Consider the following 115,343-nt stretch of genomic DNA (forward strand, 5'->3'; position numbering starts at 1 on the left):
TCTCTTTTGATCATGTGGTAAATAATCTGGGGCCAAATGGTTTGCCATTGATTGGCCGTGCCGACTGGAACGATTGTCTGAACCTGAATTGTTTTTCTACCAATCCCAATGAGTCATTCCAAACTACAGAAAACAATACTGAAGGCTCAAAAGCTGAATCGGTCATGATTGCTGGGCTGTTTGTCGTGTATGGAAAAGAATATGTGAAATTGAGCAAGCGTATCGGCAAAGATGCTGAAGCTGAGCGTGCACAGGCAGAGGTTGATAAAATGATAGCCGCAGTTAAAGAAAAAGGCTGGGATGGTGAATGGTTCCTGCGTGCCTACGATTTCTATGGTAACAAGGTAGGAAGTGATGAGAATGAAGAAGGGAAGATATTTATTGAATCGCAGGGATGGTGCACCATGGCCGGAATTGGAAAAGAGGATGGCCTGTGCGAAAAAGCATTGGATTCGGTTAAAGAACGCCTTGATTGTGATTATGGTATCGTGTTGAATAACCCGGCCTTTACAAAGTATGTGATTGAATACGGTGAAATTTCAACTTACCCGAAAGGTTACAAAGAAAACGCCGGTATCTTCTGCCATAATAATCCATGGATCATGATTGGTGAAACCGAAATCGGACGCGGAGAAAAGGCATGGGAATATTACAAGAAGATTTGTCCTGCCTACTTAGAGGATATCAGTGAATTGCATAAGACTGAACCGTATGTATATGCACAAATGATAGCGGGTAAAGATGCCTATAAACCCGGTGAGGCTAAAAATTCCTGGTTAACAGGTACTGCTGCCTGGAATTATTATGCCATTACACAATATATACTGGGTGTTCAGCCTGATTATGACGGTTTAAAAATTGAACCTTGTGTGCCGGCTGACTGGAAAGGCTTTACGGTTAAACGTTTATTCAGGGGTGTTGAATATGATATCACCGTTAAGAATCCTGATGGCGTAAGTAAGGGTGTTGCCACTATTGAAGTGAATGGAGAAAAAATTGAAGGAAATGTGATCCCATTATTAAATGATGGTTCACATAAAGTCGTTGTTACAATGGGTTAATATGATTGCCGGGCACTCTTTTCATGGGGTGTCTGGCAATTTTTGACTGCAATACTTGATAAAGTAAGATAAAATCGTATAACTTTAATGTGTTAATGCTATAAGTGATGACTTCTGATAAAATACTTGTAAAAAGGCTAAGTAAGGGAGACGTAAAGGCTTTTGATAAGCTCTTTGAGTTGTATAGCTCCAGATTGTACGCCTTTGCACTTAAGTATTTGAAATCAGATGTTGATGCCGAGGGGCTTGTGCAGGAAGTATTTATTAAGATATGGAAAAAGCACCAGGAGCTTGATTCAAATAAATCCTTTAAGTCTTATTTGTTTACCATTGCCTTTAATCACATCAAGAAACAGTTTGAAAAAAGGCAGTTGATCTATGGCATGGTGGATGTTTTAGCCCCTGATTTAGCCGATAACTCTACAGAGAAGGGTATTGTTTATCGCTCGGTTTTACACCAGATTATCGATTTACTGAATGAATTACCTGAGAAGAAACGTAAGATATTTGAGATGAGTCGGTTTGAAGGTTTGCCATCAAAAGAGATTGCACATCGCATTGGCCTCGCCCCAAAAACGATCGATAACCAGATCTCAGAAGTTATACATTATTTAAAAGAACGAGTTGATATCAGTGATATTGCTGTTGCATTATTACTATTTTTAATAATGTAAAGGGCAGTTAGTCATATAGATATAAATTAATTTAAAAAAATCTCCTTTTTCGAAGGGAGATTTTTCTTTTTACAGGATATTACTATTAAAGGCCTTGAAAAAAGCCTGATTCCACAATTGAATAAGCAAGTCGAAGGATCGCAGTGATTGAAGATATGACAAAGATTGATGAAAATAGATTAAAGCGTTTTTTATCGGGCCATTTTACAGCTCAGGATGAACGTTATATGATTGAGCAGTTTAATGATAAGGATAGTCTGTCAGAACTTAAAAAGCATCTAAAAGAAGATTGGAAGAAGGGTGAGTTCGACCAGCCTGATAAAGACCTTGGTCATGTGCTGGAAGCTATTCATAATAAGATTGAAACACAACCTAAGAACAGGATCCTTGGCTTGTATAAAGTCTATTCGCGAATCGCAGCTGTTTTGCTGCTGCCATTGGCTATTTTATTTTTACTTAAAAATGTTGGTGGCAATACTCAACAAAGCGAGCAAACCATTACATCTATTCATGCAATGCATGGTTCCAAAGTGCAATTTACCTTACCCGATGGTACGGCCGGATGGCTTAAAGGCGGCTCTGAATTAACTTACCAGACTGCTTTTGAAACAAGAAATGTTCAATTAAAAGGGGAAGCTTTCTTTGATGTGACGCACGATGAAAAGCGACCTTTCCAGGTGATAGGCAGTGAATCAAGGATAGTTGTGCTGGGTACGCGTTTCAACGCCCATATGTGGCCTGAGAGGAGCACGACGGAAGTGGTTCTGGAAAGTGGAAAGGTCAAGTTTGTAGCAAACAATAACGAAGCTACCATTCTTAAACCAGGCCAGCGCTTAATTTACCAGAAACAGATTCAAAAGGCTTATGTTGATCGTGTTAAAACTGAGGAGCACACCGGCTGGGTTGATGGTGTATTGATCATCAGGGGAGATAACCTGAAGCAAGTGGCTGATAAGTTAAGCGACTGGTATAATATCGATGTAATGCTCGATGGCACTTATCCTCTTGACTATAAATTCAGGGCAACCTTCAGAGACGAAAGTGTTGAAGAGGTACTTCGTTTAATGAAACTTACTGCGCCCATTAATTACACAATTCATCATCCTAAAAAGCTTGATGATGGAACGTATGGTAAAATGAAAGTTGTACTTAAAATGAATAAATGATGATATAATTAATAAAAAAGGAGAGTATGAAGCACCACCTTCGTTTACTCTCCTCAAATAATTTGTTTCACTAAACATTTCAAATTTATGAAAAAAAATCCACTTGAGGTATGGGATAACTATGCCTTGCAAAAAATTTACAGACGTATGAGAATGTTAGCGATTCTTTTACTGGTTGGCATTTCGCAAATGTGGGCTACAAGCACATATTCGCAGGAAGCAACACTTTCGATGAAACGAAATAATTCATCAATAGAACAAATTATCGATGATATTGAAAAGCAAACTGGCTATACTTTTCTGTATAACCAGCAGGTCATTGATGATTTAAATGGGCTTTCAATCAATGTTGAGGATAAAAATTTACAGGACGCACTGGATGTTCTTTTTGCTTCGACAGATATCAATTACCGCATTATTGACAAGCAGATAGTGCTTACTAAAACTCCTGAAGCTATTACTGCTGTTCAGCAAGAACATACTGTTACCGGAGTCGTAACCGATGTGAATGGTGATCCTATCCCTGGTGTAACCGTTGTTGAACAGGGAAACCCTGGTAATGGAACAATTACTTCCATTGATGGTACATATACCATTACCTTGGCATCAACCGATGCGGTGGTAAATTTCTCTTTTGTCGGTTTTGAGCCACAAACCATTCAGGTTGCAGGAAAAGCTACCATCGATATTACAATGGTGGAAGAGGCTATTGATATGGATGAAGTGGTAGTTGTGGGTTACGGCGTGCAGCGCAAAAGTGTTGTTACAGCGGCTATTTCATCGGTTAAAGCGGAGGAATTGCAGAAAGTATCAAACGGTAGAGTAGAACATGCCATTCAGGGACGAACAGCGGGTGTAGCTGTTTTACCCACATCGGGTGCTCCTGGTGCCAGCGTTAAAATTCGTATTCGTGGTACTGGTTCAAATGGAAACAGTAACCCGCTCTACATTGTTGATGGAATGAAAACAGGAGGTATCGATGACCTTGATCCCAATGATATTGAATCAATGGAGATATTGAAGGATGCCGCATCAGCTGCTATATATGGTACCGAAGGGGCCAATGGTGTAGTTTTAATTACAACCAAAAGTGGTCAGAAAGGGAAATCCAAAATTGAGTATAACTTCCAGTATGGTATTCAAACACTGGCAACAAATGCCGAGCTGATGAACGCCGCACAGTATAAACAATTTATGGAAGAGGCTGGTGAGACTATTACTCCTCCTTCAGGAGAAAACTATGATACCGACTGGCTTGACGAAATTTCAGAAGCCGCTCCTATGCAGCGTCATAGCTTAAGCTTTTCAGGTGGTAATGAAAAATCAACCTATCTGTTATCGGGTTCTTACCTGAAGCAAGATGGCGCCATTGGTGGCGAAGAAGCACGATTTGAGCGTTACACTTTCCGAATCAACACCAAAAATGAAATGGCCGAATGGTTGGAGGTAGGTAATAACTTAAACTTCTCGCACTCAAAGCGTAATATTCTTCCCGAAGATGATGAATACCGTTCAATCGTTAACAGTGCTCTCTTACTTGATCCATATACGCCGGTCATTGAATCTGATATGAGCCGCATTGATGCGATTATTGCCGATGGAAATACACCGCTTCAAAATTCCAATGGTGAGTATTATGGCTTAAACCGTTTTGTAACAGGTGAAACAGCCAACCCTGTGGCATTTATGGAGAATACGCATAATGAGGAAATCGTTGATAAGTTATTAGCGTCATTCTATGGTACCTTAAAGCCGCTGAAAGGCTTAAATATTACATCGCGTATTGGTTTGGAACTGACTTATGTATCACGAAAAGAATGGTCACCTAAATATTATTTCTCTTCAGAGCGCTCTAACAGTTTAAATATTGCGCAGGACTGGGTTGACAAGTATTACAAAGCCTTATGGGAAAACTTTGCGTCTTATAACAAGAAAATCAATAATCACGATTTTACCTTATTAGGCGGTATGTCTTATGAAGAGTATACCCATCCTAATTACTATATGAAATCTGAAATGCCTAAAGAAGGCAGCCAGTATGCTTACCATGACTATTATGCCGATCGTGACAATAATATGGTGGGTGGTAACCTTGAGGAGAACACCAAGGTGTCATACTTTGGTCGCTTAAGCTACAACTATGCTGGTAAATACATGCTTGAAGGATCCATTCGTCGTGATGGAGCCAGTGTCTTACCGGAAGACAACCGCTGGGCATCCTTTACTGCTATCTCTGCAGGTTGGTTGATATCGCAGGAAGATTTCTGGAATGTGGAAGCAATTGACTATTTAAAAGTTCGTGGTAGCTGGGGTGAGAATGGTAGTATTTTTAATGTGATTCCATTTGCTGACAGAGCTTTCTGGACGTCGCAGAATATTAATTATCCCAATGAAGACGAGGTGTTATCAGGTGGTTCAAGAAGTCCACGCCCAACCAACCCAAACCTGGGATGGGAAACTTCAGAACAAACAAACTTTGGTGTTGACTTAAGAGCATTTAACAGTAAGCTGAACTTCTCTGTTGATTACTATGAAAAGATTACCGATGGACTGATTAAGCCCAATAAAATGGCTCCTTCAGCAGGTTTTGGTGAAGATGTTTCAGCTAATCTTGGTACAGTAAAGAATTCAGGACTAGAATTTGAACTGGGCTGGCGTAATACAACTTCCTTTGGTCTGAAGTATGGTGTAAATTTCAATATCAGTACTTTAAAGAACGAAGTAACAGAGGTGCTGGATGATACACCTCAGCCCGGAGCCAACGTCAGAGGTTACAACATGACATGGTTTGAAGAAGGATACCCGATTTATTATTTTAAAGGTTATAAAACGGACGGTATTGATCCGGCCACTGGTGAGCCAATTGTTGTTGATGTGAACGATGATGGGGAAATTACTGCATCTGACCAGACTAATATCGGTGATCCGCATCCTGATTTGTTATATGGTGCTACCTTCAACATGGAGTATAAAAACTTTGACTTCAACCTGTTTATGCAAGGTATGTCGGGTAACGATGTATTTATGGCCTGGTTCCGCACAGACCGTAAACTGACTAACAAACCTTCCTTCTTCTACACTGACCGTTGGACTGGCCCTGGTGATAATGCCAGCATGCCGGCACCTGACAATACAAGCGATTACATTTACCGAAGTGATTTAGTGGTACAGGATGCCTCATATATGCGTATTAAGCAGATTCAGTTAGGCTATACCTTACCAAAATCATTCACCGAAAAAATCAAGCTTCAGCGTGTAAGAGCTTTCGTTTCTTTAGATGATTACTTCACCTTTACCAAATATGAAGGTATGGATCCTGAGGCTGGTTCAAATGAAGATAACCGCCAGGGAATTGATAAAGGTTTATATCCAACAACCAAGAAGGTTATGTTTGGCTTAAACGTTAATTTCTAATCCAAAATCGAAGAACAATGAAAAAAATAAAATATAGCATATATACTTTGCTTCTGATTCTTGCTTTTGGTGCATGTTCAGATAGCGTATTAGACAAAACTCCAATCGGCCAGTTTAATAGCTCCGACTATCTAACAACTGAGGCTGAGGCAGAAGCGGCCATAATTGGAGTGTATGATTATTTGCAAATTGGTTATAATAACTATGGTGACTGGTCTAGTATATTCTTTGTAAAGGGCCTGCAGGGTGATGATTTAAATACCGGGGGAGGTTCTTCGGCCGACCAGCCTAAGTTGCAACAGTTAAACAATTTTACCTATGAGTATGACAACCCGGCGATTAAGGATGTGTGGCACTCCTTTTATAAAATTGTAAATGCATCCAATGCCATCTTAAATACCATTTCACCTGAGCTTGAAAATGCAGAGCAGATTTCTGCCGAAGCTAAGTTTTTCAGGGCATATGCCTATTTCGAATTGGTAACCATGTGGGGAGATGTGCCTTTTTACACGGTTAATACGACCGAAATCAGTGTTGATAATCCAAGAACAGACAAAACAACTATCTATAATCAAATTCATAAAGACTTAAGCGAAGCAATAACTGTTTTGCCTGTTAAAGATGATTTGGACGAAGGTTTAAAATTCAGGGTATCAAAGGGAGCAGCACAGGCTTTAAAAGGCAAGGTTTTCCTGTATCAGAAAGACTATGCCAACGCGCATCCACTGTTACAGAGTGTTATTGATGATGTAAGTTATTCACTGGTAGAAGATTACAGTACGATTTGGTTGCGTGAAGAACGTGCCGGTTCTGAATCGATCTTTGAGGTGCTTTATTCAAGCAAAAATGCACATGACTGGGGAGGACCATGGGACGGTACCGCTGAATCGAACTTTATTGTTCAGTTGTGTGGGCCGCGAGGCGATAATTCATTCAATAACCTTGATGTCATAGGCTATACAAACGGTTGGGGCTTTAATGTGCCAACAGGGAAATTTGGTGACTTGTTGCAAGCCGAGGCCGGCGCTGAGAGGTACAATACCTCAACTATTTCAGAAGCTGAATTTGTTGCTGCCGGGGGTGAAGTGAACAGAGCAGGTAATAATAACTGGGATGCCTTTGAAGGTTATATCCGATTGAAGTATTCTACTATTCCTTCTGAAACATCTGAGGGTGGGGTTACTGAAGTAAACTGGAATACGCCATTTAAACTGATCCGTTTGTCTGATGTAATGCTGATGGCTGCTGAAGCTTATAACCGCGATGGTATGGATGCACAGGCTGTTCCTTTAATCAGGGATGTACGCGAAAGAGCCGGCTTTACTGACCATTCGGCGTGGGAAGGATTAACCGGTGACGCCTTGTTTGATGTGATTAAAAAGGAACGTTCACTTGAGTTGGCTTTTGAAGGGCACCGTTTCTGGGATTTGGTTCGCTGGGGTGATGCAGCAAGCGAACTGGCTTCACGTGGTTTTACCTCCGGTAAAAATGAACTATACCCAATTCCTCAGGAAGAAATTGACCTGAATGCCGGTATCTCAATTGAAGATCAGAATCCAGGCTATAATTAAGATTCTACTTAGTGTATTAACTACATTAATGATTATATTTGAAGGCTGCTCTATGGCAGCCTTCAATATATCCGGATTATAAATACACAAACAGATAATAGAATGAGAAATTTAAATTGGTTAATGCTGTTACTGGCATTGTTACTGGTCTCATGCTCACAAAAGCAACAGCAGTTGAGCGAGGAAGACCAGTTTGTAGAGGATTTACTGGCTAAAATGACATTGGCTGAGAAGGTAGGACAGTTAAATCAGTATACCAGTCGTTGGGAAATGACAGGACCGGCACCAAAAGATAATGCCGGGGCACAGGACCTGTTAGAGCAGTTGAAAGCAGGAAGTGTAGGCTCAATGTTAAATGTCAATGGAGCTGAAGCAACACGAAAGGCTCAGCAAACCGTAGTTGAGAACTCCCGATTGGGTATTCCGCTGATTTTCGGATATGATGTGATACATGGTTACAAAACAATGTTTCCAATTCCTCTGGCTGAGGCTGCTTCATGGAATCCGGAATTAGCCCGCCTGTCATCAGAAGTAGCTGCCAAAGAGGCTGCGGTATCGGGTATTAACTGGACATTTGCACCAATGGTTGATGTGGGCCGTGATGCACGCTGGGGCCGTGTGATGGAAGGTGCAGGTGAAGACCCGTATTTAGGAAGTGCTTTTGCAAAAGCCCGTGTAGAAGGTTTCCAGGGTGATGACCTGGGCAATGAATTCACGATTGCAGCCTGTGCCAAACACTTTGCCGGTTATGCCTTTTCCGAATCAGGACGCGATTATAATTCTGTTGAAATAGGAAATGAAACATTGCATAACATTGTACTGCCACCGTTTAAAGCCACTGTCGAAGGTAATGTAGCGACCTTTATGAATGGCTTTAATACAATCAACGGACTACCTGTTACTGCAAGCGGTTATTTGCAACGTGACCTGTTAAAAGGAGAATGGAACTTTGACGGTTTTGTTGTTTCTGACTGGAACAGTATAGGAGAGATTGAAACGCATGGTGCTGCAGCTGATCTGAAAGAATCAGCTGAAAGAGCCATTAAGGGGGGCTCCGATATGGATATGGAGGCTCGTGCCTATATCAATCACCTTGAAGAGCTGGTAATTGAAGGTAAGGTGGATGAGGAACTGATTACCGAAGCTGCCCGTCGTATTCTACGTATTAAATACCGCCTTGGTTTGTTCGAAGACCCATACAGATATTGCAATGTGGAGAACGAAAAAAGCATGATGTACACCGATGAGCATAAGGCAGCTGCGCGTAAAGTTGCACGCGAATCAATGGTGCTTCTGAAGAATGATAATCAGATACTGCCCTTGAGTTCCGAAACCAAAAGAATTGCAGTTGTTGGCCCGCTGGCTAACGATAAAGATTCACCACTGGGTAACTGGCGCGCAAAGGCCGTTAGTCATTCAGCGGTTTCTCTGCTGGAAGGTGTCAAAGCAGCTGTTGGTTCGTCAACAAAAATCAAATATGCTGAAGGTTGCCAGTTATCAATAGGCCCACGCAATTTCACCGACCGAATGATCTTTAATGAAAGCGATCGTTCTGGCTTCAGAGCAGCTGTGAAAGCAGCCCGTCAATCAGATGTTGTGCTTCTGGCCATTGGTGAAGACTGCTATCAGAGCGGCGAAGGACGCAGTATGACCGATATTACTTTGAAAGGCCTGCAGCAGGAGTTGTTTGACGAGATCTACAAAGTGAATAAAAACATTGTGGTGGTACTTATGACCGGCCGTCCGGTGGCTATTCCTGAAATTGCAGAGAAAGCCACTGCTATTTTGGAGACATGGCATTCGGGAACTGAAGGGGGGCATGCCATTGCCGATGTTCTATTTGGCAAATACAACCCCTCAGGTAAGTTGCCTGTTACATTTCCGCGTAATGTTGGTCAATGCCCGATATTCTATAACTATAAAAACACAGGTCGCCCAACAGGTCAAACCGATGCCTGGGTATTGTATTCGTGTTACAACGATGCGCCAAACTCACCGCAATATCCTTTTGGTTACGGCTTGAGTTATACACAATTTGATTATTCTGATATTACACTGGATAAAAACACCATTACAAAAGATGGTAAGATCAATGTTAGTGTTTCTGTTAGTAACTCCGGGTCTGTTGATGGAGAAGAAGTGGTGCAGTTGTATATTCAGGATATTGCAGCTACATACGCTCGTCCGGTCAAAGAGCTAAAGGGCTTTGAGAAAGTGATGATCAAAGCCGGAGAAACAAAAACAATAAGTTTTGAACTGACCGAAAAAGAACTTGGCTATTACTTCCCTTGTGGAAAATACGTGGTGGAGCCTGGACAGTTCAAGGTGTTTGTTGGTGGTAATTCGGTTGATGTAAAACAAGCACAGTTTGTAATGCAATAGCAACGAAATAGTACTTACTAAAGGCTTAAAGAAGGGCTTGTCGATGTAATTGAGACAGGCTCTTTTTTATTATATCAGCTTCAGCCTGTTATTTACCATCGCTGCCGCACAAGTACGAAGCTATCGTACTTGCGCGGCAGAGATGGTTTGTATTGAGATTTTTAAGAATACTCAATTCCTTATTATTTCAATATCCTGAAGGGACTAAATTCGAATAACCACCGGTGAAGATGTTGATAAGATAATACCTAAGACACCAGCCCGGAAGGACTTGTGATGAAGCAGATCTTCAGTCTTTATGCAGCTTGAAGTGCCTTAGCTCAGTAAAATTGTTCGCAAGGCAGCGGGTGATTTCAGATTCAATGGGTGACTAACAACGATAGCGTATGGTCATCTGAAAAGTTAGAATTCACTCCGAAAGAACAATCCGTGGTTTTATTATTACCTTTGCGCAAAACCTCATGCTATGGAAATTAATTTCTTACAGATTGTTTCGGCATTTATTGTGCTGTTTGCCGTAATTGATATTCTTGGCTCTCTGCCTATTATTCTTGATTTGCAGAAGAAAAGCGGACCAATTAAAGCTTTTCAGGCCACATCGGTTGCATTCACCATTATGATCATATTCTTATTTGTTGGTGAAGCCTTGCTTGGTTTATTTGGGGTCGACATATCCTCATTTGCCATTGCTGGTTCCTTTGTACTGCTTATTATGGCATTTGAAATGATACTTGGGATCGAAGTATTCCGCTACGATTCACCTTCCGGGGCATCCATTGTTCCTATTGCATTTCCGCTGATCGCCGGAGCAGGGTCATTTACTACTTTGTTATCGCTTCGTGCCGAGTTTGACACCATCAATATCATTATTGCCTTGTTCCTTAATATTGCAGTAGTGTATTTTGTACTTAAGTCGTCAAAGTTTGTAGAGCGGGTTGTAGGACAGGGAGGTATTTACGTCATGAAGAAGTTCTTCGGCATCATACTACTTGCCATGTCGGTGAAACTGTTTATGACCAACTTCGGCAATATTGTGATGGAGTTTATAAAAAGCTTTCAGAGTTAAAGTCTTGATAACTATAATGTAAAAGGGGTGCTTAAAAACAGGCATTGAAAATTATAAGCTGAAAATTATTACTTAATCACCTCATCCTAACCCTTCCCCTGCGGGGTAATAAACCCTTCTAATTGAGAGGACCGAGGTGAGGTGATTAAAATTGATGGTTACAATCTGTTCAACTATCTGTATTGTAAACTTATTTCCGCACACCCTCCATTTATTTTATAAACAGGCCTGTTAACCGGTGCCTGCTATTAAATGCAGAACTAACTTATTCAAACTGCCTGTCGCGAATGGCTTTAAATTCCGATCCATCCTTCCACTGCGGATAGGCATCGTTGTTGGCAATCTGCCAGCCCACCCTGAATAATAGCCTGGCATCTTCCTCAACGCCACTTAAGTCCCACCAGTCCTCATATTCGTCATCCGGTTTATGGTAGCAGTTGTTGATCCAGTACTGTTCTTTTTCGCTCATATAGGCTTTGCCTTTTTCGCGATGATCATTGTTACCACGGGCAAATAAGGCCGGTATACCTACGCGTGCAAAACTAAAATGATCAGAACGATAATACATGCCGGTATGGGCATTGGGATCAGGTAATATATAGCGTCCTTGTTTTTGGGCTTCAGCAGCCAATAAATCATCCAGGTCCGATTTGCCATAACCTGTAACCATCACGTCTTTACATCGACCAAAAGGAAGCATGAGATCGTTGTTGATATTCGCCACTGTTTTATTGATCGGAAAAACCGGATGATCGGCATAATACCCCGAACCATTCAGGCCCGACTCTTCGGCTGTGGGTGCAAAGAAAATGACGGAACGCCGTGGAGGCTGGGGCATGGCTTTAAAGGCCCGTGCAATCTCCATCATCCAGGCAAGAGAAGTGCCGTTGTCAACAGCTCCGTTATATATTGAATCTCCATCAATCTTTTTGCCGATACCCAAATGATCCCAGTGCGCCGAATAAAATAAGTATTCATCTGACAGGTCGGTGCCGCGAATCATGCCCATTACATTGTGTGAAACAGCTTTCTTCCATGTGTTTGAGAGTGAGGTGCTCGCCCTTGTGTTCATGACAAAGCCAGTGTTTGAACTTTGTTTCGATGCCTGAATCAATTCCTCAAGATTGAGGTCGAGTGCTGCAAACAGTTCCCTGGCCTTTGACTGATGTATCCATCCTTCCATTTGGCAACGGTCAGTATAGTTATTGGCCGACTCGGGGTACACCTTGGCTACGGCAGCTGAGTTAACGACAACCGACCAGGGGTAACCTGCTCCTTTATCATCATGGATAATAAAAACGGCGTCTGCACCCTGGCGGGCTGCTTCTTCATATTTATAAGTCCATCGGCCATAGTAGGTCATGGCATTACCGGTAAAAAAATCTTCACGCCCCGAATCCAGTCCCGGATCATTGACCATTACAACAACGGTTTTACCCTTTACATCGAGTCCGGCATAATCGTTCCAGCCATATTCCGGGGCAACAATGCCATATCCGGCAAACACCATTTCCGAGTTTTCCAGCTTCAGTTCCGGTTTCATCTGTCTCGAAAAAGTTACAAAGTCATTGGAGTAGTCTAACGAAAGTTGCTTATCAGCAGTTGTGAGATGCAGAGGTTCCTGTACTTCACCCTTAATCATGACAAGGGGGGCTTCTTGCAGATAGCTATCACCATTGGCCGGTTCCAGGCCTATCTCTTTAAAGCACTTTTGCAGGTAATTAATGCTAAGTTGTTCTCCCTCTGAAAAGGGTTTGCGTCCCTGGTAGGCATCGCTCCCCAGTTCCACAATATATTCTTTCATCTTTTCTGTTGAGATAACAGATTCGGCTTTCTGGAGGGCCTGCTCATTTGTGTTACAAGCAATTAATAGCATTATAACTATTGCTGTACTAATTTGTTTAAGCATGATATGGGTTTTGTATTGAGCCTGTAAAGATAGGTTTTATCAATGCAAAAGAATTCACATAACTGATTTAAATCAGAACTCAGCTTTTTGAATGACAACTTGTAATACCTATTTTTATAACTGCTATTACACATGAATAAATAATAGTCGCATGAAACGAGCCATGAGCAATAGTATTATAAACGAATGAAGTGGTAAGTTCCATGTGACAACTAAAATAAAAACTTTAAACTCATGAAAATTAATATCTCCTCCACCTTTGATGCCGGAAACATTGAGCTTGTCAATGCCGAAAATCCGGAAAATATTCAGTTGAAAATCCGTAAAGACACGCATTCCGACTTTCTCCAATGGTTCTATTTCAGAATGCAGGGGGCTAAAGATCAAAAATGTCAGTTGCATTTGCTCAATGCCGGTGAGGCTGCATATCCTGAGGGCTGGGAAAACTATCAGGCCCGTGCATCATACGACCGCGAAACATGGTTTCAGGTTCCTACAACCTATGTAAATGGGGTGCTGAGCATTGATTTTACGCCTGAGTTTGACTCGGTTTATTTCGCCTATTTCGCACCATTCTCGTATGAGCAACACCTTGATTTGATCAATAACGCGCAGCAATCACCTAATTGTAAGCTGGAGATAATAGGTGAGACAACGCAGGGGCGTCCGATCGATTTCCTTAAAATTGGTGATGACGATGAAAATAAGAAGAAGCTGTGGGTGATTTCACGCCAGCATCCGGGTGAATCAATGGCCGAGTGGTTTATGCTTGGCTTAATTGAGCGTTTGCTGGATGAAGATGATGCCACCGCCAAAAGCCTGCTGGATAAGGCAAACTTTTACCTGGTGCCAAATATGAATGTTGATGGAAGTATACTGGGGAACCTGCGCGTCAATGCCAAAGGTATTAACCTGAACCGCGAGTGGGCAGAGCCATCAATCGAAAATAGCCCTGAGGTATACTATGTGAAAGAAAAAATGCGCGAGACAGGTATGGACTTTGTGCTTGATGTGCATGGCGATGAGGCACTGCCCTATAACTTTATTTCAGGTATTGAAGGGATACCATCATTTGACGAGAAACTGAAAAACCTGACCGATAAATTCATTAACACCTGGATGGCCATCAACCCTGATATGCAAAACGAATATGGTTACCCTAAGAACGAACCGGGAAAAGCCAACCTGCAAATAGGTTCTAAAAACCTGGGTGAAGAGTTTCATTGCCTGTCACAAACCCTTGAAATGCCATTTAAGCAAAATGACAATATACCTGATGATGTATTTGGATGGTCGTCAGAGCGCTCAATTAGACTGGGAGAGTCGGTAGTGACAACACTACTGGGCATAGTAGATGATTTGTAATGAATAACCCGCTCCTTATGGGCTAGTTACACAAATACATCATAGTTAGTTGATAACTATTTCTCAATATATAAATCCTGATGTTTCAAACGTCAGGATTTGTTTTTTCTGTAAATAGTTAACGTTTTATAACTGAAAATTTTTGCATTCAGATTAAGGGTTTGGATACAGGTCAGCTATTGCATGCGCTGGCCCAAAGTAGGTGGTAATTTAAAATTAATCTTTATTTTTAAGCGCCCTAACGATGTATCATTAATTAATCAGATTCAAATGAATAGTCTTAAACGTACTTTTAAACGTAATACGAATAATTATTTTTTTAGCAAATTAGCAGGGTTTGGGAGGGCTTTAAATCGGTTGTATGAAAATAGAAACTATGATCCTTATAGTAATGGAGAGCTTGTAGTTATAAAAAAACTATCAGGTTTAAAGCCTGGTGTTATTATCGATGGAGGAGCTAATGTAGGAAAATACAGCCTGCTTTTGACTCAATATAACCCTCAATGCAATATCTACGCTTTTGAACCTGTACTATCTACGTTTAATGAATTAAAGGAACGGGTAAAAGACCACAGTAACATTCATCCAATTCATAAAGGCTTGTTTTCAGAAGAATGTACAAAGCAGATCAACATTTATGGTTCAAGCACTCTGTCAACCATCTATGGCAATGATAATGAAAAGAAAAAGCCGGCAAAAGTTGAAAACATTGAATTGGTCAATGGATCGGCTTATATGCAAAGTTTAAATATTACTGAAATTGACTTTCTAAAACTCGACCTGGAAGGAGCTGAGTATGATGCTATCCGTGGATTTGAAGATTATTTAAAGGCGGGTAAGATCAAAGCGTTGCAGTTCGAATATGGTCAGATCAATATCCACACAAAAAAACTGCTGATCGATTACTACCAACTTCTTGAGGATTATGGATATGTATTAGGTAAGATATTTCCGAAAAAGGTTGAATTCAGAAAATATGAATACAAGTACGAGGATTTCATTGGACCAAATTTTATCGCTGTCCGAAAAGATGATAGTGAGCTGATCAAGCTGTTATCTAAAAAATAGTTACAGAGGTATAAGTTTTTCTGTGATCTGGCTCTCTTTAATCGCTACACGGAAAAACCGATATGAAAACTTAAGCCATATCAGAAGGCCTTAATGGATAAATGAATATTTCGTAAGAATGAAAAATTAAATCCTGATGTATTAATATCAGGATTTTTTAATGGCTTGTGGTTTGGTGTAGTTTTAATATTTTGCTTGTTTGCGAACTCAGCTTATAGCTTAAGGAGGCATTATATAACAAAGCTATCTGATTTTCACCATCAATTATTCGATAATTCCGGCAGTCTGTTTGCTTTCGTCTTCGGATCATCTTCGGGACCGCTTCGGTAATTGTTCGGCAGCTCTTCGGTAATCCTTCGGTAATTGTTCGGCTACGCGCGTAGCCGAACAATTACCGAAGAAATACCGAAGCAAGACCGTTGGAGACCCGAAAATGGGTCAAAAACAGGCTGAATTGGCCTGATAAGACGCTTTTTTTAGTGTTTTTGAACAAAAAGCCTGGTTTTTCTAACGTTTGCTTGTTAATGTATTTAACGTAACTGATCTGTTTTTCTATCTACTTGTCAGGTTCTGAGTTGTTTACGATTTTTTTCAAATTACAATGCATGCATTGTAATTGACCTGTGCTGTTTGTATTGGTATGTTTGTGGAAAGATTTATGCATAAAAACCGGTTCATGAGATGAGAGGTGAGGATGTTGGATATTCAATTCGACGATTAATCAGTTCGACGATTAATCAGTTCGACAATTAATCACTTCGACACTTCGACAGTTAATCAGTTCGACACTTCGACAGTTAATCAGTTCGACACTTCGACAATTAATCAATTAGACAGTTCAATAAACACTATGAGACAAAAAACTCCCTTATATATTCTGCTTTTACTTATCCTGGCCGGAGAGGCTGTGTTTATTCTGCCTTTTGTGCTGGCCCGGGTATTCAGGCCAACCGTACTGGAGGTTTTTGGACTCGATAACCTGCAGTTGGGTTTATGTTTTTCGGTATATGAAGTGGTTGCCATGTTCTCATATGTTCTGGGTGGCCCGCTGGCCGATAGGATGTTGCCGCGCAAGCTTATTGCCATAGCCTTGTGGCTAACGGCATTGGGAGGTGTGCTATATGCTACGTTCCCCGATTTGTATGTGTTACAAATTCTATATGCATACTGGGGATTTACAAGCATTTTCTTGTTTTGGGCACCCATGATTAAAGCCACGCGTATGTGGGGAGGTGAAACGTCGCAGGGTAAGGCCTTTGGTTTTTTAGATGGCGGACGTGGTTTGGTTGGTGCATTACTGGGCAGTATTGGCGTAATGGTGTTTTCAGTGCTTATGAGTAATGATGGAGAGCTTAGCTTGCATGAAACCCGTTCTGCCTTTCGGGGTGTAATATTCGTGAGCAGTGCAATAGTTGCCATCGTTGGGGTGTTGGTGTGGTTTTTTCTAAGGTTGGAGAACTACGCTCAGGCAAATGCCAGACTTGACAATATTGACATGCGGCAAATAAGGGAAGTGTTGAGATTACCATCGGTTTGGCTGCTAATGCTGATTATTTTGTGTGCCTATGTGGGTTATAAAGTAACCGATGTTTTCTCGCTTTATGCCAGTGATGTAATGCAGTTTGACCAGGTTCAGTCGGCACAGACAGGTACCATTTTATTATACGTTCGCCCTTTGGTCGGTGTGTTAGTAGGATTGCTGGCCGACCGATCGCGAACTACCTTGTGGCTTAGCATAGGTTTTATGGTTGCTTTTGCAGGATCACTATTGTATGCATCAGGTATGATCATTGATTCAGCAAAACTCTTGTTTGGTGTTTCCACACTCATTGTTGCAAGTGGAGTTTATGCGGTGCGTTGTCTGTATTTTGCCGTGATGGAAAAGGGGAATATTCCTCTGTACTTCACTGGAACAGCAGTTGGTCTGATATCGCTCGTCGGGTATACACCTGATGTTTTTGCAGGTCCGCTCATAGGTTTTTTACTGGAACGATCACCTGGCATAAGCGGGCATCAGCATGTGTTTGTGGTTTTAGCTGTATTCTCTTTTATCGGCTTTGGCGCGTCGTGGATATACTCGCAAAAATACAGGTAGTAATAATTAGTATTCCTTTGCTTGTTTCCAGGCGTTCCGGATATTAAAAATCCCCCTTACAAAATGTTTATCAGAGGTAATTGTAAGGAGGATTTTCATTTATAGATTTATTAATGATGTTTAGCGAATCAATTATTCGCCTAACATCATGCGGATAATTTCTTTATCAGTTTCGCGCATACCAACACTTCCGAGACGTCCAATGTTTTTAATGGTGTTTTCAACACCTTTAACAACAATTCCGTCGCCGCCGTAAAACTGCTGCCCATTTTTATACATGTGGTAGCCTAGTATTCCAGCTTCCACAGCCGAGGCAATCTTACCAGCGCACGAAGGCTTGGCTCCATCGCATACAATACCCGAAACAATTGCCAATGCATTAACAATGGTATGGGCTACCTCCTTGTATTTTCCACCATGTAAGTATGTGATTCCGGCACCGGCACCTACCCCTGCTGAAACTGCACCACAGAAAGCGGATAAACGGCCAATGCCTGTTTTTTGGTGAATGGTTACCAGGTTGGAAACCAATAAAGCCCTAAGCATGGTGTCTTCATCGGCTTTTAATTCTTTGGCATATTCAATAACCGGAACCGAAGTCGCCAGTCCCTGGTTGCCACTGCCTGATACGATCATAACAGGTAGCTCGCAACCGCTCATACGTGCATCGGAGCCTGCTGCAGCAAATGCCTTGGCACGCACTTTAACGTCGTTTTTACCCCATGTTTTTAGTAAAACCGAACCTACGTTAGCTCCCCAGTTACCTTTAATACCTTCACTGGCAATGGCTGTGTTGTAAGTGATCTGAAGATTCAAGGCATCTTTTACAAGGCTAAGGTCAACAGAGTCGGCAAAGTCAATAATGTCTTTCACACTCATTATGGTGCGATCGGTTTTATGCTTTGTATTTAAATCATCGCAATGGTGGTTAAATAGTGTTGTTTCACCGTTTTTCGTGATCTTAACAATGTTGGTGTGATAATGCGATATTTGAACAGAAGCACATTCCTCACCTTTGAAGACATGAACGAATAAATCAAAGATTACATCACTGTCGGCCGGTTTAACTTTCACCTCCTGTGTGTTTAAAAATTCAGCAATTGCAGCCTTTTCATCATCATTAACCTGCGATATCACCTCCAGTACTTTATCGGCGTCACCAGCTACAATACCTGCAACAGCAGCAGCTTCGATCCCTTTTAAGTTACCGGTGTTTGGCACCACAACGCTCTTCACATTTTTAATAATGTTGTCGCTGGCTTCAACCAAAACACGCTCCGGCAACTGGCCTAATATTTTCCTGGCCATGGCTCCTGCATAGGCTATAGCAATAGGCTCCGTACAACCCATTGCCGGCATTAACTCCTCATGCAGAATATTAATATAAGCCGAATAACGATTATCAGACTTGTCCATATCTTTATGTATTGATCTTGTTATTAGAATTTGATGGTGCAAAAATATATAGATAGACACATATGTAAAAATGATTAATCGCACCTATGAGAAAAATCATGTGAGGGGATGGGATGTTTGGATGTTCGATGTGAGGATGTTCAATTCGACAATTAATCAATTCGACAGTTTGTCAACTCGACAATTAATCAGTTTGACGATTAATCAATTCGACACTTCGACAGTTTAACAATTCGACGATTATTCAATTCGACAGTTTAAATGTTAGAATAAAAAATAATAGGGCATGGTTGTAGGATATCATGAGATCTGGTTATTTTTACTGACCGTTAAAAAGAACGTTAAGCTTCTTCTTGATAATTATATAATCCTAACCTGATGACAGATATAAGCATAAAAATAAGTGGCCTTGGAAAATCCTTTGGCCGGGGTGATTCAAAAAAGCAGGTGCTAAAAGGTATTGACCTGACAATTAATAAAGGGCAGATAATCGGATATATAGGTCCCAATGGGGCCGGGAAGAGCACGACTGTAAAAGTATTGTGCGGTATTTTAACCGCGTTTGAGGGTGAAGTAGAAGTAATGGGCATTCCTTTGCGTGACAATGACCTGAAGATTAAACGCCATATTGGTTATGTGCCTGAAAACGGTGCTTTGTATGAAGCTTTGACCCCCAATGAATACCTGAACCTGGTGGGTACACTCTTTGATATGACACCCGGATTAATAGCTGAGCGTACAGAATCGTTACTGAAATATTTCGAGATGGATAAACATGCCAACCAGCGCATGGATACTTTCTCGAAGGGCATGAAGCAAAAAATCCTCATCATAGCTGGATTGATCAATAATCCGGATATCCTGTTTCTGGATGAGCCTTTGTCGGGTTTGGATGCCAATTCAGTGATCCTGGTAAAGGATATGCTTACAAGGTTGGCGCGGCAGGGTAAAACTATTTTTTACAGCTCACATTTGATGGATGTGGTTGAGAAGATCTCGGATCGTATAATACTCATTGATTATGGCAAGGTGATTGCTGACGGTACCTTTGAAGAGTTACAGAAAGACAGTAAAGCTTCGCTGGAGCAATTGTTTGCCAATTTAACCGGTGGCGATCAAAGGGAAGGTGAAGCCAGTGTGTTGGATGATGTATTTAAAAACTAAGTTATGAGCGCAGTTAAGCAACTATTTGTTTCCCCTCTTAATTTGGTTTTAAAGGCACTGGGGGTTGATGTTATGCATTTTTGGGCGCTGTTAAACGCTAAACTAAAAATTGATTTTCGCCGACCGCCCAATAGTTTTCAGTCAGGAGGAAAGAAGCAAACATTAATAAAGCAACTTTTTATATATGCTTTTTTAGGCTTGATGATTGTATTTAGTTTGTTCCGTGTCAATGATCTGATGCTGCAATTATCGGTGTTTTTCGGTTTTTTGATCGTGTTTGAAGGCACGATTCTCTTAACAGAGTTTACTTCGGTGTTATTTGATGAAAATGACAACCAGATATTATTACCCCGACCGGTTTCTTCACGCACACTATTGGCAGTTCGCCTGGTACATGTATTAGTTTATATGAGCAATATTGCTTTCGCCTTAAGTCTGCCATTTACTTTTTACCTGGTCATATTTCAAGGTTGGATAGCGCTTCCTTTTGTTGTTGGAGTATTGTTATGTGCCTGGTTCACCTTAATACTGGCTGTCGGATTTTATATGTCATTGTCAAAGCTTGTGAGCGCTCAGCGCTTTAAAGATGTTTTAAATTACTTTCAGATTGCTCTGGCAGTTGTTATTATGGCCAGTTATCAGCTGGTGCCGCATTATATGGAGGATGCCAATGTGGGCTCATTCATGTTTAAAGAGGTTTGGTGGGCTTATTTGCTCCCGTCTGTATGGTTTGCCGGTTTCACCCAGCTAATGAGCGGGGCGGGAAGTCAGATGCATCTGATACTGACATTAATAACGCTTGTGGCGGTAATAGCGGGTAGCTTTTTATTGATCAGGGCATTGTCATCGGGCTTTACAGCTATCTTGTCAGAAAGCGGAAATGCTGCGCCAAAGACCGTAAAACCGCTTGAGGTCAGATCAGAGAAAAGTTGGAGAAACAAAGTTTTATCACTCCTTTGTGTGTCAGAGCTTGAGAAGACAGGGTGGCGTTTTGCCATGCGGCATGTCAAAAGTGATCGGAAACTTAAGCAGCAGGTGTACCCGATGTTTGCCTATAGCTTAATAATGGTCGTTGCTTTTTTGCGTCCCGATTTTAATGATCTGTCTGGTTTTGTCAATGAGCTGGCTTCATCGTCAAAGTACCTCATGTTTGTGGTAACAGGCTTTTTCGGAACCATTGGGATCTCGGTCATTCCATATACCGACACACCCAAGGCGGCCTGGATCTATGATATGACTGCCACCAGCAAAAAGTATCACATTCAATCGGGTGCTGTAAAGGCAATGTTATTTACCTTTTACCTGCCTTTGCAACTATTCTATCTTATTCCAATTATATGGATATGGGGCATTGACGTACTGCCGGTTGTAATACTTGGCTCAGCATTAACTGCCATACTATCTGTTTTACTGGTGCGTATGCAAAATAACCCATTGCCTTTTTCCCAAGCCCGTGAAATGGTTAATAAAGGTGAGCAGACCCTGCGTATGTTCCTGGGCATGTTTTTGATAGGAGTTTTGATAGGTTTGGTTTACCTTATTTCGCTTGCCCATATCGGTATCAGCATTGCTTTGTGTGTGTTGCTGCCATTCATCTTTTCGTTGAGCTACAGAAGTATTCGTAAGCGTTAAGTCAATAATATGCACAGATAACAAATCGATTCGTTTGATTGTCAGGCCTGTCTTAGACAAATGTTTGCGTAATTACTAATTGCAGGTGGTGGTTTCAGGTATTGATGTGCTCTGCATTTCTTTCTTCTGCGCATTGGGGAATGGTGTTTTATTGCCAACAGGCTGTTTCACCAATTGTGGTGATTGCTTTGTATTTAGGATTTATCCAAATTAGAAATAAAAACTGATAATGGATAAAGTTCTGAGTCAAACACCAAATGGGCGGGTATTTATATGCCCCAATTGCGAAAAGATACATGTTGAGTTTCATAATTTTTTGTTCTCTTTCACAAAAGAAGAGTTTCATTATTTTCAACAATGCTTTGCCCGCATGGACGGTTGCTACTACGAAGCAATAAATGCTGATGTTGTTTATTCGCGTAAAATAATAGTTCCTATTGGTCATAAAAATGCATCCATGATGTTGAATAGCCTGGAGTTAAAAGAGCTGCAGCAGTTGCTGAAATGTCAAAAGCGAAAAGTTGATGCCGGGCTGTTTTTGTCAGTAAAAGAAATTGGTATTCAGCCAGGTGCCAATTAATCATTATTTATTAGTAACCACAATTAGTTAGGTGTATGTTGTAATATTCAGCAAATCAAGTTTGTGAAGATCTGTGGTGTTGTAGGTTGTGATAAGATGAAGCTTAAAAAGCCCAACTTTTGGCGATTGTAAAACCCCAGGGTTGCCAATACATTTGTATTGATCAAAACAATCAACAAAATGAAGAAGACAGCGATATTTTACGGTACCAGTACCGGTAACACACAAAATGTAGCCGAAGCGATAAATGCACAACTCGGTAATGAAGCAAAGTTAATAAATGTTGAAAACTCATCTGCTGCTGAAATTGAAGCCTATGACTTTCTGTTTTTGGGAACCAGCACCTGGGGGCTTGGTGACTTGCAGGACGACTGGGAAGGTTTTATCAGTGAATTGGAGTCAGCTAAGTTAGAAGGTAAGAAAGTGGCTTTGTTTGGCTTAGGTGATGCCGATGCCTATCCTGATACCTTTGTAGACGGTATGGGTACAATTTATAATGCCATTGCCAATAAAGGTTGTGAAATTGTTGGGATGGTTTCGGTAGATGAATATAGCTACGATGCTTCAACTGCCGAGGTGGAAAGTCAGTTTGTAGGGCTGCCCATTGATGAAGATAATGAAAGCGATAAAACTGATGCGCGCATTGAAAAATGGGTAAATGATTTGCGTGACCAGTTGCAATAATACATAAGCTGAGACTATATACTGAGTTTTAATGACCGACCTTTTGCCTTAGCTCTTTTATAGACTCTGATAATAAGAACAGGTTACAATTGCTACGATTCCAATGTTCATTTGTTCCGATGTAAACGTACATCATTAGGTATAAAAATTCAACAGTAATTGTGGCTTGTTCTTTTTAATAAATAACTGTCAATGAAAGTATTTTGTCATCATATATACGAATACAAAAAAGGCTTGCGTAATCTGATTTTGCATACCATGGCGGCCGGTGATGTTGCAATGGCGATTAAGAAGTTAGACGCCAACCAAATAGATTACCGGATTTACCAGGTAACGAGTCAAAAGGTAAATGTATTTTTTGGAGCCAAAGAGTGCGTTGAAGTGATTGCATGTTTTTGTCACAAACCGCTAAATGAACTGACAACTGAGGAGGATTTTATTTTAGGAGCACTACTTGGTTATAACCAGGTCGTTCAATGCTCACGCTTCCTGAAAAGAAAGCAAAATTCCGCAATAAAGGATGCCTGCTGATATTTTACCTGTTATGAACGTATAGTCAACCATCAACTGCATATCAGCGATTGCATGCTGTTTATTAATATCGACTGAGTTCTATGTGTTTAGAACGGAAAAAAGATACTATTGAGATAGAACAATGTATAGTATTGGAGTGTTATTAATTAAACAGTTTTTGCCAGAGCCTATGATTAGATTAATGATTATACTGTTGTGCTTAGTTGCTGGTTTAGAAAGTAATGCTTCATACGAGACTGTATATTTTGTGGCCAGTGAAGATGATATCAATACAAAGTTATTGTTAGACAAAAGATCATCAGAAGATGCTTCACGTTGTAATATCTTTCAATTGGTCAACACGGGAGATACCCTAAAGTATAAAACTGTAAGTGTTGGAGAAATTCAGAATGAAGATGAGGTGCAGGGGCAAAACTTTTTGTTCTACGTTCATGGCTACGGAAAAGCCATTGATGATGTGATAGAGCGTTCACTCCTTATTCAAAAGCAATATGACGTAAGAGTGATTTTCTTTTACTGGCCGTATAGAAACAGTAAAGGCAGGCAAACCAACCTCAGGCAGGCTAAAAGAATTATTAGCGATTATCAACAGCAGTTTAACTTTTTTCTTTCGTTGCGCAATGAGTTTGCCGGTAAGTACCCTGATGCAAAGGTCAGTTTAATGGCTCACAGCCTGGGTAATCAATTTATAGAAGACTACGCTATGCAGTTTGCAGCTGGTGGCTCAGGACATCCTTTTGATAATGTTATTTTAAACAGTGCAGCTGTTGATGATAAAAATCATATACAGTGGTTGGCAAGGCTCAATATTCAAAATAACATTTATATCATTTCCAATAAGCACGATTTCCTGCTCAGGGGTCTGCAGTTATTTACCCATTCTAAACGACCTCTTGGAGTGCGGGTTAAAAGCGAACGTTTAAGTAATGTCAACTACATTGATATGTCTGACATAATTGGTCGTCAGAAGCCACGACATAACAGTCATTCTTTCTTTACCGGTGATATGACAGATAGTAAGGATGAGGTGTTTGCGATGTATCAGCAATTGTTTAACGGACTGTATTATACGGCTAATTAACAGGGGATGCAACCTTCTTAAAAATAGTTTGTCTAAATAAGATTTTTTAGAGAAACATTGATTGCGCATATGTTAAAAATTAATAAGAATTTACTTTCTTTGCAGCCTTATTAATTATATGTTGCAATAGTTCACTTATGATCAGGTTAAATAGCCAACAACCCCTAACTATGAATGATGTTTTTGACATCTTGATAAATGGTGAGGATGTTGAAGTTAGTTCAGAGAGTTACAATACTGTCGAAAAGAGTTTTGAATTCCTTAAAGAGTTCACGAAAGATAAAGTAATTTACGGCATTAATACCGGTTTAGGGCCAATGGCTCAATATCGAATTGATGATGATAAGCTAATAGACTTACAATACAATCTTATTCGAAGCCATTCGGCAGGAGCAGGAAAGAAAATCCCTTCCATATACACAAAAGCTTCAATGCTTGTTCGTATGCGAGCGATAATGCAAGGTCATTCAGGTATTCACCCGTCTTGTATTAAGCTGTTGCAACAGTTAATTAATGCTGATATCTATCCATTCCTGCCAGAACATGGTGGTGTGGGTGCCAGCGGTGATCTGGTGCAGCTGGCCCATATGGCTCTGGTGTTGATTGGAGAAGGTCATGTGACTTACAAAGGAGCGTTCAGACCAACAAAAGAGGTGTTTGAAGAGCTGAATATTGAGCCGATAGAGGTGAAGTTGCGCGAAGGTTTGTCGCTTATTAACGGTACCTCTGTGATGACAGGTGTTGGTTTGGTTAATGTCATCAAATCGAAGCAGCTGCTTAACTGGTCGTTGATAGCATCGGTTATGCTGAATGAGATTGTAATGTCATTTGACGACCACTTTTCAGTGGTTCTTAACTCTGTGAAAAAGCACGATGGTCAGGATCAGATCGCCGCATCAATGAGAAGTATCTTAAATGACAGCCAGCTGATTGCCCGCCGTGAAGATCATTTCTTTGCCAATAACGCCGATGAGCGAATCTTTAAAAGAAAAGTACAGGAGTATTACTCGCTTCGTTGTGTGCCACAAATCTTAGGTCCTGTATACGAAACTGTTGAGTCGGCCAATAAGGTTGTTATCAATGAAGCTAACTCAGTAAGTGATAATCCAATTGTTGATGTTGAAAATGAGAACGTTTATCACGGGGGTAACTTCCATGGTGATTATGTATCCTTAGAGATGGATAAGCTTAAGCTGGCGGTGACCAGAGTTTCAATGTTGGCTGAACGTCAGATTGCATTTTTATTCAACAGCAAGATAAACGAAATATTACCTCCGTTTGTCAACCTTGGCACTTTAGGACTTAACCTGGGTATGCAGGGAGTTCAGTTTACAGCAACCTCTACAGCCGCTGAAAATCAGACATTGTCCAACTCTATGTATGTTCATAGTATTACAACGAATAACGATAACCAGGATATTGTAAGTATGGGTACCAACTCAGCAATGCTTACAAAACGTGTTATTGATAATGCCTACCAGGTACAGGCAATTGAAATGATGGCTTTGTTGCAGGCCATCGATTATCTGAAAGTTGCAGACAAACTATCTTCATTCACCAAGAATATCTATGATGAATTAAGAGCTATTGTTCCTGTGTTTGTTGAGGATACTCCAAAGTATGAGGAGATTGAGAGAATGGTAAATCACTTGTTTAATACTTATGTGGAACTGCCCGAGGGCAAATAGTCTGCTAAGTGACATCTGATTGAAGAAGATAAAATAATACACAGATGAAATACGCACTAGTTACAGGAGGTTCAAGAGGAATAGGGAAAGCCATTTCAATAAAATTGGCACAACAGGGTTATTTTGTACTTATCAATTACCGTTCAAATCATGATGAGGCTAAAAAAGTGCTGGCCGAAATAGAAGAAGAGAATGGTAAAGGAGAGTTGCTGCCATTTGATGTCTCCAATGCAAAGGAAGTACAGGATGTATTGGGTGGCTGGATGAGTAAAAACGATCAGCAGATTGATATCCTGGTTAATAATGCCGGTATTACAGCTGATAACCTGATGGTTTTCATGACAAATGAAGAATGGGATAAGGTTATCACGACCAACCAGAACAGTTTCTTTTATGTTACCCGCCAGGTGCTTGAAGGCATGATTGTTAATAAGTTTGGACGAATTATTAATGTGGTATCCCTGTCAGGACAAAAAGGGCATCCGGGACAAGTTAATTATTCGGCGTCAAAAGGGGCTGTAATGTCTGCTACCAAGTCATTGGCAATGGAAATTGGTAAGAAAAAGATAACAGTTAACTGCGTTGCCCCGGGTTTTATCAAAACCGAAATGACTGAGCACATCGATGAGAAAATGTGGAAGAAAATGATTCCCCTCAATCGCTTTGGCGAAGCTAAAGAAGTGGCAGGAGTAGTGAGCTTTCTGGCATCAGATGATGCATCATATATTACAGGTGAAACAATTGCTGTTAACGGCGGAATGTATAGCTAATTACTATGGATAGAAGAGTTGTTATTTCAGGTGTTGGAATCTATTCGGTTCTTGGAAAGAATATTGAAGAAGTTACCAATTCATTATACAAAGGTAACTCGGGTATAGGTTTGGACCATGTTCGTAAGGAACTTGGATTCAGATCAATGTTAACAGGGATATTGGAACGCCCCAATTTAAAAAAACTTTTGTCGCGCAGACAGCGTATTGGAATACCTGAGCAGGGTGAATATGCTTACATGGCAACTGTTGAGGCTTTTGAAAATGCTAAAATTGACATGGATTTCCTGGAAAAGAATGAAGTGGGAATTCTGTATGGTAACGATAGTTCATCCATACCGGTGATTGAATCCATTGACCGTGTACGCGAAACAAAAGATACAACACTGTTAGGATCGGGTTCAATATTCCAAAGTATGAACTCAACCATTTCTATGAACTTGTCGGTTATCTTCAAGCTTCGTGGAATCAATTTTACCGTTAGTGGTGCCTGTGCCAGTAGCTCACATGCTGTTGGGATGGCCTATTTTCTTATTAAGCACGGATATCAGGATATTGTGCTTTGTGGAGGTGGTCAGGAAATTAACCCTGAATCAATGGGTAGCTTTGATGGTTTGTCAGCTTTCTCGGTTCGTCATGATCAACCTGAGGCTGCTTCCCGTCCATTTGATAAAGACAGGGACGGCTTAATTCCAAGTGGAGGAGGTGCTTCACTGGTTGTTGAAACACTTGAATCGGCCCTGAAAAGAGGTGCTGATATTGTTGCCGAGATAAAAGGATATGGTTTTTCATCCAATGGTGATCATATTTCTGTACCTAACCAGGAAGGACCAACCATTTCTTTGGAACGATGCCTGCAGGATGCTAATATGGCTGCAAAGGATATTGACTACGTTAACGCGCATGCCACTTCAACTCCGGTAGGAGATACGATGGAAGCCCGTGCCTTACATACTGTTTTTGGTAACAGCAATACGCCAATCAGTTCAACTAAATCATTGACAGGCCATGAAATGTGGATGGGTGGAGCAAGTGAATTGATCTACTCTTCAATTATGATGGACAAGTCATTTATTGCACCCAATATCAACTTTGAAACACCCGATGAAGATTCGGCAAAGCTGAATATTATTAGTAAAACAACAGAAAAAGATATGGATACAGTTCTTTCAAATTCATTTGGCTTTGGAGGAACAAACTCAACGATAATTTTATCGAAGTATAAGAAATAAAGAAGAATAGTAACCGACTACAAAGATGGAAAGAACAGAGATTAAGAAAATTGTTGATGAATTTTTGATCGACGAATTTGAGATTGAGCAGGATGTGATTGCTGATGATGCACACCTGATAGATGATTTAGGGTTAGAGAGCCTTGATTTTGTAGACATCGTTGTCATTATTGAAAAGGAATTCGGGTTTAAGGTTCAGCGCGAAGAAATGAAAGACATTCGCGTGTTGACCGACTTATACGAATACATTGAAAAGAATGCCTAATGAGTAAGTGGACGGGAAAGTCAAAAGGAAGTCCGCTTGGGTATCGAATATTTATTTCATTATTGAAAAAAGATGTTCGACTGGCATACCTGTTGCTCAAACCGGTTTCATTTTTCTATTTGATCTTCTCTGATAAGAAATCAATATTCCACTTTTATCATAAAAGGCTTAAGTATAGCAGACTAAAAACCATAAGAAGCATTTATGGCAATTATGTGTTTTTGGGTAAGGTATTAATTGACAAAATAGCCATTCTGTCGGGTCAGAAGGATCAGTTTACTTTTGATTTCGAAGGCGAAGAATATTTACACGAACTGGTTGAAAATAAGCAGGGAGGCCTGCTTCTTGGGGCTCATATGGGCAACTGGGAAGTAGCCGGTGAATTGCTTGAGCGCGTTGATTCGGTGATAAATATTCTAATGGTTGAGGTAGAACGCCAAAACCTGAAAGAAGTGCTTGAAGAAGCGATGGAAAAAAAGAAAGTCAATATAATACCTATAAAGGATGATATGTCGCACATGTTCAGTGTGATCGAGGCCTTTAAAAATAAAGAGTTAGTGGCCATGCATGGCGATCGTTTCGTGGAGGGAAGCCCGATCATTGAGCTTGATTTTTTAGGAGCCAAAGCAGCTTTCCCCATTGGTCCGATGATGCTGGCCAGTCGCTATTCCATACCTGTTAGCTTCGTTTTTACGCTAAAGGAAAGCAATCGCCACTATCACTTTTATGCTACAAAAGGAAAAGTTTACCCAAGTTTTCGCAAACCTGACCTTAAAAAGGCAACAACGGAAACAATGGTGTTTGAATACGTTCAATATTTAGAAAAGATGGTGCTGAAATATCCATTACAATGGTTTAACTACCACAAGTTCTGGAACAGCGAAAAATAATAAACTATGTCAGTAACCTACGGAAAAGACAATAAATCCGCTCTGCAAGCTAAATTCGATGCTCAAAAAATAGCGTTTGCTCCAATCATGTTTCAGGCTGCCCTGGCTTTGCGTAACCTGGGAATATTAGAGTTGATTAAATCGAAGCGAAAAGGAATTACCATTGCGTCTATAGCAGAAGAACTTAAGATTTCAGAATATGGTGTGAAAGTATTACTTGAAGCTGGTTTGAGCCTTGAGATGGTGATGGTAGAAAATGATTTATATAAAATTACCAAAACCGGGTGGTATATTCTTAGTGATGAGTTAACACGCGTGAATATGGATTTTACGCAGGATGTTAATTACAAAGGGATGTTCACACTGGAGGATTCTATCAAAGAGGGTAAACCTACAGGATTGAAAGAATTTGGTGAATGGCCAACCGTATACGAAGGATTGGCACACCTGCCTGAAAAAGCTAAGGAAAGCTGGTTTGCTTTTGACCACTATTACTCTGATTATGCTTTCCCGGAAATAATGCCAATCGTTTTCCGTAACAACCCTAAACGTATTTTGGATGTTGGAGGTAATACCGGTAAGTTTTCAATACAATGTGCCAAATACAACCCGGATGTTAATGTGACCATTCTTGATTTACCGGGACAGTTAAACGTGGCGAAGCAAAACATCGAGCAGAATGGTTTTTCTGATCGTGTTGACGGACATCCAATTAACCTTTTGGATCATTCAAATGCTTTTCCACAGGGAGCAGATATCGTATGGATGAGCCAGTTCCTTGATTGTTTCTCACAAGAAGATATCCTAGAGCTTTTAAAACGTTCATACAATGCCATTGATGAAAATGGGCGTGTATTTATCCTTGAAACATACTGGGACAATCAGGAGTTCGAAGCATCTACCTATAGCTTACATGCTACATCATTGTATTTTACCAATATAGCCAATGGCTGCAGTCAGATGTATCATACTGAAGATATGCTTGCGCTGGTTGATAAAGCAGGCCTGGAAGTTGAAGAAACAGTTGAAAATATTGGTGTTAGCCATACATTATTAATCTGTAAGAAAAAATAAGGTGAATTCCGGAGAAGAAATAAACTGGCCTGTTGAGGAGCTGATACCACAGCGTGATCCTTTCGTTTTTATTGATGGAGTAACACGGTTTAGCGATATCGCGGTTACAACAACTTTTGAGATAAAAGCCAGCAGTCCGTTTGTTAACGGAACCAGGTTTGAAGAGGCCGGCTTAATTGAGAATATGGCTCAGTCAGCCGCCGCACTCGAAGGATGTAACGCCAGGAAGAACAACAGTGCTGTTAAAATTGGCTTCATCGGTTCGGTTAAGCAACTTGAAATCATTAGCTGTCCGGAGATAGGGGATGTGTTGGAAACCCAGGTGACCATTGTAAATAATGCCATGGGTGTTAATATTGCTGAAGGAGTTGTGAGGAGTGGTAACCGGGAATTGGCAAAATGTGTATTGAATATCTTTCTTAAAGAGGATTAGACCATATGAAACAACTATTAAGCCTGCTACCGGTACTTGGTTTCAGAATATAAACCGGAGCAAAGCGAAGGCATTGGTATTGTTTATATCAACGAAGATATGGATAAGATTAATTCCAAAGCATTATGGTTGTTTGTGATATTTAATATTGCTACCCGGGAGGTGCTTGTCAAGAAACAATATACAATGAAACCATCCGGTTTCGGAATAAGAAACCACTGGGCCGGATCGTACCATCGCGTATTCAGGCAAAGTACATCGTAAGATTTTAAGAACTGGTAAAAAAGTTATTAGAAGAAGTGAAAGAATTAATCAGTATAACCACTACAAAAGTTCGTTTTAGCGAAGTTGATTCCATGCAGATTGTCTGGCATGGTAACTATGTGAAATTTTTGGAAGATGGACGGGAAGCTTTTGGAAAGCAATATGGTTTAGGATACTATGATGTATACGATCAGGGTTTCATGATCCCAATTGTTAAAGTGGATGTTGATTATAAAAATCAGGTTAAGTATGGTGATGAATTGGAAATCAAAACCATATTTAAAAGTGTTGAAGCTGCTAAGATCTACTTCAATTATGAAATAAGAAGGTTGTCAGATAAGAAAGTTGTAGCCAAAGCAACCACCATTCAGGTGTTTCTTGATACCAATGGTGAATTGCAGTTGACTAATCCTGAATTTTATTCTCAATGGAAAACAAAACACGGCTTGTAACATGGTAAGAGTAACAGCACACAATATAATTTCACCATTAGGTTGTACCAGCCAGGAAAATTTTGATCGGGTTGTTAGCGGGCAAACCGGTATCGCCTTGCAAAGCCGCGGTGAATTGTCTGATTCCGATTTTCAGGCAGCTTTGTTGGATATGGAGGTTTTAAAAGATAAGATTTCTGAACTTACCAATGCCGAGGAATTTACGAAGCTGGAGCAGCTGTGTTTATTGTCTTTAAATGAGGTATTGGAGGGTGTTGATGTTAAAAGTGACCGTACCGGGTTTATTTTTAGTACGACAAAAGGTAATATCACTGAAATTGAAGCTGACAGTCATTCGGAAAATGCTTTACTGGCAACGACAGCGAATAAAATTGCAGCTTACTTCGGCTTTCAGTCGCAGGCCCAGGTTATCTCCAATGCATGCATATCAGGACTGGCAGCTTTTGTTATAGCAAGAAGGTATATTGATGCAGGTATTTATGACAATGTGGTCATTGTGGGAGCTGATGTCTTGTCTAAATTCATTGTGTCAGGTTTTCAGTCATTTCAGTCACTGAGTGCCGAGCCCTGTAAACCATTTGATGGTGATCGCGATGGCTTGACCTTGGGTGAAGCAGTGGCCAGCGTGGTATTATCAAAAACAGATGCAATTGCTAATGCAGGCATAGAAGTAGTAAGTGGGGCCATTTCCAATGATGCCAACCATATTTCAGGGCCATCGCGTACCGGAGAAGGACTTTATCGGGCGATAACCCGAACTGTCGGATCAGATGATGCTGTGGATTGTATATGCGCTCACGGCACAGCAACGCCTTATAACGATGACATGGAATCATATGCCATTAGTCGTGCAGGATATGAACATACGCCGGTAAGTGGTTTAAAGGGGTACTTTGGTCATACGCTAGGGGCAGCCGGCGTTATCGAATCAATTATTTCAATAATGGCCATGCAAAATGACCTTGTGATAGGAACAAAAGGTACCGTTAATCAGGGTGTTGTTGCCCCTGTTTGTGTAGCCAAAGAGAATATACAAAAGCCAGTTTCTGGTCTCTTAAAATTAATGTCGGGCTTTGGTGGTTGTAATGCTGCTGTTTATTTTAAAAAGCATGGAGAATAGTCAGATTATTAAGGAAGTTAACATTGAGAATGGGAAAGTACTGGTTGACAACGCCGTTTTTTTCACTGGCGAAACCAATGAACCGGGGCCATTCCTGAAGTCTTTGTATAAGCGGCTCAACCTGAAGTACAACAAGTATTTTAAGATGGATCCCTTGAGTAAACTGGGTTTTCTGGCCACAGAAGTGTTATTACTCAATGAAGGTATAGCTAACGAAACCGACGAGGTGGCAATTGTTTTGGCCAATGCTTCATCATCTTTAAATACCGATGTTAAGTATCAAGAGTCAATAAAGGAGATTCCAAGCCCTTCGGTATTTGTGTATACTCTACCCAATATTGTCATAGGAGAAATAAGTATTAAGAATAAGTTTTACGGAGAACACATGTTCTTTGTACAACCATCATATAATAAAAAAGAATTATTGGATTATACAGCCTGCCTGTTTAACACCACACCATGCAAACATGCCATTGTTGGTTGGGTTGATGTTGATACAAGAGGCGATTATAGTGCAAGACTGATGTTATGTCAGAACAATAAATAAGGAATTATGAGCGAATTAAAAGAAGAACTAAAAAAGCAGCTAATTGAGCAGTTAAATCTTGAGGACTTTGAGGTTTCGGATATCGATGATAATGATTTGCTTTTCGGTGAAGACGGATTGGCATTGGATTCAATTGATGCCTTGGAGATCATTGTATTATTAGAGAAAGAATACGGAATTAAAGTGGCTGATCCCAAGCAGGGAAAAGACATTATGACTTCTGTACAAACATTGGCTGATTTTATCGAAAGCAAGCGATAGACTGATGAATGAAGGTATTGTTGTAACAGGTATTGGTGTTGTTTGTTCCATTGGAACAAATGTGCCAGAGTGCTTTAGCTCGCTGAAAAATGAACGTGCGGGAATTGAAGGTATTAAATATCTCAAGACTGTACATAAAGAGCGCTTTAAACTCGGAGAGGTGAAACGAAGTAATGAAGAGTTACTTCAGATGCTGTCGTTACCCATTGAAGACGCCGGTAAATATAGCCGTACAGCCTTGCTGGCTATGCTGGCCGGGCATGAAGCGCTTCAAATGGCTGAAAGGTCAAACGGGACAAAGCAAACCGGCGTAGTATCATCTACTACAGTTGGTGGAATGGACCTTACAGAGCATAAATACCTGAAACAACATTCTGACCAGTCATATTTACTAACACATCCATGTGGAGACTCAACCAGGCAACTGGCTAATTTTATAGGAGCCACAGGGTATTACACAACTCTTAATACGGCCTGTTCGTCAGGAACCAACGCCTTGATCCATGGCGTAAGATTATTACGTCACGGAATTGTTGAGCGTGTAGTCGTTGGCGGTGTTGACGCTTTGACCATGTTTACCCTTAATGGCTTCAATTCATTGATGATACTGGATACTGAGCATTGTAAACCTTTTGATCAGAACCGTAAGGGATTAAACCTTGCAGAGGGTGCAGGATACCTGGTTCTGGAAAAAAAGCAGGATGCAAAAGAATACCTGTGCAAGGTGCCTGGATTTGCCAATGCCAACGATGCCTATCATCAGACGGCATCATCACCTGAAGGTAACGGCGCCTATTCATCTATGTTACAGGCCTTGGAGATGAGTGGTTTGTCAAGCACTGACATTGACTATGTAAATGTGCATGGAACGGGTACCAACAATAACGATTTGTCAGAAGGAGTGGCCTTGAACCGGCTATTTGGAAAAGGAAAAGTGCCACACTTTTCATCTACCAAGTCCTACACAGGTCATACCCTGGCCGCCGCCGCTGGTGTAGAAGCTGTATTTTCTGTTCTGGCTATTCAAAATGATATTGTTTATCCCAACCTTAACTTTAAGGATGCAATAGAAGATCTTGACCTGGTGCCCAATACTAAAGTTATTGAAGGTGCTGGTGTTAATCATGTAATGTCTAACTCGTTTGGGTTTGGAGGCAACAATTCAACTGTGATTTTCTCGAAATAATATGAAGCTTTATATTAAATCATCGGATTGTATCAGTGCACAAGCCACTTTTGAAAGTGGATTGCCTGAAGAAATAAATCAGGCTGAAGAAGGTCGTTTGAATTGTCTTAAGCCAGAGTATAAGAAATATATCAGCCCGAAACTGTTAAGGCGTATGAGCCCCATCATCAGAAATGGGGTGAGCTGCAGCTTATCGGCGTTGAAGGCAGCCAATATTGATGTGCCTGACGCCATTATTGTTGGAACAGCTCTGGGCTGCCTGAAAGACACAGCCAGCTTCCTGACCCAATTGATCGAGGGAAATGAAGAGCTACCTAATCCTACGCATTTTATTCAGTCAACACACAACACGATAGCCGGGCAATTGGCACTCTTACTCAAGTGTACCAACTATAATTTCACCTTCTCGCAAATGCACAATTCATTTGAATGTGCCTTGCTTGATGCCCAGTTAATGCTACTGGATAAACAGGCCAATAATGTATTGGTGGGCGGTGTTGATGAATTACCTGATGTAAGTTATGAATTAACGAAGGATCTGGACTGCTATAAAAAGGCGACCCTGGGCGAAGGGGGAGGTTTTTTCGTTGTAAGCCATGAAGCTGCTGAGGTAGAGCTAAAGGGGATTAAGATCATCAATTCTGAAACATGCGATATCGTTGAAGAACTAAAACACTTTAACCTGGGTGTTGAAGACATCGATGCGGTTGTTGGTGGTGACCAGGTCGAAAATGATTCAACTTATACCCAGGTACATGAAACATTCTGTAACACACCTTACGTTTGGTACAAACCATTTGTGGGGGAGTTTGGTACTGCTTCGTCGGTAGCCTTATGGGTGGCGACCAAAGCCATTGAAGAACAATGCATACCTCAGTGCTGGATGAAAAGTGGTAAAGATTCCGGCACTTATAACAATATATTGGTATACAATAATGTTGGTGGTGAACAGAGCATTATGATATTGTCAAAAAACTAATAACATGCGTTTTTACTGGCTAATAAGTTTTTACCTGATCGGTGTTTTACTTGTAGTACTCATGAGTAAAACAAGCGTGGCCATTATTAGCCTGCTTAGCTTATTAACAGTTGTTTTTATTGCTATTATCGTTTTGGGAGTTTCTGTGATGAGGCTTAATCTTTTTATCCGGTCTGTGTCAGAGTTAAAAACGCAGAATAGGGAGATAGCCATCACTTTTGATGATGGACCATGCCCTGAAAGAACACCACAGATACTTGATATTCTTGCCAGATACCAGGCTAAAGCTACTTTTTTTAGCATTGGTAATAAGCTTGAAGAAAATGCTGAAATAGCGAAACGTATCATTGCTGAGGGACATAGTATAGCTAACCATAGCTATGAACATGCGCCTGTTTTTCCTGTGTGGTCTGTTAAAAGAATCAGAGAGTCCATATTAAAAACCGATAAGGCATTGATCAATCTGGGTATTGAACCTGGAAACATGTTTCGACCACCATACGGAGTGACCAACAACCTCGTGGCAGCTGCTGTCAGATCCCTAAAAAAGGATTGTATCGGTTGGAGTATTCGTACCAAAGATACTTGCCGTTCTCCTGAACAGGTAATAGCAATGGTAAAGAAGAATGTTAAGCCTGGTTCAATTATTATTTTGCACGATACAAATAAGTATGTTTGTGAAGAGCTGGAAGCAATATTAAAATACTGTCAGGCCAATCAACTAAATTCAATCGCATTAACATGAAAAGACGACATATTTACCGAAGCATAATAAGTGTCTGCGCAGGAACGATGCTGTTGATCACATCAGGCATTTGTGCACAGAACAGAACACCAATAGCTGTAGAAGAGCTAAAAAGCGAGATGTTGATCAAAACAACAGATCTGGTTTCTGTTAGCTGTGATTTTGAGCAGAATAAACACCTTGAATACCTGGATGCGGTTGTAAGTTCTACCGGTAAGCTGGTTTTCGATAAGAATAACCGTTTGAGGTGGGAGTATAAAGAGCCTTTTGAATATCTGATCGTCATTAATAATGGCAAGTTCAGTATTAAAACCGATGGACGTATCAATGAATACGATATTGAATCCAATCAGTTGTTTTCGCAGATCAGTGAGTTAATAATCAGTTCGGTGAATGGAACCATCTTTACAGATCCGGCTTTTGGCGTTAGTGCATTCAAAAATGGCAGTGAATACATCGTATTTATGGAGCCGACTGTTGAAGAAATGAAAGAGGTTCTCCGAAAAATTGAAATGCACATTAATGTGGCTGATTTTTCGGTTAATAAAGTGATCATGTTTGAGCAGGAAGATAATTTCACGGAAATAAAATTTATAAACAAGGTATTTAATGCGGCTTTACCAGGTAATACTTTTTCTTGCGATTAGTGTGTCACTTATATCCTGTTCATCAGGCAGACAGGTGGCAATGGATGACAATGAAAGTCATTTACAGGCTCCTTTACTGGCCGGCGGGCAATCAGCCTTATATAAAGTCAATATAGAGGTGTTTGGTAATTTCTTTTCGGGCTTGCTGCTGGTAAAAGCAGATAAGGAACAAAAAGGACATAACATCGTATTGATGAGTGAAGTGGGCTTGACGCTTTGTGAATATTATAGTTCCACTAATGGAATTGAATTAAAAAAGGCCAGCAGCCTGTTTCAAAACGAGATGGCACAAAAGGTTTTGGCCGAGGATTTTTCCTTATTGGTGAATGATGTTACATCCTTAAAGGCAAAGAAAAACAAGGTGTATAAGAGTGATACAGGATACTTTTACATGCTAAACGAATCAGGAGAGATTACGGGCATTCGGAAAAGAAGATTGATAAACGGCATTCGTGCAGAATTGAAAGATTACCAGGGGATTCCTAAATTAATTGAATACAAGCACAGTGGTATACGCTTTAGCATGAGCCTGAAATTATTAAAATATAGCTAAAATGTTAATTGATAGTTTTTTTACATACTCCATTAAAACAAAGACCGATTCAGGTTTTGTGGCTGAACTGACGCTTAAAACCGATAGTCCGGTGTATAAAGGTCACTTTCCTGAAATGCCGGTTACACCAGGCGTTTGCCAGGTGCAAATGCTTAAAGAAGTATTGAGTGAGCAGTTAAAAGCCGATTATCAATTGATAAAAGCACGTGATATCAAGTTTTTAAACCTGATAGATCCCAATGAAGCAAATGTATTTTTGCTTGATGTCAGCATCAAACCAATGGATGATGAAACTATAAATGTGAGTGCACTGATGCACAATGGCGATACAAAGTGCATGAAAGTCAGAGCTATATATTCACAAGCAAAAACATAGGGAGATGGATAAAACAATAGCCGGGGAATTTGACAGGTTGAAGTGTTGTGTTATCATACCAACCTATAATAACATGCTAACGCTTTTAGATGTTATTAATGATGTAAAGAGCTACACGTCCAATATTATTGTTGTTAACGATGGTAGTACCGATGACACGGAGGGTATACTGGATAAGGCAGAGGGTATTGAGAAAGCAGGCTACCCGGTTAACAGAGGGAAAGGTTTCGCCATACGTACAGGATTTAAGCGCGCTCTTGAGCTCGGCTTTGATTACGCTATTACAATCGATTCAGATGGGCAGCATTATGCCAAGGATTTGCCCGCATTTATCAGGGAGATTGACCAGAATCCTGATACGCTTCTAATAGGAAGCCGCTTTATGGAGGGCAAGGAACAGCCCAAGTCAAGTGGTTTTGCCAATAAGTTTTCGAACTTCTGGTTTGGCGTCGAAACCGGGCTGACTTTGCCGGATACCCAATCAGGATATCGTCTTTACCCCATTAAGGCCTTGGAGAAAAAGAAATGGTTTTGCTCCAAATATGAATTTGAGATCGAAGTAATTGTGCGTGCCGCCTGGAAAGGAATCGAGGTAAAATGCATTCCAATCGATGTGTATTACCCTAGTCCGGAAGAGCGTGTTACCCATTTTCGTCCCTTTAAAGATTTTGTGCGAATCAGCGTGCTAAATACCATATTGGTCACACTGGCCCTGCTAATTCATCGACCAAGGATGATACTGAGAGAGTTTAAAGGTAAAAGTCTGAAAGAGATAATACGCACACAGATCATCAATGGTAATGAAACAAAAGCAAAAATTGCCGCAGCCATTGGCTTTGGAGTGTTTATGGGTATTTTTCCGATTTGGGGCTATCAGCTGTTGGTGGGATTTTTAATTGTTCACTGGCTTAAACTAAACAAAGCGGTGTTTTTTGTGGCTGCTAACATAAGCCTTCCACCGATGATTCCAGTTATCCTTTACCTCAGTTATGTAATGGGAAGTTTTCTGCTGGGGCAGGGCTCATTTAATGTTGATACCGAACTGACCATTACCTCTGTGTCAGCCAATTTAAAACAGTACCTGATCGGAGCCGTTGGCCTGTCAGTGACAATGGGAGCTTTATTCTATTTCCTGAGTTACTTCCTCTTGTCTTTTTCCAAATTAAAATAATCGAATGAATAAGATCTTCATTTATATACACTCAGTTTTAAACCGGTGGGGTAAACGAACATTGATCCCCTTTGTTTTGCTGGTGTTTGCCATGGTATTTTTTCTTCAGCGAATAAGCCTGGAAGAGGACATATCATCGCTTATACCGATGGATGAGCGTATTTCGGAGATGAGCCAAACCTTTGCAAATTCAAAGTTTGCCGATCAGCTTGTTTTCCTGGTATCGCTAAAAGACTCCAGTCTGCAAGATGAAACCAGGTTAATTGAAGCTGTTGATGATCTGAGCTCCTTCTTATCAGAGGATACTGCCAGAGTGAAAACGGTACGTTACAGTGTTGATGAGAAGGCAATAGCTAAAGTATATGATTATTTTTACCGCAACCTGCCATATTATTTGTCCGATGCCGATTATGCATACCTGGATACCATCGTTGACAAGCAGCATTTGCAGTCTTTGATGGAGAAGAATTACAGGAGCATTATTGCACCAACCGGTTTTGGAACTGCCCGTTATATTTTAAAGGATCCATTAAGCATTGTTCCGCGTTTTCTTGAGCGCCTGCAGTCGTTTCAGTTGGATAAAAATTTCACACTGCACCAATCCCGTATTTTCACCAGGGATAAAAAGTATGCGCTGTGTTTTGTCGATCCTGTGTACTCGTCGAAAAATACCAAAGAGAACAGGATCTTAATTGACAGCATCGATCAGTACTTGTCAGAGAATGTACCTGATGATGTTTTTATAGAGTATTATGGAGGAACAGCAGTCGCGGTTGCTAATGCCGATAGAGTCAAAAGCGATGTTTTTGTAACCGTGTCAATAGCCCTGGCACTCTTGTTATTGCTTTTCTTTTTTGTGTTTAGAAATATTCGGGTACTCTTTTTTCTATTTACGCCTGTGGTGCTTGGAGTAGGCGTTGCTCTCAGTATCTTATCTGTTTTATATGCCAACCTCTCTGCCATCTCACTGGGCGTAGGGGCCATATTGATCGGTATCTCCATCGATTTCTCATTGCATTATTTTTCTCATGTACGCTATGGGCATACAGGGCGCAACATCTTGAAAGATATTTCTGATCCTGTAATAATGAGCAGTTTAACTACAGCAAGCGCTTTCTTTTGTTTGAATGTGGTTAATTCAAAGGCATTAAATCAATTGGGCTTGTTTGCCGGGTTAAGTGTTATTGCTGCTTCGGTTTTGGTGTTGATCTGTCTACCCCTTCTTTTTAAGAGAAATGTTAAGTATAGGGAAGCGAATAACACTGGTTTTTATGATAAAATAGCGGCCATTGAATTGCACACTAAAAAGTACTGGATACTAGGGGTGCTTGCTTTCTCTGTTCTGTTCATTTTTACAGGCCAATCCATTCGCTTTGATGCAGATATAGCTAAGCTTAATTATTTACCTGCATCGCTTGCTGAAGCAGAACAAAACCTGAAGAGTATTAGCTCTGAAGCTTCAAGTGCCATATTTGTAGTCGCCTCGGGTGATTCACACGATGATGTGTTAAAAAAGCTGGAAAAGCACCAGGCTGATTTTGACCAGCTTCAGAATAATGGTGTGGTCAAATCATTGAGTTCACCAGCCACTTTATTGCTTTCGACCGATAAACAAAAGGAACAACTCAACAAATGGAAACAATTCCTGAAAGAAAAGGGCATTGATACCATTGAAAGCAATATGTCAGAAGCAGGTGTTGCCAGTCACTTTAAGCCCAACGCCTTTAAGTCTTTTTTTAAGCTCCTGAAGAACGATTTTCAGACTATCTCGGATCATGATGCCACGATGCTTAAGAATTTGTTTTTACAAAACCTGATCAGTGAACAGTCGGGGAAGGTATCTATGGTAAGTATATGCAAGGTGGACCAGACCGATAAAACACAGTTTTTTAATGCTATCGGCGAAAAGGAAGATCTGTTAATTCTTGATAAACAGTTTTTTACCAACCGCTTCTTCGAAGTTTTAAAAGATGACTTTTCTAAACTGATCAACTATTCCATGATAGTTGTGTTTCTTATTGTCTTGCTATTCTGGGGACGTATTGAACTGGCCCTGGTAACTTTTGTGCCTATCGTACTTAGTTGGCAATGGACCATTGGTTTAATGGGCATTTTTGATATCCATTTCAATATCTTCAACATCATCATCTGTACATTTATTTTCGGGCTTGGCATTGACTATTCCATCTTCTTGATGCAGGGGATGATAAACAATTACAAGTATGGTTCCCGAAGTTTATTACCCTATAAAGTATCTGTATTACTGAGTGTATCAACGACCTTAATTGGTGTTGGGGTTCTGATTTTTGCCCAACATCCGGCCCTCAGGTCTATTGCAGTTGTAACTGTATTAGGAATTATGTCGGTTGTTATCATCACTTTTACCATGCTGCCATTTTTATTTAAGCTACTGGTAGTTAATAAAGGTAAGCGTCGCAGCTATCCTATCAATGCATTGGATGTGGTCGTTTCAGTTACCTCCTTTTTAATCTTTCTGGCAGGGGTTATTTTTCTCAGTTTGCTGGTGCTTGTGTTTCGCTTAACACCCTTTTTCACCAAGGCTAAAAAGAGTGTTATTCACTACCTTGTTTATCTGACCTGTAAACTGGTTGTTGGAATTAATTTCCTGTTCAAAAAAGACTACATCGATAAACATAAATTCGACTTAAGTAAGCCGGCTGTGATTGTATGTAATCACCAGTCGCACCTTGATATAGCCCTAATCTTACTGTTGAGCCCTAAAATCATTGTTTTAACCAATGAGTGGGTTTGGAAAAATCCCTTTTACGGATTTATTATTCGTTATATCGACTTTTTCCCGATCTATACGGGCATTGATAAAGGCTATGAAAAGATCAAAGATAAAGTTGACCAGGGGTATTCAGTGCTGATATTCCCGGAAGGCACCCGAACTAAAGACGGCAGGATCAACCGTTTTCACCAGGGAGCCTTTAGCCTGGCTGATTACCTGAAGCTGGATATTTTACCGGTACTCTTGCATGGTGCTTTTGAGTGCATGCCGAAAACTGAGTTCTTTTTGCGAGCAGGCCATATTACTCTGAAATTTTTCGACAGGGTTAAAGTTAAAGAAGTAAACCTTGACCAAGGTATCACTTATCGCCCCCAGGCTAAACAGATGACAGCCTTTTACCGCGACGAATATGATCAGCTAAGGCAGCAAAAGCAGGATGTTGATTATTTCTCTCGTAAATTGATCAACCAGTACATTTTTAAGGGGCCTGTTCTGGAGTGGTATACACGTGTTAAGATCAGGCTGGAGAAAAATTACCGTTTTTATGATGAGATAGTACCGAAGCAAGGAAAGATAATAGATGTTGGCTGTGGTTATGGATTTTTAGCCAATATGCTCAGTTATACCTCAACAAAGCGACAAGTTGTAGGTTGGGATTATGACGGAGATAAAATTGCTGTCGGACGTGAAATAGCGCAGGACAATGAGCAACTTGATTTCTTTGAAAAAGACGTTGTAAAAGAAGACTTTGAAGCAGCCGATACCTTTATTTTTAATGATGTACTGCATTATTTCTCAAGGGAAAAGCAGCTCAAGGTATTGGAAAAGGCAGTGAACAGTTTAACAGTCAACGGTTCCATTATCATCAGGGATGCAGATACGGGCTTGAAAAAACGAACCCGTGTAACACGTTTAACCGAATTCTTCTCCATTCGATTATTAGGATTCAATAAGATGGATTATGAACTTGATTTTGTATCCTCTGAGTTTATAAAGGCTTTTGCACAGGACAATGGACTGACCTTTAGGAAGGTTGATAATGCAAAATATACTTCCAACTTAACTTATATTCTTTCGGTCAATGGTGTATGATGTTGTTATAATCGGAAGTGGCCTGTCGGGTTTGCAGTGCGCCAATTTGCTTAGCAGAGAGGGCAAGAGTGTATGCGTTGTGGAAAAGAATGACCGTATTGGTGGTATGATGCAGTCGTTTGCGCGTGATGGAGTTGTGTTTAATACCGGCTTAAACTATACGGAGAGCCTGGGAGAGGGTGAAGTGCTGGATAAGTACTTTAAGTTGTTTGGTTTAAAAGGTAATATTACCCTGAAACAACTTGACATGAACCAGGCTGAACTGATCAGCATCGGTGATAAGGAATTTGCTTTACCGCAGGGCGTAGAGAACTATAAAGAGGCATTGAAACAAAACTTTCCATCAGAGGCGGATGGCATCGATAAATATATGGACATGCTGCATAAGGTATGTCATTCATTTCCCTTGTATAATCTTCACCCTGATACGCAGGATTTCACTGCTGAAAGTCCATATGTAGCCCAATCGGCTTCGGCATTTATCAACAGTGTGACCTCCAATAAAGACCTGCAGGCTGTTCTTGGAGGCATCAATATTTTGTATGCCGGTCAGCAGGACGTTACAGCTTTGTATACGCATGCGCTTATTAACTATTCTTTTATAAAAAGCTCGTGGCGCATTAAAGAAGGTGGCAGTGGTATTGCCAATGTACTTGCCAATGGAATAAAGGCCAATGGTGGAGTTATCAGGCGAAATGCTGAAGTTGTGAACATATCAGTTGATAAGGGGCAAATATCGGAGATTCATCTCAAAGACGGGGAGCACATAAGGGGGCTGAATTATATTTCGAGCATGCATCCAAAATCCTTATTATCATTAATGCCCCAGGATGCATTGAAGAAAGCCTATAAAAAGCGCATCCTCACCCAGGAAGATTCAATCGGTATGTTTTCGGTGTATATCACTTTAAAAAAGAACAGGGTAAAATATCAGAACTACAACCACCATTATTTTAGCAGTAATGATGTGTGGACGACAAACCATGGACAATGGCCGCAAAACTGTTTAATGTATACTGTGTATAACCACAGAACAACGGAATATGCCAACGGTATTTGCATCATTGCTTATATGAAATTTTCAGAAGTGAGTCAATGGGCCGATACCACCATCGAAAATCGTGGTGATGATTACCTGGCCTTTAAGCAGGAAAAGGCAGAGCAGCTGATCAACCTGGCTGAGCGAAAAATACCAGGATTAAGATCTGATATCCAATCGTACTATACATCAACACCCTTGACCTATCGTGATTATACCGGTTCTTTCAACGGCTCGGCCTATGGTGTGGTGAAAGATTATAAAAATCCATTGTATTCGATCATAACGCCACAAACGCGTATCAAAAATTTGTTATTTACCGGTCAGAATTTAAACATGCACGGTATTTTGGGAGTTTCTATCTCCTCCTTTCTAACCTGTGCACATTTGCTGGGAGATAAGTATTTGTATAAAGAATTATTAAAGAAGTAGTTTGTATGTCATCTGAAAATATATATGATATAGTAATTATTGGCAGTGGTCTTGGTGGTTTAGCCTGTGGAAGTATTCTTAGTCAAAAGGGATATAAGGTGTGTGTGTTGGAGCAGCACTTCCAGATTGGTGGCTGCTTGCAGGATTTCAAACGAAAAGGCAAGCTGTTTGATACCGGCATGCACTACATTGGCAGTTATGAAGATGGACAGATCTTAAACACCCTGTTCCGTTATTTTGGAATATATGACAAGGTGGAAGTGTCGAAGCTTGCCAAAGATGGATTTGATGTGTTGCAGGTAAACGGTAAAGAGTTTGCTGTACCACAAGGTGTTGAAGCTTTCAAGAGCAAGCTTATCAAGGAGTTTCCTGAAGAAGAGAAGGCCATTACTACCTATTTCGATAAAATACTGGAGATATATGGGTCGGTTGATATAGTGAACCTAAGAAACATAGTCAACTTTGACTTTGAAGCAAAGAAAGGTGAAAGTGAGAATGTATACGAATTTGTAGCTTCACTGACCGATAACATTGACCTGAGGAACATACTGTGTTACTCAAATTCATTGTATGCCGGGGAAAAGGAGTCGGCTTCCTTATTTATTCATGCCATTATCAATGTTTTCTACCTGCAGAGTGCCTGGAGCCTGGTTAAAGGTGGAGGTCAGATAGCCGGTGCATTTCAGCAGGTAATTGAAGCCAATGGCGGTCATGTAATGACAAAAGCCAAGGTAAGCAAGCTGGTTTGTAAAGATGATATGGTGGATGAAATTCACATTGAAGGACGTGACTTCATCAGAGGCAAGCAGGTAATATCAAATATTGAGCCTTTAACAACCATGCAAATGGTTGAAGGAGCTAACATACGCAGGGCCTATATGAGTAGGTTGAAGAGTCAGGAGCAAACCATTTCGTGCTTTAGCTTTTATGGTGTACTGAAAGAAAAAACGGTAAAGTATGCCAATGCCAACTATTACTATTATAAAAATAAAGAGGTTTGGGGACTGGACGACTACGATGAAGAGAATTGGCCACAAGGTTATATGCTTTATATGAAGGAGAGTCCCGAACACAAAGGGTATGCCGAAAGCATTGCCGTGTTATCGCCAATGGATTATAATGAAATGGAGCCCTGGTTCGATACTTATATTGAAAAGAGGGGAGATGCTTATAAACAGATGAAAGAGGCGAAAAGTGAGAAACTCCTTACACTGTTGGAAGATAAGTTTCCTCATATTCGTAAGTGTATTGACGCGTCTTACGCCTCAACACCTCTGACTTTCAGAGATTATACCGGGGTAAGGGGAGGGGCGATGTATGGCGTTAAAACCGATTCGCGGAATCCAATAGCATCACAGGTATTACCACGTACGCGGGTTAAGAACCTGTTTCTAACCGGACAGAATATTAATATCCATGGTATTCTTGGCGTATCGGTGGGGGCTGTTATTACCTGTGGAGAAATTGTAGGAATCAACAAGATTATTGACGAATTACGGACGTTTAAACAAGAAACGAAGTAGTTATGAAATGGATCAAATACATACTGATGGTTATCGTGATCATTGCTGTCACACTGTTTGTTGCAGTAAGATCAATGATATTGGAACCGCCGCTTATTGAGAACAAAGATGTATTACAGTCATCTGTTATTCATGTTAATGATAGCCTTAGCTTGTGCAATGATAACTGGTTAAAAATGAATGAGGGGGGGATCAGTGAAATGTACATCAGTGGATCACCCTTTGAGATGGGGGTGCAAAATGGTATGTTGACACAGGAATTGGCGAGCCGTCAGGAAGCGTATTTTTTCGATTTTATCAGTTCGCTTATACCATCCAAAGCCACACTTCAGTACCTGAAATACTTTATTTCCTATTTTAATAAAGATCTGGATGAATACATTCCTCTGAATTTGCGCAAGGAAATATATGGGATTTCTCTTTTTGCTTCTGATGATTATGACTTTGTGGGGGAAAAATACCACCGCATTTTAAATTATCATGCGGCTCATGATATCGGGCATACCATACAAAACATGAACCTTGTAAACTGCACGGCTTTCAGTGTGCAAAATGAGTTGACAAACGATAGTTCTCTTATCATTGGTCGAAATCTTGATTTTTCAGCTGGTGATGATTTTGCCCGTAATAAACTGGTGGTGTTTTGCGAACCGGATAGTGGTTACAATTTCGCTTATGTATCGTGGGGAGGTATGATTGGCGTGCTTTCGGGCATGAACGAGCATGGTTTGACCATTACCCTGAATTCAGCCAAGTCAGGTATTCCTTTATCAGCGAAAACACCTGTTTCACTTATCTCACGTGAGGTGCTCCAATATGCTAAAACTATTGATGAGGCATATAATATCATACAATCATACGATTCATTTGTGTCTGAATCATTTTTTATTGGCTCAGCCGTTGATAAAAAAGCCGTTGTTATTGAAAAAAGCCTGGATGCAGTAGCTATTTATGATTCCAAAGAGTCGAAACTGGTGCTGACCAATCATTTTCAAAGTGATGAGCTTAAAGACACAGAGCTTAATCTTGAATCAATAGAAGAAGGCTGTACAATGTATCGTATGCAACGAACGCATGAGTTGATCGATGGCTATGAGCACTTGGATGTCAATAAGGTGGTCGGTATTTTAAGAGATAAAAATGGCATGAGCGACCGTTCCATCGGAATAGGCAATGAAGCGGCTGTCAACCAGCTGATCTGTCATCATTCGATCGTATTTAAGCCTGAGGAAAAGTTAATGTGGGTATCATCATTTCCATACCAGGAAAACAACTATGTTGCCTATGACCTGGATAAGGTATTTTCAAATGACTTTAATGTTGAAAAAGATGCAGTCAGTATTGATTCATTGAAGATCGAAGCCTCAGCATTTTATCAGGGAAATGGGGTAGAGACTATTTGGCGATACCGTGCATTGCTCAATACCATTAAAGCAAATTTAGACAGCGAATCAATGCCGGTGCTCGACACTGGTGCTATTGAAGCCATTGTTGAGCAGAACAAAGACTTTTATTACACCTTTTATATATTGGGTCAGTATTTTGAAAAGATCGGCGCAGCTGATACAGCCTTAGCGTATTACGAACAATCACTGAACTGTAAAATTCCGCGCATGGTTGACAGGGAACAAGTGCTAAAACGAATTGAAGGAATAAAGAATGAGCATGACAATAAGTAAGTTAAAGGTACCCTTTATTTCCTTTTCCAGTTTTACATTTATAGGCCTGATCGCATGGTGGTTTCGCGACATTCGCTATTTCGCGTTGTTTTCAGGTATTGGAATGACGGAGTTCTGCGTACGAACATTCCTGGTGAAGTTTCCGCAATACCGTCAACAGGTAAGGCTAATCGTACAAGCTGTGGTTGGTGGTTTTCTGCTGTTTTTCCTGAGCTTAACGATAGGCGTTAATTTTCAGTTTCCCCAAATAATTTTTGACGCGAGCGAAGGTATTGTAACAGGTGCACTTATTCAAACATTGGTAGCACGCCTGTTGGTGCCCTTTTTCCTTGGTAATGCTTTTTGTTCAAGAGCCTGCTGGACCGGTTTGTTTTTTGAGCTGACCAATACAAAAACGAGTAAAAAGGTATATGAGCGAAACAATTACCTGGCCTGGGGATATTTAGTGTTGTTAGTTGTTACCGCTGTTATTCTTGTTAATAAAATGGTGAATCCGGCAACTGATGTGGCCGTGCGGAAGGCTTTTATAATAGGGGAGAATCTATATATCATAAGCGTTGGTTTTGTACTTACTTTCTTTTTGGGAAGCAGGGCCTATTGTCGCTTGTTATGTCCATTTCTGACCATATCAGGAATGTTGTCTCCCTGGTCATATTTTAAGGTGCGTCCATCTCAAAAGGATGAATGCAGCAGTTGCATGCAATGTAATAAGGTTTGCCCTATGTATGTTGATGTACATGGCTATGTGAAAGAAAATAAGGGCATTGATCACCGACAGTGTATTTTATGTGAGCGTTGTGTCAGTGCCTGTCGCAATAAGGTAATCAAGGTAGATAGTAATCGAAAAAAGAAAGTTGATTAAGTAATGACTAGTATATTCAGACTTTTCAGCACATGTGTTTTGTACGGTATTTTCTGTGCTGCAACGGTTTTGGGTCAGGCATTTGAAAATGAAAGTGGTTTCCTGCCAACACCCAGTGGTTCACATACCATTGGCACAAGCAGCTTCTTTATGAAGGACAGCCTGCAAAAAAGAGGTTTTTTTTCAAAGGAAGATTTTAAACGCCTGCACGTTAAAATATGGTATCCTTCCGACTCATTGGTGATAAGTGACAATAGGAACAAGTACCTGAGTGGCTATGACCTGGATGATATTTATAAGTTGTTCAAGAAAAAAGGGATAGAGCAGGAAGACATCATTCAAATTGCCGATCACCCTACCTTCTCAAAAGACAATTTGCCGGTTTCCGACTCAAAAGACAAATACCCGCTTATTGTTTTTACACCTGGCTATTACTTTGGATTAAGCGATATATATTCCGTCTTTGCCGAGAACCTGGCAAGTAACGGTTATATCGTTTGCAGCATAATACATGTGCATGAGCAGATCTGCGTGAAAGATGCACAGCAAGGAGATACCGCTCTTAAAAAGGCCAGGTCATCACTACCGTTTTTACAGTGGTGGCTGGCTGATCTAACCTGTTTCAGAGATGCGGACAAGGCTAAGAACCAGGAACGTCTGACCCGTTATTATTTAAGACGCCTGTCTCGTTTCGACAAGAAAATTGCCAGTTGGGAAGCCAGCACCATGTATGTTATTGATTACCTGAAAAGGCAAAAAAGTAACACAGACAATCAATTATATGCTAAAATTGATTTCGGGAATATTGGTACATTCGGACAATCTTTAGGGGGAGCTTTATCCAATCATTTATGTGTGACGCACGATGAGATAAAAGCCGGTGCCAGCATGGACTGTATTCAGTTTGGAGATGTGATCGACTCGAAGTCGACAAAACCTCTTTTACTGATAGAGAGCGATCATCAGCAAAAGTGGAAGATCGGTAACGAATATATTTACAGGGATATAGATCAACTGGAATACCTGAGAATAAAAGGTGCTTTGCACTTTTTGTTTTGCGATTTACCGTTCTATGGGTCTACCATTGGAAGTTCAACCGTAAAAGGATTTATTGGTGATATTGATGGAGAAAGTGCAATAAGTGTTATTAACAATACTGTACTAAATTTCTTTGATCACCATTTACAGGGCAGTAAATCCGCACTGGTCGAGGAGAAAATTGATGATGAAATGTATTTATACCAAATATCTAACAAATGTATATACCTGAAATAGAAACCCAACCTCAAGAGCAAATTAAACTTTTTCAGGAGTCGAAGCTCAAGAATTTATTGAATTATCTGAACGATAAGTCGGCATTTTATAGTGCATTTTTTAAGAAACATAAGGTAGACATCAATTCCATTGCCACTCTGGAGGATTTGAGTAAAATACCAACTACCACCAAGGATGACCTGCAAAAGCATAACTATGATTTTTTGTGTGTGCCGCAATCTGAAATCATCGATTACCTGACCACTTCGGGTACCAGTGGTGAGCCGGTGGTATTTGCCGAAACAGAAAATGACCTGCAGCGCCTGGCTTATAATGAATACATTTCATTTGCCTGTGCAACAGCTAAGGCCGATGATATTTTTCAACTGATGGTGACCCTCGACAGGCGTTTTATGGCCGGGATGGCTTATTATGAAGGCATTCGCAAATTAGGGGCGGCCATAGTGCGTGTGGGACCGGGTAATCCTGGCCTGCAGTTCGATACAATTGAGCGAATAAAACCCACTGCCCTGGTTACTGTACCATCCTTTTTGCTGAAACTGGTGGAGTATGCCGAGAAGAATAACATAGATTATAAAAATTGCTCCATCAAAAAGGCTGTGTGCATTGGTGAGAGTATCCGTAATGAGGACTTTTCATTGAATAAACTGGGACAGCGAATAAAGGATAAATGGGATATCGAGTTGTATTCAACCTACGCCTCAACTGAAATGGGTACTGCTTTCACCGACTGCCAATATGGTATGGGTGGGCATCATCATCCTGAAATGATCATCGTGGAGTTTCTGGATGAAGATGAAAATCCTGTGGAACCAGGTACTCCCGGTGAAGTAACTATTACAACACTTGGGGTGGAAGGGATGCCATTGCTCCGGTTTAAAACAGGCGATATTTGCAACCATCATGTTGAAAAGTGCCGTTGCGGTCGCACAACCACCCGTTTAGGTCCTGTAATAGGACGTAAAAATCAAATGATAAAATACAAGGGAACAACGCTTTATCCACCTGCACTGTATGATGTGCTAAACGATATTAAAGGAGTTGAGAACTATGTTGTTCATGTGGATAAAAATACCATTGGAACAGACGATATTGAAATACGTATTGGTACCTGTTGTGGTAATGAATTGTTAGAGAAAAAAATAAAAGACAGGTTTAGAACAAAATTGCGCGTGGCACCTTCAGTGGTGTTTTATTCGCCGCGGGAAATAGCAAAAATGCAGTTTCCGGAGTTGAGCAGAAAGCCTATTACCTTTGTAGATAACCGATAAAAAAAACATGGTGGATTTAAATGCGATAATGGAAGATATGCGTCCGTACAACGATGCTGAAGTGAAGGAAGCAATGGCCCGCATGCTGGAGAAAGAGGAGTTTAAGGGTGTTTTGAATTATGTGTTTCCTGAGATGAGCATCGATGAAGCAATGCATTTGATGCGAGAGATAGATTCAACAAATAGTTTTCAGGAAAAGTTTAGCAGTAAAGCTGTTGATGAGGTATTAAATAAAACTGCCACTCAGTTTACTTATTCCGGTATTGAAAATATACGACCCGATGAATCCTATTTGTTTATTTCTAACCATCGCGATATAGTGATGGACAGTGCGATACTGCAAAATATTCTTTTTAAGAACGGGCACCGTACATCGCAAATTACCTTCGGCAGTAACCTGATGAGCAGTCAGTTTATCGTAGATATAGGCAAGGTCAATAAAATGTTTACCTTCTTCAGGGGAGGTACACGTAATGAGATCTATCAAAACGCATTGGTCCATTCTGCTTATATCCGAAAGGTCATCGGGGAAATAAAGGAATCAATATGGATAGCCCAGCGCGACGGTCGCACAAAAGATGGAAATGATCAGACTCAGGTATCCTTGTTAAAAATGCTTACCATTAAGCAAAAGGACAATGTGGCTGCCATCAGGCAGTTCAATATTGTGCCCATCACCATCTCCTATGAATATGAGCCATGCGATGTTTTTAAAGTGTGTGAGCGTATAAAGTCGAAGGAAGGCGCCTATAAAAAGTCAAAAGATGAAGATTTTATCAGTGTTTTAACCGGTATTACAGAGTTTAAAGGTCGCGTGCATTTTGCTTTCGGAAAACCTGTTAACCAATTTATTGATGCTAATATTTCTGAACTGAACAACTGCAATATACATGAGAAAGTGTGTGAGGAAATGGACAGGCAAATACACAGCAACTACCAATTGAATAAGATTAATTACTACAGTTACGATGTCTTAATTGGTAAGCATCAGTTTTTGGGAGAGCACTATCAACGAGAAGATCAGGCTGAGATCGAAGCGGTACTGTCCAAAAAAATAGCAGCGACCAGCGATGTTGATAAGGATGAAGTTAGGAAGCTCTTAATAGAGTTATATGCCGCCCCGGTTGAAAATTTCCTTAAACACAAGTAGCATAAGGGCTGGGGAATATGCAAAGAGGCTGTCCTGAAGAATAAAAAATTCTCGCAAAGACCGCAAAGTGTTAAGTAATAAAATCATACACTTTGCGGTCTTTAGGTAATTCTTAGTAGTACGATAGCTATCGCACTTTGCGTGAAACTTAAAATTACTCCTCTTTGTATTTTTTAATGTAAATTATTTACAAGATAAGAGGCGAGCTTCTTATAACTTGATCCTGTTCAGGTTCAAGCCTTCACTTTGAATGCCCCTTGCATATTTAACGGTGGGGTAACCATAAACCATCATGTAGCCAACAACATGCTCCTCAGGAATTCCTAGTGCAGCATATAGCTCCGGAGTAATATCTTCAGCCACAATTTTCAACAGACCATCCCATAAGGTCCCAATTCCCATTGAGTTGGCCAGTAGCTCAAAGTAGCTCAGAGAGATAACACAATCGGGCACCGCGTTGCGGTTTGACTGATGGGCTGAGGCAAAAATAATATGTGGGGCATCTCTGAATATCACATCAATTCCCTTCTCATGCCACATCTTCTGAAAATTGTCAAACATAGCCAATGCAGGACGAATCCTGCCTTCTTCACTGGCTTTTTTCAAGGCGTCGTATACCAGAGTACGCACCTTTGATAGCTCCTCTTTGGTTTCGGTAACCGATAATAATACGCCGTTTTTATTGTGTCCTGTCGGCGCATAGGCAGCTGTTTCTATCAGCTTATTAATGGTTTCGGCAGGTACTTCTTCCTTCTTGAATTTACGCACAGAGCGACGGGTTTTAATCAATTGCTCCATCTCAACGGGTGATGGAACAGTGGTATTGACCGGCATACTGTTATCCGGATTTTTGTCAAAAATTGATAAAGCCCCGGTGGGACATACTGCCAGGCAATGCTGACACTTTATGCAGTTGTTCTCTTTCCCTTCCTTAATCTCAGGAATACCGTTTTTACCATTGATGATCATCATCGGGCATTCCTTCGAACACATACCACATTGCGTACATCTGCTTTCGTCAATCTTAAAGTTTAGCATGTTGTTTATTTTTTCTGGACTGCAAAAGTAAGGATTTCCATGTTGAAATGACATTGGAACAATTATATATAAGCAAAGGCCTTGCCATCGATGAGATAAGCACTATCACATAGTCTGCGTATGTAGTTATGTACCTGCGTCTGTATTTGGGTAATAAGTATAATAGGAGCGGTTCTCAGGTAAACTCCCTCTGAAAGATTTCCAGTACCGACAGGATCTCATTTTTATAGATGGTGTTTTTGCGAAAAGCGAAATATAACTGGTTGGTAATTTTTCTATGACCGTTCCACAATATCTGTAATTGTTTGCTTTGCAGTTGTTCTGTGCACAAAAAATCAGGTACAATTGCCAGTCCGCTACCTCTGCTTAAACTTCTGATGATAGAGTTGAAATTGGGCACGATGTAATTCTGCCTGAAGTCAGGGCTTTGATCGAAGTTAAGCTGCCAGAAACGTTTAAAATGCTCATTGTCGCTGGCCGTACCGTACCATTTATGGGTTTTCAGCCATTGAAGCACTAACTGTGTATCGTTTTGCCTGCGAATGCCATCAAATTCCTTCTTACTAATGTCTTTACTGGCGATCAAAACAATGTTTTCTTTGGCAAAAGGAATGTACTCAACACCTTTGGCTTCTCCCTTATGGGGAGTTATAACCACATCAACCATGCCTTTATTTAGATCAGCGAGCAATTCTTTGTAATCAGAAAAGCGCGTTATGATATTGAAATCAAATAAGTGAATGTGTTTCTCAAGTATATTCTGGTAGGTTTCAAAACACATACCTATCGTCAGGGTTGGCGTGTGTTTTTCCGTACTTCGCTGAAACTCTTTTTCTATTTGCTGGAGTTTGTTAAGAGGTTCGCGAATGGAATTATAAAGTACTTTTCCTCTCTCGGTAGGCACCATCTTTTTTGCCACGCGGTCAAACAGCTTAACACCCACATAGTTTTCCAATGAGCTAAGATGCAGGCTCACTCCGGGTTGTGATATAAAGAGCGCTTCAGCAGCTGCAGTGAGTGTACCTTTTTCATAAATGGCTTTAAAGGTTCTGTACCATTCCAGATTCAGCATATTAGATGTATTATAATTATAATACAAAGCTATTAATTATCTTATTTTAATGATTAAGCTTAAGCCCGTAATTTTGTAGTGAAAATTATTGATCCTTTTTTAACAGGTTTATTATGAAGCTTATTGAGTCAACAAAGGTGCGTAACACAACATTACAGAATCGAATTATCCGTTCTGCTTTATGGATGAATATGGCAGATAAGGACGGTCATATTACTCCCCAATTGTATAAGGTGTATGATGAGCTGTCTAAGGGTGAACTGGGTATGATCATTACCGGATACACGATGGTTGATCCTAATGACCGGCCAAATCCCGGTATGATGGGCTTGTACGATGATATGTTCATTGAAGAGCATCGCCAATTGGTTGAAAATGCCCACGCCAACGGAACCTCGGTAGTCGTTCAGCTGGCCTGTGGCGGGTCGCAAACCAATCATCCTGATTTTCAGGACAGGCAATTGTGGGGTCCCTCATCTGTGCAGAACAGGGTAACGAAGATCACACCCAAAGAAATGAGCAGAGATGATATAAAGTATCTGATAAAGATGTTTACCGATGCCTCGGTAAGAGCACAAAAGGCCGGCTATGATGGCCTTGAATTACATGCGGCCCATGGTTACCTGTTAAGCCAGTTTCTGTCCCCTTTCTGTAACCGTCGAACAGATAATTACGGTGGTTCCATTCATAATAGGGCCAGGATCATATATGAAGTGGTCCGGTCCATTCGTAAAGCTGTGGGAGAGGACTTTACCATTATGGTAAAGATGAACCACGATGATTATATGGACGAGGGAGAAGGCCTTGAGGTTCCTGATGCTATAGAAGTTGCCAGGGGGCTTGAAAAGGCCGGTGTTGATATGATTGAGATAAGTGGAGTTAACGAAACATCAGGTAAAGGGATAGGACCGGCACGCACAAAGATCAATAAGCCCGAACTACAGTCGTATTATTTAGAGCCCACTAAACAAATTGCTGAAGCTGTTACTATTCCGGTTATATTGATGGGAGGAAACCGTCAGTTTGAGCGTTTGCAACAGATACTGGAAACAAGCCGTATTCAGTATTTTTCACTGGCGCGTCCCTTGCTGTGCGAGCCCGATCTGCTTGTTAAATGGAAAACCGATACTTCATATAAACCCCGATGCGTATCATGTAATGGTTGTTATCGTGAAGGTGAGGTGGGATGTGTACTAAATGAAGCCCTTGCGCGGAAAAGTAAAAAAGATATGGCGTAAAAATAATATGTTTCGCTATATCCATTAAGAAAGGCGCAATAAGCGCCAATATCACAAATTTATTTTTCTGATATTGGCATTTATTGCAATCAATATTACTATTCCTAAAGTCTTTTACAAACTAAGTTTTAAAACCTCATATTTACCCCTGTCCTTTTCAGACAGGTGAATCTGAGATGTTGTAAAATATAAATTACCATCCCTGTCCATGGCAAAGGAATCGGCCCAGCGTATGCGTGGCGACTGGAATAGAGTTTCAACCTTACCATCGGCGTTTAAGCGGTTAACCGAGTTGGTTTCCAGCCCTCCCAGGTACAAGTTACCCTTTTTATCAAACAGCATGCCGTCTGTAGCAGGAACTTTTTTAACCCTTTCAACTTTCGCGGCAAGCTCTTCAGGAGAGATCGTTTCATTTAACAGCACTTCCGTTTCAATGCGGTAAAGTGTGTGTCCTGTCAAAGCAATGTAATACAGGTATTCATTATCAGGTGACAGTGCAATGCCGTCGGAATGTACAGTATTCTCCCATCGCTGACCATCACACACCAGGTGATCGGTCTCAGCATTGGTTGAAGGGTGATCATCTAACAAACGTTGTGATTGTCCTGTGTTAAGGTTTAAGACAATAATGGCACCATCGCCTGAATCGGTCATGTATGCAATGTTCTTATCCGTATCAACCCTGACATCATTGAAGTATGAGTTGGTTTTATATACGCCTTCAGGGAAGGTGTATATTTTTACCACATCATTGGTCTCCAGATCAAAATGATAGAGCTGAGGACCGGTTGCATTCACCCCTTTAAATTGTGCATTATTAGTGTCAAGTATCCATAAGCGGTCTATGTTATCAATAAAAACCGATTGAACGGCATTAAAGCTTATTTCACCGGTTCGTTGATTCCATTCCATATTAGGATAGGCTCTTGGAATACCATTTGTTATTTCGGCAACACTTACCGGTACATTACCCGACCAATACGGGTAGTTCACAAACAAGCGTCCGTCTTTGTTTACTGCAACACCGGTCCATTGCTTATCCGATTCGGCCACACCTGATAATACAGGCTCTGCGTTTGAATCTTTCTTTTTCTTCGATTGGCATGAAACAAGAAGTGTACATGCCAGAAAGGCGTATATCAAGTAGTTTGTCATCTGTTTAATTTTATTCATCCCAAAGGTTTTCAATCGTATAAGGACCGTCAGGCACCACCCAGAATTGACCATCGACATAGCGACGGTTTTTATTCACCTGTTTAATGGTTTCCATGTCGGATTCTGATAATTGTACATCGGCTGCTTCAAAATTTTGTTTGAGGCGACCGGGATTAACAGATTTTGGAATGACAGAGATTCCCCGGTGAATATCCCAGGCAATAATGGTTTGCGCAACGGTGGCCTTAATATTTTTAGCCAGCTCGTTAATGGCTTTATCTTCGAGCAATACAGGTTCATCTTTGGCTTTAAGCCCTTCAGGTCTGTCAGAAGATCCCAGAGGAGAATAGGCCATGACATGAATGTTATTGCTACGGCAATAATCAACCAGTTCGTCCTGCTGAAAGTAAGGGTGTAGCTCAACCTGGTTAAGCACAGGTTTTATGCTTGAATTTGCCACTAAGTCCTTTAGCTTTTTAATACTGAAGTTACTTACGCCGATGCATTTTGTTAATCCCAGTTCCACAGCTTGTTCCATACCTTTCCAGGTACCTGCTATCGGTTGCTCTTCCAGGGATAAAAAATGAGGGGCTTTACTGGCTCCGACAAACAACTTCTTTTGTGCCACCGGCCAGTGAATAAGGTAAAGATCTAAAAAGTCCAGTTGCAGATCGGATAGTGTTTTCTCGAGGGCGGGAATAACATTTTTTTCACCATGCATATTGTTCCATAGTTTCGATGTGATCCACAGTTCTTCACGTGTTACAACTCCCTCATCAAAACATTCCTTCAGGGCTTTGCCAACTTCCTTTTCGTTGCCGTAAATGGCGGCACAGTCAATGTGTCGGTAGCCAATTTTAATGGCTTCTTTTACTGCTGTATATACTTCTCCTGGTGCCGATTTCCAGGTTCCAAGTCCAAGAATTGGCATATGGTGGCCGTTAAGCTTAAGTGTTTGCATTACGATTAAATCCTTTTTGTTAATCTGATTATGATTTTATCCCGACGTATGTATTGGAGGTTCATGATGAATAGAATTTCAAATGCATATAACGGGATTAATAGTATTTGAACAATCAAATTACGAAAATAATCATGAAAATGCTCTATAAGTGTTAATGTGACGTTAAACAAAGACAAGAACTTAATTCGATAAAATGCTTATATTGCGCACATATATCATGGAAAATATAGGAAAACAATCGGATGAATTGCTGATTAAGCAAGTGTTGGATGATAGTCAGTATGCTTTTAATCAATTATTTGATAAGTATTATGATTATGCCTTTGATGTGGCCTTGCTTTACTGTAGTTTCCATGATGCAGAAGAGGTAATAAGTGATGTATTCGCACGTTTGTGGAATAATCGCAAGCAGCTGGCCGGTGTATCTAATTTTAAAAGTTACCTGTTTATCTCTCTGAAAAATCAATGTCTCAATTATCTTAGAAAAAAGAAGTTAGATACCATCTCCATCGAAAATACCTTTGATCACTTTGGTGAAAGAGATGTGGATCCGCAGCATCAATTGGAAATGAATGAACTCACATCAGAAGTTGAGGAGGTAATCGAACAGTTGCCACCCAAATGTAAAGAAGCATTTAAACTGGTGAGAGAAGAAGGATTGAAATATAAAGAAGCTGCCAAGCGTTTATCCATCACCGAAAATACCTTGGATGTTCATCTTAAAAAGGCGACAAAACGAATAATGGAAGCCATAAAAAGCTATGGTTTAAAACTATTGATCATTTTTATGAGCTTGTAAGTGTCAGATTTGCAGGTGAAAGAAAAAACTTTTAAAAAAAGTAAGATGAAGAGTAACGGAAAAACAAAGCAGGCGAGTCTTTAGTATTAGAAAGAAGAAAATGGCACAGATAAAAGCAGACATAGAACAATTGATTAGCCGTAAGCTGGCAGGTGAATTATCATCCGCTGATGAGCAGCGTTTACTTAATTGGATTGCTGAAAGCGAAGAAAATGCTATTGCTTATGAAAAGGCGGTCATCATATTGGGACGTCAGCAAAAGCAATTGAGAAAAAGTGCTGTTTGGAATAAAGTACAAAGCAAATCATCAATGAAGCAAACGGGACCTTCGTTCAGGATCAGTAAGGTGATGAAAATTGCCGCCATGTTTGCTTTGATCTTATTAATTCCCCTGGCATTGGGTAAGTTTGGTGAAGATGACCTTGGAAATGGTTTCGTACATACTGTCAAAGGAAATGATGTGGCCACCTCTTTTTATCTGCCTGATGGCAGTAAGGTTATACTTTCGCGTGGAAGTGAAATCAGTTATAATGATGGTTATAACCAGAGTAATCGTGAGCTGCGTTTAAAAGGCAAAGCCTACATTGAGGTTGACGGAAAGGCTGCACACCTGCCGTTAGTTGTTAGTGCAGGTAAAAAATGTGCAATTGCCCGCAATGGCAAACTGGCTATTGATGGCAAAAATGATCGTTTTGATGTGGCTGTTGAAGAAGGAGAGGCGACCATCGTAGATACGGTGTACAAAAAGGTTATAATTCCAATGTTTAAACTGACCCCGGCAAAGAAGATCGGGAGTGAACAGGCTAACGTTATATCAGAAGTGACGAAAGTAACACAGGGTCAAAGGGCAAGTTATTCATCGACAGACGAAATGGCTAAAACGGAGGTAGGCAGCTATTGTGAAGTGTTTAGCTGGAAAGATAAGGTGTTTTGTTTTAGTAACCTGAAGCAGCATGAGTTAGCCCGAAAAGTATCGGAATGGTATGGGAAATCAGTTGAGTTCAAAGGTGACCTTGATCCGTATAAAAACTATTCAGGTAGCTTTGATGATCCGATGGTGAAAGATTTGATAAAAGATATTTTCGGATCTGATGTAAAAGAAATTAAGGAGAGCAAGAGGAAAATAACTGTAGTTTTCTCATAATATAAAGCATAATAATAAAGTGATTTAAGCTGTGCCACACGGCCGGTTGTATAGCTTATATATAAATCATTAAGCCCGATTGATGATAATGGGATAAATGTATCCTGGTTGAAAAGAAAGATTCGTTATTAAATTTTAAAATAGACAGTAGTCTGTATTAATCACCCTTAATCAAGTACAAACTACCGTCTTCAATTACTAAAACTTAAATTGTATGAAAACAAATTTATTAAAATTTGTAATGGGAATCCTATTGCCTGTTACTTTAGTTATGACATCTTGTGAAGATGATGATCCTAAATCATCTCTGACTGGTTTAACTTCGTTTAGTTTTGTTGCCAGTGATGCTATCCCAGGTCTTGAAAATGTTGAGTTTAAAATTGATCAGACAGCATACACCATAAGCAATGAGGCAGAATTGCCATATATGTCAGATGTTTCAAAACTGGTAGCCGACTTTGAGGCAATTGAAAATACTACAGTAACCGTTGGTACTGCAGAGCAGATTAGTGGTTCAACTGAAAACGATTTCAGCTCGCCGCTAAATTACGTTGTAACAGCTGAAGATGGTGTAACTCAAATTACCTATCAGGTAACCGTTAATGTTTCACAGGTTAACCCTGAAGGTGTGAGCTGGGTAAAAGAGCAGGCGGCAGTAACAAGCGATCCGTATGAAACAGTTGCCAGCGTATACTTCAACGGAAAATACCGCACAGTTTATGGTTCAGTTGCCAACAATGTGGCTTCATCAAAATACATGACTTCAACTGATGGTGTTAGCTGGACTGAAGTGAGCGTTGATGCAGCAAGTTTCCCGGTTGGTAGTCGTCACGAGATGATTGTTTTCAACAACAAATTATACATCTGCGGATACCTTACTATTACTGATCCATGGGGCATTGGTTATTTCATACCAGGTAACTTAAAAGAAATATGGGAAAGTGAAGATGGTGAAACTTTTACTAAACTTTCAAGTACCTATACTTTTGACGGTGATAAAGTAGGATCAGCGCTATATGCTTTAGACAACAAGTTATGGGTTGTTGGTGGTAATACTTTAGGTTTTGGTAATCCTGATGGTGCCAAACCGGCTGATGCAGAATTTGCTCCTCCTTCTGGTTTATCAAACAGAATCCACAATACTGCAGACATGGCTACCTGGGACGAAGCAGAAACTGATGTGTTACAGGAAGAAGCTCTTCGTCGTTATGCGGCTACTACAGTGCACAATAATAAAATGTACATGATCGGTGGACAGTTGAAAGATGCGACTTTATCAAGTGATGTATGGAGCAGTGCCGATGGTAAAACATGGACGCTTGTTGGAACAGGTGGTTTTACTGCACGCATGAAAGCAGCTGTTGTTTCATACGATAGCAAACTATGGTTAATCGGTGGACAAACAGGGTTAGGCGTGTGTACAGCTGAAATGTTAGTGTCTGAAGATGATGGAGCTACCTGGACAGCACCTGAAGAGGATGCTCTTTTACCAGAAGAATTTACAGCTCGTGCAGGTCACTCAGCTTATTTGGATGAGAACAATAAGTTATGGATAGTTGGAGGATATTCTGCTCAAACAAAAGTTGTTACAGATCCTGATACTGGGGAAGATGAAACAGTCGAGGAAACAACTCCTTTAAATGATGTTTGGAGTGGTAAGCTGAATAAATTGTAATAGTCAGCCAGGATAGAATTTAAATTGTATATAAAATCATTGAGCGAAGACTGTTATTGTACCAGAAAAGCTTTCTTCAGTCTTCGCTCAGTGAATATTCATCCTGGAGCTTCTCTTATACCTTTACTTTATGATATTTTTTTCATAAATCAATCAAAATAATCATCTACCTATCAGTATTCTGCCAGGTAAAAAAATCTACCGCCATGCACAAAGCAATATACTTCATTGGCTTATGGCTTTTAACTACAATCAATCTCCTAGCTCAGGATGTCGTAAAGGCAACTGAATTGCAACCGGCAACGGTAAAAGGCCACGTGATTGACTCTAAAACAGGAGAGCCAATCCCCGGTGCCAATATATACATTAAGGAAACCATGCGAGGCAGCGTTTCAGATATGGAAGGTGAATTTCAGATTCTTGAAGTTCGTGAAGGGCAAACCATCGTTATTTCATGTATTGGCTGCAAAGATCAGTACATAGTTTTTAAAGGACAGGAATATATAAAGGCCGAACTCATAGAGGATGTTGTTGCCCTGGGCGAAGTCGTTACCGTTGGCTATGGTGTTCAGGAACGCCGTGATCTGACAGGTTCGGTTTCAAAAATATCATCCGACGAAATTGCAGGCCTGGCACCCAGTTTTGACAATGCTCTTGTGGGCAAGGTGGCCGGTGTAAATGTGAATTTAAGTAGTGGTGCTCCGGGAAGTGCCACCTCAATCACCATTCGTGGTTTATCATCACTTAATGCAGATAGCAATCCCCTGATCGTTATTGATGGTGTTCCTGTGTATGGAACCGGTAAAACCGTTAATAATGTCGACTTTGGTAATGGTACTTCAGCTGGAGCCTCTATTGGAGGTAATTCTGTTAGTAATGGCTACTCTCAACAGCCTGAATTTGAGCGCAACCCTTTAGCTGCTCTGAACCCCGATGATATTGAGTCTATTGAAATATTAAAAGATGCCTATTCAACAGCTATCTATGGCTCACGTGGTGCTGCCGGTGTTATTCTGGTAACCACAAAAAAAGGAAAGAAAGGAAAACCACAAATTAATATTGGCCATTCAGTTGAGATGAGCCAACCCATTGGAACTCCTGATCTGCTAAATGCAGATGAGTTCAGTTCTATCTACACGAAATTTAACGAGGCTATAGGTTCTGGTGCTACTTTTCCAACAACCTATAACAGTGACTGGTTAGATGAGGTACTGCGCACTGGTCTGACACAGGAAACCCGGGCATCAGTATCGGGCGGAACAGATAATACTTCTTATTATATCAGTTTTAACCGCTTTGACCAGGAAGGATATATTATCAACCAGGACTTTAAACGCAATAGCGTTAGAACCAACTTTGATATCAGTCCTGCCGAATGGATCAATTTCGGAACGAACTCAACCTATTCATTAATTGAAAATTCGGCCCTGAACAGTCAATCGGTATACAGAGATGCGGTAATGATGTCACCAAATATTCCTGTTTATCATCCCGATGGCTCGTATTTCTACCATACGCCTTTATTGAACTTTGACGATAATATTAATAATATCTCCGGACACTTAGGTAACCCGGTGGCTAAAGCTCACGAAGATAATACCGTGAAAGATACCCGTGTTATCTCAAATTTCTATGCCGAACTAAAACCGGTGTCATGGCTACGTTTTAAATCAGAATTTGGAATAGACCTGTACAGTACCAAATCATACAACCGTAACCTGGCAACTCCTCAAAACCCTGATGGGACAGGTACTGAAGCATCCAATCAGAACTTAAAATATGTTGTCAACAATGTATTGACCTTACGCAAGATCACCAATAATCATATGCTGAATGCGATAATTGGTCAGAGCTTCGAAACATCGGAAGAAAGTCGCATGCGTGTAACCGGAACCGGTTTCTTTGATGACAGCGAAAAAAGTATACAATCGGCAACAGATAAACGTGTATTGGAGGCCATCACCCAGGAGTGGGCTGTGGTATCGTATTTTACACGTTTGAATTACCGCTATAAAGATCGCTACCTGGCTGGTTTCACCTATCGTATTGATGGTTCATCGCGATTTAGTAAAAACGAAAGATACCGGGGTTTTCCATCTGTATCGGCCGGATGGATACTGTCAGAGGAAGACTTCATGGATAATTCCCAAAACTGGTTGAGTGAATTGAAACTGCGTGCCAGTTACGGTCTGACGGGTCTGGACGGTTCCTTTGGTGGTTACTACGGCAACCAGGGGCAATGGACAAGGGATAACAGAACAGTGAATGGCGGCACTTTGCAATACAATGGCGTACCGCTTCTTTTTAACTCACAGTCGGTTAATCCAAACCTGGAGTGGGAAACCACAACCTCTCTTGACCTGGGTATTGATGCTTCATTATTCCGTGGAAAGCTGGATATCACATTGGATTATTTCTATAAGAGAACCAATAACCTGCTGGCAAGTGACCTTGTACCACTGTACATGGGGTGGAGTTCGCAGCAGCAAAATGTTGGAGACATGAAAAATGAGGGTGTTGAACTGCTTGTTAACGGTACAATATTCCAGAATCAGGACTGGATGTGGACCGGCTCATTCAATATCTCCCATATTAAAGATAAGCTACTCAGCCTGAATGAAGCAGGTTATCAGATGGCACAAAACCAGGGACTGGAACGAAAAGTGTTCGTAGTGGGAGAAAGCCTCAATCAGTTTTATATGTACGACTGGGTGGGTGTTGATCCAATGACTGGTAATCCGCTTTGGCGTTATGATAACGGAACCATTAGCGAAACTCCTCCTCAGGCTGTTTATGACTCTGATGATCCACTGGCCAACCGTTATTCATCGGGTAGCAGTATGCCTAATTTCTATGGTGGTTTCAGTAATAATATACGCTACAAGAACTGGGAACTGAATTTTGCTTTCTCATTCTCAGTTGGTCAGAAATTGTATAACGGTACTCAGGCCACCTTAATGACATATACCTTACCGGAATCCAATAACCTGTCGACTGATATTCTCGACTACTGGAAAATACCGGGACACCAGACAGATGTTCCCAAACTGGACAATGCCACAACCGTTTATGTCGACCCTCGATGGGCATCACAGGGCTTAAGTGGTTACGATGTGAGCCGTTTAAATGATCGTTTCCTTGAAGATGCATCTTACCTGCGACTCAGGAACATTACGTTTGGATACACCTTTAATAACGACTGGGTGAAAAAACTCTATATGGAGCGGATCAGGCTATATGTGCAGGGTACTAACCTGCTGACTGTAACAGGTTATAGTGGTATCGATCCGGAAGTGAATGCTTATGGATCAAGTGCTGTGCTTGGCGGTTATGATGAGATAACCATGCCTCAGGCAAAGTCAATAAAGTTTGGAGTTGATATTAGCTTTTAAGAAACCGATAAGATGAATAGTATGAAGACAAAATATATTTTACTGGGCCTTGCAAGCATCTGTATGTTTTTATCAGCTTGTGATAGTCAGCTCGATCTGGCTCCTGAAGATACCATCATCGAAGATAAGGTGTTTGAGAAGTTTTCAACAGCCGAATCAGCCGTTGCCGGAACATACCACCTGCTGTTTAGCGCGGCTACCAATGATTATATAATGGCAGAAGCAACTTCACCAACCTGTGATTATAGTGCCGCTGTCGGCCGTACTTATGACGAGATCAATAATGGCGCCATTTTACCTGAAGATGCCAACCTGCAGAAGATTTATGAATCGTATTACGCAGCTTTGGTACAGGCCAACTTGCTGTTATTCAAGATACCTGAACTGGGACAATATGCTGAAGAACAACGCCTGCAACACATGGCTGAAGCGAAGTTTATCAGGGCCTATGCCTATTTGCGCCTGTTGGGATGGTATGGAGACGGTGCTCTTATGAATCAACTGCAAAAAGACGGTGTAGTGTTGTACCTGGAGCATTACGATGGTTTTGATCGTGATAAAGATCTTCGCCCGCGTAATACTAATGAGGAGGTTTTTGCTCGGATTGTACTGGATCTCGAAGAGGCCATTGCAGATCTGCCAGCACCAGAAGAGCAAACGGATACCGAAACCAGGGTAAGTCGTGCCAATAAAGCTACATGTGAAGCCCTGTTAGTAAGGACCTATATGTTCAAACGCGATTATGCCAATGCTGTGGCGCATGCGAATCAATTTATGAGCTACAGTCAATATGACCTTGAAGATGATTTGTTAAAGGTATTCCCACCGAATCCAAATGATGCAGTGATACCATTTTCAACGGAGCATATCTTCGGGTTTCCCGTAAGTTCCAATGGAGGTAACTGGCAATTCGGAGGCAATGGAATCTACTACATATACAATAACTTTTGGTATAGTGAGGCATTAATCAGCGCATTCGCCGATACCGATTTGCGCAAATCACTGCTGATGAATGAACACATTTACCAGGGGAATTCAGTTTTCGTGACCGCTAAATACCCCAATGACAGTGGTCGTGATAATATGACCATGATAAGATTACCCGAGCTTATCCTGTCGCTGGCAGAGGCCATGGCACGAGAAGCAAGTGCTGTTAACCAGGATATGGTGGATCTGTTAAATGATATTCATTTAAGAGCCAATCCTGAAGAAAGCGGATATGTGGTAAGTGATTTTGCCTCTGTGGATGAGTTTATCGACCGGGTGTTGCTGGAGCGTAGTAAAGAGCTGGCTTTTGAAGGTTTCACACGCTTTGATCAGCTGCGAACCGACAGACCATTGTATAATGAAGAACTGCCTGATAACAAAAAAGTATTCCCTATTCCATTGCGTGAAGTTGAGATAAGCAATGGTTTGATCAAACAAAACGAAGGCTATAATTAAGAAAAAACCTTAACACAGATAATATGATACAAGTAGTCAGAAAACACCTGATGGTGATGCTTATTGCCCTAATTTTTGCGCCTGTTGCCATGGCACAAATGCAACCGGCAAAGCGCATCGCCCCAAAGGTTATAAAAGGGGTTTCACTAAACGCTTCCGTTGATGAGGTATGGAGCTTTGTTTCCCGGCCAAAAAGCTTTTTTGAAGCTATTAAAGAAGTTGAGAATCTGAAGTGTCCTGCCATTAGCGAGGGAGCTAAAATGAGTTTTACACTGCCTAATGATTCGAAACGTCAGCAGGAAGTGAGTGCGGTTAATAAGCAGGAGCAGGTTATTGCCTATTACATAACACAGTCGGATTATTATCACCAGAATTTTGTGTACCGCCTGCTGGTCGGTGCAGATGGCAATAAAGCATTTGTTCAGTTCGAAGGCATTTTTTCGACGGATAGTAAAGACGAGGATAAGAAGCTGAAAGCACTTGTTGAAGGTGAATGGATGTGGATGAAAAAAGCGCTTGAGGAGAAATTCAATTAGAACCTAAAAAAACAAAAATAGATGAAGATTAGATTAACATGGCTGTCATTGGTTATCGTATTGATGAGTGCCTGCACAACAAAACAAACGGATAGCATTACCATATCGGGTAAGGTGAAATTTCCGGATAACCGCTTTAAAATGTATATAACCCAGTATCGCGATGGCGAGAAAGTGGTTACCGATTCATTTAAACTGGCCGAAGATGGCTCTTATTCATACCAGATGAATACAAGTATGCCTGGTGAATACACACTTGATTGTCAGAAGTGGCAGAGAGTGAGTTTCTGGGCTGAAGATGAGAATCTAAGTATTGATTTCCGCGGACAGGATACAGCGAAGATCAAAATCAAGAATCCACCTTATGTATACATTAATGGAGGGCCCAAGAATGAGGTGATGAATCATCTGAACTTTAATAGTTACCGTTCATACCAGGTAATGATTGGTCTTTCTCAGGGTGTGTATAAAGCCACTAAGGATGTGCCTGAAAAATATGGTGAAATCGCCGGTAAGCTTTATGGTGTTACCGGAGACGATGACAGGGCGCGTACAAGATTTCTGGCTAAGGAATACGCCGACCGCAACAGTGTATTGGCTGTTGTGAAACGCCTGCGAGATAAAACAGACAAAGAACTGATAGATAAGACACTTGCGACCCTTAAGGAGAAGAACCCGACTTACCCGCCACTGTTAAAGTACATTAAAGACAAGGAAGAGGCGCGTGCGGCTGCCGAACGCGTAAAGTTAGGTAAGGTAGCTCCTCACTTTTCATATCCAACTCCCGAAGGTGCTATGGTATCTCCTGAAGATTATAAAGGAAAAATTGTGGTGATCGATTTCTGGGCGTCATGGTGCGGACCATGTCGTAATGAGATCCCTCATTTAAAAGAGGTATATGAAAAATACCATCCCAAGGGCGTGGAGATCCTAAGCGTATCCATCGACAAAAAGGAGAAGGCCTGGCTAAAGGCACTTGGCGAAGAAAACATGGCCTGGACTCAGGTGTTGGCACCAAAGGCCGGCAAGCAAACCATGAAAGATTATCAGTTTAGCGGTATACCATTTATCATTATTCTTGATAAAGATGGTAAGATTATTGCCAAGCAGTTGAGAGGGAAGAAAATAGATGAGAAACTGGATGAACTTCTAACAAAATAAAGAAAGCTAAATAATGAAAAATTTGTATTCTTATTTAATGGCATTGGTTATCATGATGGCCGTAATGCCTGAGATAAAAGCAGAGAATGAAGGTGAAGGTATAGTATTTGACCACGGTTCGTGGGCTGAAGTGATTGCCAAAGCCAAAAGTGAAAACAAATTAATATTCGCGGATTGTTATACGACCTGGTGCGGACCTTGTAAGATGTTGTCGAAGCAGGTTTTCCCGCAGAAAGAGGTAGGCGAGTATTTCAATGCCAACTTCATTAATGTGAAAATCGATTGCGAAAAAGGTGAAGGCATTGAGCTAAAGGATAAATTTGGAGTGTCGGCCTTTCCAACCATGTTGTTTATCGATCCGGCCAATGAAAAGGTATTACACCGTGTGGTAGGTTTTCGTCCAGCTGAAGAGTTGATAAAAGAAGCCAAAGGAGCTCCGGCAGAAGCCAAACGTGCAGAGGCCCTTGCAGCTGCCTATAAAAAGAACAAAAAAGACGTAAAAGTTGTAGAAGATTATTTGAGCTACCTGGTTAAAGTAAGTGACCCTAAAGCTGAGGAAGTGACTTTGCATTACCTTAAACTGATCCCTAAAACCGACTGGCACAAGAAAGAATACTTTTGGCTGATGGCTCGCTATGTAAAGGATCCTTTTAGTAAAGAAGCTGCTTATTTTTATAAGAACAAAGAGACGTTTGTTGAAGCCAACGGATTCCAGGGTGAGTACTTTGAGTCGGGTATGTATTATAGCTATGCAGGCGATTTAGCACGCGTTGAAAGCAAAGAAGCATTTGACCAGAAGAAATTCGACAAGCTTGTTAAACTGATGGAAACAAATGGTTTTGATCGTATTGAGGCAGTGAAGGATTACACTAACAGAGCGTTATTGGTTAGTGTGGGTGACTACGAGGGGTATATGGATGTTGTTGAAAAGAAGTTTGAAGAAGGATTTGCCAAAAACTCAAAGTATTACGCTGAGGCTGGTTTTAACTTGTTAAATCGTTTGCAGGATTGTACTGATAAAGCTGTTTTTGTTCGCGCTGCCAAGTTGATGGATGATGCCATTGCCGTGCAGATGGAAACTGAAGAGCTGGATATGTTTAGCTTATCAATTGCTTACCGCGATAGCTACGAATACATTCAAAAAGCTGGTATATCAGGTGAGCGACTTGCTGTTGCAAAGGCGATGAATGAACTGTTTAAAAACCTTGAGCCTAAGCACCGCAAAGCCCTTGATAAGACATACAAAGAAGCGTTAAAGGCAAAAGAAGAAGGCAATACAGGCGGACGTGCCATTCCTGCAATGAAAATGGGTGGTTACTAAGATTGGTATTAATATTTGGTTTTATTGACGAGCGCTTTGAATACCCATTCAAGGCGCTTGTTGTAAAAAGTTATAAGATGAAGATTTTTTTAAGCATATTATTTAGCATTATTGTCACTGGTAGCTATGCTCAGACAGGAGATGGTATAAGTTTTACCCATGGTAGCTGGAGTGAAATTAAACAGCTGGCTAAAGATCAAAACAAAGCCATATTTATCGATTGTTACTTAGAGTGGTGCGGACCTTGTAAAATGTTATCCAAAGATGTATTCCCGCAAAAGGAAGTGGGAGAGCTGTTTAATACCAACTTTATCAATTACAAGGTGGATATGGAAAAAGGAGAAGGTCCAATGCTGAAGAAGCAGTTTAATGTGGCGGCTTTTCCTACTCTTGTATGGGTTGATGCAGAAGGCAACGAGTTACACAAATCGGTTGGGGCACCCAAAGCCGAAGACCTGATCAAAACGGCACAGTTGGTGATTGACGGAAAAGGACTGGCAGCGTTGCAGCGTCAATACGAGTCGAAGCCGGGCGATTATAGCACCATGCTCCAATATATTGAGGCTTTGGCTAATGCCTATGAAAAACAAAAGATACAAGAGGTCTTGTCCCTTTATTTTGAATCCGTAAAAGAAACAGATTTACTGGCTGAGAAAAATTATATGCTGATTAAAAACTATCTCAGTGATATATATTCACCGGCATTTATCTGGTTCCATAAGCATGCCGACGAGTTTCAAAAGCAATACCCAGACGATGATATTGAGCAAAAAATCTATCGTACTTACCTTAGCTACGGTCACTCATTGGTTAAGAAGAATGAGGTCAATTACTCAGGCTATAAAGCATATTGCAAAACCCTAAAAAAGCGAAAAGTCGTTGACCGTAAGAAAATACAGGCTTACATAGATGAAAGTATTTGCCGTGCTGAACAAAACTGGGATGCCTATATCGAAAAAGTAAAGGATAACATGCAACAGGGCTACCATGATCTGAATAATTCATTTCTGTATTATAACTGGGCGAAGGCTATTGACAATAGTACCAATGCTGAGAAAGAGCATTATGAGCAGGCTGCACAATGGATGGAGAAGGCTTTTGAAGTGAGTATATGGCCTTTGGTCAACAATATTGTATACCTCGATGAGAAGCTTAAAATATTAGAGAAAGCCCATGTGGACAATCAGGAAATAATAGCGCTGAAAAAGCGAATTGGGGGATTGAGAGAAGAGGTGAGTAAAGAGAAGTAAGAGATGAGTAGTGAGAGATGAGAAGATTTACAATATGTCAAAACATCGGATGAAGCATTAAGCAAATTAACTCTTATCTTCCTCCCGAATTAAAACGATGATCATGCGTTTTATAATCAGTGTTTAGACAATAATAATCGAATAAACATTGAACGAACATTGAACGAACATTGAACGAACATCGAACGAACCTAAAAGAAAAACCATGTATTTTTCGCATTGATGTGATAAATACGTGGTTTTGTTGATTTCAGGATACCATGTCGGAATTTTCAATTCATATACCATTCTTTAGCAATCCATAATCCCGCATTTTGCCGGTTAATCAACAAGCTTAATTGGAACTTACAGAAGTCTTAGTTATTTTGACATGGATTTTTAATCATAGACCGGGTATGGCAGATTTATTTAAAAACCTTTATTCAAAGCAATTCTTCGAAGTGTTTACAGAGGCTCTGGGTATGGTATTGAAGGATTTTAATTCAGCACAATTTCTGAAAAGGGTTTACACTGATGAATGGGAAGAATTAGAGCTCAAACAAAGGATGTATCATATATCGGGAATAATGGAAGGGTATTTGTCACCCGACTATCCCGAAAGTATCAGGCAAATATACGAGATTATAGATGCCTTAAAGGCCATTAATGTTGATGAACGGGTTAAATACCCCGACCTGGTTTTTATGCTTATTCCGCATTACATAGAAAGCAATGGCCTGGATGATTTTGAAACCTCCGTTGCTGCCATGGAACAAATAACATCCTTTACCACTTGTGAGTTTGCTGTACGACCGTTTATCATTAAATATGAAGACAAAATGATGTCTGTGATGTTACAATGGGCAGGAAGTACTGACCATCATGTGCGTCGTCTGGCATCAGAAGGGTGCCGCTCACGTTTACCCTGGGGCATAGCAATACGTGATTTTAAATTCGACCCCAGTCCTGTTTTACCTGTACTAGACAGATTAAGGAACGACCCCTCTGAGTATGTTCGAAAAAGCGTTGCCAATAACCTGAATGATATATCTAAGGATAATCCACAAGTAACTATTGATATAGCAAAAAAGTGGAAAGGGCAATCGAAAGAAACCGACTGGATTGTAAAACATGCCTGCCGCACCTTGCTAAAAGCCGGTAACCAGGAACTAATGCAGCTGTTTGGCTTTGGTTCCATTGATGACATTGAGATTATTAACTTTAATACCAGTAAAAGTATCATTCGTGTTGGTGAATACCTGGAATTTAATTTTGAATTACATAACCGCTCTGATAAAAATGAGCTGATACGACTTGAATATGGCATCTATTTCTTAAAGCAGAATGGCACCCACACCAAAAAAGTCTTTAAAATAAGTGAGAAGGATTATCCCGCTAAATCGTCGACCAATATCACACGCCGACAGTCCTTTAAAGTCGTTTCTACCCGTAAGTTTCATATGGGGGAACACCTGGTCAGCCTCATAATTAATGGAGTAGAGGTAGAAGAAAGCGCTTTTGAATTGAGGCCTTAAAAAGATGAATAACTATTATCAGATACTGGATGTGCCAGCCGGTGCCAGCCTCGAACGGATAAAGAAAGCCTATCGTGAAAAGGCCAAGCTCTACCATCCCGATATTAATAAGGCCGAAGATGCTCATGAGAAGTTTATATTGATCAATGAAGCCTATGAGTATTTACTGCGTTTTAAAGACCTTAAGCATGGTCAGGGTTCTTCAGCTTCGGCCAAGGTCGATCTGGAAACTTTCTGGAGAAAATGGAAGGAGGAAGAACAACGAAAAGCAAGGGAGAGAGCCAGGGCGCATGCGCAAATGAAATACGAAGCCTATATTCAGTCTGATATCTACAAAACATCAGAAGTTGTTAGTGTTATTTTAGATGCCTTAACGACAGGAGTTATTTGTTTATTAGTTGTTGTGATGCCATGGTTACTCTACAAACAGTATGGCATTATTGCTCTTTTTATCGGGGGAGCCGCATTGCTTCCAACAGCGCCGTTATGGTTCCGTTTTCTGGTCAGACTGGCTAATAAAGATTCCATAATGCCACTTCTCCGGTATAAAAATGTCCCCTTGAAAATAAAGGTGATCCATTTTATTATTCTCACGGGCATAAATGTTTTTATTTACCTTGAAGTCGTGCTAAATACCTTAGTCAGCCTTCGACTGGTCCATATGACTTATGCCATTGCTGTTATTGGTGGTGTGATCATTAGTCTTCTGATAAAATCACGCTTTAGAAAATTTATGGTCAGGTTTGCCTATGCCCCTGCACTGGTCAGTTTTATCTTCCTGTTTAATTACTTATTCACCAGCTCTTCTGTGACCGAATCATACTGGTATGAAAGTAATGCACATGGGCATGAAATGTATGTTGTAATTGATTTAGAGGGTGGCGCATATGATGCCTATAAGGGATTGCGTCTTAACCTGAACTATAATGTTGTACAGGAAAACAGCAAAGTGACATATACTTTTGGGGAAGGTTTATTGGGAATGCGGGTTGCCAAGGATATCCGATTTAGTGTTCATTAGATAGTAGATGAATTGTTTTTTCAAGCTGTAAATAGCAGACCTAATGCCTGCTATTTGCAGCTTGGTAATATGCTCCGCAGGAATATATTCACCTTACGCCTCTGCTGTTAATTATATGATTTGAAGCCCACTGCGCTTTTTACCCCTTCACCACAGCCAGGGGTTCAAGCTCAACTTTAACGTTGACGAGGTCAGCCTGGTTAGCCATGACCACATCAATATCCTTGTAGGCACCGGCAGCTTCATCCAGGTCTTTCTGATGCCGTATACCATGAATAATACCTTTGTCATTCAGCTTTTTAATTTCAGACTGAAGGTCAAGCTCCCGTTGTGCCTGCTTACGTCCCATCAAACGACCCGCGCCATGAGAGCAGGATTCAAAGCTTTCGGCATTACCAAGGCCTTCAACAATGTATGATCGTGTTCCCTGTGATCCGGGTATAATACCTGTTTCACCCAGGCGAGCACGCGTAGCCCCTTTTCGGTGTACCAGCACATTTTCCTTAAAATGGTTCTCCCAGGCGGCATAGTTGTGTGCAATGTTGATCAGCTCATCAAAGACCACATCACCTTTAAACACCTCCAGGAAGGCATGCTGCACCCGTTCCATCATTAATCGCCTGTTGGCAAAGGCGAATTCAACACAGTAGTTCATCTCATTCATGTAGGCATGCGCCTCGTCCGTTTCAATGGGTAAAAAAGCTAAATCGTATGAGGCAGGGACTGACGTATGCCAGCGCTCATTCAGCTGTTTAGCCTTTTTGTTATAATAATTGGCCACCTGATTACCAAGGTTTCGGCTACCCGAGTGAATCATCACCCACACCTTACCATCTGATCCATGCTGGATTTCAATAAAATGGTTTCCACCACCCAGCGAGCCAATCTGCTTGCTTGCTTTTTCATAATGTCGTTCCACAACAGGAGGCAGCTCTCCGGTCTGCGGCATATGCTTTATATCCTGCGCCTCTTTATGCCAGTTGAAACCAACGGGAATGGTTTTTCTGATACGTGACATGATCTGCTTTAGGTTCTCAGTATCTGTATCGTCGAGACTGGTTCGCATGGCGCACATACCACAACCAATATCCACACCTACCGCATTGGGTATAATCACGCCTTTGGTGGCCAGAACACCGCCAATGGGCATCCCATAGCCCGAGTGAGCATCGGGCATTAGTGCCACATGCCGGTGCACAAAAGGCAGGTTGGCCATATTCTTAGCCTGTGCCAGTGCATTTCCTTCAATGTCATCCAACCACATTTTAATGGGGCGGTTTTCTGATGATATAACTTGTTTCATTTTTTCGCTTTTAAAAGCAGGATGCCTTTACACGGGCATCCTGAATTGATTAATTATTGCCTGGCTGGAGAAAAGATATCTTTTAACTGGTCAATAACCTGACCGCCACCCGATAATGATATGTTGTTTATCTTATCGGCAATCTTCTCAACATACTCCATTTCTTTTAATTTAAACAACATTTTGTTGTCTTCCATCAATTTGGCGGTATTTAACAAGCTTCGTGTCGAAGCGGTTTCCTCGCGCCTGGTGATGATATTGGCCTGTGCCTTCTTTTGAGCTATCAATACCTGGTTCATAATGTCGCGTACATCACCTGGTAATATGATGTCTCGTACACCTCCATCTGTCATTTCTACGCCAAAGCCGGCGGCTTTATCCTTTACCGATGCGGTTACATAGGCTGACACATCTTCTTTTCGTTCAAGAATTTCATCCAAAGATAAAGTACCGACATATTCACGCAAAGCCAACTGAACAGCGACATACAACTGTTTGATATAATCCTGGTTGTCAGTTAAGGCCTTAATGGCATCCACCACCTTATAAGCTGCAAAGAAGCTGATGCGTAAGGCGGCTTTATCCCTTGTCAGTAATTCCTGACCTGATACTTCCATTTGCGACTGGCGCATATCGGCTTTTTTAACAGCAACAGGCGTTTCGTTTTTCCAGAAGTAATACATACCAGGACTTAAGGCTTTCTCAAACTGATCATTGACAAATAATAACCCTTTTTCATACGACTCAACCCGGTAAACCCTTGTATACTGACTCATTTCAGGACGTGATAACAGTGCCCTGTCAACCGTGTCAATCGCCTGTGTATTTGAAATGTCAATCCTTTTAAAGGTATAGTTGGTGGGGCCTTTCCAGTAGGCATGCCTTCCTTCCTGTGCTTAAAACACCGGTAAATACACCGTTTTCGAAGCGTAACACCAGATCTTTATCGGATACCTCTACAATAGTAAGCATCTTTGCCAGTTCTTCATCCTGTAACAAGATGTTCAATTCCATGCTTAACGACAGTGGCTGCGACATATTGCAAATGCCTACTTTATCGGTATAACGCACCCAGTGTTTACCGGCGCTTAATACTTTTACATAGTCGCCATTTCTGAACACTAAACCTGTTTTGCCTTTGTTTATTCGTACTCGTTTCATCTGTTCTTGTTTTACACTTATTTACCAGATGGAAGTCCCGATGAATTTTAATTGTGCTGTTTCAAAAGTCAGCACCTTAAAACTCATGTTCGTTTCATTTTAAGGTATATATAGTTTGTTATCATTCGTTTTTAAATGAAAGCAGACTGACAGAGCCATCTATGGCAACGGGAAGAAGGGATGAGTGACGTTTGCCTGATCAGTTTGTCTGTTGACTGTATTGTCCCGTAGGCCATACTCATCAGCAGAGAAAGTAATCAGCATCGGTCATTCTGTTCCCTGATTCACTGGATGGGCAGAGATTGTCGAACTCCTGAGAGTTTAACCGGCTCATTTGTCATTCTACTTTCATGTGAGCATTTAAAATGGTGAGGATGCCTCCTCAGGCAGGATTCGAACCTGTAGTCGTGGGACTAAACCATGATTGATGTTGCTATACCAATTTTAGCTATTCTGATTAAAAGTCAGAAGGAGGACTCGAACCTCCAAAACACATCCCGAAATGAATCCGGTCGAAAGGCAAGCAGGACATTGAACTTTACCAAGTCAATACTATGAAGCTGTACAGAAACTTACATCTCGTCTTGCAAGACGCCTTCATCATTGTCTTTATCTCCATACCCGGAGAAATATTTTATAATAATCACTGAAAGTGAAGTATCTTCAAAGAACGTTTTTGTCACATTGACCATACAAAGGTTCACTACTACTGCGCAGTCTTTTTGCGCAGTTAATTATTTTTTCTATTTTTCTTCAAAAAAGTGACATATGCCTGCCAACAGAAATGCCCTTATCCGCTATACCACTATTGATAAATGCCTGCGTAACCGCTACCGGCAGTGGACCCTGGAGGATTTGATCGATGCCTGTTCAGATGCTCTTTATGAGTACGAAGGCATTGATAAAGGCGTCAGCAGACGTACCGTTCAGATGGATATTCAGATGATGCGCAGTGAAAAGTTAGGATATAATGCCCCTATCATTGTCAGGGATAAGAAATATTATACCTATGAAGATCCTGACTATTCCATCACGCAATTGCCATTGTCGGAGCAGGACCTGAATAAGTTGGGTGATGCAGTAGAAATACTAAAACAGTTTCAGGGCTTCAGCCATTTTAAGGAGATGACCGGTTTGATTCAGAAGCTGGAGAATAAAATATATACGGAAAACACGCAATCGCGCCCCATTATCCATATTGAGCGCAATGAAAACCTCAAAGGCCTTGAGCACCTCAATGGCTTGTACCAGGTGATTCTTAAAAGGCAGGTGATCAAGGTTGAATACCAGTCTTTCAAGGCTAAGCGATCCAACAGGATATACTTTAACCCCTACTTGCTTAAAGAGTTCAATAATAGATGGTTCCTGATCGGTAAGCAGAAAAAAGGAGATATGATTATGAACCTGGCGCTTGACAGAATACATGCTTTTGAAGTCATGGAGCAAATGTCCTTTAAAGATGATCCGTCCTTTGAACCGCATTCGTACTATGAAGATGTAATTGGTGTCACCATTAATTCGGGCCTGCTGCCACGTACCGTTAAGCTATTTATCAACAATGATAATAAGCCTTATGTGCTGACAAAACCTCTGCACTGGTCGCAGAAACTCATTGAAGAGCAGGATGATGGCATTATCATCTCCATTAAGGTGGTTCCTAATTATGAACTGGAGCGCGTCATACTTGGATTTGGTCCGTCTGTTGATGTCCTATCACCACCTTCTTTAAGAAAGAAGATCGGACGACTAATGAACAGAGCCTCAGAGTTATATGAGGGCGAAATTGAGTAGGGAATAAACCAGGCCAAATTGTTGGGAATTTAATTATTTGTCATCATAATTTGGAATATTAAACAATTCTATTTTATATTTGCGACGCATTTCACCCCATGTAGAACTTTAAATGAAGGGGAATTTGTTATGTTGGAACTTAGATCACATATCCGCAAATAGATCAGAATGGTTAGTTTAGAACTAATCACACTTCTTATTTTCTGATCGCCGAATAAGGCATTGGCCCTATTCACAAATCACATTTTTATTATACCATCTGGCTGTTGAAATGACATCAGATCGTCATGCCTTGTTGCACTGTTCTTTCAGCAGATATAACAGGCTGGGAATATTATGACTATCTCTGTATCAATTCAGTCAGGTAATTATTTTGACGGATGAGCAAGTCTAAGATAAAGGGTAAAGACCTTAAAAAGATAAACTATAAATCAGACAGGGCTAAAAGTTTGGCAATAAACATTATTAACAGCGACTTTAAGCACCTGTCAAAACAAAATAAGCTTGAAATACTGGAAGATGTTCTTTTAAATCCCAAGGATTACCTGGAACATACTTCGCTTTCAAAAATTGCTGAAGAGCTAATTGGCAGGATCAAAACAGATAAAGGAATTATTTATCATTTAGATTCTTTAGATAAACCGTTTGCTGTCTATGGTAAAAAGCATATAACAATGGATACCATCAGACAAATGGGGGTGGCCATGCAATTGCCGGTTTCAGTTTCGGGGGCCTTAATGCCCGATGCGCATGTTGGGTACGGACTGCCCATCGGTGGTGTGTTAGCAACAGATAATGCAGTGCTGCCATACGGAGTAGGTTTGGATATCGCTTGCCGGATGTCCCTAAGTATTTATGATGTTCCACCCGGGTTTCTAAAGCGAAACAGCTACCAGATAAAAACGGCTTTGAAGGAGCATACGCACTTCGGCATTGGCAAGATTGAGAAGCACCATACAGATCATGAAGTGCTGGCCAGAAGTGAGTTCAATGACATAGAAATCCTTAAGCAACTGAAAGGCAAAGCTCAAAACCAGCTGGGTAGTTCCGGCTCAGGCAATCACTTTGTGGAGTTTGGTATTGTTGAACTGCCTGCCGGTAATACCTTTCAATTGAAAGAAGGCAGTTATGTTGGCATACTTGCGCATTCAGGTTCAAGAGGGCTTGGTTCAGCTATTGCCGCTCATTACACGAAGCTGGCAAAACAAAGGTGTATACTGCCGGCCGGCGCTAAGCATTTAGCCTGGCTTGATATGAATACCGAAGCCGGACAGGAGTATTGGATAGCCATGAACCTGGCAGGCGATTATGCCAAAGCTTGCCACGATATTATTCATTATCGCCTGGGCAAGGCGTTGAGTATTAAACCTGCGGCCCTGGTTGAGAACCATCATAATTTTGCCTGGAAAGAGGTGGTTGATGGTAAGGAGCTAATCGTGCACCGGAAAGGAGCAACCCCGGCAGCCCAGGGGCAAATGGGTATTATACCGGCCAATATGATGGAGCCCGGTTACATCGTATCCGGGGTAGGTAATGCCAGGGCGCTTGATTCTGCCTCTCATGGAGCAGGCAGACGGTTGAGCCGCAAAAGGGCTAAGGACAGCTATACCGGCAGTGAACTTAAAAAGCTCTTAAAGCAGCATAAGGTTACACTTATTGGTGGTGGTACAGAAGAGGCACCAATGGCTTATAAAAACCTGGATGAGGTGATGGCATCTCAACAGGAACTGATAACTGTTGAGGGTAAGTTTTATCCTCAGATTGTAAGAATGGATAAACAATAAAATTATGGACACGATCATATTACAAATAACATCAGGGCGTGGCCCGGCAGAATGTTGCTGGGTAGTAGCCCGTGTTCTGAAATACATGATTGAAGAAGCTAAAAAAGCAAGTATAAGCTATACCATCATGCACCGGGAGCAGGGACTTGAGAATGGAACGCTTTTTTCTGCCGGTGTGCAGTTGGAAGGTAAAGATGTAGCAAGCTTTGCCAGGCAATGGACAGGCACTGTGCAGTGGGTTGGACAAAGCCAGTTCAGAAAGCATCACAAACGTAAGAACTGGTTTGTGGCGGTTAATGCACTTAATCTCGCCCATGAAAGCACAGGTATCAATGACAAGGATATCAGCTACCAGGCAATACGCTCCGGTGGTCCTGGAGGTCAGCATGTCAATAAGGTCAGCACCGCCATCAGGGCAAAGCATCTTCCAAGCGGATTACAGGTGCTGGTGTCCGAAAGCCGCTCACAGCTTCAGAATAAAAAGCTGGCGAAGAGCAGGCTCGTTGAGCTGGTCAGACTGGAGCTGTTTAATCAGCAAAAGAAGGACATGCGAGCCGGGTGGAAAAATCACCTGGAAATACAAAGGGGTAAACCGATCAGAACCTTTTATGGCAGTGATTTCAAAGCCAGAAAGGATGAAACAAATTACAAACAAAAACGACGCTCCTTAAAGCATCATTTGAGAAAGGAGCTATTGGAATAAAACTAACAGCTATGAGTACACTAGCAGATCAATATTTTATTAAGGCTTTGGATCAATACCCGTATAGCCTTGAAGAAGCAATAGAAAACCTGGGCTACGCATTGAGCCAGAATGGTGAGCATTCGGGGGCCAATTACCTGATGGGTAAGTTACACCAGGAGCAAATGAATGACTTTTCTAAAGCGGAAACATATTACTTAAAAGCACTGGCCGGTAATCAGGATGACCTGAATGTTTGCATGGCCTATATTCACTTACTGATTGTCATTAAGGAATTCGATAAGGCGCAGAACCTGATTGCTTATGCCAACAAGATTAAAGGTGTTGACCTGTCGAAAACCTATAGTTTTCAGGCATTGATACATGAGTCTCAGCGTGATTATGAGCAGGCCCTTGTTTTATTTAAAAAGGCAAGGTTTGAAGCGTATAACGAAGAGTGCATGACTCACATCAATAATGAAATCAAGCGGGTGAAAATGAAAAGAAAGTACGTGGAGAAGGCAGATGACAAAAAGAGGGAATAGAGTATGTTTACCTGGTGAACTATGCTTGCAATTCAATACCTGTGTAATTAACATCCCCAGACCCGCATCACCGCTGCGGTACTTCCCCTTGCTCTCAGGAGCAAAGGGAAGACTGTTTCACATGACGCTTATATTGAAAGTCTTAATAAACGTTGATTTTATTTCCGGATATCTTCATTTTTTGCGGTAAAGCATTTTAATGCTCAAACCTAATGGTGTTGACCAGCCTTCTTTATCGGTCAGGTTAATCTGAAAATGGTAATCACCTTCATCAAATAAGCCTTCACCATTTTCCGAAGAGATCGTCATTGGCAGGTATACTTCGTATTCGTTTTGTCCTGCCGGAATTTCGTAATCTTCCAAAAATACAAAAGGATTAACCGGCTCTTTTTTCGGACCCAGTTCACACTCTTCAATATTAAAACCATGTGAATGGTGATCGAAGTTATTGTGTATATCAATGCTGTAAGCGCCAAGCTCTTCATTATCGCTGAATAATGCCCTTAAATTAAATGTTTCACCAAAATAAATGGTGTCACAATAAGAAGGGAAAGCGTTGATAAAGTCCGTATGAATAACCGGCTTCTCTTTGTCAATTTCTGTGTCGCTATCACATGAGAAGAGTACCATGATAGCAGCGAAAATGAATATGCTTTTAGTTTTCATCGGTTTAAAAATTTAAGTATCCGGCCAGTCGCGATCAGAATGGCCGGATAAAACTATTCGTTTAGTCTGTTAAAGTGGCATTACTAGTAATTCCAGCTCCGCTTCGTCACTGGCTGAGTTTCCTTCCATGTCTACAACTTTAACATCGAAATGATAGTGGCCCGCTTCTGCTTCTTCTGATATTTCAAGGTCTTTGTGGAAGTCAAGGTTCTTTAAACCTGTTATTCCATCACCTTTAAAAATGGTGTCCAATTCCCATTCTTCATGCTCAAAAAGTGATTTATGAAGATCTCCCTCCGGGTGAATGATTATCTGTACATAGTCAATTTTTCCTTCAGCCAGGATTTCAATGTCCATGTGAAGGCTTCCACCTACATAGGCTGTGTGATCATCACCGTGGTTATCACCATCTCCTAATTCATGAATGGTCACTTCTGGTTTGGCTGGTGCATCATCGTCATTGTCGCATGCCACGAACAGTAAACTGGCAGCTAGTAGTGTTGAAAATAAAAATCTTGTTTTCATTGTTTGATTTTTAAATAGTTATTTGTTTCTAATTTGATTTTAAATGTGTTGAAAAGGGAATGGATACGTTCAAAACAATATTACGTCCCTGTTCAGGTATGCTCATCAGTCTGTAATAACTGGTGTGGTTGAGATAGGCCTTGTTAAAAAGGTTTTGAACCTGCATACTCACCGAAAGCGTTTGATTCTTCAGCCTGATGTCTCCACCCAATCCTATGTTAACCAAAGTATAGCCTGGAGTTGGATCTTCGGGTGGTACAATGTCATTTTGAGCAGCTGTTAACCTGCAGTCAACCGAGAAATAGGCATTTTCGGCAAAACCTAATTTATCTTTCTGGTATTTTAAATTGATAATTGCCGATGCCGGTGGTGAGAATGGCAGTGTATACCCATCTTTTTCTCCTGATAATTGTAATGAATAAACATACTCGCCAATAACACCAAGTGTTAAGGAGTTAAACAACTGGTAATGGGCGTGTATCTCTCCACCGTATCTTAGAACACGGCTTTGCGTGTAATAAAAAACCTGGTAACCCTGGTTAAATTCGCTTGTTGGATTAAGGTAAATATAGTTGGAGAAATAATTTAAGAACGGGCTTGCTCCTATGGCAAAAAGCGGTTCAGCATATTCGACGCCTGCATCGAGTTGCCATGATACTTCAGGTGATAGATCAGCATCACCCACCTCATATCTGAAGTAGTGATAATTAATACCATTGGCAGCCAGCTCCTGCGCTGTGGGCATACGGAAGCTTTTTCCTGCATTGAATTTGAATATCCAGTTAGAGGGATTATAGTTATAGCCTACTGACCAGCTGAAGCTTGAGAAATTACGTTCTGTTTCACTGGCTCTTTCCAAATAGTGATAGGTAGTATCATTTCCTTCAACTACAGGGGATAAATACCAGTCATTGTACTGATCGATTGATATATTCCCATAATCGTAACGCACACCCGCCTGTAAAGCAGACTCCTCTGATAATGCGTATTTTAGCAAAAGAAAGCCACCAATTCCTGTACGGTTATACGCCGGAATGATAAATCCCCGGCCATCAATATCATTTTTGTGATAGTCGGTATTAAGACCTGTTGTTAACGATAACTGATCATTAAATGCATATTTAACATTCAGGTTGGCAGAGTAGTAGTCTTTTTTAAATTCGCGCTCCAACTCAGATGAGAATGGCAATGTATCCGGAAAAGTGGGAGGCATATAGCCATGACTGGTATATTGGCTCCATTCCTGCCTGAAATTACGTTGAAAACCTCCGTCAAACTGAATTTCTAATTGATCCTTTCGCCACTTGGTTTTATTGGCAATCTTAAAATGACTGACGTTATAGTAGGGTAGCAATATATCCCTTGATGATTGATCGTGCACCTCAGAATCGACATTGCGAGGCTCCAGTCCATGTGCATTGGCAAAGAAGCCTCCTTTACTATTGGTTTGGCTGGCAAGTATTCTGCTTTGGAAATTATCTTTTATGATGCCTATTGTACCATGGTAATTATGCTCATAGCCTGCCGTATTTCTCATACGTTTGTTATGCAGGTTAACCTTGTATGAATAGGAATCAGGGAAGATAACAACAGAATCGGCAGGAACACGGTAATCGCCATAACTTAATACAGTAGCCCGTACACCGGCATGCAACCAGTTTTTTCGTCCGCTTAAAGAAAGCGAGGAACCTATTAGGTCATTATTTGATTTGCCAATAAGGTCCACATTCCCCTGCAAGGTGTTTGGCGCAGGTATCTGATTGTGCTTAATATTAATAATACCACCAATGGCGTCGCTGCCATACTTCAATGATGCAGGTCCTTTTATTACCTCAATGTTTTCTGCCGCAAATTGGTCTATTTCCAGGCCATGATCGGCACCCCACTGCTGAGCCTCATGCTTGATATTGTTTTCAACAACAACAACGCGGTTAAAGCCCAGCCCCCGAATAACAGGTTTGGATTGGCCTGCACCAATATTGATGGTACTCACACCAGGCAGACGTTCCAGGGAATTCATCAGGCTGCCGCCCAGATTCATTTTCAGGTAATCATCGTTGACAACTTCAATATTCAATGATTCTTCCCGTTTACGTTGTTCGGCATAATTATCCTTTACCACCACTTCCTGCAAGCTAAGTGATGATACCTCCAGTCGTGCATTGAAAGTCTGGTGACCTTTAATGCTGATGCTATCAGACAAGGTCTTGTATCCAATAAATGATACTTCAATCTTATATCGCCCGGCAGGCAGGTCTTTTAAGTTAAACTTACCCGATGCATCCGTAATTGAACCTTTCTCAATGGGATACAGGTATACAACAGCGCCTGTTAAAGGACTATTGTTCCCGGTACTGACGGTGCCGCTTAATTGATAGCCAACCTGGCTGAGCAGATTGAATTGTATAGTACTCATGCAAACAAGTAGCATGATAAATCGAATCATTTGATACTGATTATGCTGATTAATTCTGAAAATCTTAGTTCCTCATCCTTCTCATAAGTGTTAAGTCCTGCTTATAAATTACAGGTATTCATTGTAAGCTATATTTGGCTTATAATGTGGGTGGGAGAATGATGGAAAAAATACAAACCTCCAAAGTATCCGCATTGACCCCGGTATTTATGGAGAGCTCATATAGATTGCTTATGCAATGTGCACAGGAGGGGCCCTGGGAGATTTATTGCCTATGGCAGGTAAGTAATTTTCCTGGTTGGCAATAGCATTGTAATTGCTGGCGAACATGGGAATTTGCACTTCAGCAACAGTTATATCCTGATAATCTTTTGTAGCAAAATGATAGTTGCAGATAGGGCAGTCTTCATCTGTCCTTGTCAGGCTGATACCATCGGTATTTTTGTGTTTGACAAATGTTTCGCATGTTTCATGTGAGCAACAATGATGATCAGCAGCATGTGCGCTAACCGAATGGTATAACATAACATGCAGAGGCTGAAACAATATTGGAAATACAAACAAGCACAGCAGCAAACAGGCGATATGTAATTTAAACTTTATCAATTGCTATTCTCTTTTATGCATTCACAACATGTGCCTTTGATCAGTAATACTGTTTCGTTATTGGTATAACCCTGAGGCAGGTCAAAATTCTGAACAGGTATATTATCCATGCATTTAACAGACTGACACTCCTGGCAATAAAAATGAGCGTGTTCGGCTTTGTTTGAAATGCCTTTATCCAAGGCATATTTTACCACCTTGTTGTCTATTACTATTTTATGAATAATATTGTGCTGGTGCAGCGTTTTAAATGACCGGTAAAACGTTGAACGGTCATATTCGCCCGTTAGTTGCTCTCTGATTTCGGTCTCAGATAAAGCTTTACCGGCAGTCATTATGACCTCAATAATACTTTCGCGACAATTACTTCGCTTTAAATTATGGTATTTAAGAATATCTGCCGGTTTCATAAACATAGAAACAACATAGATGCAACAATGTTGCAAATGTAAGCAAATAAAGTGAATTCAGTCAACAGGATATTCTAAAGTTCTTCTGTTGGTGTTGTTGTAATGTTCACAAAAACAGCAGTTAAGCTTAGTGTATTGGTGAGGAAAAAAAGTTGAATTAGCCATAGGGGGAATCCATTTACAGCTTGGTATTTCTATTCCGCAGGAATTAATCAGTGTACCCCGATAATTATCGGGGCGTGGTCATATAAAAACAATTCACGGTTATGCTGAAATTATTAATAATTCCGAGGTTAATGATTCCGATGTTTTAATTTAATCTTGCACTTTCGATATATTCTTTAGGTGTAAGACCTGTTTTCTTTTTGAACAGGCGAGAGAAATATTGCGGGTATTCAAAGCCTAGTTTGTATGCTGTTTCGGAAATAGACGAATTAGGAGCAAGCAGTAGGTTCTTAGCCTCTTCAATTAAATACAGATTAATTTGATCCACGGCTGTTTTTCCAGTTTCAGCTTTAATGGTGTCTCTCATGTATCTGTGACTGATACCTAACTGAGCTGCCAGCCATTCAACGGTTGGGATTCCATTTTCTTCCAGTTGATCCGATTCAAAATAATCATCCAGAATTTCTTTGAAACGAGTATAAAGTGCTTTATTGATTTCTTTACGATTAAGGAACTGACGCTTATAATATCGGTCGGCATATTTTAATAAGGCATCTAAATGCGTAAGGATAATTTCCTTACTAAACTCATCCTGATTGTTTTGGTATTCTTCTTCGATACTCCGAAAGAGAGATTTTATGGTTTGCTCTTCTTTGGGAGAAAGGTGCAGCGCTTCGTTGACGTAGTAATTGAAAAAATTGCACTTTTTAATTCGTTTCTGTATATCAAAGCCCCTTATAAAATCTTCGTGAAAAGCAATAAACCAGGATTCAGAACTGACCACAATGTCTTTAACAGTGTATGTCTGATCAGGAGCAGAAAATAACAATGTTCCCGTATCACAGTCATACTTGGTTCGTCCATAAATAATCTCACCTGATACAATATTTTTAAGGCTGATGAAATAAAACTGATTGGTATAGCTTACTTCTTCGTTTGAGGCTACACAATTCTCCATTTCATCGGCATTTAACTTTTTACTCGCAATGCTAAAAAGCGGATTTTCAGGCTTTGGTAAATGATGGTCCTGACAGAATTCTGTGATGTTCTTATACGTGATGTTAAGCATTATTTCATTTTTAAGGTTTCACCTTTATGGTAAGAAACATGTATCATTAATATGCTTTTATTTTGATGCCGATATTAATTGTTCTTGATAGGCTGAAATCCTCGCATGGGCTGTGCCATCTATCAGTAAAATTACTATCAGCATAGCGATGGTTGTTATACTTATCGCCCGCCAGGTTGGGGTATCAATGAAAATAATTAATAAGGCAGCCGCAATTATTAAAAGCGGGATGATCTTGAAGACGATGGTCTTGTATTCGTTTAATGTATTATCAACACGTACAATCTCTGATTGTATAAAGGCTGAGGCATCCTGATGATAGTCCTTCTCAAAGCTTGAGATTCTTGATTTATTAGTGAAAAATAAGCCAAAGCCTATGGTCATCAGTAAAACACCCGAAACCAGGGTTGGAATTATATATGCCTTTGCCAGGTCCGTTTTTCCCATTTGCCAAAAACCAATACCTGCCATAACAAATAAAACCCCTGCTATGATGAAAAACGTTGTTGAAAAGACTTCTGCTTTTGCCCAATCTATTGCTGTTTTTAATATGTCCATTTCTTAGTTTCTAAGTCATGCTGAATCTAAAATACCCACTTAAATTTAGTTTCTTTCTCCGACAGATTCCATAATTTCTTTGCTACCTCTTTATCCAAAGCATGCGGTGCTAATTCACATTCACCCACAGGGCCCTTAAAATAAGACCAACCGGTAGGACCATAAAAACCTTTCTGGTCCAGGTTTGCTTCAATTGCACACATTACTTCAGGGTAGGATCCTTTCTCAGCTGATTGAACCATTGGAGATAATTTCATCAGTTGCCATATAAAGCGTGTCATTAAACTACCGCTTGTTTTTATCAAAGATGTCGAGGAAGCACCCGGATGGCAGGCATAAATTTTCACATCATTCTTACCGGCTCTTTTCAGTCGGTCTTGTAACTCGTATACACTCATGATTTGCGCCAATTTACTTTGACTATATACACCATTAGGGCTGTAGTTCTTATCCCAGTTCATATCATCGAACTGTATGGTTTTAATACCCATTTTATAACCTTCACTGCCGACAACCACAATACGGCCTTTTGATTTTTCAATTAACGGAAAGAGTATTCCTTGTAACAGGAAATGACCATAGTGATTCACACCAAGCTGGCTTTCAAAACCATCAACGGTTAATTGCTGCCTGGGTACCTGGGCTATGGCACCGTTACAAATTAGCGCATCGATACGAGGTATTTTAACAAGTACTTCTTCTGCCGCTTTTCTTACTGAAGACTGATCTGCCAGATCCATATGGATAAATGACACATCTATATTGTTACCCAGCTCTTTTTTTAACACAGTAATCGCATCAGTCGTTTTTTTAGGATTACGGTTTAGCATCACTATTTTTGCTTCTTTGGATAGAAGTATTTTCGATGCTTCAAATCCGGTTCCACTGTTTGCACCGGTAATTAAGTAAGTTTTCCCTTTCAGAGTTTTAATACGATCAGGTGTCCATCCTTTGGGCCCAAATAACTTTTTAGTTGCCATGGTTTTATCCTTTTAGTTTTAGTAAAATATCATGGAACAAATTTCGTACATGACAAGTATTTGCTACTAAAACATTTTGGTAGAGAATGTATACATTTTGGCAGAAGCTGATTTTCGGCTAATAAAAAAGTGTAAAGTAGACTATAATTATTTACTGAACTGAGGTGGAAATATAATAACGGACTTAGGTTACATGATTGATCATCTATTTATTGTCGGCTGACAAAATTGGTAATTGTGACGTTTGTAATGTGCTGAATAGTAGTATTTATATACTTTGCGGGCTTTGCGTTATTCTTAGCAAGCTTTGCAAGAAACGTTTATATTGAATACCCCCATTGAAAACAAATCAATAAGGTGGAAAGTGGCAACACCGTGTCAATGGCTCAACCGAAGTAGTAGGTGCAATTCAAATTGAGCAGTTCTCAGGTTTCTGTTCGTCCAAATTAATTCCATTTTAGTCAATAATATTTTCATCTTAATCACCAGTGGATTGAATCTTTATAATAAATGAGTGAATTTGCGGGCTCAAATGAAGTTTATAATTAACCGAAAAACTCAAAACATGAAAAGCAAATTCACAATCCGATTTATAAAACAAGGATTGGAAAAACCGAACCTTAACTCTTTTAGTAAATACCTGTTCGCATTCGTGATAATGATGGGATTAGCAGTTCTGCCATCGTGTGACAAAGATGAGGTGGAAGAAGCCGGGAATATTCCGGGAATGGGAAATGCAGGTGGAGAACTGCAGGTTGTCGAACCTTTTGTTGAGCCTGATGGCTTCGTGATCGAAGAGGTAAGAGGTGTTGGAGAGCCTGCAACGGCAGCTGCTCAATTGGCAGGTAGTAAGGGCGATCTAAAGTCTGTTGCCGCTGTTACAACAACACGCTGGGGCAATTACAACAGCTATGGTTGCGGTGGACGTAATATTAAAATTAAGCTGGCAATTCGAAATAAAAGGTCATATGGCCGTTGCTTATGGTTGCCAAGGGGGTGTGTTTTTGAAGTGTCAGATCCATCTTATCAGCATGGTATATTAGCCTGCTGGACACCAATTTGGGTAAATGCTAACTCCATTCGTCATATCATTTTAGAAGTATTTTGTATTAACCAGGGTAAATCAGGTTCAAATACGAATGTGACATATAGAATTAAAGGGGTAACCAAATCCTTACTAATGAAAAAGTTTCTGATGCGTTGCAACTGGCGCAAGATCAATAAGGAATTTTACTATGGAAGTTCGCGCGATGGCATGTCATCCTTAAAGTCTATGAATTCGGAAGACCTTGAAAAATATGCTGAGCTTACTGATGTGTTGCAGGATGCTATTTGGACTTTAACAAATGGGGACGGATCACTGAGCGAGGAGCAAATTGATTATATAGAGTCTTTACCAATGATGCCTGCCGATGCTTATCCTGAGGGATTGGGTGAGGAAGGTTATACGCCTCCTGAAGATTGGAGCGAATATGGTGTGGATGTTGTCAATGAATAAAGAATAAATATCCAGATATGAAAAGCCTCATACAATGTTTGTGTGGGGCTTTTTTAATGAATACAATGGATCTGATGCCTGTAAATGACAGCTTAATAGTTGCTGTTTCAGTCGAACATGGATATTTTTACAGGTATATTTATCGATCTAAGACTTATTGTTTGGAAAGAATAGGGAACTGTGGCTGTTACGGTGACCATTTATTTATTGAATAAAAACGGAAGTGTATGTTGAATTGCCTTAATTATAAATACCTGTTGTGTGTTGCTTTGATCTTTGTAAGCTGCAAAGGCAAGGGGGACAAACAAATGATCGAGGATACTTTAAACGAATCCATAAAGCCGCTGAGCAGTGTCAAATTAGAATCAAAGCTGAATGAAAATTCTGGTGCTATTTTTTGGAATGATACCTTATGGCTTCAGAATGATAGTTCCGAGCCTGTTTTATATGGGGTTGATCCAACAACAGGAAAAATAGTCAAGGAACATAAAATCCCCGGTTTAAAAATGCTGGACTGGGAGTCTCTTGCCCAGGATGAACATTACATTTATATAGGCGATTTTGGTAATAATTCCAATTACAGAAAAAACCTGAGAATATTTAGAATAGCTAAGGATGCTTTATTGGCCGGTCAGGCAGAGCTTGATACCATTCGTTTCTTCTATGAAGACCAGGTGGATTATACCTATAATGAAACATTTGATACGGATTATGACTGCGAATCAATGATCATTATTGAGGATAGTATTTACCTGTTTACCAAGCAATGGATCAGTAAGGGAACCACAGTTTATACCATACCTAAGGCTCCCGGGGATCATCGTGCCGAAAAAGTAGATGCGTATAATATTGACCTGCTGATTACAGAGGCTTATAAGTTTTCAGGTGAAAACACCATTATTTTAACAGGGTATAACGAATTGCTGAATCCCACTTTTGTGCTTTTGGAAGGATATAGCGCTGATCAATTTTTTTCTGGTGAAGTGATAAAGATACAACTGGGAATGTGGACAAGTCAAATAGAAGCCATATGCCTGAAGGAGGGGTACCGGTGCTACGTGAGTAGTGAAGGTTTCTGGGGAATGTCGCCCCAACTGCATGTGTTTGATTTTAAAAACTATATTGAAGCTGCCAGGCTATTGCAGGCTGGTGAAGACGGGAATTGATTTTTTCTATCACCCCAGATTACACGCCCCGATAACCATCGGGGTAAACGGATTAATTCCTGCGGCATTGTTTTAATATGACCACGGATTACACGAATTACACGGATTGATTCCTGTGGAATAAGATTACCAAGCTGTAAATAGCAGGCTGTAGGTCTGCCATATCATAGCCCGGGGCAAAGCTCAGCGACGCCCCGGGTTACCCAACGCCCATCAACCCGGTGCAACAGCAGTTGTTCATCAAGGCATTTGTGTTCCATGCACCGGCATAGCCAATGCCCGATTGTGTATAAATTATATGTGATAAGTCGTATTGATGAATTAAAAAACTGATTTTTAAAACCACGGTTTCTTCCTTTTGACCACGGATTACACGGATTACACGGATTATCTAATCGCGTAGCGATTAGTTGTAACCATAATCAAATGGTGCAGTCAATAATTCGTTTACCCCGAAAGCCATAAGGGCGTGGTCATAAAAATCAATTCCGCAGGAATTCAATTCGTGTAATTCGTGTAATTCGTGGTTCATTCTTTTTTTTTAAAATCATTGATTTGTGTTGTGCTCTACTTCTTTTGAAACCACGGTTTCTTTTTTTTGACCATGCACCGGCATAGCAAATTATGGGTTTAGGCATAAATTTTACACAAACGATAGAGAAAGAACTTCACATCTGTCACGCCTCTAAACTGCCTTATAAAGTTTTTGATTTTATCGTTGTGTGATACTGCAGCAGTATTGGTACTTCTACCATTGAAGCAGTTGATTATTGTGTCATGATGTGCTACAAAAGTTCTACGCGCTTTAGCAAAAGAAAAGTCAAGGCTTATACTAAAATTATTTTGAATGTGAATAATGGGAGTTGTAGACCAATAAAGGAATTGAGCCTTTGGAAATAAGATATATTCTATGCACACCAACCCTATGGAGGTGTTTAGATCAGTACTTTAGGGGTGTTTAGATCAGTACTTTTTCACCCGTAAAAAGAGTAGTTACACTACTAACTTTAGCATTTCCAAACACGTTTTACCAGATAAGTAAATATTGATTTCAATTACTAAAAATACTTATAATAAGATGGAAACTAATAGTACTTCGTTCTTAACCTTTATGCTCAACGGTGAGATTTTTGCCGTAGGTGTTCAAAAAGTGCTTGAGATCATTGAAGCGGATACTGATCACACAGTAACCAACTTACCTAAGGCGCCTGAAACCATTGAAGGCGTCGTAAACTTCAGAGGGAATGTGATTCCTATTGTTAATTCCCGATTAAAATTCGACATGGCTACTTATGGAGCTGATGATAAGTTTGTCATTATGGTTTTAAAATTAGTGCTGAACAATACTGAACAGATCGTTGGTGCCATGGCTGATAAGGTTGTGGATGTGATCGAAATTGATGAAAAAGATGTTCAGCCTGTGCCAGAGGTAGGTAAAGGTCTTAATTCTGACTTCATCACCGGTGTGTTGCACCGTAATAATCAATTTATCACCCTTCTGGACTTTGAAAAGGCCATCAGCAGCGATGAAATCATTCAGTTGAAGATGGATGAAGAAGCGGTAGTGGCTGATGAGACAACAAGTTCTGAAAAGTAACTAAACGACTGTGATGACAAAGAAGAACAATCAAACTATCAGTGCTTTCTTTAAAGCTGTCTGACGGGATTTGCGATTATGGCCAACGTTGCTATGGCCTATGCTCAGGTGCCTGCTAATACCCCTAAAGGAGCGTTTTATGGTGACGTATTCTTAAATGCCAACCATAATTTTGAGGCGGCCTATAGCTCGTTTCGCTTAAACCGTCTTCATTTTGCCTATAAATACCATTACAATCAGCATTTGTATTTTAATGGTATGGTGGAGTCGGCCCGCGAAAACTATGAACCAACAGGCGATTACAATAACATTACCAACCTTTTTGAATTCTGTTTTGGCTTCAGTTATGAGAAAATAGAAGGTAAAGCTGGTTTAATTGGCACAAAGCTGAACCAGCAACAAGAAGCTCTTTGGAAACACCGTTACATCGATAAGATCTTTGCCGACAAATATGGTTTTGCCCCTACAAACGATTTCGGAGTGGTGCTTAAATACAAGCCTTCTGAAGTGATTAGTCTGGATATGGCCATCACCAATGGAGAGGGGCATAAAAACGCACAGGTCGATAGTGTATTCAGATACGCAGCCGGAGCCACTTTCAATGCCAAATCAGGTCTGATAGCCAGAGTATACGCTGACTTCCTGAACCAGGGAGACGCCACACAAACCAACTTCATTAGTATACTGGGTTATCAGTCTGAGGCCTTTACTGCCGGTATTGAGTATAACCTGCAGATGAACAGCGCCAACCAATCGGGTATTGATTTGGGTGGTTTCTCTGCTTATGCCTCTTATGATTTCAATGAGCGTTACCAGCTTTTTGGACGTTACGATACGATCAGCCTGAAATATTCCGAAGGGGAACAACCCGATGATGATGGTACTTTGGCCATTATAGGCGGACAGTACAAAATAACGAGTCAGATAACCACTTCATTAAACTACAGGATGCAAGAGCTTATTGGAGAAACCAATAAATCTTATTTGTATCTCAACTTAGCATTAGAATTTTAAACAATATAACTAATCAAAAATGAAATTAAAATTAAGAAATCAACTCATATTACCCAGTGCCATTGGATTGGCATTGATGGTCATTATCTCAAGCGTTGTTTTTAGCAACGTTAATACCCTTCTTACTAATTCGGGTTGGGTTGAGCATACTTATAAGGTGATTGCCAGTGCCGACGAAATTATGGCGTATATGGTAGACCAGGAAACCGGAATGCGTGGTTTCGCTGTGTCGGGTGATGAAGAATTCCTTGATCCATACAAATCAGGAGGTGTTAGTTTCTCAACAGCCATTAAAGAATTACAGGAAACGGTTAATGATAATCCTTCCCAGGTTCAACGCCTTAGACAACTCGAACAATTGGCAGCCAACTGGCGTAATGATGTGGCAGAGAGGTATATTGAGTTGCGTCGTACCATTAAAGATGGTGAGGATGAGCGCCAGCGTATGTTCGAATTGATTGAATCAGGTGTTGGTAAACGTAACATGGATAATCTTCGCGCATTGGTGGCGCGCTCATCCATGAGTGTGAATGCAAAGGATAAGATTATCCTTGACATGGTGAATATGGAAACCGGATTACGCGGGTTCTTATTAAATAGTAAAGATGAATACCTGGAGCCCTATAACGAAGGCAAATCTTCTATTGAGAACAACTTTATATCCTACAGTGTACCGGCTTCTGTTAGAAATGCAGCCAGAAACTGGATAAATGACTACGCGGAGAAGGCCATTGCCATAAATCGCGAAGCAATGAAAACAGCAGAAATGTCGCAGTTGTATTCTGAATTTGCCAGGAAAGAAGGTAAAAAGTACATGGATGAGATTCGTAGACTCATTAAGGTCTTCTCTTCTGAAGAGCAGTCATTGCTTGTTGTTCGTCGCGAAGCTTCAGAAAGCACAGCCTCTACAACTAAAAATACGTTGATTTTCATTACTCTCGCAGCTATCATCATCTCTGTACTGATTGTATTCTATGTATCCGGTAAAGTATTAAAAGAGATTGGTGGAGAGCCGGACGAAGTAGCACGTATTACTGAGCAGGTATCGAATGGTGATTTGTCCTTTGATTATAACCTGGATGCCGCGAGTTCAGGAATCTATAAGGCTATTATTAATATGTCCAATAAGCTAAAAGACATTATTGGTAGTGTGGTAGAGGCATCGGAACAAATGGCAGCTGCTTCTAACACTCTCCGTGAGAATTCGGTATCAATCTCAAGCGGTGTAAGTGAGCAGGCAGCCTCAGCAGAAGAAGTCAGCTCTTCGATGGAAGAAATGGCGGCTAACATTCAACAAAACACGGAGAATGCCACAAAGACCAGCCAGATGTCGAATAAGGCCTCTACGTCTATAGAAGAAGTGGCCGTCGCATCAGAAGATAGTATGGCAGCTGTGAGAGACATTTATTCAAAGATTAACATCGTAGTAGAAATCGCAGAGAAAACAGATCTGCTTGCGATTAATGCAGCGGTAGAAGCTGCCCGTGCAGGTGATGAAGGACGTGGATTTGCAGTTGTTGCAGCCGAAGTTCGTAAGTTAGCAGAGCGCAGTCAGAATGCTGCGAGCGAGATTGTTGCCTTAGCAGAGAACGGTTTAAAATTAACGGAGGAATCAACCAGTAAACTGAAGGCGATTGTACCGGATATCAAGCAAACATCTCAGTTAGTTAATGAAATTGCTTCAGCCAGTATGGAGCAGGAAACAGGGGCTAACCAGGTGAACGCTGCTATTCAGGAATTAAACAATGTGACACAGCAAAACGCTTCTTCTTCAGAAGAAATGTCGAGCAGTTCAGAAGAACTGGCTTCACTGGCTAATGACTTGAAAGATGTTACAGGCTACTTTAAAATTGAAAAGCATGGACAATTAAAACGTTCACAGTTTACGAGCTCAAATACTATTAAAAAGCATACAATTATTAAACCAAGTAATGGTAATGGCCATTCAAATGGTTCTTTTATTGATTTAGGTAATGTTTCAGAGTCATTAGAAGGCTACGAGAATATCTAAAATAGCACTTCCGATTTCATAGTTTAAATGCTCAATAGTATCATACTATTGGGCATTTTTTATCCTTCAGGGTATGGATATGGGGAGCTTTTGAATCATACACGCGCACTCATTGTTATTAAGTTAAGACTGAATTGAAAATCGACGAAGTCAAAGCCTTTAACATCAAAGCTAGGTGAACACCCCAAGGAAATTAAACGAAAGGCATTCAGGCTGTAAATTGCAGGCTGTAGGTCTGCCATATCATAGCCCGGGGCAAAGCTCAGCGACGCCCCGGGTTACCCAATGTCCATCAATCCGGTGCAACATCAATTGTTCATCAAGGCATTTCAGTTCCATGCACCGGCATAGCCAATGCCCGATTGTGTATAAATTATATGTGATAAGTCGTATTGATGAACTAAAAAACTGATTTTTAAAACCACTGTTTCTTCCTTTTGACCACGGATTACACGGATTACACGGATTATCTAATCGCGTAGCGATTAGTTGTAACCATAATCAAATGGTGCAGTCAATAATTCGTTTACCCCGAAAGACATAAGGGCGTGGTCATAAAAATCAATTCCGCAGGAATTCAATTCGTGTAATCCGTGGTTCATTCTTTTTTATTTATTTAAATCATTGATTTGTGTTGTACTCTACTTCTTTTGAAACCACGGTTTCTTTTTTTTGACCATGCCCCGGTATAGCAAATGCCCGATTGTGATAAACAATTTATGCCTTAACCCATAATTTGCTTGTGATCTCTGGGGTACTGAGACACAGATGAATGTAGAGAAAATAAAAAATCCTATCGCTCATAATCAGAGTGATAGGATTTATTTTGTGCCCAGAACAGGACTCGAACCTGCACGTCATTGCTGACACTGGTCCCTGAAACCAGCGCGTCTACCAATTTCGCCATCTGGGCTGCTATTTCATTTGGTAGCGGATGCAAATGTAAACAAAATGTATAAAAGGTTCTAATAGTAGCTGTGTGTAAGGTATCATTCTTTGTTAACACAAAGCCTCAAAAGGCTTGTGAAAAATGACTTAGGGGGATTAATTTTTTTTTAAATATTTCTGAAAAGACATAAATATTTTAATACCTGCCAATTTCAGTCTGCCTGTTCATTAAATGGTCGATTAAGTTCTTTGCTCTTTATTATGTTCTGAACGACAATTACGGAAGATTGTAACTTCATTTGAAAAATTCATACCCTGAGACGGCTCGCCCATTAATATTATATTAGCTGTATCATTATTAAGTCTATTAAGAGTCTAAATATGAAAAAATGATAGTCGGAATTTTGAAAATAACTTATGTGATTCTGGTAATCGCTTCACTAATCGTCATCATTAAAAGTAATATGAATGCATTAATGAAGTTGTTATGGATGTTAGTGGTTATTCTAATTCCTGTTTTTGGAGGCTTACTATTTCTGGCAATAAGAAGATAATAGGAAAAAGGACCCGTTAACATGGGTCTTATACATTTACAATACAAGAGTAATCAGCTCAGTTATCACTGATTGTAATATCCATTGATTCGTTCATTGTATCAATTACTAAATAGGCTTCTAATTTATCAACGGCAGTCAGGTTCAAATCACTAATTTTAATTCCAAACCTGATAGTAAAAGTTGATCTGACTTCAAGCATTCTTGAATCTGATTTAATTAATTTGAAATAAATATTATCTAGCTCCGAAGGCATTATACCCGTGACATACATTTCAAGATCGTTGATATCCCACAAGCCCCAGTATCCATTATGATACCATTCAAGATGAGCATTAATATTAATGGTTTCCATTGAATAGTAAGAGATTGCCTTTCCATTTACCTGTAGAAATGGATCAACAGGCGGACTAGCCACAGCTTTAATTGTATTGGTAGTAATACCTTGAGTAGAATCCTTATGTGATGCACCCTTTATGTGGCGTGATCTTAAAAAAATCTCAAGCTCCTCTATATTAATTTGTTTGTATGAATTCAAATTGCCACCCTTTTTATCCCAGCTATAACTATCTACTCCATATTTAGTCAATAGAGCTTCGACTTCACTTTTAATTTGATCCTGAGATGTTTCTTTAGTTTCTTTTTTATTACAAGCTGATAAAATGATCAAGCATAATAAGACAAGTTTTAAGTTCATAATTGTCATTTTTAAGAGAGATTACTCACATTGCTTTTCTAAAACATTGAGTCACTGCTTTCATGTACTATTTCGAATGCCTTAATTCTACTGATATCTTGAGCATATGCGCCGCTAAATGCAAAGGCTTTAGTTGGCATTGTTAGCAGGTGTTTTTTAAGGATTCTGTCGATCTTTTGCAGTCAGTTAAGTTCATTGATTGAACCCTCTTGAGTCAGGGGTATTCTCTCCACACAAATCAATAAATTTTCCTATATGGTAAGGAGATACAAGAATTTTTTTTCCTGACTTTAATTTGATTAAAACCAAATTTGTGTCCAATGTACCGCAATATACCCTTATATTCCCCTCTTTTTCGCTGTTAAATAAGCCATAATATCCAAATAAGCCCCCTGATGCAAACTTACGGGTGAACGAACCTAAATCTTGCGGATTAATTTCTTTCAACGAAACAATATCATTTTTTTGAACTTTTATAATACCAATGACTTTATTTATTGCTATAGACTTTGGGCTTACAGAATAACTTGTCGGTGAATAAAAAAAGGTAACGATTATTGGTAAATACATTGAAAATATGACCAAGGCGTTTAATGTATTTATTTTTTTGCCGGATAAATAATAGATTGATACAGATAGTATAAGTAATAGTGATAATACTAAAATATTAATTGTTGTTACAGACTTTGAGTATAACAGATCGATTTCCATTTCCATTTTTCTTTAAATTAAACCTAAGTCAATCATTTTCTGAGTAATTGGCTTTCTAAGCAAAGATTTTAAGTCCTCCGTAGATAATTATCATTTTTAAGAGAGCTTACTCACTTTGCTTTTCTATGTCACGGAGACACTGTTTGTAACTTAACAGTTTCTCATCGCAATTAATTGGACTGGATATTTTCCTGACAATAAAGTCTCCGGTTCTAACATTTACATAAAATAACCGAGTTGTTAATTGAGGGGAATCTTTGTCTTCAATAATAAAAGAGTAGGCATCAAACTTTGGTGCCAAAGCCCATATCTGATCTTTTTTAACACTCATATAGTTTGATTTAACAATACAGGGATATAGCATTAATCTTTTCTTTGTAGTATCTACTAAATTGCTTTCATGTACTATTTCGAATGCCTTAATTCTACTGATATCTTGAGCATATGCGCCAATACATGCAAAGGCTATAGTTAGTGTTGTTAGCAAGTGTTTTTTCATTTTGTTATTAGCTATTAAATTAATTCTTATGCCCCGATCATTTTTGATACCCTAAATGCTTATAACTTGATACCCTATAAACTTATAACCTGATACTCTCTAAACTTATAACTTGATACCCTCTAAGCTTATAACTTGATGCTCTCTAGGCTTATAGCTTGATGCTCTCAACGATTATGGCTTATGAGCTGCAACGACGATAGCTTTGATGTTTTCAAAGCTATCGTCTGTAAATATAAGTAGTTTATTCAACTGAAAGAATAAGACTGAAAACTGATGTTTTAGGAGTTTTTAAAGGTTCATTGGTCCCGCTGTAAGCAGTTGTTAGTTCCAGTTCATAACTGCCAACCGGGACGTCAGGAAGCATGGCTATTATCTGACGTGGCTCATTAACAATAATTTGTTTGATCCGGACAACATCATCGGTATCAATATTTCGAAGTTTCAGGCCAATGTCATCTCCATCACCGCCTATCTTTAGCTTGTTACCAATGATTTGTATAACATTATTGGGTGTAATGCTACTGTCTTTGGCCCCAGTAAGCGCGTCGGTAACAGCTCCGATAACAGGCCCTGTTTCGGCTACCCCCTGTACTTTTACATCGACATTTGCCAATTGCTCGCGCGAGGCCATACCCTTCAGAAAGTTGATTGATAAACTGTGTTTGTCTTTACTAAATTGCTCGGTAGCTGAATTGTATACACCTGAAGTGCCAGCCTTTGCTATGCAAAACGGGGTGTTAATAATAAAACCTTCAGCCACCTTCTCGGCTTTTTTCGTATCAGCCATATCCATGATATAACTAATGGTTTCAACTCTCAATTCAGTTCGTTCTTTGGCTATTTCCCTGGCAATATCATCGTTGGTCAGTACTTGTTGATATTGTACCCGTCCATAATAATCATTGGGGTCGGCTGTAATAAAGTTGGGCTGCAGCGTTAAATACAGTGTTTTCTTTGCCATAACTCGGAAATTTTAAAATTAGTATTGGTATTAGTTATCTGTTGCTTGTCAATTTCATCTGTTTTAATGGCCTCGTTATTAAAGGGTACCATTACAAATTTAGAGGGATAAAAGCATAAAAGAGGTAGTACTTTTCCCCGTTTTATATGGGAATTATTGGTACTCCATTTGCGTAGTGCCATGGGGAAAAGGAGCAAATTCCATACTAATAATTAGTAAATGTGAACTATGTTAAGTAGGTGTGATGTTGGCTGAAAGCTTGTGCTGACATGGGGTAGAGGATTGTTGAGCTGCTGTTTTTGATTTAGTTGCAATAGTGAGTGGAGTGTAAATGTGAATTATATCATGGGAAAGGAGGGGGGAAATTGTAATGGGTTGGTGGGGAGTGGGGTAATATGAGTGCACTGTAGTTTCTTTTAACCACCGTTTGGAGAGATGATTTTACTTTCCTTAACCCATACTGCTATTGGCAGTCTCATAAAGTGGTTTTAAAAATTAGTTTCACGGTATGATGTTTTATGAGAATTCTGTTATATAAACGTGGATAACGTCTATTCTATACACATCAACACATTCTTTCATTTAATCAACAGTTTAATATAATTTATTAACACAACACTTGTTGTTTAATCAAAATATTTAATTTAGTAGCCACTAATCGAAAATAAGCCATCCTGCCTGACCGGGTTAAATGCGGGAGTTAATGGGTGACTAAGCAAATAGAAGAATAAAGTATACGCTATTAGCTACAAGGATGATTATTTTCCGTCTTGTTAATGTTTAATAAAGCATGCGTATATAAATGTTTGAAATATAAATATGTCGCTTTTTTTTCAATTGATAGTGAAATAGTAGGTGATATAACTAAATAGGTAAGCAAAAATGACAACACCTAATGAGTAAATTATTTATCACGATAATTTTATTGAGTATTTTCTTTTTACCCAAGTTATTATTCTCTCAAAATATCAATTTGCGAGATAATTACTTTTCGAACTGCTTATATAATGTAAATCCATCAGCTGCTGGTTACGATGGTGGTTTTATATCGTCACTGAGTATCAGCAAAAAATGGGTAAATATTCAAGATGCACCTTCGGTACAAGTATTTAGTAATAGCTTACGATTTGGGAGTACTGACTTTTATGATGATGAGTACTTTATTTCAAGGCCAATCTTTGACTTTGCGCCCCGTGTTGGTGTTGGTTTAACCCTTTATAACGAAACTTCGGGCCCTATAAAGGAAACAGGTTTTTTATTTGCCTATGCCTACCATATCCCGCTAAATAGAAACAAACTTTCTTTTGGTTTATCAGGTTCATATTCTCAAACTAGTATAAACTCCGTTTTGCTTCAACCGAATAATGAATACGACCCAGAATTATATACAAATACAAAAGACTATTTTCCTTCGATTCAATTTGGTTCCATGTATTATAGTAGAGACTTATTAGTAAGCCTGTCCCTACGCCGAAACTTGATTAGTAATAGCTATTACCAAACTATTACATTTACAAATGTAAACTTGTTCTCATTATACAATTTATATGAAAGTAGCCGTTATTCAATAGAATCGTCAATAATGCTGGACTATACTTACAACTACCAAACAACCATTGATTGCAACCTTAGGTTACATTACTTTAATAAACACTGGTTGCTTATTTCTTTGCGAGATTTCCAAGCCTTTGGTATGGGTATTGGTCTGAGTTTCAATTCTCGAATTCAATTTCAATATCAATTCAAAACCAGCAATTCATCATTTAATAAGCACTTTGTGAGTAGTCACTCGGTTGGCCTCTCATTAAATGTAGAAAGAATAATTCAAAATAGGTAAACGACATGAAAAATATAAATATTCTGATTTTCGTACTATTCATATTTTCATACACCTATGTATTTGGCCAAAAGATTAGTTTTGGACGTTCCAATACCAATGTCTTTTACATTTGTGATGACGGCACAATTTCCGCTATTGGGTGGAACAATAACGGACAGTTGGGTGATGGAAGTAAAATACGCAGAACCTATCCTGTAAAAGTTAAAGGTTTGCAAAATGTAACGGATGTAAATGGAACAGGGTATATGGCTCTTAAATCAGATGGAACCGTATGGCAATGGTATAGAAATGGGGAATACAATTTAAAGAAAATACCAATTGAAAATGTAGTTGATATTAGCTGTAGTTATGCGTCTAGGTTTCATAACGATACTATTATGTATTATTTGGCTGTAAAAGCCGATGGCACTGTTTGGGCCTGGGGAAATCACAATTCAGTTGAACCAGATAATTGGGGATATAACGATTCCATTCAGCAAGTCCCTATTACTAACGTAAAACAAGTAGAAGCTGGCAATAATACAGCAGTTGCTTTATGCAATGATGGGACTGTATGGACCTGGGGAACGAATATAGTTAATGGAAACGGCGAAGTCATAGAATCTGGCCAGCACAGATATAGATATGTCCCGGAAAAAGTACATTCATTAAATAATGTAGTGGATGTGGAGGCTTTCACTTCACTGGTATATGCGCTTAAGAGTGATGGTGATATTTGGAGATGGGGATATATAGGAAGTATTAACAACGAATATTCTCCTGTTAAGATGAATATTTCAAATGTTAACTCAATTAATGTCGAATCATGGATGATTACTGCAATAAACGATAAAGATTCTCTATTTGCATTCTATCATCATAATATTCCTTCTAATTATTACCTGTCAAGTTGGAAATACTTTCAGAAAATAGAAGGTGTGTCAAATGTAAAATTTGCCACCCAAGGAGGTTTAAGTGGTAATGATAGCTATTTTGCGATTACATATGATGATGAAATGTATCGCTGGGGAGATAACAGTAATGGCCGATTAGGAAACTTAACATATTACGATATAGAATATCCAGAACATATGCCGCGCCCTTGTTTATCTGTAGATTGTGATACCATTACAAAAGAATGGGATACGCTGGTACTTGATACGCTGGTGCAACCAGGAAAACCAGTGACATTAAGGTGTTCTGAATCTGAAGCGGACCTATACTGGTGGTACCCACAAAATAAAATTATAAGTAACAGATATGCTCAGGAGGTATCAGTCAGCATTACCAAGGATAGCGAATTTGAAGCTGTTTTGATGGATACTTATGGATGCATGAGAAAAGAAAGGTTTAACCTAAGGAAGTTATGTGATACAACCTCCACAATAGTATTGGACACGGTGTTAAATAAAGGCTCAACAATACAGTTAAACCCTGGGCCTGGAATGATATATACAGTATACAATTGGACACCTGACTCTAATCTCAGTTGCAAATGTAAGAATCCAATAGCGACAATAGTCGATTCTGTTACTTATACAGTTACTTATGACGATGAATATAGGTGTAAAAGAAAGGAGAAGTTTATTATTCGAACTCCCAATTGTGATACGATAGTCCCTTACTATGATAAGCTAATGACGGATACAGTAATAGAGCCAGGAAGTCAGATTCAATTATTTTCTTCAGATGCTGTTTCTCATTCATGGACACCACAAAAAGGTCTTAGTTGTACAGATTGTCAAAATCCGTTGGTCGATATAAACACAGACGCAGAATATACAGTTACTTTAACTGATGACAACTCATGTAATTGGACAGAAAGATTTAAGATAAAATATAACTGCGATACTACTTCACTTTATAATCCGATTATTAAACAGGATACTATAATTGGCCCAGAAACAGAAGTCCAACTTTACCCTACACTGGGTTCTGATTACTCATGGTTTCCTGAAGATGGTTTAAGTTGCACTACTTGTCAAAGTCCAACAGCTTATATTGATGATTCTTTTGAATACCAAGTAACTTACAGAGATAGCCTTAACTGTTTTGTAAAGGAACAATTCATTTTTAGATTAAGAAATTGTGATACAATTGTTATCGCTAATGATATACTGCAACTAGATACCATCATTAATTACCAAACGACATTTAATTTATATGCTAAAGAGGGGCAAATAAACTACGAATGGTTACCCTTTGAAGGGTTAAGTTGTACTGACTGCCAGAGCCCTTTGGTTTCTATTAATGAATCAAGAGAATATTCAGTTATCTCATATGGTAAATATAAGTGCCCATTAACGGAGAGGTTTAAAATATCTAAAGAAACTATTGATGTTTTCATCCCTAATGCAATTACACCAAATAACGATGGCATAAACGACAGATTTGAAATTGCAGGTTTAATTCCTGGCTCTACATTACAAATTTATGATAGTTCAGGTCACCTTGTTTTTAAGTCTACCGATTATGATAACAAATGGCAAGGTACAGACCTAAGTGGAAATAAGATACCCCATAACAACACATATTGGTACTTGTTACAAACACCTAAAGGCGAAATTTATAAGGGTTGGGTATTTGTAAAATAGCAAATTAAACAAATGCATAGGCATAACAATTGTCGAATATAGAATAAGTTTGCTGTTGGCGCCTAGGTAAACCATTTTCAGGTTAGACTACACAATGTTTGTTAAAGTCTCACCAAACCCAGGTTTTAATCGACTAGGATGAAAGGTGAAGTCCAGATAGTTTTTTTTCTCCCTTATGCCTTATCGGTTTACAAGGACTTTAATACAATGTAAACCTTGTTACTTGTTATTTTACGGCGTTTTATGTAGTCGAGTTTACAGGTTTACGCGTTTACAAAGAAAAATTGTCCAACCATCATGTCTTTGTTTCACTAGAAACTAAAAATACTAGAACAAATATTGAAGGTTTAGCAATGTTGCTTGCACTAAACTAAAAAAGACTTACAAATTAAATTTGTAAGTCTTTGATATGCAATTGTCGGGATGACAGAAAGCCAACCTTATCTTGTAAGTTGCAGTGATTCAGAAGTATATCAACTTGAATTCATTTCAGGTAACCGAATAGGTAACGGTTTCAGCAGAAATATTAAATAATCCTGTGTTAATAATCTAAATAAGAACGTTTTGATGTAAAGTTAAGCAAAATATTGCAAAAAGGTGTAAAGTAAGACGATAGTAATTTATCCGAGGCGGGACTTTATCTTTCCTCACAACGCTTATATATTCAGTAAGTTATAACTGTCAAATTTTAGTGGTCACCCATTGGTCACTTTTGATATAATTGACTACAAACAAAGGTAAGAAAAATTTAAGGTAGGCTTTGGGAATTAAGTTTAGCTTTTTTAACTGAATTAATTATTGCGATGTAATTAGATTTTAAGATCGATAACTATTCACTAAATCGGTCTATTATTTCAAGCGCACCGATGATTCTTTTATCTTAAAACTACCGCTTAATTTAATCAGTAGAATTCCTCGAGGCTTGCCTCGGGTCGTAATAGAGGAAAGTTTGAAAACCTAAAGGTTTTCATAACGTTTTGAAAAAACGTATTTTAGTTGTTATGGACGAACAGGTTTACAAACGTCATAATGAAACACTGCTGCTGTTTCATTTAGTTTTCCCTGTAAAATATAGACGAAAAGTAATCAATGGAAAAATAAGTGATTATATAGAGGAAGTATGCCTGGAAATAGGAGAACGTTATGAGATACAGTTTGTTGAAATAGGTACAGATGAAGATCATGTTCATTTTTTAGTACAGAGTGTTCCCACAATGGCAGTTTCTAAAATAGTACAAATAATAAAGATCATTACTGCACGTGAAGTATTCAAGAATTATCCAGAAGTAAAGAACAACTGTGGGGAGGAAATTTTTGGACAAGTGGTTTTTATGCCAATACAGTCGGTCAATATGGGAACAAGGATGTTATAAGAAAATATGTAGAAAATCAAGGTAGGGAATACAAGCAGAAGCATGCGGAGCAGCTTCGCTTGTGGTAGCCGATACCTCGGAGTTTGTTCCGGGGTCATTCATTTTTTTGGGGTATCTGAATATTCGATTCTAACTCCTGAAGCAATAACTTAGCTGCTGTTTGTCCCATCTCGTAAGTTGGTTGATTAACTGTAGTTTAGGATGGTTTTATGACCTCAGAGAGGTGTGAGTCAGAGAATCCTACAATGCCAACGTCATCTGGTATTTTGATGTTGTTTGCCTTCATGACTAACATGGCACCAAGAGCTATTGGGTCGTATACGGCAAAAATAGCTTCAGGAACTTGTTTGTTTTCAATCAATTTTCTCATAGTTGCTTTGCCGTGTTCCATATCAACGCCTTCCGTTTCAATTATTTGTTCGTCGCTGACAAATAAGTTGTGTTTAATCATGGCATCCTTAAAGCCTTTTGCGCGGGCTAAAGAAAAGGATAAGAATTTTGGACCCATAAAATGGACAATGTTTTTATAGCCTTGCAGTATTAAGTGCTCGGTGGGCATAAATGCCCAGGCGTGATCGTCCAAAACAACTTTAGCTGATTGTAATTTGTCAATAATTCTATTAAACTGAATGATGGGGAATTTCTCTTCAAGTAATTTTTTGTAGTAGGTAACCTTTTGCGTTTCGGCACTGAAGGAGATGATGAGGCCGTCCACCATATTATTATACAATGTTTTTACATTGGATAATTCTGTTTCTGCATTTTCATTCGACTGCATTATTAATACCTGATAGCCCTTGGGGATCAATATGTTTTGTATCCCTGTTATCACATCAGGGAAGAAAGCGTTCCGAAATTCAGGTACGATCACACCGATATTGTGAGTTTTATTCTGTTGTAATTATGTATTTGAAGGTCAGGGACACGGGCTTTTTAGTCAGAAAAAGAGTGAGTTAACCGAACCCATCATGCTGATTTATTACCACTGGCATCGCTTCTTGGCTCAGCAGGGGTTTGTAAAAAGGCCGAAAAAACTTAAAAGTGAGTATGATATGGTTCTATCAGACTATCAGTTCTAAAAACAATTGAATCAGATTCCTTTCGAAATGTTTTTTCATTTTAGTTAAATGGAATGTTATATTTAAAGTTTAATGAATTGAAGCAATAAAATTGTTACAGGATAAATTTCATGAACGAATCCAATATAATACAAGCCATTTTTAAAATTGACGGCAGGCGAAAGGAGCCAAAGTCAAAACAAATCATAAACTCTGTTGCGGAAGCGGTAAAAAAAGAAATCCTGCAAATAGGAGAGTGTCTTCCTTCCTTGAATAATGTCAGTTTTGAACTGGATGTTTCTAGAGATACAGTTCAACGGGCGTATGTAGGTTTATGTGACAGGGGTATCATAGAGTCTGTTCCCGGAAAAGGATTCTTCGTTAAAGCCAAACCTTCTGATTCGGCCCTGAAAATACTTTTGGTATTTAATAAATTAACCGCCTATAAAAAATCCATATACAATTCTTTTATGCGTATGATGAATACGCAGGCTAACATCGATTTTCATGTTCATGATTATGACCCCAATCGTTTCGACCAAATAATAAAATCCAGCCTGGATAACTATGATTATTATGTGATCATGCCTTTCTTTTATCACTACGATAAGAAGATTTTAGATATTTTTAAACTCATTCCCAAAGATAAACTGGTATTGGTGAATAAGGATGTTCAATTTTTGGACTACGAATATCCTGTTATATATGAAGATTTTGAAAATGATATTTGTGAAGCCTTGTTACCGGCTTTAAATGAAATACGAAACTATAATCGTATTGTTCTGGTTTATCCATTGGACCCAATGTCAAATCGTGAAATAATCTCCGGATTTGAGCACTTTTGCAAGGGGCACCAATTGAATCATGAAGTCCGTATCGGGATGTCGGATATCAGCCTCGAAGAAAAAGAATTATACATCATTATTGATGATGATGACCTGGCTGAGTTCATTAAGCTATGCAGGGATCAAAAGTTAAATGTAGGAACCGATATTGGTATTGTTTCCTATAATGAAACGGTTTTAAAAGAAGTGCTTGCTGAAGGAATAACCGTTATCAGTACCGATTTTGCTTATATGGGAGAAAAACTGGCCTGGCTGATTCTGAGTAAAGAAAAAGTAAAAATCAAAAATCCATTCAGGATGATCAGGAGAAAGTCCTTTTAAAAACTTTTTTTAATATAAAATACACAGCATCTCTATTTTAGATTAATTGCCTGTAAGGTAGTTTGTTTGCGGGTGATCTCCTTTTGAATATAGCTATTTTGTTTGCCCTTTGTTCAGCACTGTTCAGTACTGTTTTTCTGCATCGGCATTGTAAAATTGTATCGTAGATATAAAAAGTAAAATTTAAAATAATACGATATGAAGTCAATGATGTTAACCGGCATTAGGGAAATGGAGATGCAGGAAGTCCCTACGCCTGAATTAAAAAATGATACGGATGTATTGATCCGCTTAAAAGTGGTGGCTGTTTGTGGTTCTGATGTGCACTACTATGTTTCCGGAAAAATAGGAAGTCAGGTGGTGCAATATCCTTTTCCGGTAGGGCACGAATGTGCAGGTGTGGTGGAGAAGGTTGGATCTGCTGTAACCAAAGTAAAGGCGGGAGACCGAATAGCTGTTGAGCCTGCTATGTCCTGTGGCGAATGTGACCAGTGCAAAGCAGGAAGACCACATACTTGCCGTAAACTAACTTTTCTGGGGTGCCCCGGGCAGGCCGATGGGAGTATGTCCGATTTTATTGTGATGCCCGAACATTCATGTTTCCCCGTTCCGGATACCATGTCTTTTGATGAAGCTGCAATCTCCGAACCTCTGGCTATTGGGGTATATGCAGTCAATAGATCCATACCGATGAAAGGAGCCCACGTTGGAATATTAGGTTTTGGACCTATCGGAATGAGTGTGCAATTGCCTGCCATGGTCAAGGGTGCTGAGAAGGTATATGTAAGCGACAAAATCGATGAACGATTACAGATTGCACGAAATGCTGGCGCAACATATGCCGGCAATGTGGAAACTACAGATATTGTAAAAGACATAAAGAAATTGCACCCGGAAGGTTTAGATGTTGTTTTTGAATGTTGTGGGCAAAAGGAAGCCATTGATCAGGCATTTGAGTTATTGAAACCTGGTGGCGTCTTAATGCTAATAGGAATACCTGAGTTTGATCGTTGGAGCCTTCCGGTGGACAAAGGTCGTCATAAAGAGGTGACGATTATTAATGTTCGTCGTCAGAACGGTGCGCTGGAAGAAACCTTGCAGATGCTGGAGGATGGAACTGCCGATGTAAGTAAAATGGTCACCCATCGTTTTTCTTTTGAGGAGTCTCAGAAAGCATTTGACCTGGTTGCTTCTTATGGTGATGGTGTTATGAAAGCTATGATTGATTTTTAAAATAGTGTTATTAGAAAAAGCCAATAACTTCGTTACGCTCATCTTGAAAACAGTCGTTTACGAAAGAAAACTCCTTGATTTTCAAAATTTCGCAAGCCTTGTTCTTGGCATTTTTTTAAAAACACTTGATGGTTATATAGTTTTCGTAGAAAAATTAAATATGAGTAAAGAAAAAATAAATCAGCTGGAACAGAACCTGAACTCTTTTGATGCAAACGAGAGAATGGATGCACTTATCCAACTACAAACCTTGGTTGAGATAAACAAAAATGGCTTGCAAAATGTAAATATGCATTTTCACTCTTTCAACTCTTATAATGCCGAATTCTGGTCTCCGGAACGCATAGCCTGGGAGGCAAGGAAGAATTCATTATATGCATCAGGTATTATTGATTTTGATGTATTGTTGGGTTTGGAAGATTTTTTAAAGGCAGGGGAGTTATTGGGATTAAGAACCAGTGTTGGAATTGAAACCCGGGCATTTATGCATGAATATGCCGATAAGGAAATTGATTCGCCAGGCGAACCGGGAGTCAGCTATATTGCCGGAACAGGATTTTATAAATTACCCGATACAAATTCTGAGCAAGCACATACCCTGGAAAGTTATAACAAAAAGGCTGCATCACGTAACATGGACTTAATAGCACGTATTAATCCAAATGTACCGTTAATTGCCATTAATTATGATGAGGTCTTATCACTTACTCCATCAGGTAATGCGACTGAAAGGCACATTATTTCCGCATACATTAAAAAAGCATCAGAGGTTTTCCCGGAAAAGAATAATCTAACAACTTATTGGGCAGGAATCCTTGGTCTTAGTTTGGAGAAGACTGCTGAGTTGATTGCGTCGGGACATAAACTTGAAGATGTGGTACGTTCGAAATTTGCGAAACGTGGCGGTTTTGGATATGTTCAGCCGTCTGCCGATACCTTTCCGCCTGTTGAAGAATTTTTTGCCTTTGTTAAGTCCTGCGGAGCGATACCTATGGAATCGTGGCTGGATGGAACAAGCGATGGCGAAAAAGATGGTAAAGCATTGCTCGAACTTTCAAAATCGAAAGGGGCAGCGGCACTAAATCTGATTCCAGACAGAAACTGGAATATTGCTGACAGTAAAGTAAAAGCCGTAAAAACACAAAATCTCAAGAAGATCATCGAAACGGCTGTAAGCATGGATATGCCTATTCATATTGGTACAGAAATGAATAAAAAGGGGCTGCCTTTTGTTGATGACCTAGGTGGTGCAGATCTGAATCCCTACAAAGAAATCTTCTTAAATGGCGCACGCATTATTGTGGGACATACCCTGTTGGCACGTTTTGCCGATTTTACCTATCTGGGTGAAAAAGCTGCGCAAGAGTTTGGCAGTATGAAGCAAAGGAATGCCTTTTTTGCCTCAGTAGGTGCTTTGCCAGCCGTACAGAGTAAGATTGCAAATGTACTGCGTGAAGCAGGAGAAGAAAAATCATTCAGTATTATCTGTGACTCTGCCAAACAGGGAGAATGGGTCATTTAAAAAGAAGATAAAATTAATTCTCACCAGTTAATACATTGTTGATCTGGCAGAGTATTGGTCTATTATCTTTTATCTATTAGTCTAACATCTTATTAAAGAATATGAAAGCAGCAGTAATAAAAAATCCTGGAAATATAGTTGTAGAAGAATTTATATCTCCTATACCAGGTGAAGGAGAAGTATTATTAAAAGTGGATGCCTGTGCCATTTGTGGAACAGATCAGCGTGTCTTAAAGGGTGAAAAACCTGTTGATGTACCCATTGTTGGGCACGAAATAAGTGGAACAGTTGCCGGTTTGGGCAAAGGTGTTTCAGGATTTAAGGAAGGAGAACGCTATGCTGTACAAACTGTAATTGGTTGTGGCGATTGTCCTATGTGTGCCATTAGTCGCGAGAACCTTTGCGAAAATGGGTTTAAAGCCATCGGTTACCAGTGGAACGGCGGATTTGCAGAATACATGATCATGCCTAAAGTTGGTGTTGATCAGGGCTGTTTAATACCGGTTAGTGATAAAATGACGGACGAAGAGGCTACTATTCTTGAACCACTAAGTTGCTGTATAAACGGTATGCGTATTATACCTCTTGAAGATGCACAAAGTGTAATCGTTTTTGGAGGAGGTATTATTGGCGTGTTAAATGGTTTGGTAGCTAAAGCACGTGGGGCAAAATCTGTGACCATCATCGATGTTTCTCAGGATCGGTTGGAACTTTTGGCGAGCTTAAACCTGCCCTTCGATCATTATGTCAACAGTGCAACTACCTCGCCGGAGGAATGGGTAAAAGAGAATACCAACGGAAGAGGAGTGGATGTTGTGGTAGTGGCGGCTTCTGTCAAGTCCTTGGTTAAACAAGGTATGGACTTGTTGGCACGTGACGGACACCTATCCATTTTTGCAGGTATGCCCAAGTCAGACCCAACCGATGTACTTGATTTGAACCTGATCCATTATCCCGAACTGCATATCCATGGAGCAAACAGTTCTGTGAAAAGAGATTATATCGAAGCAGAGCAAATGATCTCCTCAGGGTTAATAGATGCATCAGCCTTAGTTACGCATGTTTTTTCATTAGATGAATTTAACGAGGCTGTCAATATTCAGAGTAATCCTAAATCGGGAGCATTAAAAGTCATCATTAGACCTTAAGGGTATTGAACCTATAACTGGCGCGACCTTAAAGCTCGTGTCAAAAAAAACAATCTTAAATGAGTTATTTAAAAAAATACGAAAAAGAAGTAAGCGCTTTTTTAAAAGTCTGTCATCAATTGTCGGCAAAAATGTTCGTTACGGGGTTTGGTGGAAACCTGGCCTGGAAATTAGAAGAGGATGTAATTCTAATCACTCCTACAATGATGAATAAGGGCGACATTCAAAAAGAAGACCTGGTATTCATTAATGGTGAAGGAGACACAAAAGAAGGGAAAAAAAGACCCACCGGTGAGAAATCAATGTACCTGAAATTCTTTAAGGAGCGCCCTGATATTGTATCTGTTATTCATTGTCATGCTCCAAATGCTTGTTCTTTTGCGATCATGGAAGGGGAGCATCTGATGAAACCGTACTATCCGGAATTAACACATGAAGTTGGACCAGTACCAATAGTGCCATATGGTGAGCCCTTGAGTCAACTTTTGGCGGATAATTTTTCTAATTACCTTCAGAAGTACAACAATTTCCTCATGGAAAATCATGGCCTGGTATCTATGAGTCCACTGGGTGTTGATTGGACTCATATGAATGTAGAATTGTTAGAGATGTCATGTTATTCTTTAATACAGGCAATGGCTTCTGGTCAGCCTTTGAAGACACTCACAAAACAAGATGTTAAAGACTTGGACAATGTTGTGCTTAAAAGAGATTGCCCTATGTTTGGTGCACCTGGAGTTCATTCGTCTTTGGTTGATCTTTATTTCCCAAATGAAGTTGTTCTTTCTTAGTTTGAAATGCTTTAATTATGAATTTCGACCAACTAAAAGATTCACTTGAAGGCGATCTGTTTACTGATAATGTGCAGCGTGTTTTATACTCAACAGACGCTTCGCAGTATAAAGAATTGCCTTTGGCGGTATGTAAACCTAAATCGGCAGCTGATATCAAAATGTTAATTGCCTTTGCCCGGGAGAATAAAACATCGCTTATTCCCCGTGGCGGAGGTACTTCTTTGGCCGGCCAGGTTGTTGGATCAGGAATTGTGGTGGATATCTCCAAGTATATGAATAATATACTGGAGTTCAATAAAGAAGAAAACTATGTTATTGTTGAGCCTGGAGTGGTTCTGGCTGAGTTAAACCAGTTTCTGGCTAAACACGGTATGCAGTTTGGTCCCGAGACCTCAACCGCTAATCGCTGCGTCATTGGTGGTATGTTGGGAAATAATTCCTGTGGCTTGCATTCATTGGCATACGGTAGTGTGCGTGAACATGTTTTGGAGGTAGATGCTATACTTTCCGATGGTTCAGAAACCACCTTTAAACCACTTAACAAAGAGGAGTTTGATGCCAAATTGAATGGCAATTCCAATAAACTGGAAAAAGCCATTTATGAAAATATTAATGAGATATTAGCCGGAACTGAGAACCAAAAGGAGATAAGGGAACAATTTCCTGCTCCAGAGCTTACGCGTCGCAATATGGGCTATGCCATAGATGTATTGCTCGAATCTGAAGTCTATACAGAAGGCGGCGCACCTTTCAATTTTTGCAAACTATTGGCGGGCTCAGAGGGTACGTTGGCCTTTTCGCAAAGGATAAAACTGAATGTTATCCCGCTTCCTCCAAAATATAAAGGATTGGTTTGTGCTCATTTTGAAACTTTAAATGAATCACTGCTTGGTAATTTAGTGGCACTAAAACATGGTCCTACAGCTATAGAACTAATGGATGATGCCATTATGCAATGCACCAAAGCCAATAGGGAACAAAACCTTAATCGCTTTTTTGTTAAAGGCGATCCGGGTGCAATGCTCATGATTGAGTTTTCTTTTGAAACAGAAGAAAAACTCAAAGCTACTGCCGAAGCCTTAGAAAAAGATATGCGGGAAGCTGGCCTGGGTTACCATTTTCCGCTAGTTACGGGTGCAAAAAATATCAAGCGCGTGTGGGCTTTACGAACTGCCGGTCTTGGTTTGCTGGCTAATATTCCCGGCGACAGAAAAGGTGTTCCAGGTATTGAAGATACAGCAGTAGCTCCTGAATATTTGCCTGATTATGTGGTAGATATAAAGAGGGTGCTGGCGGAGCTGGGTTTGGAAAGTGTTTTTTATGCACACGTTGCCACCGGGGAAATTCACTTTCGTCCGCTCATTAATTTCAAAGACCCAAAAGATGTTGAGCGTTTTGATACGCTAATGACAGAAACGGCAAAACTTGTTAAGAAATACCAGGGTTCTATGAGTGGAGAACATGGTGACGGACGAGCACGCGGAAAATTTATACCGTATATGCTGGGCGAAAAAAGCTATGAGTTTGTGAAAGCCCTTAAAAAAGCCTGGGACCCGGATAATGTCTTTAATCCTGGGAAAATTACAGATACACCTCCAATTACTGAAAACCTAAGAGTAACTCCCGGTAACCCGACTCCTGAGTTCAAAACGCATTTTGATTTCTCTAGGAATAACGGCTACATGCGCAGCATTGAAAAGTGCAATGGCACCGGCGATTGTCGCAAGAGTGAACTGATAGGAGGAACCATGTGTCCAACCTATATGGCGACACGCGATGAGGACAAAAGTACACGTGGGCGGGCCAACATCTTAAGAGAATTTTTATACTCCACAGACAAAACAAACCCTTTCGATCACAAGGAAATATATGATATTTTAGATTTGTGCATCTCCTGTAAAGCCTGTAAAAATGAATGTCCATCGAATGTGGATATGTCTAAAATGAAGGCTGAGTTTATGCAGCATTACTATGATATTCACGGTATCCCATTGCGCTCAAAATTGGTTGCTTTCCTGCCACGACTTAATAAACTGGCAATGGTATTTCGTCCTGTTTCCAATTTTGTGATGACTACTTCAGTGTTGAAAAGGGCTATTGGTTTTTCAAGCAAACGCAGTGTGCCACTGCTTTCAAAAATGACCTTGAATAAATGGTTCGAAAAAGGCGTGCCACAAATGGAAAAGGAAATCAAAGGCCGCATTTATCTGTTCAACGATGAATTTACCAATTACAACGAAAGTGATATCGGAATCAAAGCCATATTATTACTAACTAAGTTGGGATATGAAGTGAAAATACCAATGCATAAAGAAAGCGGCCGGACATTTCTTTCAAAGGGACTGGTTCGCATCGCTAAGAAGGTTGCCACAGAAAATGTTAATCGCTTAAAAGAGATCATTTCAGCAGAGACCCCATTGGTGGGTATCGAACCTTCAGCAATTCTGGCTTTTCGCGATGAATATCCTGAACTGGTCGACAAAGAGCTTCAGCCTGCAGCAGGTGACCTGGCAAAAAATGTACTTTTATTTGAAGAGTTTATATCAGCAGAAATTGACAAAGGAAATATTAAAGTGTCTGATTTTACAGATGATGAAAAACATATTTTGTTGCATGGACATTGCCAGCAAAAGGCTGTGGCCTCTACCAAGCCATCAAAACAAATGTTATCACTGCCGTTAAACTATCATGTAAAAGAAATCCCATCTGGTTGCTGCGGAATGGCAGGCTCTTTTGGATACGAAAAGGAGCATTACGAATTATCCATGAAAATTGGGGAGATGGTGCTGTTTCCTTCTGTCCGTATGGCAGAAGAAAAAATGATTATTTCGGCTCCGGGAACTTCATGCCGTCATCATATAAAAGATGGAACCGGAAAAACGGCATGGCATCCGGTAGAGGTATTGTATGATGCCTTAGCAGATAATAACAGTCATTCATCTAACAACTAAATCTTAGAAACAAAATAAAAATAAACGAATGAAAAATACCAGACAAATAGAGCAAATGTATTCCCTGGCAAAAGAACAGTATGCTGAAGCAGGAATTGATACAGATCAAATA

The 115,343-nt window shown here is 40.0% G+C and carries 98 protein-coding genes, 1 tRNA gene and 1 pseudogene (2 of these 100 cut by a window edge); 75 read left to right on the forward strand and 25 right to left on the reverse strand.

Translation table 11 applies throughout. The features are described 5' to 3' along the window. The 7 genes from ACRD69_RS03545 to ACRD69_RS03575 all read left to right on the forward strand — a co-directional run. Positions 1–1,061: the final stretch of a glycoside hydrolase family 94 protein gene (locus ACRD69_RS03545; protein WP_430813684.1), read on the forward strand. The gene continues 1,375 nt to the left of window position 1, outside the view; only the last 1,061 of its 2,436 coding nucleotides appear in the window; its start codon lies beyond the left edge, outside the window; the stop codon is at positions 1,059–1,061. A gap of 107 nt (positions 1,062–1,168) precedes the next feature. After that, positions 1,169–1,735 carry an RNA polymerase sigma factor gene (locus ACRD69_RS03550; RefSeq protein WP_430813685.1) on the forward strand — a complete coding sequence of 189 codons (567 nt, stop codon included), beginning with the start codon at positions 1,169–1,171 and terminating at the stop codon, positions 1,733–1,735. Between the two features lie 155 nt (positions 1,736–1,890). Further along, complete coding sequence (locus ACRD69_RS03555; RefSeq protein WP_430813686.1) at positions 1,891–2,901, forward strand: FecR family protein; 1,011 nt, start codon at positions 1,891–1,893, stop codon at positions 2,899–2,901. An 87-nt stretch (positions 2,902–2,988) separates the two neighbouring features. Next, on the forward strand, positions 2,989–6,315 hold the full coding sequence (locus ACRD69_RS03560; RefSeq protein ID WP_430813687.1) for a TonB-dependent receptor: 3,327 nt from the start codon (positions 2,989–2,991) through the stop codon (positions 6,313–6,315). Positions 6,316–6,332: 17 nt separating this feature from the next. Continuing rightward, positions 6,333–7,886, forward strand: coding sequence for a RagB/SusD family nutrient uptake outer membrane protein (locus ACRD69_RS03565; RefSeq protein ID WP_430813688.1), 1,554 nt, complete (start codon positions 6,333–6,335; stop codon positions 7,884–7,886). Positions 7,887–7,988: 102 nt separating this feature from the next. Further along, on the forward strand, positions 7,989–10,268 hold the full coding sequence (gene bglX / locus ACRD69_RS03570) for a beta-glucosidase BglX (protein WP_430813689.1): 2,280 nt from the start codon (positions 7,989–7,991) through the stop codon (positions 10,266–10,268). Positions 10,269–10,734: 466 nt separating this feature from the next. After that, the gene (locus tag ACRD69_RS03575) at positions 10,735–11,334 is read left to right on the forward strand and encodes a MarC family protein (protein WP_430813690.1); all 600 of its coding nucleotides are present in this window, start codon (positions 10,735–10,737) and stop codon (positions 11,332–11,334) included. Between the two features lie 265 nt (positions 11,335–11,599). Here the strand turns inward: ACRD69_RS03575 and ACRD69_RS03580 are convergent, their stop codons facing one another. Continuing rightward, positions 11,600–13,243 (reverse strand): M28 family metallopeptidase, encoded by a 1,644-nt coding sequence (locus tag ACRD69_RS03580; RefSeq protein WP_430813691.1) that lies wholly within the window; start codon positions 13,241–13,243, stop codon positions 11,600–11,602. Between the two features lie 234 nt (positions 13,244–13,477). Between ACRD69_RS03580 and ACRD69_RS03585 the strand changes: the two genes are divergently transcribed. The 3 genes from ACRD69_RS03585 (at position 13,478) to ACRD69_RS03595 (ending at position 17,771) form a co-directional block, all read left to right on the forward strand. Beyond that, positions 13,478–14,608: a M14 family metallopeptidase gene (locus ACRD69_RS03585; RefSeq protein ID WP_430813692.1), complete on the forward strand. Its 1,131-nt coding sequence runs from the start codon at positions 13,478–13,480 to the stop codon at positions 14,606–14,608. Between the two features lie 270 nt (positions 14,609–14,878). Next, positions 14,879–15,676 carry an FkbM family methyltransferase gene (locus tag ACRD69_RS03590; protein WP_430813693.1) on the forward strand — a complete coding sequence of 266 codons (798 nt, stop codon included), beginning with the start codon at positions 14,879–14,881 and terminating at the stop codon, positions 15,674–15,676. A gap of 850 nt (positions 15,677–16,526) precedes the next feature. Then, positions 16,527–17,771: an MFS transporter gene (locus tag ACRD69_RS03595; RefSeq protein ID WP_430813694.1), complete on the forward strand. Its 1,245-nt coding sequence runs from the start codon at positions 16,527–16,529 to the stop codon at positions 17,769–17,771. Between the two features lie 132 nt (positions 17,772–17,903). Here the strand turns inward: ACRD69_RS03595 and ACRD69_RS03600 are convergent, their stop codons facing one another. Beyond that, on the reverse strand, positions 17,904–19,187 hold the full coding sequence (locus ACRD69_RS03600; RefSeq protein ID WP_430813695.1) for an L-cysteine desulfidase family protein: 1,284 nt from the start codon (positions 19,185–19,187) through the stop codon (positions 17,904–17,906). A 378-nt stretch (positions 19,188–19,565) separates the two neighbouring features. On the opposite strand from ACRD69_RS03600, the gene ACRD69_RS03605 reads away from it, so the two are divergent. The 33 genes from ACRD69_RS03605 (at position 19,566) to ACRD69_RS03765 (ending at position 52,590) form a co-directional block, all read left to right on the forward strand. Beyond that, positions 19,566–20,351 (forward strand): ABC transporter ATP-binding protein, encoded by a 786-nt coding sequence (locus ACRD69_RS03605; protein WP_430813696.1) that lies wholly within the window; start codon positions 19,566–19,568, stop codon positions 20,349–20,351. Positions 20,352–20,354: 3 nt separating this feature from the next. Continuing rightward, complete coding sequence (locus ACRD69_RS03610) at positions 20,355–21,983, forward strand: hypothetical protein (RefSeq protein ID WP_430813697.1); 1,629 nt, start codon at positions 20,355–20,357, stop codon at positions 21,981–21,983. Positions 21,984–22,212: 229 nt separating this feature from the next. Next, positions 22,213–22,563, forward strand: a complete 351-nt coding sequence (locus ACRD69_RS03615; protein WP_430813698.1) for a DUF6686 family protein — start codon at positions 22,213–22,215, stop codon at positions 22,561–22,563. A 180-nt stretch (positions 22,564–22,743) separates the two neighbouring features. After that, positions 22,744–23,247 (forward strand): flavodoxin, encoded by a 504-nt coding sequence (locus ACRD69_RS03620; RefSeq protein ID WP_430813699.1) that lies wholly within the window; start codon positions 22,744–22,746, stop codon positions 23,245–23,247. A gap of 192 nt (positions 23,248–23,439) precedes the next feature. Then, entirely contained in the window at positions 23,440–23,778 is a 339-nt protein-coding gene (locus ACRD69_RS03625; protein ID WP_430813700.1) for a DUF2023 family protein, read from the forward strand. Positions 23,779–23,950: 172 nt separating this feature from the next. Continuing rightward, positions 23,951–24,862 carry an alpha/beta hydrolase gene (locus tag ACRD69_RS03630; RefSeq protein ID WP_430813701.1) on the forward strand — a complete coding sequence of 304 codons (912 nt, stop codon included), beginning with the start codon at positions 23,951–23,953 and terminating at the stop codon, positions 24,860–24,862. 170 nt (positions 24,863–25,032) lie between these two features. Further along, on the forward strand, positions 25,033–26,550 hold the full coding sequence (flxA, locus tag ACRD69_RS03635; RefSeq protein ID WP_430813702.1) for a flexirubin biosynthesis tyrosine ammonia-lyase FlxA: 1,518 nt from the start codon (positions 25,033–25,035) through the stop codon (positions 26,548–26,550). 44 nt (positions 26,551–26,594) lie between these two features. Next, on the forward strand, positions 26,595–27,320 hold the full coding sequence (gene flxB / locus ACRD69_RS03640; protein ID WP_430813703.1) for a flexirubin biosynthesis SDR family reductase FlxB: 726 nt from the start codon (positions 26,595–26,597) through the stop codon (positions 27,318–27,320). 5 nt (positions 27,321–27,325) lie between these two features. Next, a complete protein-coding gene (locus ACRD69_RS03645; RefSeq protein WP_430813704.1) occupies positions 27,326–28,552 on the forward strand; it encodes a beta-ketoacyl-[acyl-carrier-protein] synthase family protein in 1,227 nt (408 codons plus the stop codon). Between the two features lie 25 nt (positions 28,553–28,577). Then, positions 28,578–28,817 (forward strand): acyl carrier protein, encoded by a 240-nt coding sequence (locus tag ACRD69_RS03650; protein WP_430813705.1) that lies wholly within the window; start codon positions 28,578–28,580, stop codon positions 28,815–28,817. After that, entirely contained in the window at positions 28,817–29,707 is an 891-nt protein-coding gene (locus ACRD69_RS03655) for a lysophospholipid acyltransferase family protein (RefSeq protein WP_430813706.1), read from the forward strand. The genes ACRD69_RS03650 and ACRD69_RS03655 overlap by 1 nt, the downstream gene beginning before the upstream one ends. Positions 29,708–29,713: 6 nt before the next feature. Further along, positions 29,714–30,781, forward strand: a complete 1,068-nt coding sequence (locus tag ACRD69_RS03660; protein ID WP_430813707.1) for a methyltransferase — start codon at positions 29,714–29,716, stop codon at positions 30,779–30,781. Between the two features lies 1 nt (position 30,782). Beyond that, the gene (locus ACRD69_RS03665) at positions 30,783–31,214 is read left to right on the forward strand and encodes a hotdog family protein (RefSeq protein WP_430813708.1); all 432 of its coding nucleotides are present in this window, start codon (positions 30,783–30,785) and stop codon (positions 31,212–31,214) included. Between the two features lie 36 nt (positions 31,215–31,250). After that, the gene (locus tag ACRD69_RS03670) at positions 31,251–31,478 is read left to right on the forward strand and encodes a hypothetical protein (RefSeq protein ID WP_430813709.1); all 228 of its coding nucleotides are present in this window, start codon (positions 31,251–31,253) and stop codon (positions 31,476–31,478) included. 35 nt (positions 31,479–31,513) lie between these two features. After that, positions 31,514–31,930 (forward strand): acyl-CoA thioesterase, encoded by a 417-nt coding sequence (locus ACRD69_RS03675; RefSeq protein WP_430813710.1) that lies wholly within the window; start codon positions 31,514–31,516, stop codon positions 31,928–31,930. Between the two features lies 1 nt (position 31,931). After that, positions 31,932–33,050 carry a beta-ketoacyl-[acyl-carrier-protein] synthase family protein gene (locus ACRD69_RS03680; RefSeq protein ID WP_430813711.1) on the forward strand — a complete coding sequence of 373 codons (1,119 nt, stop codon included), beginning with the start codon at positions 31,932–31,934 and terminating at the stop codon, positions 33,048–33,050. After that, a complete protein-coding gene (locus ACRD69_RS03685) occupies positions 33,040–33,597 on the forward strand; it encodes a hypothetical protein (RefSeq protein ID WP_430813712.1) in 558 nt (185 codons plus the stop codon). The genes ACRD69_RS03680 and ACRD69_RS03685 overlap by 11 nt, the downstream gene beginning before the upstream one ends. A 6-nt stretch (positions 33,598–33,603) precedes the next feature. Continuing rightward, on the forward strand, positions 33,604–33,858 hold the full coding sequence (locus tag ACRD69_RS03690; RefSeq protein WP_430813713.1) for a phosphopantetheine-binding protein: 255 nt from the start codon (positions 33,604–33,606) through the stop codon (positions 33,856–33,858). A gap of 4 nt (positions 33,859–33,862) precedes the next feature. After that, positions 33,863–35,044, forward strand: a complete 1,182-nt coding sequence (locus tag ACRD69_RS03695) for a beta-ketoacyl-[acyl-carrier-protein] synthase family protein (RefSeq protein WP_430813714.1) — start codon at positions 33,863–33,865, stop codon at positions 35,042–35,044. A 1-nt stretch (position 35,045) separates the two neighbouring features. Next, on the forward strand, positions 35,046–36,023 hold the full coding sequence (locus ACRD69_RS03700) for a beta-ketoacyl synthase chain length factor (RefSeq protein ID WP_430813715.1): 978 nt from the start codon (positions 35,046–35,048) through the stop codon (positions 36,021–36,023). 61 nt (positions 36,024–36,084) lie between these two features. Next, entirely contained in the window at positions 36,085–36,768 is a 684-nt protein-coding gene (locus ACRD69_RS03705) for a polysaccharide deacetylase family protein (RefSeq protein ID WP_430813716.1), read from the forward strand. Beyond that, positions 36,765–37,415, forward strand: a complete 651-nt coding sequence (lolA2, locus tag ACRD69_RS03710; protein WP_430813717.1) for a flexirubin biosynthesis/transport protein LolA2 — start codon at positions 36,765–36,767, stop codon at positions 37,413–37,415. Before ACRD69_RS03705 ends, lolA2 begins: the two co-directional genes overlap by 4 nt. Before the next feature lie 40 nt (positions 37,416–37,455). Further along, the gene (locus ACRD69_RS03715) at positions 37,456–37,968 is read left to right on the forward strand and encodes a hypothetical protein (RefSeq protein ID WP_430813718.1); all 513 of its coding nucleotides are present in this window, start codon (positions 37,456–37,458) and stop codon (positions 37,966–37,968) included. A 1-nt stretch (position 37,969) separates the two neighbouring features. Continuing rightward, complete coding sequence (locus tag ACRD69_RS03720) at positions 37,970–38,344, forward strand: ApeI family dehydratase (protein ID WP_430813719.1); 375 nt, start codon at positions 37,970–37,972, stop codon at positions 38,342–38,344. Between the two features lie 4 nt (positions 38,345–38,348). Further along, entirely contained in the window at positions 38,349–39,515 is a 1,167-nt protein-coding gene (locus ACRD69_RS03725; RefSeq protein WP_430813720.1) for a DUF2062 domain-containing protein, read from the forward strand. Positions 39,516–39,519: 4 nt separating this feature from the next. Beyond that, positions 39,520–43,359 (forward strand): 1-acyl-sn-glycerol-3-phosphate acyltransferase, encoded by a 3,840-nt coding sequence (locus tag ACRD69_RS03730; RefSeq protein WP_430813721.1) that lies wholly within the window; start codon positions 39,520–39,522, stop codon positions 43,357–43,359. After that, a complete protein-coding gene (locus ACRD69_RS03735) occupies positions 43,349–44,830 on the forward strand; it encodes a phytoene desaturase family protein (protein ID WP_430813722.1) in 1,482 nt (493 codons plus the stop codon). The genes ACRD69_RS03730 and ACRD69_RS03735 overlap by 11 nt, the downstream gene beginning before the upstream one ends. A gap of 5 nt (positions 44,831–44,835) precedes the next feature. Next, positions 44,836–46,353, forward strand: coding sequence for a phytoene desaturase family protein (locus tag ACRD69_RS03740; RefSeq protein ID WP_430813723.1), 1,518 nt, complete (start codon positions 44,836–44,838; stop codon positions 46,351–46,353). Between the two features lie 2 nt (positions 46,354–46,355). Then, the gene (locus ACRD69_RS03745; protein WP_430813724.1) at positions 46,356–48,032 is read left to right on the forward strand and encodes a C45 family autoproteolytic acyltransferase/hydrolase; all 1,677 of its coding nucleotides are present in this window, start codon (positions 46,356–46,358) and stop codon (positions 48,030–48,032) included. Further along, positions 48,019–48,894: a 4Fe-4S binding protein gene (locus ACRD69_RS03750; protein WP_430813725.1), complete on the forward strand. Its 876-nt coding sequence runs from the start codon at positions 48,019–48,021 to the stop codon at positions 48,892–48,894. The genes ACRD69_RS03745 and ACRD69_RS03750 overlap by 14 nt, the downstream gene beginning before the upstream one ends. Before the next feature lie 3 nt (positions 48,895–48,897). After that, a complete protein-coding gene (locus ACRD69_RS03755) occupies positions 48,898–50,169 on the forward strand; it encodes an alpha/beta hydrolase (protein WP_430813726.1) in 1,272 nt (423 codons plus the stop codon). Beyond that, positions 50,151–51,440: a flexirubin biosynthesis putative acyl-CoA ligase FlxY gene (flxY, locus tag ACRD69_RS03760; protein ID WP_430813727.1), complete on the forward strand. Its 1,290-nt coding sequence runs from the start codon at positions 50,151–50,153 to the stop codon at positions 51,438–51,440. Before ACRD69_RS03755 ends, flxY begins: the two co-directional genes overlap by 19 nt. A 7-nt stretch (positions 51,441–51,447) precedes the next feature. Beyond that, complete coding sequence (locus ACRD69_RS03765) at positions 51,448–52,590, forward strand: 1-acyl-sn-glycerol-3-phosphate acyltransferase (RefSeq protein ID WP_430813728.1); 1,143 nt, start codon at positions 51,448–51,450, stop codon at positions 52,588–52,590. A gap of 210 nt (positions 52,591–52,800) precedes the next feature. On the opposite strand, the gene ACRD69_RS03770 is transcribed toward ACRD69_RS03765, so the two are convergent. Both ACRD69_RS03770 and ACRD69_RS03775 read right to left on the reverse strand, forming a co-directional pair. After that, on the reverse strand, positions 52,801–53,628 hold the full coding sequence (locus tag ACRD69_RS03770; protein ID WP_430813729.1) for a nitroreductase family protein: 828 nt from the start codon (positions 53,626–53,628) through the stop codon (positions 52,801–52,803). 175 nt (positions 53,629–53,803) lie between these two features. Continuing rightward, the gene (locus tag ACRD69_RS03775; RefSeq protein ID WP_430813730.1) at positions 53,804–54,700 is read right to left on the reverse strand and encodes a LysR family transcriptional regulator; all 897 of its coding nucleotides are present in this window, start codon (positions 54,698–54,700) and stop codon (positions 53,804–53,806) included. 113 nt (positions 54,701–54,813) lie between these two features. Between ACRD69_RS03775 and ACRD69_RS03780 the strand changes: the two genes are divergently transcribed. Continuing rightward, complete coding sequence (locus ACRD69_RS03780; protein WP_430813731.1) at positions 54,814–55,938, forward strand: NADH:flavin oxidoreductase; 1,125 nt, start codon at positions 54,814–54,816, stop codon at positions 55,936–55,938. A 114-nt stretch (positions 55,939–56,052) separates the two neighbouring features. On the opposite strand, the gene ACRD69_RS03785 is transcribed toward ACRD69_RS03780, so the two are convergent. Then, on the reverse strand, positions 56,053–57,111 hold the full coding sequence (locus ACRD69_RS03785; protein ID WP_430813732.1) for an SMP-30/gluconolactonase/LRE family protein: 1,059 nt from the start codon (positions 57,109–57,111) through the stop codon (positions 56,053–56,055). After that, positions 57,104–58,054, reverse strand: a complete 951-nt coding sequence (locus ACRD69_RS03790; protein ID WP_430813733.1) for an aldo/keto reductase — start codon at positions 58,052–58,054, stop codon at positions 57,104–57,106. The genes ACRD69_RS03785 and ACRD69_RS03790 overlap by 8 nt, the downstream gene beginning before the upstream one ends. Before the next feature lie 196 nt (positions 58,055–58,250). On the opposite strand from ACRD69_RS03790, the gene ACRD69_RS03795 reads away from it, so the two are divergent. From ACRD69_RS03795 to ACRD69_RS03845, 11 genes are all read left to right on the forward strand, one after another. Continuing rightward, entirely contained in the window at positions 58,251–58,856 is a 606-nt protein-coding gene (locus tag ACRD69_RS03795) for an RNA polymerase sigma factor (protein WP_430813734.1), read from the forward strand. 100 nt (positions 58,857–58,956) lie between these two features. After that, positions 58,957–60,000, forward strand: coding sequence for a FecR family protein (locus tag ACRD69_RS03800; protein WP_430813735.1), 1,044 nt, complete (start codon positions 58,957–58,959; stop codon positions 59,998–60,000). Between the two features lie 214 nt (positions 60,001–60,214). Beyond that, a complete protein-coding gene (locus tag ACRD69_RS03805) occupies positions 60,215–61,675 on the forward strand; it encodes a DUF6242 domain-containing protein (protein WP_430813736.1) in 1,461 nt (486 codons plus the stop codon). Between the two features lie 206 nt (positions 61,676–61,881). Next, the gene (locus tag ACRD69_RS03810) at positions 61,882–65,067 is read left to right on the forward strand and encodes a SusC/RagA family TonB-linked outer membrane protein (protein WP_430813737.1); all 3,186 of its coding nucleotides are present in this window, start codon (positions 61,882–61,884) and stop codon (positions 65,065–65,067) included. 21 nt (positions 65,068–65,088) lie between these two features. Continuing rightward, on the forward strand, positions 65,089–66,510 hold the full coding sequence (locus ACRD69_RS03815; protein ID WP_430813738.1) for a RagB/SusD family nutrient uptake outer membrane protein: 1,422 nt from the start codon (positions 65,089–65,091) through the stop codon (positions 66,508–66,510). A 23-nt stretch (positions 66,511–66,533) separates the two neighbouring features. Next, positions 66,534–67,046: an SRPBCC family protein gene (locus tag ACRD69_RS03820; RefSeq protein WP_430813739.1), complete on the forward strand. Its 513-nt coding sequence runs from the start codon at positions 66,534–66,536 to the stop codon at positions 67,044–67,046. A 21-nt stretch (positions 67,047–67,067) separates the two neighbouring features. Then, positions 67,068–68,207, forward strand: a complete 1,140-nt coding sequence (locus ACRD69_RS03825; RefSeq protein ID WP_430813740.1) for a TlpA family protein disulfide reductase — start codon at positions 67,068–67,070, stop codon at positions 68,205–68,207. A 13-nt stretch (positions 68,208–68,220) separates the two neighbouring features. Further along, positions 68,221–69,528 (forward strand): thioredoxin family protein, encoded by a 1,308-nt coding sequence (locus tag ACRD69_RS03830; RefSeq protein ID WP_430813741.1) that lies wholly within the window; start codon positions 68,221–68,223, stop codon positions 69,526–69,528. 77 nt (positions 69,529–69,605) lie between these two features. Then, entirely contained in the window at positions 69,606–70,778 is a 1,173-nt protein-coding gene (locus ACRD69_RS03835; RefSeq protein ID WP_430813742.1) for a thioredoxin family protein, read from the forward strand. 395 nt (positions 70,779–71,173) lie between these two features. Then, positions 71,174–72,292: a DNA alkylation repair protein gene (locus ACRD69_RS03840; RefSeq protein ID WP_430813743.1), complete on the forward strand. Its 1,119-nt coding sequence runs from the start codon at positions 71,174–71,176 to the stop codon at positions 72,290–72,292. Between the two features lie 4 nt (positions 72,293–72,296). Then, the gene (locus tag ACRD69_RS03845) at positions 72,297–73,313 is read left to right on the forward strand and encodes a DnaJ domain-containing protein (protein WP_430813744.1); all 1,017 of its coding nucleotides are present in this window, start codon (positions 72,297–72,299) and stop codon (positions 73,311–73,313) included. 139 nt (positions 73,314–73,452) lie between these two features. Here ACRD69_RS03845 and ACRD69_RS03850 read toward each other — a convergent pair whose 3' ends face one another. From ACRD69_RS03850 to ACRD69_RS03860, 3 genes are all read right to left on the reverse strand, one after another. After that, positions 73,453–74,616, reverse strand: coding sequence for an RtcB family protein (locus tag ACRD69_RS03850; RefSeq protein ID WP_430813745.1), 1,164 nt, complete (start codon positions 74,614–74,616; stop codon positions 73,453–73,455). Between the two features lie 53 nt (positions 74,617–74,669). Beyond that, positions 74,670–75,392: a slipin family protein gene (locus tag ACRD69_RS03855; protein WP_430813746.1), complete on the reverse strand. Its 723-nt coding sequence runs from the start codon at positions 75,390–75,392 to the stop codon at positions 74,670–74,672. 67 nt (positions 75,393–75,459) lie between these two features. Beyond that, entirely contained in the window at positions 75,460–75,777 is a 318-nt protein-coding gene (locus ACRD69_RS03860; RefSeq protein ID WP_430813747.1) for a hypothetical protein, read from the reverse strand. 768 nt (positions 75,778–76,545) lie between these two features. Here ACRD69_RS03860 and ACRD69_RS03865 point away from each other — a divergent pair. The 4 genes from ACRD69_RS03865 (at position 76,546) to ACRD69_RS03880 (ending at position 80,579) form a co-directional block, all read left to right on the forward strand. Then, positions 76,546–77,568, forward strand: coding sequence for a helix-turn-helix transcriptional regulator (locus ACRD69_RS03865; protein WP_430813748.1), 1,023 nt, complete (start codon positions 76,546–76,548; stop codon positions 77,566–77,568). A gap of 380 nt (positions 77,569–77,948) precedes the next feature. Then, on the forward strand, positions 77,949–79,352 hold the full coding sequence (locus ACRD69_RS03870; protein ID WP_430813749.1) for an RtcB family protein: 1,404 nt from the start codon (positions 77,949–77,951) through the stop codon (positions 79,350–79,352). 4 nt (positions 79,353–79,356) lie between these two features. Then, on the forward strand, positions 79,357–80,055 hold the full coding sequence (prfH, locus tag ACRD69_RS03875) for a peptide chain release factor H (RefSeq protein WP_430813750.1): 699 nt from the start codon (positions 79,357–79,359) through the stop codon (positions 80,053–80,055). An 11-nt stretch (positions 80,056–80,066) separates the two neighbouring features. Beyond that, positions 80,067–80,579 (forward strand): tetratricopeptide repeat protein, encoded by a 513-nt coding sequence (locus tag ACRD69_RS03880; protein WP_430813751.1) that lies wholly within the window; start codon positions 80,067–80,069, stop codon positions 80,577–80,579. Between the two features lie 174 nt (positions 80,580–80,753). Here the strand turns inward: ACRD69_RS03880 and ACRD69_RS03885 are convergent, their stop codons facing one another. The 8 genes from ACRD69_RS03885 to ACRD69_RS03920 form a co-directional block, all read right to left on the reverse strand. After that, positions 80,754–81,245: a DUF4625 domain-containing protein gene (locus ACRD69_RS03885; protein WP_430813752.1), complete on the reverse strand. Its 492-nt coding sequence runs from the start codon at positions 81,243–81,245 to the stop codon at positions 80,754–80,756. 69 nt (positions 81,246–81,314) lie between these two features. After that, positions 81,315–81,770, reverse strand: a complete 456-nt coding sequence (locus ACRD69_RS03890; protein ID WP_430813753.1) for a DUF4625 domain-containing protein — start codon at positions 81,768–81,770, stop codon at positions 81,315–81,317. A gap of 28 nt (positions 81,771–81,798) precedes the next feature. Further along, complete coding sequence (locus ACRD69_RS03895; protein ID WP_430813754.1) at positions 81,799–84,216, reverse strand: TonB-dependent receptor; 2,418 nt, start codon at positions 84,214–84,216, stop codon at positions 81,799–81,801. Positions 84,217–84,417: 201 nt separating this feature from the next. Beyond that, positions 84,418–84,711, reverse strand: coding sequence for a hypothetical protein (locus ACRD69_RS03900; RefSeq protein WP_430813755.1), 294 nt, complete (start codon positions 84,709–84,711; stop codon positions 84,418–84,420). A gap of 77 nt (positions 84,712–84,788) precedes the next feature. Next, on the reverse strand, positions 84,789–85,208 hold the full coding sequence (locus ACRD69_RS03905; RefSeq protein ID WP_430813756.1) for a Fur family transcriptional regulator: 420 nt from the start codon (positions 85,206–85,208) through the stop codon (positions 84,789–84,791). A gap of 304 nt (positions 85,209–85,512) precedes the next feature. Continuing rightward, a complete protein-coding gene (locus ACRD69_RS03910; RefSeq protein WP_430813757.1) occupies positions 85,513–86,436 on the reverse strand; it encodes a helix-turn-helix domain-containing protein in 924 nt (307 codons plus the stop codon). 57 nt (positions 86,437–86,493) lie between these two features. Next, positions 86,494–86,994, reverse strand: a complete 501-nt coding sequence (locus ACRD69_RS03915) for a hypothetical protein (RefSeq protein ID WP_430813758.1) — start codon at positions 86,992–86,994, stop codon at positions 86,494–86,496. Positions 86,995–87,020: 26 nt separating this feature from the next. Next, positions 87,021–87,974 carry an SDR family oxidoreductase gene (locus tag ACRD69_RS03920; protein ID WP_430813759.1) on the reverse strand — a complete coding sequence of 318 codons (954 nt, stop codon included), beginning with the start codon at positions 87,972–87,974 and terminating at the stop codon, positions 87,021–87,023. A gap of 565 nt (positions 87,975–88,539) precedes the next feature. Here ACRD69_RS03920 and ACRD69_RS03925 point away from each other — a divergent pair. Together ACRD69_RS03925 and ACRD69_RS03930 are read left to right on the forward strand one after the other, a co-directional pair. Next, positions 88,540–89,472 carry a hypothetical protein gene (locus tag ACRD69_RS03925; RefSeq protein WP_430813760.1) on the forward strand — a complete coding sequence of 311 codons (933 nt, stop codon included), beginning with the start codon at positions 88,540–88,542 and terminating at the stop codon, positions 89,470–89,472. Positions 89,473–89,699: 227 nt separating this feature from the next. Then, positions 89,700–90,638 (forward strand): hypothetical protein, encoded by a 939-nt coding sequence (locus ACRD69_RS03930; protein WP_430813761.1) that lies wholly within the window; start codon positions 89,700–89,702, stop codon positions 90,636–90,638. 406 nt (positions 90,639–91,044) lie between these two features. On the opposite strand, the gene ACRD69_RS03935 is transcribed toward ACRD69_RS03930, so the two are convergent. After that, positions 91,045–91,170: a hypothetical protein gene (locus ACRD69_RS03935; protein WP_430813762.1), complete on the reverse strand. Its 126-nt coding sequence runs from the start codon at positions 91,168–91,170 to the stop codon at positions 91,045–91,047. 98 nt (positions 91,171–91,268) lie between these two features. Continuing rightward, entirely contained in the window at positions 91,269–91,556 is a 288-nt protein-coding gene (locus ACRD69_RS03940; RefSeq protein ID WP_430813763.1) for a transposase, read from the reverse strand. 160 nt (positions 91,557–91,716) lie between these two features. Between ACRD69_RS03940 and ACRD69_RS03945 the strand changes: the two genes are divergently transcribed. From ACRD69_RS03945 to ACRD69_RS03955, 3 genes are all read left to right on the forward strand, one after another. Further along, positions 91,717–92,235, forward strand: coding sequence for a chemotaxis protein CheW (locus ACRD69_RS03945; protein WP_430813764.1), 519 nt, complete (start codon positions 91,717–91,719; stop codon positions 92,233–92,235). Positions 92,236–92,313: 78 nt separating this feature from the next. Next, entirely contained in the window at positions 92,314–93,249 is a 936-nt protein-coding gene (locus ACRD69_RS03950; protein WP_430813765.1) for a hypothetical protein, read from the forward strand. A gap of 19 nt (positions 93,250–93,268) precedes the next feature. Beyond that, positions 93,269–95,260, forward strand: a complete 1,992-nt coding sequence (locus tag ACRD69_RS03955) for a CHASE3 domain-containing protein (protein WP_430813766.1) — start codon at positions 93,269–93,271, stop codon at positions 95,258–95,260. 829 nt (positions 95,261–96,089) lie between these two features. Here ACRD69_RS03955 and ACRD69_RS03960 read toward each other — a convergent pair. Then, a tRNA-Leu gene (locus tag ACRD69_RS03960) sits at positions 96,090–96,173 on the reverse strand. A 364-nt stretch (positions 96,174–96,537) separates the two neighbouring features. Here ACRD69_RS03960 and ACRD69_RS03965 point away from each other — a divergent pair. Continuing rightward, entirely contained in the window at positions 96,538–96,702 is a 165-nt protein-coding gene (locus ACRD69_RS03965) for a PLD nuclease N-terminal domain-containing protein (protein WP_430813767.1), read from the forward strand. A 58-nt stretch (positions 96,703–96,760) separates the two neighbouring features. Here ACRD69_RS03965 and ACRD69_RS03970 read toward each other — a convergent pair whose 3' ends face one another. From ACRD69_RS03970 to ACRD69_RS03985, 4 genes are all read right to left on the reverse strand, one after another. Next, positions 96,761–97,399: a hypothetical protein gene (locus tag ACRD69_RS03970; RefSeq protein WP_430813768.1), complete on the reverse strand. Its 639-nt coding sequence runs from the start codon at positions 97,397–97,399 to the stop codon at positions 96,761–96,763. Positions 97,400–97,591: 192 nt separating this feature from the next. Further along, positions 97,592–98,116: a PH domain-containing protein gene (locus tag ACRD69_RS03975; RefSeq protein ID WP_430813769.1), complete on the reverse strand. Its 525-nt coding sequence runs from the start codon at positions 98,114–98,116 to the stop codon at positions 97,592–97,594. Positions 98,117–98,216: 100 nt separating this feature from the next. Further along, positions 98,217–98,609, reverse strand: a complete 393-nt coding sequence (locus ACRD69_RS03980) for a hypothetical protein (protein WP_430813770.1) — start codon at positions 98,607–98,609, stop codon at positions 98,217–98,219. 244 nt (positions 98,610–98,853) lie between these two features. Then, positions 98,854–99,573 (reverse strand): DNA-binding domain-containing protein, encoded by a 720-nt coding sequence (locus tag ACRD69_RS03985; protein WP_430813771.1) that lies wholly within the window; start codon positions 99,571–99,573, stop codon positions 98,854–98,856. An 895-nt stretch (positions 99,574–100,468) separates the two neighbouring features. On the opposite strand from ACRD69_RS03985, the gene ACRD69_RS03990 reads away from it, so the two are divergent. The 3 genes and pseudogenes from ACRD69_RS03990 to tnpA all read left to right on the forward strand — a co-directional run bounded on the left by ACRD69_RS03990 (position 100,469) and on the right by tnpA (position 105,427). Then, positions 100,469–101,410, forward strand: a complete 942-nt coding sequence (locus ACRD69_RS03990; RefSeq protein ID WP_430813772.1) for a PorP/SprF family type IX secretion system membrane protein — start codon at positions 100,469–100,471, stop codon at positions 101,408–101,410. A 5-nt stretch (positions 101,411–101,415) separates the two neighbouring features. Further along, on the forward strand, positions 101,416–103,986 hold the full coding sequence (locus tag ACRD69_RS03995; protein ID WP_430813773.1) for a T9SS type B sorting domain-containing protein: 2,571 nt from the start codon (positions 101,416–101,418) through the stop codon (positions 103,984–103,986). 1,001 nt (positions 103,987–104,987) lie between these two features. Then, positions 104,988–105,427: pseudogene (gene tnpA / locus ACRD69_RS04000) on the forward strand (IS200/IS605 family transposase). 128 nt (positions 105,428–105,555) lie between these two features. Here tnpA and ACRD69_RS04005 read toward each other — a convergent pair. Then, positions 105,556–106,236 carry a substrate-binding domain-containing protein gene (locus ACRD69_RS04005; RefSeq protein WP_430813804.1) on the reverse strand — a complete coding sequence of 227 codons (681 nt, stop codon included), beginning with the start codon at positions 106,234–106,236 and terminating at the stop codon, positions 105,556–105,558. Positions 106,237–106,548: 312 nt separating this feature from the next. Here ACRD69_RS04005 and ACRD69_RS04010 point away from each other — a divergent pair, with 312 nt between their 5' ends. From ACRD69_RS04010 to ACRD69_RS04040, 7 genes are all read left to right on the forward strand, one after another. Next, positions 106,549–107,583 carry a GntR family transcriptional regulator gene (locus ACRD69_RS04010; protein ID WP_430813774.1) on the forward strand — a complete coding sequence of 345 codons (1,035 nt, stop codon included), beginning with the start codon at positions 106,549–106,551 and terminating at the stop codon, positions 107,581–107,583. Between the two features lie 198 nt (positions 107,584–107,781). Further along, positions 107,782–108,816, forward strand: coding sequence for a zinc-dependent alcohol dehydrogenase (locus ACRD69_RS04015; protein WP_430813775.1), 1,035 nt, complete (start codon positions 107,782–107,784; stop codon positions 108,814–108,816). Between the two features lie 160 nt (positions 108,817–108,976). Continuing rightward, positions 108,977–110,338, forward strand: coding sequence for a hypothetical protein (locus ACRD69_RS04020; RefSeq protein WP_430813776.1), 1,362 nt, complete (start codon positions 108,977–108,979; stop codon positions 110,336–110,338). 101 nt (positions 110,339–110,439) lie between these two features. Further along, a complete protein-coding gene (locus ACRD69_RS04025) occupies positions 110,440–111,486 on the forward strand; it encodes an alcohol dehydrogenase catalytic domain-containing protein (protein WP_430813777.1) in 1,047 nt (348 codons plus the stop codon). A 59-nt stretch (positions 111,487–111,545) separates the two neighbouring features. Beyond that, positions 111,546–112,277, forward strand: a complete 732-nt coding sequence (locus ACRD69_RS04030; protein ID WP_430813778.1) for a class II aldolase/adducin family protein — start codon at positions 111,546–111,548, stop codon at positions 112,275–112,277. 17 nt (positions 112,278–112,294) lie between these two features. After that, positions 112,295–115,231 carry an FAD-binding and (Fe-S)-binding domain-containing protein gene (locus tag ACRD69_RS04035; protein WP_430813779.1) on the forward strand — a complete coding sequence of 979 codons (2,937 nt, stop codon included), beginning with the start codon at positions 112,295–112,297 and terminating at the stop codon, positions 115,229–115,231. A 28-nt stretch (positions 115,232–115,259) separates the two neighbouring features. Next, positions 115,260–115,343: the beginning of an L-rhamnose isomerase gene (locus ACRD69_RS04040; RefSeq protein ID WP_430813780.1), read on the forward strand. Its footprint extends 1,185 nt past the window's final position; only the first 84 of its 1,269 coding nucleotides appear in the window; the start codon lies at positions 115,260–115,262; its stop codon lies beyond the right edge, outside the window.

It is taken from the genome of Carboxylicivirga agarovorans, assembly GCF_050589845.1.
Classification (GTDB): domain Bacteria; phylum Bacteroidota; class Bacteroidia; order Bacteroidales; family Marinilabiliaceae; genus Carboxylicivirga; species Carboxylicivirga agarovorans.

Coding starts and splice junctions, on each gene's coding strand:
- ACRD69_RS03550 (WP_430813685.1), top strand. CDS start 1,169: ATGACTTCTGATAAAATACTTGTAAAAAGGCTAAGTAAGGGAGACGTA.
- ACRD69_RS03555 (WP_430813686.1), top strand. CDS start 1,891: ATGACAAAGATTGATGAAAATAGATTAAAGCGTTTTTTATCGGGCCAT.
- ACRD69_RS03560 (WP_430813687.1), top strand. CDS start 2,989: ATGAAAAAAAATCCACTTGAGGTATGGGATAACTATGCCTTGCAAAAA.
- ACRD69_RS03565 (WP_430813688.1), top strand. CDS start 6,333: ATGAAAAAAATAAAATATAGCATATATACTTTGCTTCTGATTCTTGCT.
- bglX (WP_430813689.1), top strand. CDS start 7,989: ATGAGAAATTTAAATTGGTTAATGCTGTTACTGGCATTGTTACTGGTC.
- ACRD69_RS03575 (WP_430813690.1), top strand. CDS start 10,735: ATGGAAATTAATTTCTTACAGATTGTTTCGGCATTTATTGTGCTGTTT.
- ACRD69_RS03580 (WP_430813691.1), bottom strand. CDS start 13,243: ATGCTTAAACAAATTAGTACAGCAATAGTTATAATGCTATTAATTGCT.
- ACRD69_RS03585 (WP_430813692.1), top strand. CDS start 13,478: ATGAAAATTAATATCTCCTCCACCTTTGATGCCGGAAACATTGAGCTT.
- ACRD69_RS03590 (WP_430813693.1), top strand. CDS start 14,879: ATGAATAGTCTTAAACGTACTTTTAAACGTAATACGAATAATTATTTT.
- ACRD69_RS03595 (WP_430813694.1), top strand. CDS start 16,527: ATGAGACAAAAAACTCCCTTATATATTCTGCTTTTACTTATCCTGGCC.
- ACRD69_RS03600 (WP_430813695.1), bottom strand. CDS start 19,187: ATGGACAAGTCTGATAATCGTTATTCGGCTTATATTAATATTCTGCAT.
- ACRD69_RS03605 (WP_430813696.1), top strand. CDS start 19,566: ATGACAGATATAAGCATAAAAATAAGTGGCCTTGGAAAATCCTTTGGC.
- ACRD69_RS03610 (WP_430813697.1), top strand. CDS start 20,355: ATGAGCGCAGTTAAGCAACTATTTGTTTCCCCTCTTAATTTGGTTTTA.
- ACRD69_RS03615 (WP_430813698.1), top strand. CDS start 22,213: ATGGATAAAGTTCTGAGTCAAACACCAAATGGGCGGGTATTTATATGC.
- ACRD69_RS03620 (WP_430813699.1), top strand. CDS start 22,744: ATGAAGAAGACAGCGATATTTTACGGTACCAGTACCGGTAACACACAA.
- ACRD69_RS03625 (WP_430813700.1), top strand. CDS start 23,440: ATGAAAGTATTTTGTCATCATATATACGAATACAAAAAAGGCTTGCGT.
- ACRD69_RS03630 (WP_430813701.1), top strand. CDS start 23,951: ATGATTAGATTAATGATTATACTGTTGTGCTTAGTTGCTGGTTTAGAA.
- flxA (WP_430813702.1), top strand. CDS start 25,033: ATGAATGATGTTTTTGACATCTTGATAAATGGTGAGGATGTTGAAGTT.
- flxB (WP_430813703.1), top strand. CDS start 26,595: ATGAAATACGCACTAGTTACAGGAGGTTCAAGAGGAATAGGGAAAGCC.
- ACRD69_RS03645 (WP_430813704.1), top strand. CDS start 27,326: ATGGATAGAAGAGTTGTTATTTCAGGTGTTGGAATCTATTCGGTTCTT.
- ACRD69_RS03650 (WP_430813705.1), top strand. CDS start 28,578: ATGGAAAGAACAGAGATTAAGAAAATTGTTGATGAATTTTTGATCGAC.
- ACRD69_RS03655 (WP_430813706.1), top strand. CDS start 28,817: ATGAGTAAGTGGACGGGAAAGTCAAAAGGAAGTCCGCTTGGGTATCGA.
- ACRD69_RS03660 (WP_430813707.1), top strand. CDS start 29,714: ATGTCAGTAACCTACGGAAAAGACAATAAATCCGCTCTGCAAGCTAAA.
- ACRD69_RS03680 (WP_430813711.1), top strand. CDS start 31,932: ATGGTAAGAGTAACAGCACACAATATAATTTCACCATTAGGTTGTACC.
- ACRD69_RS03685 (WP_430813712.1), top strand. CDS start 33,040: ATGGAGAATAGTCAGATTATTAAGGAAGTTAACATTGAGAATGGGAAA.
- ACRD69_RS03690 (WP_430813713.1), top strand. CDS start 33,604: ATGAGCGAATTAAAAGAAGAACTAAAAAAGCAGCTAATTGAGCAGTTA.
- ACRD69_RS03695 (WP_430813714.1), top strand. CDS start 33,863: ATGAATGAAGGTATTGTTGTAACAGGTATTGGTGTTGTTTGTTCCATT.
- ACRD69_RS03700 (WP_430813715.1), top strand. CDS start 35,046: ATGAAGCTTTATATTAAATCATCGGATTGTATCAGTGCACAAGCCACT.
- ACRD69_RS03705 (WP_430813716.1), top strand. CDS start 36,085: ATGAGTAAAACAAGCGTGGCCATTATTAGCCTGCTTAGCTTATTAACA.
- lolA2 (WP_430813717.1), top strand. CDS start 36,765: ATGAAAAGACGACATATTTACCGAAGCATAATAAGTGTCTGCGCAGGA.
- ACRD69_RS03715 (WP_430813718.1), top strand. CDS start 37,456: ATGGATGACAATGAAAGTCATTTACAGGCTCCTTTACTGGCCGGCGGG.
- ACRD69_RS03720 (WP_430813719.1), top strand. CDS start 37,970: ATGTTAATTGATAGTTTTTTTACATACTCCATTAAAACAAAGACCGAT.
- ACRD69_RS03725 (WP_430813720.1), top strand. CDS start 38,349: ATGGATAAAACAATAGCCGGGGAATTTGACAGGTTGAAGTGTTGTGTT.
- ACRD69_RS03730 (WP_430813721.1), top strand. CDS start 39,520: ATGAATAAGATCTTCATTTATATACACTCAGTTTTAAACCGGTGGGGT.
- ACRD69_RS03735 (WP_430813722.1), top strand. CDS start 43,349: ATGGTGTATGATGTTGTTATAATCGGAAGTGGCCTGTCGGGTTTGCAG.
- ACRD69_RS03740 (WP_430813723.1), top strand. CDS start 44,836: ATGTCATCTGAAAATATATATGATATAGTAATTATTGGCAGTGGTCTT.
- ACRD69_RS03745 (WP_430813724.1), top strand. CDS start 46,356: ATGAAATGGATCAAATACATACTGATGGTTATCGTGATCATTGCTGTC.
- ACRD69_RS03750 (WP_430813725.1), top strand. CDS start 48,019: ATGACAATAAGTAAGTTAAAGGTACCCTTTATTTCCTTTTCCAGTTTT.
- ACRD69_RS03755 (WP_430813726.1), top strand. CDS start 48,898: ATGACTAGTATATTCAGACTTTTCAGCACATGTGTTTTGTACGGTATT.
- flxY (WP_430813727.1), top strand. CDS start 50,151: ATGTATATACCTGAAATAGAAACCCAACCTCAAGAGCAAATTAAACTT.
- ACRD69_RS03765 (WP_430813728.1), top strand. CDS start 51,448: ATGGTGGATTTAAATGCGATAATGGAAGATATGCGTCCGTACAACGAT.
- ACRD69_RS03770 (WP_430813729.1), bottom strand. CDS start 53,628: ATGCTAAACTTTAAGATTGACGAAAGCAGATGTACGCAATGTGGTATG.
- ACRD69_RS03775 (WP_430813730.1), bottom strand. CDS start 54,700: ATGCTGAATCTGGAATGGTACAGAACCTTTAAAGCCATTTATGAAAAA.
- ACRD69_RS03780 (WP_430813731.1), top strand. CDS start 54,814: ATGAAGCTTATTGAGTCAACAAAGGTGCGTAACACAACATTACAGAAT.
- ACRD69_RS03785 (WP_430813732.1), bottom strand. CDS start 57,111: ATGAATAAAATTAAACAGATGACAAACTACTTGATATACGCCTTTCTG.
- ACRD69_RS03790 (WP_430813733.1), bottom strand. CDS start 58,054: ATGCAAACACTTAAGCTTAACGGCCACCATATGCCAATTCTTGGACTT.
- ACRD69_RS03795 (WP_430813734.1), top strand. CDS start 58,251: ATGCTTATATTGCGCACATATATCATGGAAAATATAGGAAAACAATCG.
- ACRD69_RS03800 (WP_430813735.1), top strand. CDS start 58,957: ATGGCACAGATAAAAGCAGACATAGAACAATTGATTAGCCGTAAGCTG.
- ACRD69_RS03805 (WP_430813736.1), top strand. CDS start 60,215: ATGAAAACAAATTTATTAAAATTTGTAATGGGAATCCTATTGCCTGTT.
- ACRD69_RS03810 (WP_430813737.1), top strand. CDS start 61,882: ATGCACAAAGCAATATACTTCATTGGCTTATGGCTTTTAACTACAATC.
- ACRD69_RS03815 (WP_430813738.1), top strand. CDS start 65,089: ATGAAGACAAAATATATTTTACTGGGCCTTGCAAGCATCTGTATGTTT.
- ACRD69_RS03820 (WP_430813739.1), top strand. CDS start 66,534: ATGATACAAGTAGTCAGAAAACACCTGATGGTGATGCTTATTGCCCTA.
- ACRD69_RS03825 (WP_430813740.1), top strand. CDS start 67,068: ATGAAGATTAGATTAACATGGCTGTCATTGGTTATCGTATTGATGAGT.
- ACRD69_RS03830 (WP_430813741.1), top strand. CDS start 68,221: ATGAAAAATTTGTATTCTTATTTAATGGCATTGGTTATCATGATGGCC.
- ACRD69_RS03835 (WP_430813742.1), top strand. CDS start 69,606: ATGAAGATTTTTTTAAGCATATTATTTAGCATTATTGTCACTGGTAGC.
- ACRD69_RS03840 (WP_430813743.1), top strand. CDS start 71,174: ATGGCAGATTTATTTAAAAACCTTTATTCAAAGCAATTCTTCGAAGTG.
- ACRD69_RS03845 (WP_430813744.1), top strand. CDS start 72,297: ATGAATAACTATTATCAGATACTGGATGTGCCAGCCGGTGCCAGCCTC.
- ACRD69_RS03850 (WP_430813745.1), bottom strand. CDS start 74,616: ATGAAACAAGTTATATCATCAGAAAACCGCCCCATTAAAATGTGGTTG.
- ACRD69_RS03855 (WP_430813746.1), bottom strand. CDS start 75,392: ATGAGTCAGTATACAAGGGTTTACCGGGTTGAGTCGTATGAAAAAGGG.
- ACRD69_RS03860 (WP_430813747.1), bottom strand. CDS start 75,777: ATGAAACGAGTACGAATAAACAAAGGCAAAACAGGTTTAGTGTTCAGA.
- ACRD69_RS03865 (WP_430813748.1), top strand. CDS start 76,546: ATGCCTGCCAACAGAAATGCCCTTATCCGCTATACCACTATTGATAAA.
- ACRD69_RS03870 (WP_430813749.1), top strand. CDS start 77,949: ATGAGCAAGTCTAAGATAAAGGGTAAAGACCTTAAAAAGATAAACTAT.
- prfH (WP_430813750.1), top strand. CDS start 79,357: ATGGACACGATCATATTACAAATAACATCAGGGCGTGGCCCGGCAGAA.
- ACRD69_RS03880 (WP_430813751.1), top strand. CDS start 80,067: ATGAGTACACTAGCAGATCAATATTTTATTAAGGCTTTGGATCAATAC.
- ACRD69_RS03885 (WP_430813752.1), bottom strand. CDS start 81,245: ATGAAAACTAAAAGCATATTCATTTTCGCTGCTATCATGGTACTCTTC.
- ACRD69_RS03890 (WP_430813753.1), bottom strand. CDS start 81,770: ATGAAAACAAGATTTTTATTTTCAACACTACTAGCTGCCAGTTTACTG.
- ACRD69_RS03895 (WP_430813754.1), bottom strand. CDS start 84,216: ATGATTCGATTTATCATGCTACTTGTTTGCATGAGTACTATACAATTC.
- ACRD69_RS03900 (WP_430813755.1), bottom strand. CDS start 84,711: ATGTTATACCATTCGGTTAGCGCACATGCTGCTGATCATCATTGTTGC.
- ACRD69_RS03905 (WP_430813756.1), bottom strand. CDS start 85,208: ATGTTTATGAAACCGGCAGATATTCTTAAATACCATAATTTAAAGCGA.
- ACRD69_RS03910 (WP_430813757.1), bottom strand. CDS start 86,436: ATGCTTAACATCACGTATAAGAACATCACAGAATTCTGTCAGGACCAT.
- ACRD69_RS03915 (WP_430813758.1), bottom strand. CDS start 86,994: ATGGACATATTAAAAACAGCAATAGATTGGGCAAAAGCAGAAGTCTTT.
- ACRD69_RS03920 (WP_430813759.1), bottom strand. CDS start 87,974: ATGGCAACTAAAAAGTTATTTGGGCCCAAAGGATGGACACCTGATCGT.
- ACRD69_RS03925 (WP_430813760.1), top strand. CDS start 88,540: ATGAAAAGCAAATTCACAATCCGATTTATAAAACAAGGATTGGAAAAA.
- ACRD69_RS03930 (WP_430813761.1), top strand. CDS start 89,700: ATGTTGAATTGCCTTAATTATAAATACCTGTTGTGTGTTGCTTTGATC.
- ACRD69_RS03935 (WP_430813762.1), bottom strand. CDS start 91,170: ATGAACCACGAATTACACGAATTACACGAATTGAATTCCTGCGGAATT.
- ACRD69_RS03945 (WP_430813764.1), top strand. CDS start 91,717: ATGGAAACTAATAGTACTTCGTTCTTAACCTTTATGCTCAACGGTGAG.
- ACRD69_RS03950 (WP_430813765.1), top strand. CDS start 92,314: ATGGCCAACGTTGCTATGGCCTATGCTCAGGTGCCTGCTAATACCCCT.
- ACRD69_RS03955 (WP_430813766.1), top strand. CDS start 93,269: ATGAAATTAAAATTAAGAAATCAACTCATATTACCCAGTGCCATTGGA.
- ACRD69_RS03965 (WP_430813767.1), top strand. CDS start 96,538: ATGATAGTCGGAATTTTGAAAATAACTTATGTGATTCTGGTAATCGCT.
- ACRD69_RS03970 (WP_430813768.1), bottom strand. CDS start 97,399: ATGAACTTAAAACTTGTCTTATTATGCTTGATCATTTTATCAGCTTGT.
- ACRD69_RS03975 (WP_430813769.1), bottom strand. CDS start 98,116: ATGGAAATGGAAATCGATCTGTTATACTCAAAGTCTGTAACAACAATT.
- ACRD69_RS03980 (WP_430813770.1), bottom strand. CDS start 98,609: ATGAAAAAACACTTGCTAACAACACTAACTATAGCCTTTGCATGTATT.
- ACRD69_RS03985 (WP_430813771.1), bottom strand. CDS start 99,573: ATGGCAAAGAAAACACTGTATTTAACGCTGCAGCCCAACTTTATTACA.
- ACRD69_RS03990 (WP_430813772.1), top strand. CDS start 100,469: ATGAGTAAATTATTTATCACGATAATTTTATTGAGTATTTTCTTTTTA.
- ACRD69_RS03995 (WP_430813773.1), top strand. CDS start 101,416: ATGAAAAATATAAATATTCTGATTTTCGTACTATTCATATTTTCATAC.
- ACRD69_RS04010 (WP_430813774.1), top strand. CDS start 106,549: ATGAACGAATCCAATATAATACAAGCCATTTTTAAAATTGACGGCAGG.
- ACRD69_RS04015 (WP_430813775.1), top strand. CDS start 107,782: ATGAAGTCAATGATGTTAACCGGCATTAGGGAAATGGAGATGCAGGAA.
- ACRD69_RS04020 (WP_430813776.1), top strand. CDS start 108,977: ATGAGTAAAGAAAAAATAAATCAGCTGGAACAGAACCTGAACTCTTTT.
- ACRD69_RS04025 (WP_430813777.1), top strand. CDS start 110,440: ATGAAAGCAGCAGTAATAAAAAATCCTGGAAATATAGTTGTAGAAGAA.
- ACRD69_RS04030 (WP_430813778.1), top strand. CDS start 111,546: ATGAGTTATTTAAAAAAATACGAAAAAGAAGTAAGCGCTTTTTTAAAA.
- ACRD69_RS04035 (WP_430813779.1), top strand. CDS start 112,295: ATGAATTTCGACCAACTAAAAGATTCACTTGAAGGCGATCTGTTTACT.